This is a genomic window from Streptomyces tsukubensis, from assembly GCF_003932715.1.
GTDB lineage: Bacteria > Actinomycetota > Actinomycetes > Streptomycetales > Streptomycetaceae > Streptomyces > Streptomyces tsukubensis.
The window spans coordinates 6,726,388-6,841,730 of record NZ_CP020700.1; the positions used below are offsets into that span (position 1 = coordinate 6,726,388).

Sequence of the window (115,343 nt, forward strand, 5' to 3'; positions counted from 1 at the left end):
CGGGCAGTTGCCCCTGATCCTCCCGCTCACCGGCGCCGCGGACGCGCGAGTGCGCCGGGCCGCGGTCCGCACCGCCGGATGCACCGGGGACCCCGCCGCCCGGTCCGCGCTGAACGCCCGCCGCGCCGAGGAGAAGGACGCGGGGGTACGGGCCGAGCTGCTCGCCGCCCTCGCGGGCCTCGACCCCGCCGGGGGCGCCGCGGCGGCGGCCGGGGCCCTGGCGGACGGTGAGCCCGCGGAGGCCCGGCTGATCGCCCTGATGATCTGCGCCGAGACCGGTGTCCCCTGGACGGCGGAGCACCGGGAGACGCTGCTCTCCCTGCTGCCCGCCGGGCCCCTCGTCCGGGGCGGCGCCGACCCGGCCCGGGACGAACCGCTGCGCCATATCGTCGACACCCTGCTGGCCCGGGACACCGACACCGACCGCGAAGCGGCCTGCGCCCTGGTCGAGTCCGCACTCCTGCTGCCCGCGCCCGAGGCCCGCGCGGAGGCCCTGTGGGCCGCGGAGCACGCCTGTCTGGTGTCGCGCAGCGCCCCCGCCAGGCTGGCGCCCGCCGTGGTGCCGCTGCTCTCGGACGCCACCTTCGGCCGCAAGGAGGCGCTGCTCCCGGTGCTGGAGCTGCTCGGTGGCCACGCCGAGGCGGCCGCGCCCGCCCTCGCGGCGTTCGTCGCCGACGACGGCGAATCCGCGGACCGCGCGCTGGAGGTGCTCGCCCGGCTCGACCCCCGCCAGGCGGCCCGGCTCCTCGCCCGCCGTCTGCGGGCCCGTTCACCCCTGTCCGGCGGTGGGACCGCGGCGCTCGCCGGGCCCGGCGGCCCCGGATCCTGGCCCGACGGCTCCCTGCCGTACGACCCCGAACTGCTCAACGCCCTCCGGATCGAACTCGACGCCCTGGCGGAGGCGGCGGATCCGGGTGCGGGCGCGCCGGAGCGGTTCACCGCGCTGCTGGAGTCCTGGGGCCCCCGGGCGTCCGCCGCGCTGCCCGAACTGACGGTGCTCTGCGAGCGGTCCCCGGCGCTGTTCGCCGCGGCACTGTCCGCCGTCTGCCCGCCGGACCGCCGCGCACGGACGGCGGACCTGCTGCGCCCGGCGGCCGGTGCGGGCCCGATCCGGGACCGGTTCGCGGCGGCCGACGCGCTGTACACCCTGACCGGGGAGACCGGACCGCTGGTGGGGGCGCTGGCCGAGGGGCTGCGGTCCGGTCCGACGCCCGGAGGGGAGGACGGTGCGGCGGCGGAACCGGCAGGGCCTTTGGGGAATCGGCGGCGGTCCGGGCTGGTGGGGCGTCCGTCCGGCGGCCCGATCGGCATCCGGACGGCCGGTGCCGTCCCCGGCGGACCGGGGGAGCACGGGCCGGCCGGGGAGCCGGTTGCGGAGCTGCCCCGGGAGATCGTCCTGGCGAAGGCGGCCGCCCTCGGCCGGGCCGCGCTTCCGCTGGTGCCGCGGGTCCGGGGCGTCCTGGCTACCGAGGGCCGGCGGTCCCCGGAAGGCCTCGCCGAGCGGATCCGGGCGGCCGTCACGCTCTGGCGGCTCACCGGCGATCCCGCCGAGCCGCTGACGGTCCTGGCCGGGATCCTCGCCGAGGCCGCCGACGGCCCGGTCCACCGGCCGGAGCCGGTCCGGGACTGCGCCCGGGCCCTCGCCGAACTGGGCCCGGCGGCCCGTCCGGTGGCCCCGGCTCTCGTCGCGCTCCTCGACCGCCCCGAGCAGGTGCCCGCCGCGGTCTTCGCCCTCGCGGCCGCAGGCGCCGCCCCGGCCGGGGCGGCGGCCCTGGTCCTCGACTGTGCCGAGCGCGATACGGATCCCGTGAGCTGTCTGGACGCCCTGGAGACCCTCGGCCCCGACGCCCTGACCCCGGAGGAGGCGGACCGGCTGGAAACCCTGGCCGAACGGGACCGCCGGGTCCGGCTCCCCGGCCCGTCGCCCCGGCTCAGCGTCCGGTCGGACCAGCGGATACGCCTCCGGGCCCGGGCCCTGCTTGCGGGCCGCACGGACGGCACCTGACCCGCGCCGGGCACCGGTCGGCCACTCCGGGGCTGCTATGACGCCCGGTGGTCCGGGTGCGGCGTCCGCCGCCCGGGGCGTGGCCGGTGGTGGTGCGGTCGGCGGAGGGTGGCCTGCCGCAGATGAAGCGGCCGACGGATGCGCACGGACCGCCCGGCGGTCGACGACGCCCCGATGCGCGGCACGATCGAAGCCTGTTGACACCGGGCGTCCCGTGCCGGGATGCGGTTTCGGCGGTACGACCCGGTCGGACGGGTGGTCCCGGACAGTACCGAGTCATGCCGTCCCGGTCGGGCGGGTGCCGCAGCGGCGGGTGCGGCCCGCCTGCGTCATGGGTCACCGGGCCGCACAGGCCCTCAGGCCGCCGTGCCCGCGCTCCAGTCCGGGTCGCGTCCGCTGAGGCCGACGACCTGCTCCAGCAGGGGCGCGTCCCCCGCCACCGGGACCGCGGGGCCGAAGATCGTGCCGCGCATCGGGTCGTCGTCGCCCGTCGCGGCCAGGAAGGCGTACGACACCCGCAGGCCCGCCTCCGGCGGGTCGTACGGCTGTCCGGTGGCCCGGGCGAGATCCCAGCCGTGGACGATCAGCTCGTTCAGGGCGACCCGTCCCGCCACCGCGGCGGGCAGGGTGACGCCCCCGGCCTGGGTCGTGCCCTCCCAGGCCTCCGACCCGGCCCACACCTCGCCCAGTTCGGCGAGCCGGTCCGGCAGCGCCGTCCGCCAGTCCGGGTCCAGCACCGGCAGGGCGCTGTCCGGCGCGGTGTCCGTCGTCGCCCCCAGTCTCTTGAGCCCGGTGTCCCGGAAGGTCGTCGCCAGCCCGACGAGATGCCCGAGCAGCTCCCGGACCGCATAGTCGGGGCAGGGCGTCGGCTCCCCGAGCCGCCCGTCCGCCACCCCGTCGAGCAGACGGACCACGGCGTCGGCGGCAGGCCTGAGATCGGGCCGGGGGGCCGCAGCGTCCGGCGACTGGTTCTGTACGGTTGATTCCATGCACGGATGACTCCCCGGCCGGGCGGAACTCATCGCCGCACCTCCGGCAGATGCCCCCGGATGCCACCCGCCGCCCCGGCGCGCCGGCCGCCACGGGCCGGGCCCGACCGGAACCGGCGCCCGCCGCCGGACACGGCCCAGGGCCGTCCGCGCGGTCCGCCGGAAGCCGTGCCACCCGGCGCCCCACCGGGCCGGAGCCCTCGCGCGCATAGCACCGGCCCACCGGCACAGCGCAGCCGACCCCCACCCCACAGCCAAGAAAACATAGGCTAGCCTTACCTAAGTAAATCTGCCCGGGTGTGGTCACGGGCGTGACGACAACGGTTCGGGCGGAGGGGCGTGGTGGGGGATACAAGGCTGTCGCGGCGCTCCGTACTGGCGCGCGCCGTCACCGGTCAGAAGCGCGATCTCGGCATCGCCGGGGCCGTCGGCGCAGCACACCAGGCCGGGGAGGCACTCGTCCCCGTCCTCATCGGCCTCGTGATCGACCGAGGCGTAGCCGAGGGCGACCGCACCGGACTCCTCATCGGCCTCGCCGTCCTCGCCGCCGTCTACACCGCACTCTCCTTCGGCTTCCGCTACGGCGCCCGGGCCGGGGAGCGCGCCGCCGAGAATGCCGCGCACACCCTCCGTACCGACCTCACCGCCCGGGTCCTCGCACCCGAAGGCGGTGCCGACACCGGAAAGCTCCCCGGCGAGCTGACGAACATCGCCACCGAGGACGCCAAACGCGTGGGCGGCGCACTCATGGCCCTGGTCATCGGCTTCTGGGCGCTCACCGGACTGGTCGTCAGCGCGGTCGTCCTGCTGAAGATCTCCCTGCTCCTCGGTCTCGTCGTCCTCGTCGGCACCCCGCTGCTGCTGGCGGCGGGCCATCTGCTGAGCAAACCGCTGGAGGCGCGCAGCGCCGCCGAACAGGAGCGGGCCGCCCACGCCTCCGGGGTGGCCGCCGATCTGGTCGCCGGGCTCCGGGTGCTCAAGGGCATCGGCGCCGAACCCGCCGCCGTCGACCGCTACCGGCACACCAGCCGCGCCTCCCTCACCGCGACCCTGTCCGCGGCCCGGGCCCAGGCCGCCCAGAACGGCATGGTCCTCGCCCTGACCGGGGTGTTCATCGCCCTGGTCGCCCTCGTCGGCGGCCGGCTCGCCGCCCGCGGCGACATCACCCTCGGCGAACTCGTCTCCGCCGCCGGCCTCGCGCTCTTCCTCATCGGACCGCTCTCCCTCTTCTCCTACGTCAACGCCGAACTCGCCCAGGCTCGCGCCTCCGCGGCCCGGATCGCGTCCGTGCTCGACGCCCCCGGCGCCGTCACCCCCGGCGGATCGGCACCCGCCGAACCCGTCCGCGGCGGGGTCCGGCTCCGCGGACTGTCCTACGGCAGCCTCGACGGCTTCGAACTGGACCTGCCGCCCGGTGCCTTCACCGGCATCGTGGCCACCGACCCGGCCGACGCCGAGGCGCTGCTCGGTGCCCTCGCCCGCAGGCGGGACCCCGAGCACGGTTCCGCCGAACTCGACGGGGTGCCGTTCCCCGGCCTGGACCCCGACGCCCTGCGCGCCGCCGTACTCGTCGCCCCGCACGAGGCCGACCTCTTCGCGGGCACCCTCGCCGCCAATGTCGCCGCCGCCGTTCCCCGCGCCGGTGCCGACACCGGTCCCGCACTGGCCGCGTCGGCCGCCGACGAAGTCGTCCGGACGCTGCCCCGCGGAGCGGAGACCGAGATCTCGGAGGGCGGCCGTTCCCTCTCCGGCGGCCAGCGCCAGCGCGTCGCCCTGGCCCGGGCGCTCGCCGCCGACCCGCCCGTACTCGTTCTGCACGACCCGGTGAACGCGGTCGACTCGGTCACCGAGACCCGGATCGCCACCGGTGTCCGGGCGCTGCGCCGGGGCCGTACGACCGTGATCGTGACCACCAGCCCGGCGCTGCTCGCGGCCGCCGACGCCGTGGTCCTGGTGGAACGGGGCCGGGTGACGGCCACGGCTCCCCATGCCGAACTGGTCCTGACCAGCCCCGCCTACCGGGAAGCGGTGCTCTCGTGAACCCCTCCGCCGACGACGGAAGCATGCCCGCGGAGCCCGGAACGGCCCCCGGCACCGGCACCGACAGCGTCACCGGCAGCGTCACCGGCTCCGGCACCGACGAGGACGCGGCCCGGGACCTGCTGCCCGTCGCGTCGCCCGCCCGTACCCGTACCGCCGTCCGCGAACTCCTCCGCCCCCACCGCGGGCTCGCCGCGGCCGGACTCGCCGTACTGACCGCCGCCACCGCCGTCGGACTGGCCACCCAGCCGCTCATCGGCCGCATCGTCGACATCGCCGCCGGGAACCGGGCCGCCGACGCGCTGACCACGGTCGTCCTGCTGCTCGTCGCCGTCGCCCTGGTCCAGGGCCTGGCCACCGCCGCCGGGCTCGGACTGGTGGCCCGGCTCGGCGAGACCGTCCTCGCCCAACTGCGGGAACGTTTCATCGAACGTGCGCTGGGGCTTCCGCTGGAGCGGGTCGAGCGGGCCGGTTCCGGTGATCTGACGGCCCGGGTCACCGGAGACGTCTCCGTCGTCGCGGAGGCCGTAAGCCGGGCACTGCCCGAGTTCGTCCGCTCCGTCCTCGCCATCGTCCTGACCCTGGGCGCCCTGGCGATCCTCGACCGGCGGTTCCTGCTCGCCGCGCTGATCGCCGTGCCCTTCCAGGCGCTGACCGCCCGCTGGTACCTGCGCCGCGCGGCCCCGCTCTACGCCCGGCAGCGCATCGCGGGCGGCACCCAGCAGCAGCAGCTCCTCGACACCGTGCGGGGCGCGGCCACCGTGCGGGCCTTCCGGCTGGAGCGCGAGCACACCGCCAAGGTCACCGAGCGCTCCCGGTCGCTGGTCGCCGTGACGATGCGGGGCGTCGATCTCGTCCTCGGCTTCTACGGCAGGCTGCACTTCGCGGAGTTCGCCGGGCTCGCGGCCGTGCTCGTCACCGGATACGTGCTGGTACGGGACGGCTCGGCGTCCGTCGGTACGGCGACCGCCGCCGCCCTCTACTTCCACAGCCTCTTCACGCCGATCAACGCGGCGCTGGTACTCCTCGACGACGCCCAGTCCGCGCTGTCGGGCCTCGCCCGGATCGTCGGCGTCGCCGACCAGCCGCCGCCGGACGAGCGCCCGCAGCGGACCGCGGCGCCGGTCCCCGCCCCGCGCGACGCGTCCGTCACGGTCGCCGGGCTCGGCCATGCGTACGAGAACGGGCATCCCGTCCTCCACGGCGTCGATCTCACGATCCTGCCCGGCGAGCGCGTGGCCCTCGTCGGGGCCAGCGGCGCCGGGAAGACCACCCTCGCCAAACTGATCGCCGGTATCCACCGGCCCGTCTCCGGAAGCGTCACCGTCGGCGGTACGCCCCTGGCCGCGCTGCCGCCCGCCGAACTCCGCCGGACCGTCGCCCTCGTCTCCCAGGAGACCCATGTCTTCGCCGGACCCCTCGCCGACGACCTGCGGCTGGCCCGCCCGGACGCCACCGACGGCGAACTGAGGGACGCTCTCGACCGGGTATCCGCCCTCACCTGGGCCGATTCGCTGCCCGACGGTCTCGCGACCGTCGTCGGTGACGGCGGCCACCGGATCGACGGCGCCCGGGTCCAGGCCCTGGCCCTCGCCCGGCTGATCCTGGCCGACCCGCCCGTGGTCGTCCTCGACGAGGCCACCGCCGAGGCCGGCAGCGCCGGTGCGCGCGGCCTGGAGAAGGCGGTGCTCCGCGCGGTCGAGGGACGTACGGCACTGATCGTGGCCCACCGGCTGACCCAGGCCGCGACCGCCGACCGGATCGTCGTCATGGACGCCGGACGGATCGTCGAATCCGGCACCCACGACGCACTCCGCGCCGCCCGGGGCCCGTACGCGGCCCTGTGGGACGCCTGGTCCCGTACCCGCGAACCGGACCGCTGACACCGGGCCCCCGCCCGTACCGCCGACCGCAGCGGAACCCCCGATCCCGCACCACGCGCACCACCCGCAGTACCCGCTGAACCAGAAGGAAACCCTCATGGCCCGCTCCCCGAGGACCGCCCGGATCACCGCCGCGGTCTCCTCCGCCCTGCTGCTCCTGACCGCCGCCACCGCCTGCGGCACCGACTCCGGCGGCTCCGGCAGCTCCGGCGGCACAACGGAGAAGAACACCGGCGCCGAGGGCGGCGGTTCCGGAACCTTCCCCGTCACCCTCGACCACAAGTACGGCAGCACCACCGTCCCGTCCGAGCCGAAGCGCATCGTCACCATCGGCTTCACCGACCAGGACGCCCTCCTCGCCGTCGGCAAGGTCCCCGTCGCATCGACGGACTGGCTGGGCGCCCACAAGGGCACCATCGGCCCCTGGGCCAAGGACGAACTGGGCAGCGGCAAGCTCCCCGTCACCCTCAAGAACACCGGCACCGGACCCCAGGTCGAGAAGATCGCCGCCCTGAAGCCCGATCTGATCCTCGCGGTCTACGGCGGGCTGACCAAGGACCAGTACACGGCGCTGTCGAAGTTCGCGCCGGTCGTGGCCCAGCCGAAGAAGTACAACGACTGGGGCGTGCCGTGGCAGGAGCAGACCAAGATCGTCGGCACCGCCGTCGGCCGCCCCGCCGAGGCGGCCCAGGCCGTCGCCGCGACCGAGAAGAAGATCGCCTCGCTGGTGAAGCCCGAATTCAAGGGGAAGACCGCGGTCATCGGCACCCCGTTCGAAGGCATCTTCGTCTGGGGCAGCCAGGACACCCGCTCCCGGCTGCTGACCGGCCTCGGCTTCCGGCTCCCGGCCGGCCTCGACAAGGTGATCGGTGACCAGTTCGGCGCCAACATCAGCAAGGAGCGCACGGACCTCCTCGACCACGACGCCATGGTGTGGATGGTGAAGGACGTCGCCAAGGACTCCGCCGAGCTCCGCAAGGACCCCTCGTACGGCGATCTGAAGGTCGTCGGGGAGGGCCGCGAGATCTATGTCCAGGAGTCGAGCGACTACGGCTACGCCATGTCCTTCGGCACCGTGCTCAGCCTGCCGTACGTGGTCGAGCGCCTCGCCCCCCAGCTGACCGCCGCCCTCGACGGCAAGCCGGAGACCCCGGTCCGCCAGCCCGCGTCCTGACGAACCGTCCCCGAGTGCAGAGCGACCGGCGACCCCGGAGAAGGAGACAACCGGTGCATCCGGCGACCCCGGAGAAGACCACGGACCCCGCGGCGGCGTCCGGCCCGGCCGGCCCCGCCCGGCGGACCCGGGGCCTGCTGCTGGTGGCGGGCGCGACGGCCCTGCTGCTCGCCCTGATCGCCGTATCCCTGCTGTACGGCGCTCTGGACATACCCCCGGCCGAGGTCTGGCGCACCCTGCTGGGCGATCCGCCCAATGCCCGGGTGGAGAACGCCGTCCGGTCCGTCCGGGTCCCGCGCACCGCACTCGGCGTCGCCGCCGGGGCGGCCCTCGGACTCGCCGGGGCACTGATGCAGGCCCTGACCCGCAACCCCCTCGCCGACCCCGGACTGCTCGGGGTCGGTGCGGGTGCCGCGTTCGCGATCGTCGTCGCGGTCGGGGTTTTCGGCCTGGGCTCGGCGTACGGGTACATCTGGTTCGCCTTCGCCGGGGCGCTCGCGGCCAGTCTGCTGGTGTACGTGATGGGCGGGCTCGGCCGGTCCGGCTCCACCCCGGTGAAGCTCGCCCTGTCCGGGGTCGCCGTCACCTCCTTCCTGGGCTCGCTGACCAGCGCGATCGCGCTGACCTCCCCGGACGCGCTCGACCGCTTCCGGTTCTGGTCCGCCGGAACCCTGGCCAACCAGTCCGGTGACGACCTGCTGCGGATCCTGCCGTTCCTCGCCGTCGGTGCGCTGATCGCGTTCGCCCTCGCCCCGTCCCTGAACGGTCTCGCTCTCGGCGACGACGTCGCGACCTCCCTCGGGCTGCGCACCGGCCGGATCCGTACCCTCGGCGTGGCCTCCGTGACCCTCCTGGTCGGGGCGGCCGTGGCCGTCGTCGGTCCCATCGTCTTCGTCGGGCTCGTCGTCCCCCATGCCGTACGGGTCCTGCTCCAGTACGCCGGGATCGGCCCCGACCAGCGCTGGCTGCTACCCCTCTCCGCACTGCTCGCCCCGGTCCTGCTGCTCGCCGCGGACGTGGCGGGACGGCTGCTGGCCCGGCCCGCCGAGATCCAGGCGGGCATCCTCGTCGCCTTCGTCGGCGGACCCCTGTTCATTGTGATGGTCCGCCGCCGACGACTCGCGGAGCTGTGAACCCATGACCGACCTCCTCACCCGCCGCGGTGAACCGCCGGCCGCCGCGCCCGGCCCTCGGCGCCGCGGCGACCGGCTGCCGTTCCGGCTCGCCGCGCCGCCCGTCTCCGGCATCCTGCGGCCCCGGCTCACGGCCGTCTCCGCGGGCCTCGCCGCCGCCGTCTTCGCCGTCTTCTGCTGGGGTATGACCGCCGGGGACGTCCCGATCGCCGTTGCCGACGTGGTCCGCGCCCTGTTCGGCCACGGAGAGCCCGGCAACCGGCTCATCGTCATCGAGCTACGGCTCCCCAGGGCACTGGCCGGGCTCCTCGTCGGCTGCGCCTTCGGCCTGGCCGGGGCCCTCTTCCAGACCCTCACCCGCAATCCGCTCGCCAGCCCCGACATGATCGGCATCACCCAGGGCGCGGGCACGGCGGTCGTCGCGGGACTCGTCCTCGGCGTCGGAAGCGGCCTCGGCACCCAGCTCCTCGGCCTGCTCGGCGGGCTCGTCACGGCCGCGCTGGTCTATCTGCTGGCCTGGCGGCGGGGCGCGACCGGCTACCGGATCATCCTCGTCGGCATCGGTATCGCGTGGATCTGCACCAGCATCACCGACTTCCTGATGGCCCGCGGCGCACGGCACGAGGCGCAGGCGGCGCTGGGCTGGCTGGTCGGCAACCTCAACGGCCGCGACTGGCCGCAGATCACTCCGCTGCTGTGGGCGCTGGCCGTGCTGGTGCCCGCGGCCCTGCTGCTCGGCCGTCAGCTGCGGGATCTCCAGCTCGGCGACGACGTGGCGCGCGGTCTCGGCATCCGGGTCCAGTGGGTCCGGGTCGCCGCGCTGCTCACCGGGGTGGGACTGGCCGCGTTCGGCGCTGCTGCCGCCGGTCCGGTCGCCTTCGTCGCCCTCGCCGCCCCGCAGATCGCGCAGCGCCTCGCCCGTACGGCCTGGCCGCCGCTGATCGCTTCGGGCCTCGCCGGGGCCCTCATGGTCCTCGTATCCGATCTCGTCGCCCGCAGGCTGATCGGCGGCACCGAACTTCCCGTGGGTGTCGTCACCGGGGTGCTCGGCGCACCGGTACTGCTGTGGCTGCTCGTCCGCGCCAACCGCGCGGGTTCAGGAGGCTGAACACATGTCAGAGAAATCCGCCACCGCACCGGACCGCGCCGCGGCTGCCGCACCTGACCCGGCTGCCGCACCGGTCCCGGACTCGGCACCGGCCCCGGCCGGGGGACTCCGCGCCGACGGTCTGCGGCTGGCGTACGACGACCGGGTCGTCGTCGACGGACTCGACGTCTCCTTCCCGGCCGGCCGGATCACCGCCATCGTCGGGGCCAACGCCTGCGGCAAATCGACCCTGCTGCGGGCGCTCGCCCGGCTGCTGACCCCCCGGACCGGCACGGTCACCCTCGACGGGCGCTCCGTGCACTCCATCCCCACCCGGGAACTCGCCCGCAGCCTCGGCATCCTCCCGCAGACGCCCGTCGCCCCCGAGGGCCTGACCGTCGTCGACCTCGTCGGCCGCGGCCGTTCGCCCCACCAGACCTGGTGGCGCCAGTGGTCACCGGCGGACGAACGCGCCGTACGCGATGCCCTGCACGCCACCGGGATGACCGAACTGGCCGACCGCCCCGTCGACGAACTCTCCGGCGGTCAGCGGCAGCGCGCGTGGATCGCGATGGCCGTCGCCCAGGAGACCCCGGTGCTGCTTCTCGACGAGCCGACGACCTATCTCGACCTGGCCCACCAGATCGACGTCCTCGACCTGGTCACCGATCTCAACCGGACCGAGAACCGGACGGTCGTGATGGTCCTGCACGACCTCAACCAGGCGTGCCGTTACGCCGACCATGTCGTCGCCCTGAAGTCCGGCCGTCTCGTCGCCGAGGGCCGCCCGGCGGACGTCATCACCGAACCGCTGGTGGAGGAAGTCTTCGGCCTGCGGTGCAGGATCGCGGAGGACCCGGTCAGCGGCACCCCGATGGTCGTCCCCCTCAGCCGCCACACCCCGGTGGCGCGGCCGATGATGCAGGACTGACCGAACGCCCCCACGAGGGCTCCGGGTCAGGCCGGGCCGAGGACGCAGAACTCGTTGCCCTCCGGATCGGCCAGCACCTGCCACGGAAATTCCTTCGGGCCCGGATCCGGGGCCGTCGCGCCGACGCTCTTCAGCCGCGCCACGCCCGCCGCCTGCCCGGCGGAGTCGAAGGGGTGGGCCGCGAGGTCGAGATGGAGGCGGTGCCGCGTCTCCCGCAGATGCGGTGTGCGCACGAACTCCAGAAACGGGCCCGCGCCGTGGGCGGAGCGCAGCAGGGCACGTTCGCCGGTCGCCTCGTGCGCGGTCCAGTCCACCGCTCCGCCCCAGAACCGGGCCATGGCCCGCGGATCCGCGCAGTCGACGACAACCGCGGCGATCGGCCCGGTGTCCCGGTAGGACTCCCGGGGCTCCGGGACGCAGAACACATTGCCCTCCGGATCGGCCAGGACCGTCCGGGAGGGTTCGCCGGGGCCCGCGTCGGCGGACGTCGCACCGAGTTCCTTCAGCCGTGCGACCAGCTCCGCGTGCCGGGCGGCGGAGGTCGTGGCGAGTTCGAGGTGTGCGCGGTACTCCACGACCGCGGGGTCCGGAACGGCGATGAAGTCGATACGGACCGCACCGGGGTCCGGCCAGGCGGGCCCCATCGGCTTGACGGTGGTCGCACCGGGCTCCGTACCGGAAACGCTCCAGCCGAGCGCTTCCGCCCAGAAGCGGGCCAGCGCCGCGTCGTCCCGGGCCTTGATGTTCATCTGGAAGAGGTGCAGCGCCATGCCGCCGACCCTACCTCCAGAAGACGAACCCCCGGCCGGAGCGCCCGGATCGGGGACCGCAGCGGGGGCCCGGCCCGGGAGGCCTGCCACCCGGTCAGACCCGACTCGGGGGCCCGACTCCGCTCCTCCAAGGCCCGGTTGCCCGCATCGCCGGGCAGGGCAAGGGGCTTGCTGTCGCGCCCGGGTGCGGGGATATTGGTCTGGCTGGTCTGGACCAATAGGGGTCTTCGGGCCCCGTCGTTCCCCCCCCAACCGTCCGTCCCCACCCGGCACCCCCCACCCCCACTTCGACGCTTTCGCCAGCGGAGGCCCGATCGTGCACCGTCCCCCCACTCACGGCATCCCCCGCAACACGACCCGCACCGCGCTGCTCGGCGCGGCCGCCGCCCTGCTCCTCCTCACCGGCTGCTCGGACCCCGGCGAGAAGAAGGACACCGAACCCCCCACCACCCCCACCGGTCTCACCGCCCAGGCGGGCAGCGCCACTTCCGTCCATGTCATGTGGCAGCCCGCCAAGGACGACAGGGCCGTCAACGGCTACGAGGTCTACGAGAAGGACCGCAAGGTCAAGACCGTGGCGGGCGACCGGACCATGGTCGACATCGACGGACTCAGCCCGTCGACGGCGTACACCTTCAGCGTCCGCGCCCGGGACGCCGCGGGCAATCTGTCGGAGGCCACCGCGGCGGTCCCCGTCACCACCCCCGCCCCCACCCCGGACGACAGGAAGGCCCCGACCACCCCCGCCGCGCTGCGCGGCACCGTCGACGGCGGCCGGGCGGTCACCCTCAACTGGCGGGCCGCCAGCGACAATCTGAAGGTGACGGCGTACGACGTCTACCAGGAGGACACCCGGATCCACAGCGTCTCCGGCACCGAGACCACCGCACGGGTCCCTGGCCTGCGCCCCGGCACGGTCTACACCTTCACCGTGCGGGCCCGGGACGCCGGGGAGAACTCCTCACCGGACAGCAACGCCGTGGATCTGACGACACCCGCCGCGGCCGGGAAGGGCCCCGCCACCGCACCCACCGGACTCACCGTCACCGCCCGCAAGGGCAGCGTGGATCTGACCTGGCTGCCCCCGAAGGCCGAAGGCGAGATTGCGAGCCACGAGCTGTATCTCAACGGCAAGCTGGCCACCACGATCGTCTGGGGCGGCGAGCCGCCCGCCGGAAAGGCGACGTACACCATGACCGTCACCGACCCGCCGGGCACCCGCTACAGCGTCAAGCTCCGGGCCAAGCTCCCCGACGGGAAGTGGGGCGACTTCTCCGCCCAGCGGACGGTGGTCATCCAGTAGGCCGGGCGTGCGCCCGGTCCCGGCCGGCTCCGCAGCCGACCGGGACCGGAACCGCCCGCCTCAGTCGCCGCGGGCCGCGCTCTGCCGGCGCGCCGTCACCAGCAGGGCCGTACCCGCCAGGACTGCCGTGCCCGCAAGACCTCCGACCCCGACCAGCGCCATCGTGCGCGAACCCGTGTCGGCCAGCGCCGCGCTCTTCGCCGCGCCCGTCGCGGTGCCGCTCGCCGCCTCGCGGATCTGCCGGGTCACCACATCGGGGTGCGACATCATCGACACGTGCGACGAGTCGATCTCGACGGTCTTCGATCCGGCCCGCTTCGCCTGCCACCGCTCCAGATCGGGTGCGATCGCCTTGTCGTGCTTGGAGACGACGAACCACGAGGGGACCGTCCGCCAGGCCGCCCCGGGTGCGGCCTCCTCGAAGCAGGCCTGCGCGATCGGCCGCTGTTCGACGGCCATGAGCTTCGTCTGCGATACGGGCAGGTCGGCGGCGAAGACGCTGTGGAACTTGTCCGTCTTGATGTACAGATCGGTGCCCTTGCGGACGCCGTCCGAGTACGGGACCGGGTTGAGCGCCGGCTGCAGTTCGCTGCCCTGGAACTTGGCCGCCAGGGTCCCCAGGTTCTCCCCCTTGTCGGGCATGAACGCCGACACGTACACCAGCGCCCTCACGTTCGGGTTGCCGGCCGCCGCGCTGCCGATCACCGCACCGCCGTAGGAGTGCCCCGCGAGGACGAGCGGCCCGTCGATGCTCTTCAGCACGCTGGCGATGTACGCGGAGTCGGAGACGAGTCCGCGCAGCGGGTTGGCCGGTGCCACGACCTTGTACCCGTGGTCCGTCAGCTCCTCGGCGACCGCGTTCCAGCCGGAGGCGTCCGCGAACGCGCCGTGCACCAGCACCACCGTCGGCTTGACGCCCTTCGGGTCGGTCTCTTCGGCGGCGGGCAGTGCGGCCGCCGCCGCGGGCGCGGCGGAGAGCGCCGCCGCGGACAGGGCGAGGGTGAGTGCCAGGGCCCGGGATATCCGGCGGCGGGAGGGGGACGCGGGGGAGGGGGACACAGCCATGGTCGGTTCTCGATTCGTTCGGAGGGGGGCTGTCGTCCTCAGCGTTTTCGCCCGCGGGGGCGAGCGCACGCTCCGGCGCGCCGGGAGAGTGACGGCCCCGACCGTCCGGGTGACGGCCCCGCCCGGAATCGTGTGGCGGTACGCCTCACCCCGGCGGGGTCACCGCGCCTCCGGCTCCTCGGGAGTGCGCTGTCCCCCGAAGGCACCCGCCGCGTCCGCGCCGCGCCACCACGCCGCCAGCGCGGCATCGTCGAGGGTCCGCCAGTCGGGGGCCCCGGTGACCAGGGCGGCGCCCAGGCTGCGCCCCAGGTCGACCATGGTGCGGCCCAGCGACTCGCGGGCGGAGTCGTAGGCGCGGAGCGCGTCCGGCAGGGCACCCCCGTCCCGGAGCGCCGACTCCAGCAGGGTCGCGTCCTGGAGCGCCTTCACCGCGCCCGCCCCGGTGTGCGGGCGGGCCACCGTCGCCGCGTCGCCGATGAGGGCGATCCGGCCCGTGGCGCCGGGCGACGCGATGGCGTCGTACATCGGCTGGACGAAGAGTTCACCGGGCTCGGTCAGGTCGATCACCTGCCGCCAGAACGGCGGGAAGTGTTCGGCCGTCAGGGCGGCGAGATGCTCCCGCAGTACGGTGCCGACCCGGCCCGGCGGCACGCTGCTCGGCGCGGAGCCCGGCAGGTCGAGCCCGGCGAACCCGGCCGCCGGGGCGGAGAACGGCAGATCCGCGTCGGCCGGCGGGGCGGTGTAGAGCACCCAGTTGACGCGGGGGCCGCCCCGCTCGCCGGGGATCCGGTAGAGCACGACGTGACCGCCCGGGAAGACCACGTACGCGGCCGCGGCCGGATCCCATCGCGCTGCGTCGGGCAGCCGCTCCTCCGGATAGGCGCCGCGCCAGGCGAGATAGCCCGCGTAGGCGGGGCGCCCGCCGGGGCCGACCGCCGCCCGGACCACCGAGCGGTAGCCGTCGGCGCCCACGATCAGGTCGTACGGTTCCACGGCACCACCGGCGGTGGTGAGGAGCGCGGCGTCGGGCGTCTCGGCGGCGGCGGTGACGGCGCTGCCGGTACGGAAGCGGACGGTGCCGGGCACCCGGGCGCGCAGCCCGCGCCAGAGCGGCCCCCAGTTGTACGTACGGAAATCGAAGGCTTCGGTACGGATCCGGCGCCCCAGGGGGTCGGCCGGACCGTCGCCGGGAGCGCGTACGTACCAGTGGCGGCCGTGGAGCCTGAGGTGTGCCATGGCCGGGTCGAGGTACCCGGCCGCCGCCAGCTCCCGGTAGCGGCCCTCGTGGACCGCGACACCGACGCCCCGGGCGGACAGTTCACCCGTGGTGCGTTCGTGGACGGTGATGTCGTGGTGGCCCGTGCGATGGAGGGCGAGCGCGGCCGCGCAGCCCGCGATGCTGCCGCCGACGACGGCGACGCGTGTTCCCGGCATGGGCTCATGATGGCAGCAGGCCGTCCCGGCGCGGACGGTCCCGGCGCGGGCACCCGCGCCGGGACCGCGGGGTCAGCCGGTGAGCTGCTCGTACGCCGGAACCGTGAGGAAGTCCTCGTACCGTTCGTCCAGCGCCACCTTCAGCAGCAGGTCGTGGGCCTGCTGCCAGTGGCCCGCCGTGAACGTCTCCGCGCCCAGCTCGGCCCGGATCGCGGCCAGCTCCTCCGCGGCCACCCGGCGGGCCAGCTCCGGCGTGGCCCGCTCGCCGTTCTCGAAGACCACGCCCGCGTTGATCCACTGCCAGATCTGGGAGCGCGAGATCTCCGCGGTGGCCGCGTCCTCCATGAGGTTGAAGATGGCGACGGCGCCCAGACCGCGCAGCCAGGCCTCGATGTAGCGGATGCCGACCTGGACCGCGTTGCGCAGCCCGTCGTACGTCGGGCGGGCGTCCAGCGAGTCGATCGCGATCAGATCCCCGGCGGCCACCGACACGTCCTCGCGCAGCCTGTCCCTCTGGTTCGGCCGGTCGCCGAGGACGGCGTCGAAGGAGGCCATGGCGATCGGCACCAGATCGGGGTGGGCGACCCAGGAGCCGTCGAAGCCGTCCGCCGCCTCCCGGTCCTTGTCCGCCTTCACCTTCTCGAACGCGACCCGGTTCACCTCGGGGTCGCGCCGCGACGGGATGAAGGCGGCCATGCCGCCGATCGCGTGCGCACCGCGACGGTGGCAGGTGCGGACGAGGAGTTCGGTGTAGGCGCGCATGAAGGGCGCGGTCATGGTGACCGCGTTCCGGTCGGGGAGGACGAACTTCGCACCGCCGTCCCGGAAGTTCTTCACGATGGAGAAGAGGTAGTCCCAGCGGCCCGCGTTGAGCCCGGACGCATGGTCGCGCAGCTCGTAGAGGATCTCGTCCATCTCGTAGGCGGCGGTGATCGTCTCGATGAGGACGGTGGCGCGGATCGTGCCGTGCGGGATGCCCGTGTACTCCTGGGCGAAGACGAAGACGTCGTTCCAGAGGCGCGCCTCCAGATGCGATTCGGTCTTCGGGAGGTAGAAGTACGGGCCCTTGCCCAGCTCCAGCAGGCGCCGGGCGTTGTGGAAGAAGTAGAGGCCGAAGTCGACGAGGGCGCCGGGGATCGCGGTGCCGTCGGCCGCCCGCAGATGGCGCTCCGTCAGATGCCAGCCGCGGGGCCGCATCACGACCGTCGCCAGCTCCTCGTCCGGCTTCAGGGCGTACGACTTCCCGGTCCGCTCGTCCGTGAAGTCGATCCGGCGCCGGTAGGCGTCCATCAGATTGAGCTGGCCGAGGACCACGTTCTCCCAGGTGGGTGCCGAGGCGTCCTCGAAGTCCGCCAGCCAGATCCGGGCCCCCGAATTCAGCGCGTTGACCGTCATCCGGCGGTCGGTGGGGCCGGTGATCTCCACCCGGCGGTCCTCCAGGGCCGGGGGAGCGGGGGCCACCCGCCAGGAATCGTCCGCCCGGATCGCCGCGGTCCCGGGAAGGAAGTCGAGGGTGGAGGTACGGGCGATCTCGGCCCGGCGCTCGGCGCGGCGGGCGAGCAGCTCGTCCCGGCGCGGGGTGAAGCGCCGGTGCAGCTCCGCCACGAAGGCGAGCGCGGCCTCCGTCAGCACCTCCTCCTGACGCGGCAGGGGGGCGGCTTCGACGACGGCCGGCGAGGACGGCGCTGGTGCGGACATGGTGGTCACTTCCTTCAGCGGGCGGTGCGTGGCAGGAGTCGTCCGGAAGACGAGCAGTGATCAAAATGGATAGTAGTTTCCTCATTGTGGAACTACAAGGTGTGTTGATATCGAGAAACCCCGGCCCCTGCTGCCACTCCACCCGCGGTCACTGCACTTGGGGTCGCTTTCCTCGCGGTCACTCCAGCCGGTCGAGGTCCGCCACGGTGTCGATGTCGTACGGCTCCGCCACATCACCGCACTCCACCAGCGTCAGCTCCGCCGTATGCGCCCGCAGATACGCCCGCGCGCCCCGGTCCCCGGCCGCGGTTCTCGCGATCTCCGGCCAGCGGTCCGCCCCGAACAGCACGGGGTGGCCCCGCTCGCCCCCGTACGCCGCCGACACCAGGGCGTCCCGCGCGCCGGCCCTTGCCGCCACGACCCGGCGGACCGCGGCCGCCCCGATACCCGGCTGGTCCACCAGTACGACCACCACCGCAACGGCCCCGCCCGCCGCGAGGGAGTCCAGACCGGCCCGCAACGACGACCCCATGCCCCCGGCCCAGTCCGGGTTCTCCACCGGCACACCGTCCGTCAGATCCGCCTCGGCGCGCACCTGTTCGGCCGCGGCGCCCAGCACCACGTGCACCGGCCCGCAGCCGCCCGAGCGCAGCGCCGACAGCGCGTGCTCCACCAGCGGGCGCCCCCGGTGGTGCAGCAGCGCCTTCGGCCGGCCGCCCAGCCGCCGTCCCCCGCCCGCCGCCAGCACCAGCCCCGCGACCACGGGCACCCCCGCCGCCCCACCCGCCCCGTCCGGCCTGTCCGTCCCGTCCGTCCCGTGCACCCGCATCCCCTTTACGCTCCGTCCGTCACCTGTGGGCCGAATCGGGCCACCTGGTGGAGTGAACCCCGCTACGTCCGGAAATCCGGCCCCGGCGTACTCCCCGGGCGCGACTTCCGACTGTCCGCCGGTCAACTCCAGCCATGTCGATGTGGTCACCTACCAGCGGAAATCACCCCATTCGGCCCCGGTGGGCCATGGATGATCTCCGTCATCACCTGGATGTACGCGAGGGAGCCCGTCCAGCCCGCATCCTGAAAACGGCCTGAATCATGCCTGCATCCGGGCTGATTTCCGTCCGCGGAGTGGCGCACACCACCTCGGATGCCGTTAACTGACCCGCAACTCTGGGTGGTTGAGTGTCGACTGAGAGTCGTCGATGCGCCCGGTGGGCGGCGAGGGGGGTGTGGTCTGTTGCGGAGCGTGGGGCAGACGCGTGTGACGGACAGCGGTGAGGACCCGAGGGTGACCGGGCTCCGTGCCGCGGTCTCCCGGCTCCGCCGGGAACTGGCGGCACACCCCGGCCGGTTCTCCGACCGGGAAGTCGCCGAGGATGAACTGGCCGTACTGGCGGAGATGGCGGCCCGGGGCGATCCGGACATCGCCCGGATGCGCCGCGCCCTGCTGCTGATCGCCGGGGCCATCGGCTCGGTCAGCGCACTGGCGCCCGGGGTGCTGGCGGTCCGCAACGCCGTGGACATGTTCGGGGAGGTCCCCCGGCAGCGCTGAGGCTCCGTTCCCGGCCCCGTTCCTGGTTCCCTGGATGCCGCACCGGCCCGCACCCGGCTGCGGTGGCGGGGTGCCCCGCCCGGTCCTAGCGTGGATCGGCAGGGGGTCCCACACACAAGCGATATGAAGGTGCGGACATGGCCGACAAGCCGACGATCGTTCTGGTGCACGGTTTCTGGGGCGGTGCCGCCCACTGGAACAAGGCGATCCTCGAACTCAAGAGCCGGGGCTACGACAAGCTCCATGCGGTGGAGAACCCGCTGACGTCCCTCGCCGAGGATGCCGAGCGCACCCGCAAGATGGTCAAGCAGGTCGACGGGCCCGTGGTCCTGGTGGGCCACTCGTACGGCGGCGCGGTCATCACCGAAGCGGGCGATCTGCCCAATGTCACCGGACTGGTCTACATCGCGGCCTTCGCGCCCGACGCGGGCGAGAGCCCCGGCCAGATCAGCCAGGAGCACCCGCCCGCCGCGTTCGAGAACCTCGTCCCGGACTCCGACGGCTATCTCTGGGTCAAGCAGGACAAGTACCACTGGAGCTTCGGCCAGGACCTGGCCGAGGACGAGGCGTACACCATGGCCGTCACCCAGAAGGCACCCCTGGCCTCCACCTTCGGCGACAACATCACCGCACCGGCCTGGCGGAACAAGCCCGTCTGGTACCAGGTGTCCACCGAGGACCGCATGATCGACCCGGACAACGAGCGCCGGATGGCCGCCCGGATGAACCCGCGCAAGGTCATCGAGCTCGACGCCAGCCATGCATCGCTGGCCTCGCAGCCGAAGGCGGTCGTGGATCTGATCGACGAGGCCGCGAGCGCCTGAGCCGGTCCGGCGTTACGGCGGTACGGCGGTACGGCTCCGAGGGGCGGACCCGTGGTGAACGGGTCCGCCCCTCGGAGCTGCCGTGCGCCCGGGGCCCTTGCGCCGCGGGTCCCCGCAGGGCTCCCGGGCCTCCCGAGCTGCTCCGGGTCGGCGGAGTCAGTGGCCCCCGGTGTTCGCCAGTGCGGCCGACAGATCGCGGGCCACCTCCTGGAGGACCGGCACGATCTTCTCCGTCGCCGCCTCCGTCACCCGCCCCGCGGGGCCCGAGATGGAGATGGCCGCCGCCGTGGGGGAGTCGGGCACCGGCACCGCGAGGCACCGGACGCCGATCTCCTGCTCGTTGTCGTCGACCGCGTATCCGGTACGGCGGACCTGCTCCAGCGCGGCGAGGAAACCCTCCGGAGTGGTGATCGTCTTCTCCGTCGCGGCCGGCATCCCGGTCCGTGCCAGCAGCGCCCGTACCTCCTCCGCCGGGCAGTCCGCGAGCAGAGCCTTGCCGACCCCCGTGGAATGCGGCAGCACCCGCCGCCCCACCTCGGTGAACATCCGCATCGAGTGCTTCGACGGAACCTGCGCCACGTACACGATCTCGTCCCCGTCGAGCAGCGCCATGTTCGCGGTCTCGCCCGTCTCCTCCACCAGCCTCGCCAGATAGGGGCGGGCCCAGGTGCCGAGCAGCCGCGCGGACGATTCGCCGAGCCGGATCAGACGGGGGCCGAGCGCATAGCGGCGGTTGGGCTGCTGACGGACGTATCCGCAGGCCACAAGCGTGCGCATCAACCGGTGAATCGTGGGCAGCGGCAGCCCGCTGCTGCCGGAAAGCTCACTCAGCCCGACCTCGCCCCCGGCGTCGGCCATGCGTTCGAGCAGATCGAAGGCGCGCTCCAGGGACTGCACGCCCCCGCCGTTCGACGGTTTGGCGGCGTCGGTGGAGCGGGCGCTGGCGCTGGACGTCGGCACGGGCGGCGGTCCTTTCGAGCGGACGGGCAAGAGTGCAGCCTACCGGTCGGCCGCCGTCGGCACACCGCCGCCGTACCGGAATCCCCGCCGGTCAGGGGGTGTTGACGCCGATGCGCCGAGCCCGCCGGACGGTCGGCGGGCAGAACACCGGCCCCACACTCTCTTCTGCATCACGAGATTCTGCTTCCATTTTGCGGAAACGTCCAACCCTTGACTGCTTCGGTCGCCGTGATGAAGATGCCCTCAGCAGGAATTCAACAAAACGTTGAACTCTCCGGATGGGGTGACCGATGGCGGATACGGCGACGGAACCTGAAGCCCGGCTGGCGATACGGTCGACCCGGGTGGTGACCCCGGACGGCACCCGGCCCGCCCTGATCACCGTCCGCGGCGGCCGGATCGACGCGGTCCTGCCGTACGACACCGCCCCACCGCCCGGCTGTCCGCTGGAAGACGCCGGCGACGACGCCGTACTGCCGGGCCTGGTCGACACCCATGTCCATGTGAACGACCCGGGGCGCACCGAATGGGAGGGCTTCCGGTCCGCGACCCGCGCCGCGGCCGCGGGCGGTATCACCACCCTGCTCGACATGCCGCTGAACTCCCTGCCCCCGACCACCACCGTCGGACACCTCCGCGTCAAACAGGCGGTCGCCGGGCCCGCGGCCCATGTCGACACCGGCTTCTGGGGCGGCGCGATACCCGGCAACACCGACGAACTGCGCCCCCTGCACGACGCCGGGGTGTTCGGCTTCAAATGCTTCCTCTCGCCCTCCGGCGTCGAGGAGTTCCCCCCTCTCGACCGGGAACACCTGGCCCGCGCCATGGAACGGATCGCGGGCTTCGGCGGACTGCTGATCGTGCACGCGGAGGACCCCCGGCATCTGACCGCGGAACCGTCCGGCGGCCGGTACGCCGACTTCCTCGCCTCCCGCCCCCGGGACGCCGAGAACGCGGCCGTCGAAACCCTCGTCTCCCTCGCCCGGGAGCTGGACGCCCGCGTCCACGTACTGCATCTGTCGTCCGCCGGTGCGCTGCCGCTGATCGCACGCGCCAAAGCCGACGGCATACGGATCACCGCCGAGACCTGCCCGCACTTCCTCACCCTCACCGCCGAAGAGGTCCCCGACGGGGCCACCGAATTCAAGTGCTGCCCGCCCATCAGGGAAGCGGCCAACCAGGACGCCCTCTGGGCCGGGCTCGCCGACGGCACCATCGACTGCATCGTCTCCGACCACTCGCCGTGCACCCAGAACCTCAAAACCCCCGACTTCGGCTCCGCCTGGGGCGGGATCTCCTCCCTCCAGCTCGGGCTGCCCGCCGTCTGGACCGAAGCCCGGCGCCGGGGCCACCGCCTCGACGACATCGCCCGCTGGATGTCCGCGGGCCCCGCCCGGCTCGCCGGGCTCGGCCGCAAGGGCGCCGTCGAACCGGGCCGCGACGCCGACTTCGCGATCGTCGCGGACGACGAGACCTTCACCGTCGACCCGGTCCGGCTCCACCACCGCAACCGGGTGACCGCCTACGCGGGCCGGACCCTCACCGGAACCGTCCGCTCGACCTGGCTGCGGGGAGTGCGCATCGCGACGGACGGAACCCCGGCCGGACCCACCGGCCGCCTCCTCGAAAGGAACAACTGAACATGCCCCCGACCGAATCCCCCTCCGCGGCCCCTGCTTCCACCACCCCGGCTGTTCCCGCTCCCACCACCCCGCTGGTGTTCACCGGTGACGCCCGCCCCTACGGCGGCGGCGACCCCTACGCCGACTACCGGACCGCCGACTTCCCCTTCAGCCACCTCGTCGACCTCGCCGACCGGCGACTCGGCGCGGCCGTGATCGCCGCCAACGACGAGTTCTTCGCCGAACGCGAGAACCTGCTGACCCCCGCGCCCGCCGTGTTCGACCCCGAACACTTCGGCCACAAGGGCAAGGTCATGGACGGCTGGGAGACCCGCCGGCGACGCGGCGCGTCCGCCCGCACCCCGCACCCCGCCGACGACGACCACGACTGGGCCCTGGTCCGCCTCGGCGCCCCCGGTATCGTCCGGGGCATCGTCGTCGACACCGCCCACTTCCGCGGCAACTACCCCCGCTCGGTGTCGGTCCAGGCCACTTCCGTACCCGGCAGCCCCTCGCCCGACGACCTCCTCGCGGACGACGTCGAATGGACCACCCTCGTCCCCCGTACCTCCGTCGGCGGGCACGCAGCCAACGGCTTCACCGTCGCCGCCGGACAGCGCTTCACCCATCTCCGGCTCAACCAGCACCCCGACGGCGGGATCGCCCGGCTGCGGGTCCACGGCGACGTCGTCCCCGACCCCGCCTGGCTGGCCGCCCTCGGCACCTTCGACCTGGCCGCCCTGGAGAACGGCGGCCGGGTCGAGGACGCCTCCGACCGCTTCTACTCACCCGCCACCAACACCATCATGCCCGGCCGCTCCCGGAAGATGGACGACGGCTGGGAGACCCGCCGCCGCCGCGACCACGGCAACGACTGGATCCGCTACCGCCTCGTCGAACAGGCCGAGATCCGCGCGATGGAGATCGACACCGCCTGTCTCAAGGGCAACAGCGCGGGCTGGGCCGCCGTCTCGGTCCGGGACACGGCGCCGCACACCGGACCGGCCCGGACCACCGGCGAGAACAGCGGCGAGAAGACCGGCAGCGGATCGGACGGAGACACCGCCGCGGGTACGCACGGCGGCGAGTGGACCGAGATCCTGCCCCGCACCCGCCTCCAGCCGGACACCAACCACCGCTTCCTCCTCGACGCCCCCGTCACGGCCCGCGAGGTCCGGATCGACATCTACCCCGACGGCGGCATCTCCCGCCTCCGCCTCTTCGGCTCACTCACCCCCGAGGCCGGCGCCCGCCTCGCCGCACGCCACCGCGAACCCCGCAGCTGATCACCCGGAACCGCCCCGGAAGTCCCGCCCCCGCCCCCTGCCACCCCGTCAACGGGAGCGGGACTCCCCGATCATCACCATGACGAAGCCGACCACACCGATGACCACATTCGTGAGGAGCGCGTGCTCCCGCAGCAGGCCCACGTTCTCCGTGAGCGACTCGGTCACACCCAGAAAGCGGAACCAGCCCGTCAGCTCCCGGATCACCCCGGCCAGCCCGAGGACCAGCACCACCCCGCCCACGGACTCCAGAATCTTCTTCATACGACCGATGCTGGCGGCCCGCGCCCCCTCGGCGCGTCCGCCGTCGGCACCTGTCCGTCTGCCGAAGGTCTCGTTCTCCCCGACTTTGGTAGCGGCCCTCCGCCAACCGGCGGCGGGACTCGTGCCGGCTGCGTAACGTGGTCCCATGACCCGTACGGAATACTCCTGGCTCCTGCCTTCGGCCATGGCGGCGGACCCGGATCTGTACGACCCCGAACCGGCGGGCGAACGGCCCGTCCGCACCAACGCCCGCGGCCGGATCCGGCGCACCGTGCGCGACTGGGTCGTCGATCTGCTCTTCTTCCTCTTCGCCGCCCTGATGGCGATGATCGTCATCGACCAGAGCCACCAGTTCAACGGGAACCAGGCCGTCGTCCGCTTCGACGAGATCGTCGGCCTGCTGAGCTGCTGCGCCGTCTGGCTGCGCCGCCGCTGGCCCGTCCAGCTCGCCCTCGGCCTCGCCCTGGTCGGCATCTTCTCCCCGGCCGTCGCCGGAGCCCTGGTCGTCGCCGTCTTCAGCCTCGCCGTCCACCGGCCCTTCAAAGCCGTCGCGATCGCCGGCCCGATCATGATCGCCTTCGGGGTGGTCCAGCCCTTCGTCCGCCCCGACCCGACCACATCCGTCCTCGCCTCCGTCATCGCCGGACTGGTCGTCCTGCTGCTGGCGCTCGGCTGGGGCATGCTGATCCGCTCCCAGCGGCAGCTGTACGTCGCCCTGCGCGAACGCGCCCACCGGGCCGAGACCGAGGCCGAGCTCCGGGCCGAACAGGCACAGCGGCTGGCCCGCGAGGCCATCGCCCGCGAGATGCACGACGTCCTCGCCCACCGGCTCACCCTGCTCAGCGTGCACGCCGGCGCCCTGGAATTCCGGCCCGGCGCACCCCCGGCCGAGATAGCCCGGGCCGCCGGGGTGATCCGCGACAGCGCCCACGACGCCCTCCAGGACCTGCGCCAGATCATCGGCGTGCTGCGCGCCCCCGGCGACGGCCCCGAGGACCGCCCGCAGCCGACGCTGGCCACCCTCGACGCCCTGGTCGAGGAGTCCCGCGAGGCCGGGATGGCGGTCGTCCTCGACAACCGCGTCCAGGACCCCGACCGGGTGCCCGCGGTCCTCGGCCGTACCGTCTACCGCATCGCCCAGGAGGGACTGACCAACGCCCGTAAACACGCCCCCGGCGCCGAGGTCACCGTCGCCGTCACCGGCGCCCCCGGCACGGGCGTCGTCGTCGCCGTCGACAATCCGGCGCCCTCCGGGCCCGTCGGAGCCGTCCCCGGTTCCGGGCAGGGGCTGATCGGCCTCACCGAACGCGCCACCCTCGCGGGCGGCAGTCTGGAACACGGAGCGACGGGCGACGGCGGATTCCATGTCAGGGCCTGGCTACCGTGGGCCGCATGACCATCCGACTCCTCGTCGTCGACGACGATCCCCTCGTCCGTGCCGGACTCTCCCTGATGCTCGGCGGCGCCGACGACCTGCTGATCGTCGGCGAGGCCGCGGACGGATCCGAGGTCCCCACCCTGGTCGAACGGCTCGCCCCCGACGTCGTCCTGATGGACATCCGGATGCCCGACGTCGACGGGCTGCGCGCCACCGAGGAGCTCCGCCGCAGGCCCGGCGCCCCCGAGGTCGTCGTCCTCACCACCTTCCACGCCGACGAGCAGGTGCTGCGGGCGCTGCGGGCCGGCGCCGCCGGATTCGTCCTCAAGGACACCCCGCCCGCCGAGATCGTCGAGGCGGTCCGCCGGGTCGCGGGCGGCGAGCCCGTACTGTCGCCCGCCGTCACCCGCCGGCTGATCGACCACGTCGCCGCCCAGGCGCCGGGGCCGGGCGGCGATCCGCGCCGGGACGCGGCGCTCGCCGGAATCGCCCTGCTCGCGGGGCGGGAGCGGGAGGTCGCCGTCGGTATCGGCCGCGGCCGGTCCAACGCCGAGATCGCGAGGACCCTCTATATGAGCGTCCCCACGGTCAAGACCCACGTCTCGCGGATCCTGGCCAAACTGGGCTTCAACAACCGTGTCCAGATCGCGCTCCTCGCCCATGACGCGGGACTGCTCGACGGGGACGGGCCGGGCCCGGCGACGTAGCCTGAGCCCATGGGGACCATCGACCTGAGCGACTGGCACGGTTTCACCGAGAACCCTTACCCGTACTACGCGGCGGCGCGCGAACAGGGACCCGTCCACCGGGTCCACGGCACGGAAGGGACGTTCTGGCTGATCGTCGGCCACGAGGAGGCCCGCGCCGCCCTCACCGACGAACGGCTCGTCAAATCACCCCTGACGGTGGGCTTCTCCTCCCTCGAAGGGCGGATCATCGGCCCCAACCTGCTGGAAGTCGACCCGCCCGACCACACCAGACTCCGGAAACTGGTGGCCCGGGAGTTCACCATGCGCCGGGTGGAGCAACTCGCCCCCCGTATCGAGGAGATCACCGGCGAACTGCTCGACGCCATGGTCCCCGCCGGCCGCGCCGATCTGATCGGCGCCTTCGCCTTCCCGCTGCCCATCATCGTCATCTGCGAACTGCTGGGGGTGCCGCCGGGCGACCGCGACTCCTTCCGGATCTGGTCCCACAGCATCGTGGCCCCCGAGGACCAGTCCGAGGTGGAGCCCGCGCTGATCGCCCTGGGCACCTATCTCGACGAGCTGATCGAGACCAAACGCCGGCAGGGCTCCACCGGAGACCTGCTCTCCGATCTGATCCGCGCCCGCGACGAATCCGACGACCGGCTCTCCGCGCCCGAACTGCGCGCCCTCGGCTTTCTGCTGCTGATCGCCGGCCATGAGACCACCGTCAATCTGATCGGCAACGGGGTACGGGCGCTGCTCGCCCATCCCGGCCAACTGGCCGCCCTGCGGGCCGACCCGGGCCTCCTCGACGGCGCCGTCGAGGAGATGCTCCGGTACGACGGCCCGGTGGAGACCTCGACCCTCCGCTACAGCGCCGAGGACGTCCCGGTCGGCGGCACCGTGATTCCGGCGGGCGATGTCGTCCTCGTCGGACTGGGCGCGGCCGACCGGGACCCGGCCCGCTTCCCCGACGCCGACACCTTCGACATCCGCCGCGACACCCGGGGCCATCTCGCCTTCGGCCACGGCGTCCACTTCTGCGTCGGCGCCCCGCTGGCCAGGCTGGAGGCCAGGATCGCGCTGACGGCCCTGCTCGACCGCTGCCCCGGACTGGCGGCCGACCCCGCGGGCGGCCCGCCGGAATGGCTGCCGGGACTGCTGATGCGCGGTACCCGCACGCTCCCCGTCCGCTGGTAGGTCCGTCCGCCGGTCACCGACGGACCGGCGCCCGACGGACCGTGCGCCGCCCGGCCCGGGCAACGGCTGAACAGCTGGGGCCGCCGCACCGGCCGTCCGGGCCGCCGGACGGGCTCAGGCCGCTGCACCTGCCGTCCGCGCTCGGCACTCGCCCCGGGCGGGCCCTGCCCGGGCAACTCGGGCTGCACCGGCCGTCCGGGCCAGGTCGCCGGGTGTACGGGCCCGGTCCGTGCACCGGCCGTCCGGGCACGGCACTCGCCCCCGGCGGGCCGTGCCCGGGCATCTCGGGCTGCACCGGCCGTCCGGGCCGGGTCGCCGGGTGTACGGGCCCGGTCCGTGCACCGGCCGTCCGGGCACGGCACCCGGCCCGGGCGGACCCGGGCGGGCGGTGCGCCAGGCCCGGCTCGGTCCCGCGTACCCGCCGGGAGGGCTCAGGCGCCGCCCGGGATCTCGGCGAGAGCCACCCGGCGCCGCTCGCGCCGTGACAGCTCGCACGCCTCCGCGATCCGCAGCGCCTCCAGCGCCTCGCGGCCGTCGCACGGGTTGGCGATCTCGCCCCGGACCAGCTTCAGGAAGGCGTCCAGCTCCCTTTCGTACGCGGGGGCGAACCGCTCCAGGAACCCCGGCCAGGTCCGCGCCGGACGCTCCGGCCCCCCGGGTTCCACCGAGACCAGCGGCGTCCGGTCGTCGAGACCCACCGTGATCTGGTCCAGATGGCCCGCCAGCTCCATCCGCACGTCGTACCCGGCGCCGTTGAACCGGGTGGCGGTCGCCGTCGCCACCGTCCCGTCGTCGAGAGTGAGCACCACCCCCGCCGTGTGCACGTCCCCCGCCTCCTCGAACACCCCCGCCTCGTGGGGCGTCCGCGGATCCCTGCTCTCCCCGACGGCGTACACCTCGTCGACCTCCCGTCCGGTCACCCACCGGATCGCGTCGAAGTCATGGACCAGACAGTCCCGGTACAGCCCGCCGGAGAGCGGCAGATAGCCCGCGGGCGGCGGCGCGGGGTCCGCGGTCACCGCCCGGACGGTGTGCAGGGTGCCCAGCACCCCCGAGCCCACCATGAGCCTGGCCGCCCCGAAGCCGGTGTCGAAACGCCGCATGAAGCCGATCTGGAGCTCGGTGCCCGCCGCCGCGACCTCGGCCAGGGCCCGTTCCGTGCCCGCCACGTCCAGGGCGATCGGCTTCTCGCAGAAGACCGGCAGCCCGCCCCTCGCCGCGCGTCCGATCAGCTCCGCGTGGGACGCCGTCGCCGAGGCGATCACCACGGCGTCCACACCCGCGGCAAAGACCTCTTCGGGCTCCGCGACCGACTCCGCTCCCAGCCGCTCGGCCCTCAGCCGCTCGGCCACCGCGGCCGCCCGGACCGGGACCGCATCCGCCAGGACCAGGGAGTCCACGTCCGGATGGCGGCCGAGGACCGCCGAATGGAAAGTGCCGATACGTCCCGTACCGATGAGTCCGATGCGCATGCGCCCAAAATGAAGCTCCCCGGCGGACGCTGTCAAGACTTTGTCCTGACAACCGGACTTCACGACTTCCCGTCAACATAAGACCCGATTACGCTCGGCCCGTGCCCAAGCAGCCCAGACCAGAGCCGGACCCGTCCCGGTCGCTCCCGCTGAGTGTGGACCGCACCAGCCCGGTCCCGCTGTACTTCCAGCTGGCCCAGCAGCTGGAGTCCGCCATCGAGCGGGGGGCGCTCACCCCCGGCAGCCTGCTCGGCAACGAAATCGAGCTGGCCGGGCGGCTCGGGCTGTCCCGCCCCACCGTCCGCCAGGCCATCCAGTCCCTCGTCGACAAGGGCCTGCTGGTCCGCCGCCGGGGCGTCGGCACCCAGGTCGTCCACAGCCAGGTCAAACGGCCCCTGGAGCTGAGCAGCCTCTACGACGACCTGGAAGCGGCCGGGCAGCGTCCGGCCACCGTCGTCCTGCGCAACACCACGACGGCGGCGACCGACCGGGTCGCGGCCGCCCTCGGGGTCGCCGAGGGCACCGAAGTCCACTCCGTCGAGCGGCTGCGCTACGCCCACGGGGAGCCGATGGCCCTGCTCACCAACTATCTGCCGGCCGGACTGCTCGCCCTGGACACCCCGCCGCTGGAGAGCACGGGCCTCTACCGGCTGATGCGGGCCGCCGGGATCACCCTGCACAGCGCCCGCCAGACGGTCGGCGCCCGGGCTGCCACCGGTATCGAGGCCCTGCGGCTGACGGAGCAGCCCGGCGCACCCGTGCTGACCATGGAGCGCACCACCTTCGACGACACCGGACGGGCGGTCGAGTACGGCGCCCATATCTACCGCGCCTCCCGCTACTCCTTCGAGTTCCAGCTCCTCGTCCGCCCCTGACCCTCGACCCCTGACCCTCTGACCGCTGCCCCTCTGCCCGCTGCCCCGGCCGCCCGAGACCCCCGCAGATCCAAAGGTCGGCCGCGTAAGAATGTTCGGACAAAGTCTTGACGGGGTCTCGTGGCAGCCGTAGAAACTCACCCAGCCGCAACCGGGCGGCCGGGAGGGAAGGCGGATCCACCATGCGCAGGCACCGCACGGCACCAGCCCCGCTCGCCACGGGCACCCCTGCGAGACCGGCGTCCCGGGGGCCCCTGGACGTCCCCGGCGTACCCGATGCCCACCCTCCGACCTGCCGTGACCCATACTTGGGCGGCTGGGGCACGACATTTCGCCCCGCTGCCGCGCCACCGGGCGCGGTGGTCCCGAGGGCGAGCGGTACGGCAAGAAGGGCACGGCGTCGTGGCTAGGGCAAGGACAGGGGTACGCGCGGTCGGCGCGCTGCTGGCGGCGGTGCTCGGCGCTTCCCTGGTGGGATGCAGCAGCACCGGCGGCAAGCGCGCCGCGGACGCCCGCAAGGCCCAGGCCGAGGCGGTGGGGAAGGCCGCGGTCTCCACGCCCCGCTGGACCTTCGCCATGGTCACCCACTCGGGCGAGGGCGACACGTTCTGGGACATCGTCCAGAAGGGCGCCAAGGAGGCGTCCGCCAAGGACAACATCAACTTCCTCTACTCCAAGAGCGACGAGGGCCAGCAGCAGGCCCAGCTGGTCCAGGCCGCCATCGACAAGAAGGTCGACGGCCTGATCGTCACCCTCGCCAAGCCCGACGCCATGAAGGACGTGGTGAAGAAGGCCGTCGCCGCCGGTATCCCGGTGATCACGATCAACTCGGGATCCGCCCAGTCCAAGGAGTACGGCGCCCTGACCCATATCGGGCAGGACGAGACCGTCGCGGGCGAGGCCGTCGGCACCGAGCTGAACCAGCGCGGGAAGAAGAAGGCCGTCTGCGTCCTCCACGAGCAGGGCAACGTCGGCCACGAGCAGCGCTGCTCCGGGGCGGCGAAGACCTTCGAAGGCGAGATGCAGAACCTGTACGTCGACGGCACCAACATGCCCGACGTCCAGGCGTCCATCGAGGCCAAGCTCCAGACCGACAAGGCGATCGACGCGGTCGTCACCCTGGGCGCCCCGTTCGCGGACACCGCGGTCCGCGCCAAGGAGACGGCCCGCAGCAAGGCCGAGATCGACACCTTCGACCTCAATCCGAAGGTCGCCGCCGGGCTGAAGTCCGGCGCCCTCGGCTTCGCCGTCGACCAGCAGCCCTACCTCCAGGGGTACGAAGCGGTCGACCTGCTCTGGCTCTACCGGTACAACGCCGACATGCTCGGCGGCGGCCTGCCCGTGCTCACCGGGCCGCAGATCGTCACCCAGGACCAGGCGGCGCAGCTGGAGGACTACACGAAGCGGGGAACCCGATGAGCTCGACCGCACCGCCACCGGTGGACCTCGGCAAGGGGTCCGCCGGGGACGAACGGCTGCTGGCGGTCTCCCCGCTGCGCAAGCTGCTGGGCCGGCCCGAGCTGGGGTCGGTCGTCGGCGCGGTCGCCGTCTTCGTCTTCTTCTCGGTCGTCGCCGACGACTTCCTCCAGACGTCGAGCCTCTCGACCGTGCTCTACGCGGCTTCCACCATCGGGATCATGGCCGTCCCGGTCGCGCTGCTGATGATCGGCGGCGAGTTCGACCTCTCCGCGGGCGTCCTCGTCACCACCTCCGCGCTGGTGTCGTCGATGTTCAGCTACCAGATGACCGCGAACGTCTGGGTCGGCGTCTTCGTCTCCCTGCTGGTCACCCTGGCGGTCGGCGCCTTCAACGGGATGCTGCTGACCCTGACGAAGCTGCCGAGCTTCATCATCACGCTCGGTACGTTCCTGATGCTGACCGGGCTGAACCTCGGCTTCACCAAGCTGATCACCGGCCGGGTCTCGACCGACTCCATCAGCGATATGCAGGGCTTCGACTCGGCGAAGAAGCTCTTCGCCTCCGAGCTGGTCATCGGGGACGTCACTCTGAAGGTGACCGTCCTGTGGTGGTTCGGGCTGGTCGCCGTCGCCACCTGGATCCTGCTGCGGACCCGCTTCGGCAACTGGATCTACGCGGTGGGCGGCAACCCGGACGCGGCCCGCGCGGTGGGCGTCCCCGTCGTCCGGACCAGGATCGGCCTCTATCTGGGCGTCGCCTTCGCCGCCTGGATCTCCGGCCAGCACCTGCTCTTCTCGTACGACGTGGTGCAGTCGGGCGAGGGCGTCGGCAATGAGCTGATCTACATCATCGCGGCCGTCATCGGCGGCTGTCTGATCACCGGCGGCTACGGCTCCGCGATCGGCTCCGCGGTCGGTGCCCTCATCTTCGGCATGACCAGCAAGGGCATCGTCTACGCGGAATGGAACCCCGACTGGTTCAAGTTCTTCCTCGGGGCGATGCTGCTTCTCGCCGCCCTGCTGAACGCATGGGTACGCAAACGGGCGGAGGCCACACGATGACGGAGCCCCGACAGGAGCCGGAGCACGAGCCGGACCACGAGCCGGAGCCGGAGCCGGGAACCACGACGCACTCGGACCGGCCTCCGCTGGTCGCTCTGGACCGGGTCAGCAAGTACTACGGCAACATCCGGGCGCTGGAGGGCGTCTCCCTGGAGGTCCACGCCGGGGAGATCACCTGTGTCCTCGGCGACAACGGCGCCGGGAAGTCCACCCTCATCAAGATCATCGCGGGTCTGCACCAGCACGACTCCGGCACGTTCTCCCTCGACGGCGAGGAGACCCGGCTCGCCAATCCGCGGGACGCCCTGGACCGGGGCATCGCCACCGTCTACCAGGATCTGGCCGTGGTGCCGCTGATGCCGGTCTGGCGGAACTTCTTCCTCGGCTCCGAGCCGGTGAAGGGCAGCGGTCCGCTGCGCCGGCTCGACGTGCAGAAGATGCGCGAGACCACCCGGGCCGAACTGCTGCGGATGGGCATCGACCTCCGCGACGTCGACCAGCCGATCGGCACCCTCTCCGGCGGTGAACGGCAGTGCGTGGCGATCGCCCGCGCGGTCCACTTCGGCGCCAAGGTCCTCGTCCTCGACGAGCCGACCGCGGCCCTCGGCGTCAAGCAGTCCGGGGTCGTCCTCAAGTATGTGGCGGCGGCGCGCGACGCGGGCCTCGGGGTGGTCCTGATCACCCACAACCCGCACCACGCCTACCTCGTCGGGGACCGGTTCGTCCTGCTGAAGCGGGGCACGATGACGGCGAGCCACACCCGCGAGTCGGTGACGCTCGACGAACTGACCCGGCAGATGGCCGGAGGCTCCGAGCTGGACGACCTCCGCCACGAGCTGGAACGCGCCACGCCCGGCGCCTGAGCCCCTCCCCGGGATCCGGACCGGGCCCGGACACGCGGGGGGTGTGCCCCGCGCGGGCGGCGCCGGGCCCCGCGCACCGGACCCTCCGGCCGGTCCGGCGCCCCCGGCCCCGTACCGGCCAGGGCCCCGGTGAGCGGGGTCCGTACGGGACGCCGTGAAAGAATCACCGCGCGGGGAGACCCGCTGCAGCACCCGACCCCTTGACTCCGAGCACCCGCAGGGACATGAGCACCTACCGCGACTTCGCGCACCGCGGCTCCGCCCGCGCCACCGTCCTGCGTACCGTCGGGACCCGCGAGCGCCGCTCGCACCTGACCGCGCCCCGGGTCCCCACGGTCGGGATCGACATCGGCGGTACGAAGGTGATGGCGGGCGTCGTCGATGCGGACGGCGTCATCCTGGAGAAGATCCGTACCGAGACCCCGGACAAGTCCAAGAGCCCGAAGGTCGTCGAGGACGTCATCTGCGAGCTGGTCCTCGATCTGTCCGACCGGCACGATGTGCACGCGGTCGGCATCGGCGCCGCGGGCTGGGTCGACGCCGATCGGTCCACGGTGCTCTTCGCCCCCCATCTGGCCTGGCGCAACGAGCCGCTGCGGGACGCGCTCTCCGCCCGCCTCGCCGTGCCCGTCCTGGTCGACAACGACGCCAACACCGCCGCCTGGGCCGAGTGGCGGTTCGGTGCGGGCCGCGGCGAGGATCACCTGGTGATGATCACGCTCGGGACCGGGATCGGCGGCGCGATCCTGGAGGACGGGCAGGTCAAGCGGGGCAAGTACGGGGTGGCCGGCGAGTTCGGGCATATGCAGGTCGTACCGGCCGGGCACCGCTGCCCCTGCGGCAACCGCGGCTGCTGGGAGCAGTACAGCTCCGGCAATGCCCTGGTGCGGGAGGCCCGGGAGCTGGCGGCGGCCGACTCGCCCGTGGCGCACGTACTGATCGAACGGGTCGGCGGCGCGGTCGGGGACATCACCGGACCGCTGATCACCGAGCTGGCCCGCGAGGGCGACGCGATGTGCGTGGAGCTGCTGGAGGACATCGGCCGCTGGCTGGGCGTCGGCATCGCCAATCTCGCCGCCGCCCTCGACCCCTCGTGCTTCGTCATCGGCGGCGGGGTGAGCGCGGCCGACGATCTGCTGATCGGACCCGCCAGGGACGCCTTCCGCCGCCAGCTGACCGGCCGCGGCTACCGGCCCGAGGCGCGGATCGTCAAGGCCCAGCTCGGTCCCGAGGCCGGGATGGTCGGCGCGGCCGACCTCGCCCGGCTGGTCGCCCGCCGCTTCCGCCGGGCCAACCGCCGCCGGGTCGAGCGCTACGAACGCTACGAGCGGTACGCACAGGCGCTGCGGAACCCCGGTGCGGGCCGTCCGTCCCGGGAGACCTGAACCTTCTCCGTACGGCCCCGATGATCGTGTTCCGGCCGCCGCCGGGGCGGTGTGTCGGAGGCGAACCGTAGACTTCAGGTCCGTACACCCACCAGGAACAGCAGTCATGAGCGTCGTACCCAGACCGGCCCCGCCGCCGGACGAGACCGCCTTCCGGCCCCCCGAGGGCCGGCGCCATATGATCATCAGGCGTGCCCTGACGCTGGCGGTCATTCTGCTGCTGATCGGGATCCCGGCCGGATATCTCGTGGTCTCCGCGGAGCAGAGCCGGGCCAGCGGCCGGGACAAGGCGGCGGAGTCCTCGTCGACGGGGCTGCGGGACGCCTGGCCGTCCCAGATGAAGCGGCGGATCTTCGAGGTGCCGATCCCGCGCGGTTCCGAGCGGGTCGCCTACTACGAGACCAGCAACTGGCGGACCAGCAGGCTGTTCGTGCAGTTCACCACGACCCCCGCGGGCCTCGACGAATTCCTCGGCGCCATCGGCGCCGACCGGGCGGCCCTCCAGCCCGGGGTCCCGGCGATCAGCGCCAAGGACGCCGCGACGGTCGGCTGGAACTTCACCCCGGGGGAGCGGGCCTGGTCCGGCCTGGTCCACCCGAGGGCCGCCCCCCGGCCCGGCCAGCACATCGTCGTCGACGAGACGCTGGTCTTCGCCCCCCGGGTGTACGTGGTGTCCGCCACCACGCCGTGATGGCACCCCCGCCGGGCCACCCTCCGGGGTGAGTTGAGGGGGCCCGCCCACCCCGCGGCCGCCCGGTCACTACGGTGGACCGGGTGAGTGAGACGCAGACGCCCGAACAGAGCCCTGAGCCCAGCGCCGAGGAGAGCCCCGGACAGAGCCCTGAGTCCGACGCCGGACCGGGCCCCGAACAGAGTCCCGGACCGGGCCCCGAACAGAGTCCCGGGCCGGTCCCCGAGCAGAGTTCCGCCCCGGGCCCCGACCCGAGCCCCGAGCAGGATGCCGGGCCGAGTTCCGACCCGAGTTCCGACCCGAGTCCCGAGCCGAGTGCCGGGCAGGCAGTGCCCGCCCTCCTCCAGTACCGGATCGACGGACCCGACGACGCGCCCGTCCTCGTCCTCGGCCCGTCCCTGGGGGCGACCTGGCATATGTGGGACCGGCAGGTCGCCGATCTGTCCGCCGAGTGGCGGGTGGTCCGCTACGACCTGCCGGGCCACGGCGGAGCCCCCGCCGAACCCGCGGAATCGGTCGCCGACCTCGCCGACCGGCTGCTGGCCACCCTCGACGCCATCGGCGTCCAGCGCTTCGGCTACGCGGGCTGCTCCATCGGCGGCGCGGTCGGCCTCGACCTGGCGCTGCGCCGCCCTGACCGGGTCGGTTCGCTGGCGCTGGTCGCCGCCTCGCCCCGGTTCGGCACGGCCGACGAATTCCGCGGGCGCGGGGTGATCGTCCGGACCAACGGCCTCGAACCGGTCGCCCTGGCCGCCCCGGCCGCCTGGTTCACCGACGCCTTCGCCGCGGCCCAGCCCGCGATCGTCGACTGGGCCGTCCAGATGGTCCGTACCACCGACCCCGCCTGCTACATCGCCGCCTGCGAGGCGCTCGCGACCTTCGACGTCCGCGCCGAACTGGGCCGGGTCGCCGTCCCGGCGCTCGTCCTGGTGGGCGCCGAGGACCAGGTGACCGGACCCGCCGAGGCCCGGACCCTGGTCGCCGGGATACCGGACGCCCGGCTCGCGCTGGTGCCGGGGGCCGGCCATCTCGCCCCGGTGGAACAGCCGGCGGCCGTCACCGATCTGCTGGTCCAGCACTTCTCGGCCGCCCCGCAGGACACCCTCACGGCCATCCCCCTCCAGGCCCAGCCCATCGCTTCGGCGGCTCCGGCCGCACCCTCGGCAGCCCCGGAGGCATCCACCGGGTCCACAGCGCCCGCCGCGGTCGCCGGGGCACCGGAGCCCGAGGGCCGCCCCGATCCGTACGAACCGGGAATAAAGACCCGCCGGGAGGTCCTCGGGGACGCCTATGTGGACGCGGCCACCGCCGGTGACGAGCACTTCACGGCGGAGTTCCAGGAACTGGTCACCCGCTACGCCTGGGGCGAGGTCTGGAACCGCGAGGGCCTCGACCGGCGCACCCGCAGCGCCGTGACGATGACGGCGCTGGTCGCCGGGGGACGGCTGGAGGAGCTGGCGGTCCATGTCAGGGCCGCGCTCCGCAACGGGCTCACCCCCGACGAAATCAAGGAGATCCTCATCCACACGGCCGTGTACTGCGGAGTTCCGGCCGCGAACGCCGCCTTCGGTGTCGCCCGTACCGTTGTACGGGAGGAGACCACGCCCCGCTCGTAGCAGGATGGGCCCATGAGGCTCACGAAGAAGCTGCACTCCTGCGTACGGCTCGAAAAGGACGGTGCCACCCTCGTCGTGGACCCGGGAGCGTTCTCCGAGGAGGACGCCGCGGCGGGGGCGGACGCGGTGCTGATCACCCATGAGCACCCCGACCACTACGACGAGGGCAAGGTCCGTGCCGCTCTGGAGGCGGGGGCCGAGGTGTGGACCCTGCGGAGCGTCGCGGACACGCTCTCCGCCGCCTTCCCCGGCCGGGTCCGCACCGTCGGCCACGGCGACACCTTCACCGCGGCGGGATTCGAGCTGGAGGTCCACGGCGAACTGCACGCGGTGATTCACCCGGACCTTCCCCGGATCACCAATATCGGCTTCCTGGTGGACGGGTCGGTCTTCCACCCCGGGGACGCCCTCACCGTGCCCGAGCGCCCCGTGGACACGCTGATGCTCCCGGTGATGGCGCCCTGGAACAAGATCTCCGAGGTCGTCGACTACGTACGGGAAGTGGGACCGCGGCTGACCATCGACATCCACGACGCCCTGCTCACCGATCTCGCCCGCCCGATCTACGACCGCCATATCGCCAACCTGGGCGGCGCCCCCCACGAACGCCTGTCCCCGGGCGCCACCCACACCCTCTGAGGCCCCTCGGGCGCCGGAGGGCGAGGACACACCCCGCCCGGGCTCCCGCGGAAAGCTCCTTCTCCGCCCCGCCCGGCTCCGCCCGCCCCCGCGGAGCGCATACGCTTCTGCCATGCGCATCGCCACCTGGAACGTCAACTCGATCACTGCCCGGCTGCCCCGGCTCCTGGCCTGGCTGGAGAGCAGCGGCACCGACGTGCTGTGCGTCCAGGAGACCAAGTGCACGGCCGAGCAGTTCCCCGCCGCCGAGCTGCGGGAACTGGGCTACGAATCCGCCGTCCACGCCGACGGCCGGTGGAACGGGGTCGCGCTGGTCTCCCGCGTCGGTCTGGACGCGGTCGTCAAGGGACTGCCCGGCGGTCCTGAGTACGACGGCGTCCAGGAGCCGCGGGCGGTCTCCGCGACCTGCGGCCCGGTCCGGCTCTGGTCGGTGTACGTCCCCAACGGCCGCGAGGTCGACCACCCCCACTACGCCTACAAGCTCCAGTGGCTGGACGCGCTGCGCACCGCCGTCGCCGAGGACGCCGCGGGCAGCCTGCCCTTCGCGGTGCTCGGCGACTACAACATCGCGCCCGCCGACGACGACGTGTGGGACCGCTCCGTCTTCGAGGGCAGCACCCATGTCACCGAGCCGGAGCGGGCCGCGCTGGCCGGGCTGCGGCAGACCGGCCTCGTCGACGTGGTGCCCCGCCCCCTGAAGTACGACCACCCGTACACGTACTGGGACTACCGTCAGCTCGCCTTCCCCAAGAACCGGGGCATGCGCATCGACCTGGTCTACGGGAACCAGCCCTTCGCGGCGGCCGTCAAGGACGGCTATGTGGACCGCGAGGAGCGCAAGGGCAAGGGCGCGTCCGACCACGCACCGGTGGTGGTCGACCTTGAAGTCTGAGCGGACAGAGCCCGTCCGGGGCCGGGCGCGCGCCGTCCGGGCGCCCGGACCGGGGAATTACCCGCCGATCCGGGTGATCACCGGTGCGCGTCCTGTGGTGTGCGCACCGGGGAAGATGCGAGGCTTAGTGGTATGAACATCCCTTTCCTGGACAACTGGCTCAAGAAGCAGGGTCCCGGGGCGCGGGGCGCCGTCGCGGGGGCCGTGGACGATCCCGAGCGCGCCGCGGCGATGGCCGAACTGTTCGCCGAGTGCGAGCTGCTCCGGGTCCGGGTCGGCCGTATGGGACTGGAACTGGACGACAGCGCGGCCTCCTTGTCCGCCCTCGACCAGTTGCCGCCGCGCTGGCGCGACGATCCGGAGGAGCTGCCGTGGATCGGCAACGACGCCGGGCTGTACCTCGGGACGGTGATCGTACGGACCGTGCCGGGCGCCACCTGGCACGTCTGGCCCGGTGGCCACCCCGTGGTGCGGCTGGCCTCCGGCCGGGAGATCGGCGTCGTGGAGGCGGGGCTCGACTGGGCGGTCAACGGGGCGCCCGAACTCTCCCAGGTCTATGCGGAGGCCGCCGAGGCCTGACCGCCGTCACCCCTTGTGCATCCCTCGTACATGAGCTGATATATAGCCAATAAATACGGCTTATGCCCCTTTTATGCGTGTCGCGCGCGAAGTCCCTTTCCGGGGTGGATAGTTTGCGCTGACCTCGACACAGCAACCAGTGGGGGCAGCGTATGGCCGTCGTCGATCCGTTGATCGAGCTGCGGGACGTCAACAAGTACTACGGGCAGTTGCACGTCCTGCGGGACATCAACCTCTCCGTGGGGCGCGGCGAGGTCGTGGTCGTCATCGGCCCGTCCGGCTCGGGCAAATCGACGCTCTGCCGCACGGTGAACCGGCTGGAGACCATCGAGTCCGGCACGATCACCATCGACGGAGAGCCGCTCCCCGAAGAGGGCAAGGGCCTCGCCCGGCTCCGCTCCGAGGTCGGCATGGTCTTCCAGTCGTTCAACCTCTTCGCCCACCGCACCGTCCTCGACAACGTCTCCCTCGGACCCCTCAAGGTCCGCGGGCGCCGCCGGGACGAGGCCGAACGCCGCTCCCGTGAACTCCTCGACCGGGTCGGGCTCGCCTCCCAGGCGGCGAAGTACCCCGCACAGCTCTCCGGCGGCCAGCAGCAGCGCGTGGCCATCGCCCGCGCCCTCGCCATGGACCCCAAGGTGATGCTCTTCGACGAGCCGACCTCGGCCCTCGACCCCGAGATGATCAACGAGGTGCTGGAGGTCATGCAGCAGCTGGCCCGGGACGGAATGACCATGGTCGTGGTCACCCACGAGATGGGCTTCGCCCGCTCGGCCGCCAACCGGGTCGTCTTCATGGCCGACGGCCGGATCGTCGAGGACCGCACGCCGGAGGACTTCTTCACCAACCCGTCGAGCGACCGCGCCAAGGACTTCCTCTCCAAAATCCTCAAGCACTGACGGGGGGAACCGCCATGCCGCGACGCCACCGCACCGCCCCGACCGCACCCGCCCCCCTCCACGGGCCCGCCCTCCGGCGGCTCCGCCGCACCCTGCCGGCCCTCCTCCTCGCGCTGACCGCCGTGATCGCCGCCGCCTGCGGCAAGGAGGGCAGCCCGCCGGTCAAGGGCCCCCAGCCGGAGAGCCTCCCCGTCTACCCGGTCAACACCGGTTTCCAGCTCCCCGAATCCCCGACCTGGCGCCGGGCCGAGGGCCGCGGATACCTCACCGTCGGAGCCAAGGAGGACCAGCCCTACCTCGGCGAGAAGGACCCCGCCACCGGCGTCTACTCCGGCTTCGACATCGAGATCGCCAAGATGGTCGCCGCCTACCTCGGCTTCGACCCGGCCGGCATCCACTTCCGGACCATCGCATCCGCCAACCGGGAAACCGCCCTCCAGAACGGCCAGATCGACTACTACGTCGGCACCTACACCATCAACGACATGCGCAAGAAGCTCGTCGGATTCGCCGGGCCCTACTTCATGGCCGGACAATCCCTGCTGGTGCGCACCGACGAGCACGACATCAACGGCCCCCAGGACCTGGACGGCAAACGGGTCTGCTCCGCCACCGGCTCCACCCCCTACCAGCGGATCAAGGCCGACTACCCCAAGGCGGTCCTCGTCGGCTACGACACCTACTCCATCTGCGTGGACAACCTCCTCACCTACCAGGTCGACGCCGTCACCACCGACGACGCCATCCTCATCGGCTACGCCGCCAAGGCCCCCGACGAGCTGAAGGTCGTCGGCAAACCCTTCTCCCAGGAGCCGTACGGCATCGGCGTACCGCGCTCCGACAACGCCCTGCGCTTCGCCATCGACGACGCCCTCGCGGCCGGCGAGAAGAACGGGCAGTGGAAACAGGCCTACGACGCCACCCTCGGCCTCTCCGGGGTGCCCGCGCCCCAGCCGCCGCCCATCGACCGCTACCCGGCGAGCTGAGGAGGAGACCCGGCGCATGGACGTACTGACCGACAACATCTCCCTCTACTGGCAGGGCTTCCTCGGCACCGTCGAGCTGACCTTCTACTCCTCGGTGCTCGCCCTGGTGCTGGGCTTCCTGATCGCGGCCTTCCGGGTCTCGCCCGTCGGCTCGCTGCGCGTCTTCGGAACGGTCTGGGTGACCGTACTCCGCAATACCCCGCTCACCCTCCTGTTCTTCGCCGTCGTCCTCGGGCTGCCGCGGTTCGGGATCGTGCTGCCGTTCCAGCTGTTCGCGATCCTCGCCCTCGGCTGCTACACCTCCGCGTTCATCTGCGAGGCGCTGCGCTCCGGCATCAACACGGTCCCCAAGGGGCAGGGCGAGGCCGCCCGCAGCCTCGGCATGTCCTTCGGGCAGACCCTGCACACGGTGGTGCTGCCGCAGGCGTTCCGCAGTGTCATCCCGCCCATCGGCTCGACCCTGATCGCCCTGGCGAAGAACTCCGCGATCGCGGGCGCGTTCAGCGTCACCGAACTGCTCGGCACCTACAAGACGCTGAGCGAACTGGGCTACAACATCATCTGGACCTTCGTCTGGATCGCCGTCGGCTATCTCATCATCACCCTGTCCATCAGTGCGCTCTTCAACGTGCTGGAGAAGCGCTACGGAGTCGCCCGATGACCGATTCCACCGCCCTCTACGACATCCCGGGCCCGCGCACCCGGAAGCGGCACCGTATCTACGGGATCGTCGCCACCGCCGCCATCGCCGCGCTGCTCGGCTGGATCGTGTATCTGCTCTTCGACACCGGGCAGTTCACCGCGGCGAAGTGGACCCCCTTCGAGTACAAGGGCATCCAGGAACTGCTGCTTCAGGGGCTCGGCAACACCCTGAAGGCGTTCGCGTACGCGGCCGTGCTCTCCCTCGTCCTCGGCGGGATCCTCGCCACCGGACGGCTCTCCGAACACCGGCCCGTCCGCTGGATCGCGACCCTGCTGGTGGAGTTCTTCCGCGCGATGCCCGTACTGGTGATGATCTTCTTCATCTTCGTGGCGCTCAAGGTCCAGCCGCTGCCCGCGCTCGTCGCCGGGCTGACCCTCTACAACGGTTCGGTGCTCGCCGAGGTCTTCAGGACCGGGATCAACGCCGTCGACCGGGGCCAGCGGGAGGCCGCGTACGCGCTCGGCATGCGCAAGACCCAGGTGATGACCTACGTCCTGGTGCCGCAGGCGGTCCGGGCGATGCTGCCGGCGATCATCAGCCAGCTGGTGGTCGCACTGAAGGACACCTCCCTCGGCTATCTGATCACCTACGAGGAGTTCCTCCACGCGGGCAAGCTGATCGCCTCCAACCTCGACTACGACCTGCCGTTCATCCCCGTCGTGATGGTGATCGCGCCCATCTACATCGGACTGTGCATGCTGCTCTCCTGGTTCGCCAACTGGGTGGCGAAAAGACAGCGCCGCAGCCCCAAGACCGAGGCCGTGGACGTCGCTCCGGCCGAACCGGGGACGCTGCTGCCCGGGGGGCCGCCAAGGCCCTAGGACCGCCGGGGCCCGGTCCCGAGGACCGGAGGCTTTGGGGCAATGCTCCCTTCCCCCGGTACGACCCCGGCGGCAGCCGGTGATCACTCCTCGTCTGGCGGCCGCGGCGGAGACGCCGTGCGTGCCGTCCGCGTGGACGAGGAGAAGGTCAGCCGCCGCCGGGGCCGGCCGGAACGGGACCTCCCGCCCGGAGAAGGCCCCGTCCAGGAGGAGCGGTGCCCGTGCCGCACGGGCGGCCGGCACGGGCACCGCTCCCGTACGACACCCCGCGCGCGGGGCGCTGAGCGCCTCCACCGCCGACCCCGGGACGGCCTTGGGCCCGTCTCGCCGCACGGGGCGTGGCGAGACGCCCTGCAACGGTCCGTCGGCGCCCGGCGCGAGCCCCCGGCACGGAACCGTCCGCCCCGACGGGCCCCGTGAACCGGAACGCCCGGGGGCGCACTGTCTCCCGCCCGAGCCCCTGCACGGGAGGGCGGTCCTGACGGGAGGTGGGCACGGCCGCTAGGTTGTCCGGCGGACTTGTGTCGACTGGAGGTTCGTTCGGATGCGTCGCTCCACCGCACGGAACATCGCGCTCCTGGCCGCTGCCGCGGCCGTCGTCTCACTCGGGGCGGCCGCCCCGCCCGCCGACTCCCCGCCCGACCGCCCCCCGACCGCGCCCCCGGTCAAAACACCGCTCGCCGTCGGCTACGGCGGCGCGGTCGCCAGCGTCGACGCCGACGCCTCCGCCGCCGGGATCGAAGTCCTGCGCGGCGGCGGCAACGCCGTCGACGCGGCCGTCGCCACCGCCGCGGCCCTCGGTGTCACCGAGCCCTACTCGGCGGGCATCGGCGGAGGCGGCTACTTCGTCTACTACGACGCGCGCACCCGTACCGTCCACACCGTCGACGGCCGTGAGACCGCGCCCCGTTCGGCCGACGCCTCCCTCTTCCTGGAGAACGGCCGGCCCATCCCCTTCGACCAGGGCCAGACCAGCGGACTCGGCGTCGGCACCCCCGGCACGCCCGCCACCTGGGAGACCGTCCTGCGCTCCTGGGGCAGCCGCCCGCTGGCCCGGCTGCTCAAGCCCGCCGAGAAGCTGGCCCGGCACGGATTCACCGTCGACCCGACCTTCCGGGCCCAGACCGAAGCCAACCAGACGCGGTTCGCCGACTTCCCGGCGACCGCCGAACTCTTCCTGCCCGGCGGGGCGCTGCCCGTCACCGGCTCCACCTTCAAGAACCCCGACCTCGCCGACACCTACCGGCACATCGCCCGGGAGGGCGTACGGGCGATGTACCGCGGCGAGATCGCCGAGGACATCGTCGACACCGTCCGCACACCGCCCGTGGCGCCCGGCTCCTCCCGGACCGTCCGCCCCGGCGATCTGACGACCGGTGACCTCCGGGCGTACGAGACGATCCGCCGCGCCCCGACGAAGGTCTCCTACCGGGGCCTCGACATCTACGGAATGGCGCCCTCCTCCTCCGGCGGCACCACCGTCGGCCAGGCGCTGAACATGCTGGAGCGGACCGACCTTTCGCGGGCGTCCGGGACCGAGTACCTGCACCGCTTCATCGAGGCGAGCCGGATCGCGTTCGCGGACCGCGGACGGTGGGTCGGTGACCCGGCGTTCGAGGACGTGCCGGTCAAGGGGCTGCTGTCGCAGCGGTACGCGGACAGCCGGAGCTGCCTGATCAAGGACGACGCGGTCCTCACCAGCCCGCTGGCGCCCGGTGACCCCCGCCGTCCGGTGCCGTGCGGCGCCGCAGGGACGGCCGCGCCGACCACGTACGAGGGCGAGAACACCACGCATCTCACGGTCGCCGACCGCTGGGGCAACGTCGTCGCGTACACCCTGACCATCGAGTCCACCGGCGGCAGCGGAATCACCGTACCGGGGCGCGGTTTCCTGCTGAACAACGAGCTGACGGACTTCTCCTTCGCCCCGGCGAACCCGGCGGTCCACGACCCCAATCTGCCCGGCCCCCGCAAGCGCCCCCGCTCCTCCATCTCCCCGACGATCGTCCTTGACGACAGCCGTCCGGTGCTGGCCCTCGGCTCCCCGGGCGGAGCGACCATCATCACCACCGTCGTACAGACCCTGACGGGCCGTCTGGACCGGGGCCTGCCGCTGGTTGAGGCGATCGCGGCGCCGCGCGCCAGTCAGCGCAACCAGACCACGACCGAGGTGGAGCCCGGCCTCTGGAACAGCCCGCTCCGGGCCGAACTGGAGCGCATCGGCCACGGCTTCCGGCAGAACCCCGAGATCGGCGCGGCGACCGGCATCGAACGGCTCCCCGACGGCCGCTGGCTGGCCGCCGCCGAGAAGACCCGCCGCGGCGGGGGTTCGGCGATGGTGGTCCACCCGAGCGGCCGCCCGTAGACCGGCCGGCGGCTCACGTACCGCGCGGTGAAGGGTTCACCGCGCGGTACGGCCGTACGGGCGTACTCCATCCGGCTCCCCGTACGGAACGGCCACCACGGTCCAACAGAAGCCCGGACCGCCGCACTTGGGGCAGGGCGGTCGCGAACGGGCCCCGGGGAGGGGGGATCGGCCGTCACCGGAAGCGGGTAGGGACGGTTTTCCGCGCGGTATCCGTTCGATCCGCCAGAAAGGCGACCCCAGCCCATGCACGTTCGTACCCTCGCCCTCGCCACCGCCTGTGGAGCGGCCCTCCTGGCGGCAGCGGCGGCCCCCGCGCCGCCCGCGACGGCGGCCGGCGGGCAGGCGCCGCACCGCCCGGTACGGGCGAAGGCCGTCACCGCCGCGGACCTGCTCGCCAAGACCCGGGGCTGCAACCGGATCTCCCGGGGGAAGTACCGCAAGGACGCGGGTGCGAAGGCGACCGTGCCGGTGTGCGCGGCCGACGGCGCGGTCTACTGGAAAGCGGATATGGACATCGCCTGTGACGGCCGGAAGACCACCCGGTGCAACCGGAAGACGGACCCCTGGTTCCTGCCGGACACCGCGTTCCACCAGTCCGACGGGAAGGCCCTCGACGCCGCGCGCCTGCCGTATGTGGTGGTGCCCGCGCCCAGCAAGATCTGGAAGTACCCGGATTCGCGCATCCGCGGCGGCGGGGTCGTCGCGGTCGTCCACGGGAGCCGGGTGCGGTACGGCGTCGTCGGCGACACCGGCCCCGCGAAGATCGTCGGAGAGGCGTCCTACGCCATGGCCGAATCGCTGGGCATCGACCCCGACCCGGTCTCCGGCGGGGTGTCCGGCGGGGTGACGTACATCTTCTTCTCCGGCTCCCGCGCCACGCCCATCGAGAGCCGCGAGGCCGCGACCCGGCTGGGCCGGAACCTGGCCCGCGCCTTCGTCGCCGCGAACTGACGGCCGCCGGACCCGGGCGGCAGGGTCAGAGGACGGTCAGGACGCGGGGCCCCGAGGCCGTGACCGCGACCGTGTGCTCCGCGTGGGAGGCGCGGCTCCCGTCCAGCGTGCGGATCGTCCAGCCGTCCCGGGCCGTGTACGTATCGTCCGTGCCCGACGCCGTCAGCATGGGTTCGATGGCGAACACCATGCCCGGGCGGAGCACCATGCCGCGCCCCGCCCGGCCCTCGTTGGGGATACCGGGGTCCTCGTGCATCTCGCGTCCGATGCCGTGCCCGCCGAACCCGTCGGGGATGCCGTAGCCCGCGGCGCGGCAGACCCGGCCGATCGCATGGGCGATATCGCCCACCCGGTTGCCCGGTACGGCGGCCGCGATGCCCGCGGCCAGCGCCTCTTCGGCGGCGGCGACGAGCCGGGTGTCCTCGGGCCGGGCGCGGCCCACCGTGAAGCTGACCGCCGCGTCACCGGCCCAGCCGTCGAGCAGGGCGCCGCAGTCGAGGCTGACGAGGTCGCCGTCGCGCAGCCGGTAGCCGTCGGGGATGCCGTGCACCACGGCGTCGTTGACGGACGCGCACAGCACCGCGGGGAAGGGGACGGGCGCCCAGTCCGGGTGGTAGTCGAGGAAGGGCGAGCCCGCGCCCGCCCCGTCGAGCACACCCCGCGCGACCCGGTCCAGCTCCCGCAGTTCGACGCCGACCCCGGCGGCGTCCCGGGCCGCGGCGAGCGCCTGCGCGACAACCCGGCCCGCCGCCCTCATCGCTTCGATCGACTGTTCGGTCTTGATCTCTACCATGCCAATTACTATACCGGTCGCGGGAGGGTTTCCGGTATTACAATGACGGTATGGTCCGAACCCCCCTCACCCCCGAAGAGCGCGAGCGCGGCGAACGGCTCGGCCGGTTGCTGCGCGAGGCGCGCGGCCCCCGCAGCATGGTGGAGGTGGCGGCCGAGGCCGGGATCTCCGCCGAGACCCTCCGCAAGATCGAAACCGGCCGGGCGCCCACCCCCGCCTTCTTCACCGTCGCCGCGCTGGCTGCCGTGCTGCGCCTGTCGACGGACCAGCTCGCCGCCGCCTGCTCCCCGGCCGCCGTCCCGTAGTCCCCCGTCCCCAACGCGGGTGTGCGCCGCATCCGGAGGTGTACGGTCTCCTCCCCGGCCGGCCCCGCGCGGCGTACGCTCGGAGCGTGACCTCCGTCGAAGACATCGCGCCCGCCCGCTATCTCAGCCTGACCACGTTCCGCCGCGACGGAACCGGGGTCGCCACCCCGGTCTGGTTCGCCGAGGACGGCGGCAGGCTGTACGTCTGGACCAACGCCGATTCCTGGAAGGTCAAGCGGCTCCGGCGCGACCAGCGGGTCACCGTCGCGGTCTGCGACGCCCGCGGCCGGATCGCCGACGGCGCCCTGCGCGCCGAGGGCACCGCCGAACTGCTGGACCGGGAGGGCACGGTCCGGGCCCGCGATCTGGTCGCCCGCAAGTACGGCTGGCAGTTCCGGGCCGTCGACTGGCCGGCCCGGATCGTCCGGCGCGGGAAGAGGCCGCACGCGGGCATCGCCGTCACCCTCGGGGAACCCCCGGCCACGGCCTGACGGCCGCGGGGCGGTCCGGGCCGGGCGGACCGGAAGGGCCCGGGGTCCCCGCCCGAGGAACCCGGGCGGCCCTCCGTAGAAGACGGCCCGCCGCGGATGGACGCGCCCTGCCGGAACCGGCGCCACTGCACATCCCGCCCACCGCCCGCCGTCGCAGCCCGGGCTCGTCCGACCCGTCTGCGGCGGCACCGGCCCGCCGCACCGCGGGCACCCCCGTGACGGCGCGTCGCCCGCACCGGTCGCCCGGGCGCACCCGGCCCCGCCCCGCCGCGCGAGCGCCTCGCCGCCGACCGGGTGAAACGTGATCGACTCCGCGGGTTGGCCGCAATGGTCTTGCCCCGCTGTGTGACGGGGCTTACGTTCTCCATCTACGTTCCGCGTCTACGTGCGTAGAGGCGATGCGCCGATGCCGGGAGCCGCCCGGCCGAAGGAGCAGCCCATGGCCCCAGTCGTACGCGCCGCCCTGGTCCAGGCCTCCTGGACGGGCGACACCGAGTCGATGATCGCCAAACACGAGGCCCACGCCCGCGAGGCCGCCGCGCAGGGTGCCCGGGTGATCGGTTTCCAGGAGGTCTTCAACGCGCCGTACTTCTGCCAGGTGCAGGAGCCCGAGCACTACCGCTGGGCCGAACCCGTCCCCGACGGCCCGACCGTCCGCCGGATGCAGGAGCTGGCCCGGGAGACCGGCATGGTGATCGTGGTCCCGGTCTTCGAGATCGAAGGCTCGGGCTTCTACTACAACACCGCCGCCGTGATCGACGCCGACGGCAGCTATCTCGGCAAGTACCGCAAGCACCACATCCCGCAGGTCAAGGGCTTCTGGGAGAAGTACTACTTCCGGCCCGGCAACGCGGGCTGGCCCGTGTTCGACACCGCGGCCGGCCGGATCGGCGTCTACATCTGCTACGACCGGCACTTCCCCGAGGGCTGGCGCCAGTTGGGTCTCGCCGGGGCCCAGCTCGTGTACAACCCCTCCGCCACCTCCCGCGGCCTCTCCGCCCATCTGTGGAAACTGGAGCAGCCCGCCGCCGCCGTCGCCAACGAGTACTTCGTCGCCGCCATCAACCGCGTCGGCCGCGAGGAGTACGGCGACAACGACTTCTACGGCACCAGCTACTTCGTCGACCCGCGCGGACAGTTCGTCGGCGACGTCGCCGGTGACACCGACGAGGAACTCGTCGTCCGCGATCTCGACCTCGGCCTGATCGACGAGGTGCGGCAGCAGTGGGCGTTCTACCGCGACCGGAGGCCCGACGCCTACGAAGGGCTGGTGCGCCCGTGAACCCCGCCCCGGACCTCGCCCGGAACCCCGCCGCGAACCCCGTGGTGAACCGGGACCCGGCACACCCCGCCCCGAACCCGCTCCACGACCGCCACCGGGCCGTGCTCCCCGACTGGCTGGCCCTCTACTACGCCGACCCCCTGGAACTGAGCCACGGCGAGGGCCGGTACGTCTGGGACACCGCGGGCAACAAGTACCTCGACTTCTTCGGCGGCATCCTCACCACCATGACCGCCCATGCCCTGCCCGAGGTCACCAAGGCCGTCGCCGAGCAGGCCGGACGGATCGTCCACTCCTCCACCCTCTACCTCAACCGGCCCATGGTCGAGCTGGCCGAACGCATCGCGGCCCTGTCCGGGATCCCCGACGCCCGGGTCTTCTTCACCTCGTCCGGCACCGAGGCCAACGACACCGCCCTGCTGCTGGCCACCGCGCACCGCGGCTCGAACCAGATCCTGGCGATGCGCAACAGCTACCACGGCCGTTCCTTCTCGACCGTCGGCATCACCGGCAACAGGGCCTGGTCCCCGACCGGCCTCTCCCCGCTCCAGACGCTGTACGTGCACGGCGGGGTGCGCACCCGAGGCCCGTACGCGCACCTCACGGACGCGGAGTTCACCGCCGCCTGCGTCGCGGACCTGGAGGACCTCATCGGGCAGGGCCGTACCCCTGCCGCCCTGATCGCGGAACCCGTCCAGGGCGTCGGCGGATTCACCTCCCCGCCCGACGGTCTGTACGCCGCGTTCCGCGAGGTCCTCGACCGGCACGGGGTGCTGTGGATCTCCGACGAGGTGCAGACCGGCTGGGGCCGGACCGGCGACCACTTCTGGGGCTGGCAGGCCCACGACCGCAACGGTCCGCCCGATATCGTCACCTTCGCCAAGGGCATCGCCAACGGCATGTCCGTCGGCGGGGTCGTCGCCCGCGCCGAGATCATGAACTCCATCGACGCCAACTCCATCTCCACCTTCGGCGGTTCGCCCGTCACCATGGCCGCAGGTCTGGCCAACCTCTCCTACCTGCTGGAACACGATCTCCAAGGCAATGCGCGCCGGGTCGGCGGACTGCTCATCGAACGGCTGCGCGCCATCGCCGCCGGAGTGCCCGCGGTCCGCGAGGTCCGCGGCCGGGGACTGATGATCGGCATCGAGATCGTCCGGCCCGGCAGCGACGAGGCGGACCCCGCGGCGGCCACGGCCGTCCTGGAGGCGGCCCGGGCGGGCGGACTGCTCATCGGCAAGGGCGGCGGCCACTCCACCAGCGCCCTGCGGATCGCTCCGCCGCTGACCCTGACCGTAGCCGAGGCCGAGGAGGGCGCCGCGATCCTCGAACGGGCCCTGCGCACCCTCTGACCCCTGCCCGCCCCCGTACCCACCCCATCCCGTCCCGCCCCATCTTGCCCTGTCCCGTCCCGTCCTGTACGAGAGGGAGCGCTCCCGCCATGAGCAGTACCCGCACCCTGATCCGCGGCGGACTGGTGATCACCGCGGCCGAGGAGACCCATGCCGACGTCCTGATCGAGGACGGGCGGATCGCCGCACTCGCCGCCCACGGCTCCGACGCCGCCGGAGCCTGGACCGCGGACCGGATCATCGACGCCGGGGGAAAGTACGTCGTCCCCGGCGGAGTCGACGGCCACACCCACATGGAGATGCCCTTCGGCGGCACCTTCGCCTCCGACACCTTCGAAACCGGCACCCGCGCCGCCGCCTGGGGCGGTACGACCACCATCGTCGACTTCGCCGTCCAGTCCGTCGGACACTCGCTGCGCGAGGGACTCGACGCCTGGTACGCCAAGGCCGACGGCAACTGCGCCATCGACTACGGCTTCCATATGATCCTCTCCGATGTCACCGAACGCTCGCTGAAGGAGATGGACCGGCTGGTGGAGGAGGGCATCACCTCCTTCAAGCTCTTCATGGCCTACCCGGGCGTCTTCTACAGCGACGACGGACGCATCCTCCGGGCCATGCAGCGCGCCGCCGGAAACGGCGGGCTGATCATGATGCACGCGGAGAACGGGATCGCCATCGACGTCCTCGTCGAGCAGGCACTGGCCGCGGGGCACTCCGATCCGCGCTACCACGGCGAGGTCCGCAGGGCCCTGCTGGAGGCCGAGGCGACCCACCGGGCGATCCAGCTGGCCCGGGTCGCGGGTTCCCCGCTCTATGTCGTGCACGTCTCCGCGCAGGAGGCCGTCGCCGAACTGACCGCCGCCCGGGACCTCGGTCTCCCCGTCTTCGGCGAGACCTGCCCGCAGTATCTGTTCCTCTCCACCGACGATCTGGCGCGGCCCGGCTTCGAGGGTGCCAAGTACGTGTGCTCCACCCCGCTGCGGCCTGCAAACCATCAGGAGGCGCTCTGGCGCGGGCTGCGCGGCAACGACCTCCAGGTCGTCTCCACCGACCACTGCCCGTTCTGCTTCACCGGCCAGAAGGAGCTGGGCCGCGGCGACTTCTCGAAGATCCCCAACGGGCTGCCGGGGGTGGAGCACCGGATGGACCTGCTCCACCAGGCCGTCGTCGACGGGCATATCGGCCGGCGACGCTGGATCGAGATCGCCTGCGCCGCCCCGGCCCGGATGTTCGGCCTCTACCCCCGCAAGGGCACGATCGCACCGGGTGCCGACGCGGACATCGTTCTCTACGATCCGCACGCCGAGCAGGTGATCTCCGCCGAGACGCACCATATGAACGTGGACTACTCGGTGTACGAGGGCAGGCGGATCACCGGGCAGGTGGAGACCGTGCTCTCGCGCGGCGAGGTCGTCATCGACCGGCGCACCTACACCGGCCGGGCCGGACACGGCCAGTACATCGCCCGCGCCACCTGCCAGTACCTGTAAGCAACGCGTGCAGCAAGGAGCCGTCCCATGGACTTCGGCCTGGTATTGCAGACCGACCCGCCCGCGTCCCGGGTCGTCAGCCTGATGGAACGGGGCGAGCGCAACGGCTTCCGTTACGGCTGGACCTTCGACTCGGCGGTGCTGTGGCAGGAGCCGTTCGTCATCCACAGCCGGATCCTGGCCGCCACGGAGAGGCTGGTCGTGGGCCCGATGGTGACCAATCCGGGCACCCGTACCTGGGAGGTCACCGCTTCGACGTTCGCCACCCTCAACGATATGTACGGCAACCGCACGGTCTGCGGAATCGGGCGCGGTGACTCGGCGATGCGCGTCGCCGGGCGCAAGCCCAACACCCTGGCCCGGCTCGGTGAGGCCATCGACGTCATCCGTGATCTGGCCGAGGGCCGTGAGGCGGTCGTCGACGGCAATCCCATCCGCATCCCGTGGATCAGGGACGGCAGGCTCCCGGTCTGGATGGCGGCGTACGGGCCGAAGGCACTGGCCCTGACCGGGCAGAAGGCGGACGGGTTCATCCTCCAGCTGGCCGACCCGTATCTCACCGAGTGGATGATCCGGTCGGTCCGGGAGGCGGCCGAGGCGGCCGGCCGGAACCCGGACGCCATCACCATCTGCGTGGCGGCCCCGGCGTACGTCAGCGACGATCTGGCACACGCCAGGGACCAGTGCCGGTGGTTCGGCGGCATGGTCGGCAACCATGTGGCCGATCTGGTGGCCCGCTACGGCGAACACTCCGATCTGGTGCCCGAGGCCCTCACCTCGTACATCAAAGCCCGGCACGGCTACGACTACAGCCACCACGGCCGCGCCGGAAATCCCTCCACCGATTTCGTCCCGGACGAGATCGTCGACCGCTTCTGCCTCCTGGGCCCCGCCGAAGCTCATATCGACAAGCTCCAGGCCCTGCGCGACCTCGGTGTCGACCAGTTCGCCGTGTACAACATGCACGACGCCCGGGAGGACCTCATCGACACCTACGGCGAACACATCATCCCGGCCGTCAACGGCTGATACCGTCTCGGCCTTCCAGCGTGCGCGGTCCAACGGCGACCGCACGACCCCGACATTCCCGGACGGCGATCCGGCAGCGAGAGGCAGACCATGTCCCAGCAGGAGCACCGTCCCGCGGACGCCTCCGGAAGCTTCCGGATCGGCGGCGACCTCCCCGTCAACCGGCTCGGATACGGAGCGATGCAGCTCACCGGACCGGGTGTCTGGGGTCCGCCGAAGGATCCCGGCGAAGCCGTGCGCGTACTGCGCCGAGCCGTCGAGCTGGGCGTGACCTTCATCGACACGGCCGACTCCTACGGCCCCTTCGTCAGCGAACAGCTCATCCATGAGGCACTGCACCCCTACCCGGCGGACCTGGTCATCGCCACGAAGGGCGGATTCACACGATCGGGCCCGGACGGCTGGCAGCCCGTGGGCCGGCCCGAATACCTGCGACAGCAGACCGAACTGAGCCTGCGCCACCTGGGGGTCGAGCGCATCGACCTCTACCAGCTGCACCGCATCGACCCCAAGGTGCCGCTGGCCGATCAGATCGGTGAGCTGCGCCTGCTCCAGCAGGAGGGCAAGATCCGCCATATCGGGCTCTCCGAAGTGACGGTCCCGCAGATCGTCGAAGCCCGCACGATCGCGGACATCGTCTCCGTACAGAACCTGTACAACCTCGCTGACCGCAGTGCCGAGGACGTACTGGACTACGCCGAACGAGAGAACCTCGGCTTCATTCCCTGGTTCCCGATGGCCACCGGACGTCTGGCCCGGGAGGGCGGCCCGCTCGACGCACTGGTGAAGACCTACGGCGCGAGCCCCTCCCAGCTCGCCCTGGCCTGGCTGCTGCGCCGCTCTCCCGTCGTGCTGCCCATCCCCGGCACTTCCCGGGTGGCCCACCTGGAGGAGAACGTCCGCGCCGCTCTGGTCACCCTCGACGACACCGCCTATCAGGAACTGGGCGACACCGCGCTGGAGCCCTGACCAAGGCGCTGCCGCCGGTCCGTTGGTGACCTGTCAGTGGGGTCTGGCACAGTCCCGGCCATGGATACCGACGAGTTCTGGACCGTCATCGAGACGGCGCGCGCGGCGACGGACAAGCCCTTCGACAAGGCGTTGACCGACGTTCTGGCCGAACTGCCGCTGGAACGCATCCTCGACTACGACGAGCGCTTCCACACGGTCCGCGAATCCGTCTACCGCTGGGACGTATGGGCAGCCTCCTACCTGATCGGCGGCTGGTTCTCCGACGACGGCTTCATCGACTTCCGCACGGGCCTCATCAGCCTCGGCCGGGAGTGGTTCGAGCAGGTGGCGGCAGCACCGGACTCCCTCGCCGGCCATCCGCTGGTCGTCGGCTCCGGATCCGTCGACGACCTGGAGGAGGCGCTCCTCCAGGAGGACGCCAACTACGCGGCGCTGGGCGCCTATGACCGGGTCACCGGAGTCGAGCACAGCTACTACGACGCGCAGGAGGCCCGGGAGGCCTCGCGGCCGAAGCGCGAGGACGTCGAGCCCGACATGGGTGAGAAGTGGGATTTCGCGGACGACGGCGAGATGCGTCGGCGGCTGCCCCGGCTCGCGGCGCTCTGCCTCGGAAAGGATCCGGAGAAACCACAGTGACACGCGTGCGCCGCGCAAGGAGACTGCCCACAGACAGACAGACAGACAGACAGACAGACAGACAGACAGACAGACAGACAGACAGACAGACAGCCGAAGACCGAAAGGCAGCACCGTGGCACTGGCCAAGAAGGGTTCCCGCCGCATCGTCGTCGACGGCGTCGAGTACCGCTGGCGTGTGAGCAGGAAACACTGGTGCTGCGACTACGAAGGCAGCACCGTGGGCTATGTGGCGGAGGACGCGACCCGTCCCGGAACGACGCTCGTCGTGGAAACGGGCCGGCCGGCCGTCCTCAACCCGGACATGGTGCCGACCGAGGTCGTTCTGCCGAGGGAGGTCGCCGCGGGCATTCGGGCCGCGCGGTCGAAGGGCTGGACGCCCGGCTCCAACGGTTCGCCGTTCAAGCTGCACCTGTCTGCTGCTTGAGCGGGTCGGTGCCGTCCGCAAGGAATGACAGGGAGTTCCGTGACAAGGTTCAAGTCCGTAGTGGCGCTGATAGGGAGCCTGGTATTCATGTCGGCGGTGTGCCCTGTCGGGGCGCCCGCAGCCGTGGCGACCGCGGCGACCGTTGCGACAGCCGGTGATGTCGTGGATCCGGGTACCGCTCCGCCGATCAGGGTCTCCACCTACAACCTGTGCGGCAACGCCTGCCCGGACGGAACGTTGCCGGAGACGGGCCTGCGCGAGGCCACCGTGGCCGCGGAGGGGCAGTCCGGGTGGAACGCGGACGTCGTCTTCCTCCAGGAGATCTGCAAGTACCAGTACGACGACATCGCGGGGAGGCTTCCCGGATTCACCGGTCACTACGTCGAGACCGTGCCGAAGGGGGTGACCGTCGGCGGGCACGTCGTCTGCCGCGGCCGGTCCTCGTACGGGATGGCCGTGTTCGCGAAGGGGGCACTGCACACCGACCCCGGCCGGGCGGTCGTGGACGAGCGCGACGGTGTCGTGGACCTCGACCTGAACGGCTACACCACGGGCCCCGACCCCACGAGGCTGGAGCCGGAGGACATCACCAGTCCCTGTATGAGGGTCTTCGTGCAGAACCGGTCCACCTGGGTCTGTTCCGTCCACCTCTACTGGGGCAGCGAGAGCGTGCCGGCTGAGAAGGCCCTGCGCGATGCCGAGGCCGTGAGGCTCTACGAGCGGGTGAAGCGCTGGCAGGACGAGGGCGTTCCCGTGATCCTGGGCGGTGACTTCAACACCCAGCCGTGGAACACCGGCACCCGGCCCTTCTACTCGGACCGCGCCCACAGCAACACCCTCGGTACCGGACGGATGACCGAGGTCGACGAGACCGACAACAGCCCGGGGTTCTTCCAGTCCGTGTGTGCCGGCAAGCCCCGCTGCCGCTCGGGCGAGCCGACCAGGGACGACACCGTCGCACCCGATCCGAGCGGCAACGACACCGCCGACCGGAAGATCGACTACATCTTCTTCTCCACTCAGTTCTTCGACGGTGTCCTGGGCGACGCGCTGCCGGTGGACCGGGACATCTCCGACCATGCGATCCTGCGCGGCGCGGCCAGATGGACGGACTGCGTCCCCGCCGCCCCGGGGGCAGGAGCGGTCTTCCGGGTGGACGCGAACGGCGCCCTGGACCGGTATGCCGGCCGGAGCAACGGCACCATCGCCCCCGCCTGCAGAGTCGGATCGGGCTGGAGCAGCATGAAGCGCACCGTCCGCCAGGGCTCCGCTCTGCTGGCGGTGGACGGGACCGGCGCCCTGTGGCGATACCCGGCCGACCCGGCCACCGGTACCTACTCCAGCAGTACCCGCACAGCGGCAGGCAGTGGATTCGCCGCAGCGGCCGATCCCGCGGGCGCGCTGCTCGCACCGGGTGACACCGACCAGGACGGATACCCCGACCTCCTCGTCCGCGACACGCTCGGCGACCTGTGGCGTTACCCGGGCTCCGTCGGCGGCACGTACCCCCAGCAGACCGCGGTGAAGCTCGACGGCCCCGCACCCGGCCGCACCTGGGGCGACTACACCATGCTCGTCGCCCCGGGCGACTTCGCGGCCGACACGGCAAACGCCCCCGACCTCGTCGGCATGGACGCGGCCGGATACCTCTGGCTTCACAAGGGCACCGCTGTCGGCACCTACGGGCCACCCGTCCAAATCGGCCACGGCTGGCAGATCTACAACGCCCTCGCCGCCCCGGGCGACATCGACGGAGACGGCAAGCCGGACCTGGTGGCCCGCGACCGGGTCCCCGGCAAGACCTACGGCTACCTCTGGTTCTACAGGGGCAACGGAACCGGTGGATACGAACCCCGGGTGAAAATCGGCAACGGCTACCCCGACTCCGAACCGCTCTTCTGAAGCGTGTTGCAGAACCCGCTGCCGTGGCCGGCAACCGCCGTAACGGGCGGCCCTACCGCCGTTTCGTCGACAAGCTCCGTGCCCATCGGCTGCCGTGCTGGATCTGCTGATTCTCATGCCGGTGAGCTGGGACTTCTCAGCGGACCACCGGCGCGTTTCTCACCACATGTTGCCGAAGACCCGGTTCAGCCCCCCGTCCAGGCAGACACGGACATGAAACGGCACCAGGTCGGCCGAGCGTGCCGGGGGCCGTCGTCGGGTCAGTCGCCGGCGGCGACCCCTTCGACGACCGAGGGCACCGTCTCCGTGAGGATCACGCGCGTGAGGTGCAGCCCTGCCGCGCGGAAGAGTTCCTCGAACTCCGCCTCCGTCCGTTCCTGTCCGACGAGGGAGGCCATCATCATCAGGTCGAGGCCCTTCCCCTGGTGAGGGGTGTTCCCGGTCGGCAGCACCGAGTCCACGACGAGGACCCGGCCGCCCGGCGCCATCGCCTCCCGGCAGTTGCGCAGGATCGTGACGCACTGCTCGTCCTCCCAGTCGTGCAGGATGCGCTTGAGCACGTACGTCTCGGCGCCGGGAGGAACGGACTCGAAGAAGTCGCCGGCCGCCAGCTCCCACCTTCCGCTCGTCGCCGGGACGTCGAGCCGGTGGCCGGGCAGGACGTGCGGCCGGTCGAAGAGCACCCCGCGCACGTTCGGGTGGGCCGTGAGCACCTCGCGCAGCAGACCGCCCTGACCACCGCCCACGTCCACCACGGTGCTGCCGGGCGCGAACGAGCACACGGCGACGGAGGGGCCGTCCTCGGCACGGGAGATCTCCGCCATCCCGTCGTCGAAGAGAGCGGTGGTCTCGGGGTTCTGCGCGAAGTGTTCGAAGAACGGCTTTCCGAAGACGGACTCGAAGACCGACCCGCCCTCGGTGACGCACCGTGTCAGCTCCCCGGCCGGCAGCCACATCTCCGGCCCGGTGATCATCAGAATCGCGGCCCGAACTGAGGCCGGGGCGTCGCTGCGCAGCGCGTCCCCGGCCACGGTCAGACGGAAGGTGCCGTGCTCGACCTCGTCGAAGAGACCGCGCGTCGCGAGCAGCCGCAACACCCGGTAGAGGCTGCCCGCGTCGACATGGGTCGCCCTCGCCAGCGCGGCGACGTCCCGGGGGCCGTCGGCGAGGTGGTCGGCTGCCCCGATCGCTGCCGCGGCCCGCAGGGCGGCCGGGAAGAGGTAGCTCTCGGCGAGGTCGATCAGAAGCGCCGCGGACCGCATGCCGTCCGGGTCGGCATCGAAGGGTGCGGCAGCGGTTTCGGCGGTCATGGCGGGACTCCGTTCCGTAGCTGTGGTCATGTCGTCGGTCCGGTGGGCCGTCGTCCGTTTCCGCTTCCCCCGGGTCTCCGCCCCTGATCACCCGACGGCGGTCACCCCTTGGTTGTTGCCCGGCTCCCACAGCGTTCGCACCACCCGCCGCGAACTCCCCGGGGCACCCGATACGGCCCGGCGGGGCGGGGCCCGAGTCGGGCAGGGGTCCGGGTGATGAGCTATGAGTACGAGATGGCATACGCCCACCCCGACTCCGTCGAGGGCCTGCTGCAACGAGGGCGTGGCCTGGGCGCGGTACGCGCGCTCCAGGACCCACAGGATTCCGCTGTGTTCGTCTACGACGGGATCCGCCACGACTGGCGCTGGGACGGGACCGACGATCGGTCTCTGTACCTGGCGCGGGTGGTCCGGGACCTGGAGCTGTCCCCGGCCCCGGTCATGTACCAGCCGGCGGGGGACGAGGACTCCTCCTTGCGGGCGTGTGAGGTACTGAAGCTGCTGGCTCCTGCCGGATCGGACGAGGCCCGGGAGGGGCTTCGCGCCTATGTCCGCTGCACCACGGGCCCGGCAGCACCACGCGGCCGACCGGACGGGTGACTTCACCGGCGGATGACAGGGCGCGCCCGAACGCCTGCCTTCGGGCAGCCCCCTCATGCGTCAGCGTGGCCAGATGTGTCGGCGCCGCCTGAGGCGGTTCGGTGTGGGCCGGATGAAGGGGTATCGGTGGACAGGAGTGAGGAGGAGAAGGACCCCTCGGAGCCGGGATCCGGATCCCCGGGGCAGGACGCGGCACCCGGCGAGGAGCCGGCTGTGCGACAAGGAGTGCCGTCGGACGGTACGGATCGCTCCGAGCCGGCAGATGTCCCGCCCCGGAAGCCGGGCCGTGGACGGCGGCTGATGGCGTCGGTCGTCCCCGCAGGCCCGCCGCCGGGCCCGGCGCGTCCGGAGTTCTGGCGCAGTCCGCTGCGGGGGCCGTGGCTGACGGCCGTGTTCGGGCTGATTCTGCTCTTCGGTGTGACGGTCCTGTTCGTGACCGGGCTGCTGTCCTACGCCGCGTACAACCCGGACCTGGCCCGGACCAACGACGAGACGCCCGACAAGGGGCTGCTCGGCTTCTATCTGTTCCCCTGGCCGACCTCGCCGTACTGGATCTACCGGCTGACCCAGGGCATCCACGTCACCCTGGGGATCGTGCTCGTGCCGGTGCTGCTGGCGAAGCTGTGGTCCGTCATTCCCCTGCTGTTCTCCTGGCCGCCGGTGCGCTCGCTCAGCCATGCGGTGGAGCGGCTGTCACTGCTCCTTCTGGTCGGCGGCGCCCTGTTCGAGTTCGCCACCGGAATCCTCAACGTGCAGCTCCACTACATCTTCCCGGGCTCGTTCTACACCCTCCATTTCTACGGCGCATGGGTGTTCATCGGCGCTTTCGTGGTCCATGTGGCCTTCAGGCTGCCCAGAGCGCTGCGTGCGGTACGGCACGGCCGGGCCGGGTCCGCCGCTGCCGGTGACCGCTCCGCCGCACTCGTGTCGCCCCGTCCGGCGGCGCCGACCCTGTCCCGCCGTGGTGCCGTGGCGCTGGTGGGCGCCGGGTCCGGGGTGCTGCTGGTGGTCACGGCGGGGCAGAGCGTGGGCGGCTGGTTCCGCAGGACGGCGGTGCTCGCCCCGCACGGCCGGAACCCCGGGACCGGGCCGAACGGGTTCCAGATCAACAAGACGGCCGCCTCCCTCGGTATCCGTACCAGCGATATCGGAACCGGATGGCGGCTGACCGTGAGCGGCGGCGGCCGTCGGACCGTGCTCACCCTCGACGAACTGCGCGCCCTGCCCCAGGACGAATCCGCACTCCCGATCGCCTGTGTGGAGGGCTGGTCGACAACGGATCAACTGTGGCGAGGAGTACGGCTGGCCGAACTGGCCGCGCTGGTCGGACTGGGGACGGACCCGCCGCACGTCCTGGTGGAATCCGTGCAGCGGGGAGGCGCGTTCGCTTCGGCCGTCCTCCGGGACAACCAGGTCCGCGACCGGCGTTCACTGCTCGCCCTGCGGGTCAACGGGGCGGTGCTCTCGCCCGACCACGGCTATCCGGCCAGGATCATCGTCCCCGGTGCGCCCGGGGTCCACAACACCAAATGGGTCACCCGCCTCACCTTCGGAGAGCCGGTATGAGCGCCTTCCGTGACCGCTACGGCGCTTCCCCGCTGCATCTGCTGCTGGTTCTCGCTTCCTTCGCACTGACCCTGTACGCGGGGGTGAGGCTGCTCCGAGGCGACACGGTGGGCGTACTGATCTGGTTCGTCGGAGCCGCCCTCATCCATGATCTGCTCCTGCTGCCCGCCTACTCCGTCACCGATCGTGCCGCCCGGCGCCTGTGCCGACGTGTGCCGAAGGACGGTGGCTCCGACGCCCCGGTACGCCGTGGCCCGAGCGTCAACTATCTGCGGGTGCCCGCCTTCCTTTCGGGGCTGCTGCTGCTCGTCTGGTGGCCGCTGATCCTGCGGCGGGTGCCCCACTACACGGCCGTGACAGGGCTGCCCGCCGACGTGTTCCTGGGGCGATGGCTGCTGATCACGGCCGGGCTGTTCGCCGTGTCCGCGCTCTGCCTGCTGCTGAGGATGCGCCGGTCGGTGCGGCCGGTGCGGCCGGAGTGACCCGCGCTCGGTCCGGGATCCGTACTCAGGGAAGGGCCGTCAGGGCGGAGAAGTGACGTCCGCGGGGTGTGGTCCAGTGCTCCGTGGCCGTCCATCCCGCGGTGCGCGCGTACCGGAGCAGCGCCCGGCGTCCGACGCTGGCCCAGGGGAATGCCGCGCCGCGCTTCCCGCGCCCGTCGTCGATGCGGACGCGGTGCCGGGCGTCGACATCGGCGGCGACGGTTTCGACGAGCAGACGGCCACCGGGGCGGACCAGTTGGCGCGTCCGTTCCAGGAGTACGGAAGGGATGCCGCCGATCCCGATGTTCCCGTCGATCAGCAGGACGGTGCCCCACTGCCCCTCGCCGGGGAGTGAGTCGAAGACCGACCCCAGGCGGGCCCGGCCCCCGCGCCGCACCGTGGATACGACGGCCGAGACGCAGACGTCGATGCCCAGGGCGCGGTGGCCGCGTACGGTGAGCGCCTCCACGAGCCGGCCGGCGCCGCAGCCGATGTCCAGCACCGGCCCTTCGCAGCGCCGCAGGACGGCCAGGTCGCACGCGTCCGCCCGGGCGCACCACCGGTCGAGCTCCAACGGCAGCAGCCAGCCGTTCGCACCGCGCAGGAACAGCCGGCCCCGGCCGGCCAGCAGGGCGGAGTCGTAGGCGGATCCGGTCCAGGGATCCGTCACGGCAGCCCCCGCGCCGGTGGGCAGCGGGTCTGCCCGAGCGGTGCGACATACCGTGTGGAAGAGGCTGAAGGGCTCATCGTGGCCAGTGTGCGCACGGGGAGGCGGGCCGGCGAAGTCGGCTGCGCTGTTCGAGTGGGATCTCGCCGTCCGCTCTCAGGACCCCTCAGGAATCTGGGGCTTTCACCCGTTCGGCCGGGTGGGCTCGGTCGGCCGGTCGGCGCCGGATTCACGGACCTCGCCGTGGTGCGGTGCCTGTTCCCGGGACCTGCCCGGAGCGGAGCGCCGGACCGCCCAGCCCGCGAGGACCGCGCCCGCCGCGATCGCATAGGCGGTGGTGCCCACCGCGTACCCGTCGTCGAACGCCGGGGCCAGCACATATTTGGCCGCACCCGCCAGTGCGACCGTCAGCCACTCCCAGCGGCCGTCGAGAGCCACCAGGGCGACGAGCAGGAGGGCGTACCAGGAGTAGCCCGGCGTCAGCAGCAGAAAAACGGTGCCGGTGACCAGCAGAGCCCCGCTCCACGGCCGGGCCGGATCACCACGCCGCACCACCCACGCCACCACGGACACCAGAATCACCGCCAGGACAGGCAGCGCCCAGTCGTCCGGGAGAACCAGACGCAACAGGGCGAAACGGTTCTTGGCGGACGATGTGTCGTCGTACCCCTCCTCGGCGGCATAGCCGCTGAGATAGCCGAGCACCGAACCCCGGGACACCAGCGCATAGGGCAGATAGACCAGCGCGGTCACCACTGCGGCGGGCACCAGGACGGCCGCCGCGTCCCGGGCCCGCCGCACCCCGCTCAACGCGCCCGGTACCACCACCACGGGAAGCAGTTTCGTCGCGACGGCGGCGCCCAGGAGCGCCCCGCCCCGGGCCCGGTGCCGGACCACGACACCCAGCGCCACGACGGCGAGCAGCGCCCCCAGCACATCGACGTGAGCGTTGTTGACCGCCTCGACCGGGACCGCGGGACACCACGCCCAGTACGCGGCCCACCGCACATCACCGCGCCGCCGCAGTACCAGGAGCAGGGCGACCGTGGTCCCGACCGACACCAGCGCACCGCCCATCTGGAGCGGCTTGTGCCGGGAACCGTCCGGCGACACGGAATGGACCAGCAGGAAGTACCCCTCGGCCACGGGCGGATAGATGGTGGGCACTCCGGGCCGGTTGATCCGAGTGCAGCGGACCTGCCCGGCCGGGCCGGGGACGCGTGTCGTGTCCGGGCCGGTGCACGCGGTGCCGGAGGGGAAGAGCCACCCGTCGCGCAGCGGGACCAGTGCCGCATCGCGAGGGGCATGGTCGTACGGGGAGATACCGGCGGCCTGCACCCGGCCGTCCCAGGCGTAACGGAACATGTCGGTGCTCGTACGCGGTGCGGCCGTCAAGCCGGTGGCCGCCACCGCGATACCGCCGAGGAGCACCAAGGCTGCCGTATGCCGGGCGGACACCCGGCGGAGTGACCACACGGCGGCGGCGAAGAGAAGCCAGCACACCGCGTACCAGCAGAACAGGCCCGCCGGATCGCTGTAGTAGCCGTCGGAGCGGACGGTCAGGACCAGGAGAGTGACCAGCGCGGTGAGAAACAGACCCGTACGGACGACCGGTGTCACGGTCACGGGCCCTGCCCGTGCGGGAAGGAAGCCCCGTCGGCCGGGTGCTGCTCCCGGGCTGCCGTCGGTGGTGGCCACGGCGGTACGCCTCCGGCGGCCCGGGTCCCCCTCACGGGGCGTCACCTCCGCCGAGCGGCAGGCGGGCCAGGGCCCTGGCGAACCGGGTGTGCGGCGCCTCGCCGGCCACCGCGAGCGCGTCCTCCGCCGTGTCGACATCCCGCAGCACCCGCAGATCACGCACGGTGAGCCCGGCGTCGACGAGCCGCTTTCGCTGCAGCGCGCCCGTGTCCGGCCGGGACATCGGCACTCCGCGTACCAACTCGGGCTTCGGTACGGCGAACCCCAGCGCCCAGAATCCGCCGTCCACCGCCGGCCCGAACCATGCGTCGCAGCCGTGCCAGGCGTTCCCGGCGAGAACCGGGGCGAGCAGAGCGGGGGTGACCTGAGGGGTGTCCATGCCGATCAGTACGGCCGGTCCGGCACAGAGCGCGAAAGCGGCGGCCAGCCGGACGTCCAGCGACCCGGCGCACTGCGCCACCACCTCGAAACCGTGCGGAAGCCAGCCGCCGGGCGTCCCGTCGAGGACGAGGACCCGGCGCCGTACCGGGGCATCCGCCACCGCGGCCAGCGAGTCGGCGAGAGCCGCTTCGGCGAGCAGCGCCGCCTGACCGGGGGAGTAGGGCGGGGTGAGCCGGGTCTTCACCCGGCCCGGAACAGGTGCCTTGGCGATCACCAGAAGTGTGGTCACGGGACGTTCCGGCGGTCGGGGACCGGCGGTTGCAGGGCGAGCACCGCCCGCATGTCCCGTACTGCCTGCCAGGTACCCCGCCAGGTCCCGGTGACCTTCGACCTGCCCGCCCGGGGGAGATAGGGCACATCCGTCTCCCGCACCCGCCAGCCCGCGTCCGCGGCGCGGACCACCATCTCCAGCGGATAGCCACTGCGCCGGTCGGTCAGCCCCAGACCGAGCAGGGCTTCCCGGCGCGCGGCGCGCATCGGCCCGAGATCGCGCAGCCGGAGCCCCGTACGGCTCCGCACCATCCGGGAGAGCGCAAGATTCCCCACCCGGGCGTGAACGGGCCAGACGCCCGGGCCGGTCGGGCGCCGCCGCCCGAGCGCCAGCTCGGCTCGCCCGAGTGCCACCTCACGTACCAGCGCGGGCAGCAGCCCCGGATCGAGGGAGGCGTCGCAGTCGCAGAAGCAGACGATGTCGGCGGTGGCCGCGCGGAGCCCCGTGTGGCAGGCGGCGCCGAAACCCCGGCGGGGCTCGTGCACCACGGTCGCGCCATGGGCTCCGGCGATGTCCGCGGAACCGTCCGAGGAACCGTTGTCGACGACGATGGCCCGCCAGTGCGGCGGGATCCGCGCCAGCACCCAGGGCAGCGCGGCTGCTTCGTTCAGACAGGGGAGGACGACATCCACCGCCGCGGGGCTGGGCTCGGGCACTCGCCCACCCTAGAGAGCCGTCGTGAGGATTCCCGGCATTGTTGCTACGAGTCCCGCGGTGTCCCGCCGCCCGGCGTCCGGAGGCCGCTGTGCGCGAACTCCGTCATCCCGTCGGTGAACCCGATCCGCGCCCGCCACCCCAGCTCGTCGGTCAGCCTGCGCGAGGAGGCCGTGATGTGCCGGACGTCGCCCAGCCGGAACTCTCCGGTGACCACCGGCTCGGGGCCACCGTGGGCACGGGCCAGGGCGTGTGCCATCTCCCCGACGGTGTGCGGCTCCCCGCTGCCGGTGTTGAAGACGGCGAGGGCCCCCGGCTCCCGGCCGGACAGGGCCTCCAGCGCGACCGCACCCGCGGCGGCCACATCCCGGACATGGACGAAGTCCCGCCGCTGCCCGCCGTCCTCGAAGACCCGCGGCGCCTCACCGCGGGCCAGCGCCGAACGGAAGAACGACGCCACCCCCGCGTACGGGGTGTCCCGGGGCATCCCCGGCCCGTACACATTGTGATACCGGAGGGAGACGGACCGCCCACCGGTCGCCCGCGCCCACGCGGCGGCCAGATGCTCCTGGGCCAGCTTCGTCGTGGCGTACACATTGCGCGGATCGGCCGGCGCGTCCTCGCCCACCAGCCCGGGGGCCAGGTCCGCACCGCACTCCGGGCAGCGGGGTTCGAAGCGGCCCGCCTCCAGGTCCGCCGCCGTGCGCGGACCGGGCCGGACCCAGCCGTGCCGGGGGCAGTCGTACCGCCCCTCCCCGTACACCACCATCGACCCGGCCAGCACCAGATCGCGGACGCCCGCATCGGCCATCGCCGCCAACAGCACAGCCGTGCCCAGGTCGTTGCAGCCGACATAGTCCGGCGCGTCGGAGAACCCCGTGCCCAGCCCCACCATGGCCGCCTGATGACTCACCGCATCGACCCCGCGCAGCGCCTCGGCCAGCGCGCCCCGATCCCGTACATCCGCATGGACCAGCTCCGCACCCGCCGACGCACCCGCCGACGCACCCGCCGACGCGCCCGCCGACGGGGATGCCCCGTGCGCCGACGGCAACAGGGCATCCAGCACCACCGTCTCGTGACCACGGGCGGCCAGCTCCGCCACGATGTGCGAGCCGATGAAACCCGCGCCTCCGGTGACCAGTACACGCATACGGAGGACCCTAAGCCGCGGGAATGCCGGTGCGGCGCAGGCGGCACGGTGTCTCCTGACCCGCGTGATCCCCGGGTGCACCGGTCGGCGGACAGGGGGAGTACCTGCGGGTGAACCGGGCGGCACCCGCGTGGCCGCCCGGTCCTGTGGTGGTAACAGCTACGGGGATGCCCCGCCCAGCCGAACCACCACCGCCCGTTCCGGCCCCCCGCCCGGCCGTCCCCGAAGGACTGCGGGTCGCCGCCGCCTATGCCTGGCGCGTCGCGGTGGTGGCCCTCGTCGTCTACGGGGTGTTCTCCCTCCTCGGCCGCGTCCACCAACTCGCCCTCGCCGTCTTCCTGGCCCTGGTGGCCACGGCGGTGCTCCGGCCGACCGCCGGGCTGCTGGCCCGGAGGCTGCCCCGCGCTCTCGCGGTCGGGCTGACGGTGACCGGCGCCATCGTCCTCGTCCTCGGTGTGCTCGCGCTGATCGGTGAGACCGTCGCCGGGCAGACCGGCACCCTGTCGCGGGAGTTCCGCAGCGGCTTCGACCGGATCACGAACCTGCTGGAGGGGCCGCCCTTCCGGCTCCCGCACCACACCCTGAACGACTTCCGGTCCCAGCTAGGCGACGTGCTCTCCGCCCACCGCTCCGAGATCCTGAGCACCGCACTCAGCGGCGCCGGGCGCGTGGTCGAGCTGTTCACCGTCTTCGCCCTCGCCGTCTTCTGCTCCGTCTTCTTCATCCACTCCGGCGAGCGCTACTGGGCCTGGTTCTGTACGGAGTTGCCGCAGCGGTTCCGCGGCCGTACCGCAGCGGCGGGACGAGCGGCCTGGCGGACCTTCACCGGATACACCCACGGCGTGCTGCTCGTCGCGCTGACCAACGCGGTCCTCGTGGGTATCGCGCTGACCCTGCTCGGCGTGCCCTTGGCGCTACCGCTGGCACTGCTGGAGTTCTTCGCCGCGTTCGTCCCGCTGATCGGGTCGCCCATCGCCCTGTCCGTCGCCGTCCTGGTCGCGCTGGCGTCCAAGGGACCGCTGGTGGCAGGTCTCGTACTGGTGCTCATCGTCGTCATCGGCCAGATCGAAGGCCACCTCCTGCACCCCCTGCTGATGAGCTGGGCGGTCCGCCTCCACCCCGTCGTGGTGGCGCTCGCCGTGATCGGCGGCGCCGTCACGGCGGGTGTGATCGGTGCGGTGGTGGCGGTGCCCCTGATCGCCGTGCTCTGGTCGGTACGGCTGACGCTGAAGGGCACCCCCGAGGACCCCGGCAGCAGCGAAACCCCCTGAAGGTTCCGTACCGGGGCCGGTGCGGGGTGTCAGCCGCGGAAGACGTCCTTGGCCTTCTCCTTGGCCTGCCGGGCGTTGCCCTCGGCCTCCTTGGCCCGGCCTTTCGCCGCCTGCTCGTCATTGCCGACCGCCCGGCCGGCCTGCTTCTGGACCTTGCCCTTGAGCTCCTGGGCCTTTCCCTTGGCCTTGTCGTGGTGGGCCATCGAAGTCACACCTTCCTGAGCCGGGCGCCGTCCGGGTACGGCGCCGATGTCTGCCGGGTGCCCGGCGGTTCCCGCGGTAAACGGGCCACGGAGCGCTGCCCCCCGTAGCCGACGGTGAACAGCCGCTGCCCGCGGGACGGGCCGGACGCGCCCTCCGTCAGGGGTGCAGAGCGCTACGGAGTTCGTGCAGGAGGGTGTCGATGTCCGACGGGGTGGTCCGGTGGTTCGTGATGCAGGCGCGGAGGGCCGGTTCGCCCAGGACCCGGGTGGTGGAGATCCAGGCACGTCCGCCCGCGGTGAGCCGGGCGGCTATCTCGGAGACCGGTGAACCGGCCGCCTCCGCCGGAGGGCGGAAGCAGACGACCGGCAGCTCGGTGGCATTGACGATTTGCCAGCCGTCGCGGGTGAGCCCGCGGCGGAGCCGGGCTCCCAGCCGGACATCGTGTTCGAACTGGCGTGCGTAGCCGTCGCGGCCCAGGACGGCGAGGGTGAGGAAGAGCTTCAGACCGGTGAACCGGCGTGACCACTGGAGTGAGTACGTGTAGGGGTCTTCCGCAAGATCGGTGGCGGCGGGCATATAGGCGGTGTCGACCCGGAACGTCCCGTGCAGTTCCGCCCGGTGTCTGCACAGGAACATGCCCGCTCCCATCGGGACCGAGAACCACTTGTGGGCGTCGACGGTGACGGAGTCGGCGCGCTCGATGCCCGCGAGCAGCGGGGCCAGCCGGGGCGACAGGGCGACGGCGCCCGCCCAGGCGGCGTCGACGTGCAGGTGCAGCCCCCGGTCGGCGCAGACGGCGGCGATATCGGGCAGCGGATCGACGGCGCCGGTACCGGTGGTGCCCGCGGTGGCCACCACCAGGAACGGAACCCGGCCCGCGGCGCGGTCCCCGTCGATCGCGGCGCGCAGGGCGGCGGTGTCCATCGTGAGCGCGGGGGTGACGGGGACGAGACGGACGGCCTCCCGCCCGAGACCGCAACTGTGGGCGATCTTCAGCCAGGCCAGATGGCTGTCCTCGGAGGCGTACATGACGGGCTGCCCCGGCAGGGCGCGGATGCCGTGGTCCGGGTACGCGGGGAAGGCCCGGGTCATGGCGAGGAGCACCGCCGTATGGTTCGCCTCGGCGCCGCCGCTGGTGAAGGAGCCCGCGATCTCGCCGGGCGGCAGGCCCAGCGCTTCGCCCATGAACCGCAGCAGATGGCGTTCGATCTCGACGGCGGCGGGCGCATGGCTCCAGACCGCGAGCTGGGGGTTGACCGCCGCGGCCAGCGCCTCGCCGACGACCCCGGCGAACGCCGGAGCCGGGTTGAAGAGGCCGAAGTAGGTGGGGGACGAGGTGGGCAGGGTCCAGTCCCGCAGCATGGCCGTGACATCGTCCAGGACCTGCCCCAGCTCACCGGGGGTGCCGAATCCGTACCGTTTCAGCCGCTCGCGGATCTCCGCCGGTGTCGCCTCACCGGGGCCGGCCTCCCGGTTGGAGGCCGACGCCAGTTGTTCCTCGACGATCCGTTCCAGCGTGCGCCATGCCTGCGCCCGGCCGTCGGCATCGAGGTCGAGACCGGTCTCGTACGGGGCGGCGGCACCGTCATGGGAACCGAGTTCTTCGCTCATGGCCGGACGCTAATCGGACGGGCACCGGTCCGGCTGGCGGTTTTCGGACGGAGCGCTGCGCCGGTGCCCGGCGGCCCGCGGCACCGGCTCGCGGATCAGGGGACGCGGGCCGTCCACTCCTCCGAGGCGAACTTCGTCCGCACCAGCTCCCGCGCCCGGGCCAGCTCCTCGTCCGTGACCTTGCCCGTCGTCAGCCCGTACCGTCCGCGGAAGGAGTCGATCATCCGCTCGATGACCGTGTCACGCGGCAGTCCGGTCTGCCGCCGCAGCGGGTCGACGCGCTTCTTCGCGCTCTTGGTGCCCTTGTCGGAGAGCTTCTCCCGGCCGATGCGCAGCACCTCGGTCATCTTGTCGGCGTCGATGTCGTACGCCATCGTCACATGGTGCAGGACCGCGCCCGGGCCGCCGTCGGGGCCGACCATCCGCTTCTGCGCGGCCCCGGCCACCTTCCCGATCTCGGTCGCGATGTCGTTCAGCGGCTGGTACCAGGCCCGGATGCCCATGTCCCCGAGCGCCCCGAGGACCCAGTCGTCCAGATACGCGTACGAATCGGCGAAGGACAGCCCGGAGACCAGTGCCTCCGGCACCGAGAGGGAGTACGTGATGGTGCTGTGCGGCTCCGCGAACATCGCGCCGCCGCCGGAGATCCGCCGGACCACGGTCACTCCGTGCCGGGCCGCGCCCTCCGGGTCGACCTCGTTGCGCAGCGACTGGAAGCTGCCGATGATCACGGCGGGGGAGTCCCACTGCCAGACCCGGAGGGTCGGCGGCCGGTGCCCGGCCGCCACCTCGGCCGTGATCACTTCGTCCAGGGCCATGTGCAGGGCGGGCGGCTGCGGGGGCTCGTGGATCAGCTGCCAGTCGTAGTCGCGCCAGTCCGTGGCCTGGGCGAGCGCCCTGCGCACGGCGACGGCCACGGACTCCGGGGTGAAGCCGAACAGCACGGCGGACGCGGGCAGCGCCGCGTCGATCCGGGCCCGCAGCCCCGCGGTGTCGGTATCCGCCGGGGCTCCCTCCAGGGCCGCGTCGATCCCGGCGATGGCATCGTCCGGCTCCAGGAAGAAGTCACCGCTGACCCGGACGTCCTTCAGTCTGCCGTCCGCCACGTCCAGATCGACGACCACCAGCTTGCCGCCCGGGACCTTGTACTCTCCGTGCACCGCACACCCTCCGCCTGCTCACGCAACGCCTGCTCACGACGCGTCCGCTTGCGGAACACCGGGCTCGCGGAGCGTCTGCTCGGCACAACCGCCGCACGGAAGGGGTTGTTCCCCGGAGGGCCGCTACCCGCGCCCCTCGGCCGCCGCCAGCACCAGATCGGCGGCCCTTGCGTAGGCGCCCTCCTGCGCGCCGCTCAGCGGCTCGGTATGCGCGGCGATCCGGAACACCAGCGCCCGCAGCAGCATCTGCCGCCACTCCGGCAGCCCCGACCAGCGCTCCAGCAGTGGCGCGCCCGCCTCCCACCAGCAGACCGCGTCCACCGCGACGACCGCGGCCGCCCAGGCCTCCGGCCGCCAGTACAGGGCCCAGTCGATCACCGCGGGGGGCGCGTCCGGCGCGAACAGGACATTGCCCAGCAGATCCCCGTGCACCAACTGCGAGGGTGCCGACACCGGCCGGCGCTCCGCCAGCAGCGGCTTCAGCAGGACCGACCCCGGCCCCTCGGCGCTCCCGGCCGCGCCGGTGTCACCTTCGCCCTCGCTCTCGCCGAAGGCCAGCCGGTCCGCCCGGGCCCACGGGTCGTCCCGTACGTCCAGGAACCGCGGCCGGGGCAGCCCCGCCACCGCGGCGTGGAACGCCGCACCGGCCCGGATCACCTCGTCCGGCCGGTACGGATCGGCGGCACCCGGCAGCCACCGCGAGGCCTCCCAGCCGCCCGACGACCAGGATCCGTCGGCCGCCGGAACCGGGCGGGCCACCCGGAAGCCGTCGCCCTCCGGCAGATGACAGAGCACGCCCGCGCGCCAGGGCGTCTCGGACGCCAGCGCCACGGGCTTGAGCACCAGGGCGCCGCAGCGCCAGGCCGTGCCCTGACCGCCGGACAGGGGTTCCGCCGGCTCGGTCGCCCCGAAGGCGGCGAGAACGGCGGCCGGAGGAGCGGAGTTGTGGTCCATGTCACCGCAGCGTAGGGGCGATTCGCCCCGTACGGGGAACATTTCACCGGGACGCGATGAACTCCCGGTGCCCAGGCCCGGGCCGCGCTCCGGAAGCCCGCGCATCCGTGCTTAGCTGGACATATGATCGAAGACTTTCTCCAAGGGGACCTGTCCGATGTCGAGGAGGCGGTCCGCAAGGCCGCGGCCGCGGAGATCATGCCGAGGTTCCGGCAGCTGGCCGCGGACGAGGTCGTCGAGAAGAGCGGACCGCACGACCTGGTCACCGCCGCGGACCGGCTCGCCGAAGAGCATCTGACCGCGGCCCTGACCGCGCTGCTGCCCGGCTCGGTCGTCGTCGGCGAGGAGGCCGTGCACGCCGACCCGGCCGTGTACGACGCCGTCAACGGCGACGCGCCGGTGTGGATCGTCGACCCGGTCGACGGCACCCGCCAGTTCGTCCGCGGCGACGACCGCTTCTGCACGCTGGTCGCCCTCGCCCACCACGGCGAGCTGCTCGCCTCCTGGACGTACGCCCCGGCCCGCGACGAACTCGCCGTCGCCGTCCGCGGCGGCGGCGCCCGCCTCGACGGGGTCCCGCTGCACGCCGGATCGCCCGCGCCGGACGCGGTGCTCCGAGTCGCCACCTCCCACCCCGACTACACGACGGACGCCCAGAAGCGCGCGCTGCTGGGCCTTCGGATCCCCGGTATCAACCCGAACCCCTGCGGCGCGGCCGGGATGGAGTACCTCGACCTGGCGCGCGGCACGCTGGACGCGGTCGCCTTCTCCTGGGAGGCCGCCTGGGACCATGCGGCCGGGCTCCTGCTGGTGACCGAGGCGGGCGGCGCGCACCTGACGTCGGCCGGTGTGCCGTTCCGGATCGGCGGCGGGAACGCGCTCCCGTTCACGGTGGCCCGTGACATGGCCACGGCCCGCCGCGTCCTGCAGGCGCTGAAGTCCTGACCGCCTGACACCGGCCGCGGGGGCGCGGGGGCGTCCGTGGGATGTGGCGCCGCGGCCTGCGGCGCTCCCGGCCCCGGGGGGAAGCCAGGGGCCCTCGTACGTATGAGGTACGCCCCCTGGGCCACCGCCCGGGGCGCCGCCACCGCCCCCGGAGGGCCGCGGCGGAGTACCCGGGAACGCCCGACGGCCCGGAAGGCACTCCCCGCGCACGACGGCACAGTGGGGGGAGCGTGCATGCCGGGCGGGACTCTGCGCACCCGGCCCGGGGGCTCAGGGGCCCGCCCGCGGCACCCCCGGCCCGCCGGGCGCCCCGGCCGGAATATCCTGGGGGCTGCCGGCCGTCGCCCGACGAAGGAGTCCGAAGGTGCCGTCGATGCTCGATACCGTCGTTGTGGGCGCCGGGCCCAACGGGCTGACGGCCGCCGCCGAACTGGCCCGCCGCGGTTTCTCGGTCGCCGTCTTCGAGGCCTTCGACACCGTCGGCGGCGGGGCCCGCACCGAGGAGCTGACCCTCCCCGGCTTCCGGCACGACCCCTGCTCCGCGGTCCACCCCCTCGGCATCGGCTCGCCCGCCTTCTCCGCGATGCCGTTGGAGCGGTACGGACTGGAGTGGCTCCACCCCGAACTGCCGCTCGCCCACCCGTTCCCCGACGGCACCGCCGCCGTCCTGGCCCGGTCCGTCGGAGAGAGCGCCATGTCGCTCGGCGTCCGGGACGCGGGCACCTACCGGCGCCTCGTCGCCCCCTATCTGGGCCACTGGGACGACCTCGCGGCCGACTTCCTGCGCGTCCCCTGGGACGGGCCGCCCCGCGACCCGTACCGCTTCGCCCGCTTCGGGCTGACCGCGCTCCGGCCCGCCACCTGGACGATGCGGCGCTTCGCCGACGAGAAGGCCCGCGGACTCTTCGCCGGGCTCGCCGCCCACGCCATCGCCTCCAACACGGGCATCGCCACCACCGGTATCGCCCTGATGTTCGCCCTCGCCGCGCACGAGCGGGGCTGGCCGCTGCCCCGCGGCGGCTCCCAGGCGATCTCCGACGCCCTCGCCGCGTACCTCCGCGAACTCGGCGGCACGATCCACACCGGGGTGGAGGTCAAACGGCTCGACGAACTCCCGCCCGCCCGCGCCTATGTCTTCGACACCTCCCCGTCCGCGCTGGCGCGGATCGCCGGACTCGGCGGAGCGTACGACCGCTACCGCTACGGCGCCTCCGTCTTCAAGGTCGACTACGCGCTGTCGGGGCCGGTGCCGTGGACGGCGCCGGAGGCACGTACCGCCGGAACCGTCCATATCGGCCCCACCGCGGCGGAGATCGAAGCCGCCCTCCAGGCCGCCGTCACCGGGCGCGAACCGCACACCCCCTTCCTGATCACCGCCCAGCCCAGCCTCGTCGACCTGTCGCGCGCACCCGAGGGCAAGCACGTGTTCTGGGCGTACGGACATGTGCCCGCGCACTGGGAGGGCGACGCCACCGAGGTGGTCGAGCGCCAGATCGAACGCTTCGCGCCCGGTTTCCGCGATCTCGTCGTCGCCCGGGCCGTCGCAGGACCGCCGCAGCTCGCCGCGCGCAACGCCAACTACGTCGGCGGCGACATCGCCTGCGGCGCCTTCGCCGGACTCCAGACCGTGCTGCGGCCCAAGCTCGCCCGGGTGCCCTACGCCACCGCCCACCCCGCGGTCTTCCTCTGCTCCTCCGCCACCCCGCCCGGACCCGGTGTCCACGGAATGTCGGGTCACTGGGCGGCGAAGGCGGTCTGGCGGAAGCTGCGGGCCACCGGCTGACCCGTACCGGACACTGCCCGGGCCCGGCACGAACACCGTCCGGGCGGTGGGATGATGACGCCATGACCCAGCGACCCGCCGTCGTCCTCGTCCGCGGTGACATCACCGAGCAGCGGGTGGACGCCATCGTCAACGCCGCGAACACCTCACTCCTCGGCGGCGGCGGAGTGGACGGCGCGATCCACCGCGCGGGCGGCCCCGAGATCCTCGCGGCCTGCCGCGCCCTGCGCGCCTCCCACTACGGCAAGGGCCTCCCGACCGGGCAGGCCGTGGCGACGACGGCCGGGAAACTCGCCGCGGGCCATGTGATCCACACCCCCGGCCCGGTCTGGTCCCGGGAGCACGACCGCAGCGAGCTGCTCGCGTCCTGCTACCGCGAGTCGCTGCGGGTGGCGGCGGAACTGGGCGCCGGGACGGTCGCCTTCCCGGCGATCTCGACGGGGATCTACGGCTGGCCCATGGACGACGCGGCCCGGATCGCGGTCCGCGCGGTCCGCGAATCGGCGGCGCCGCCGCTGACGGAGGTGCGGTTCGTCCTGTTCGACGAGTACGCGTACGAGGAATTCGCCGCGGCCCTGCGCGCGACGGCGCCCTGACCCCAACGGAAGGCTCTCCCGGTCCACGGCCCGGAGCACTGCGGCCGCCCGCCGGGTTCCACGACGGCTCGCCGCGGCAGCACCCCCGCATACCCCGCCCCGGGGCGCGGCAGGCCGGAGGCGGCACACCCGCCCCGGTCGCCGTGGGCTTCGGCCGGACCGGGCACCGGCCCGCCCGGCGGGACAGCGCCTGCCGCGCCCCGGACCGGAGCGGGACCGGCGTGGGCGGACCTGCTGACCTGGAGGTCCGTCTGCGTGCCCGCCCCGTGGGGCAGAAGGCCCTGCCCCTCCGGGCCCGGTGCCGGAGGCGCAAGGGCCATGTCGGAAACCCGCCAGCCCCGGGGTTCCGGATGCAGGATGCTGGAGCCATGCACCACGACATCGAACGCTGTGTACGCGCCGTTCAGTCGAAGGACGCCCGCTTCGACGGCTGGTTCTTCACCGCCGTGCGCACCACCGGGATCTACTGCCGGCCGAGCTGCCCGGCCGTCCCGCCCAAGCCCGCGAACATGACGTTCTACCCCAGCGCCGCCGCCTGTCAGCAGGCCGGATTCCGGGCCTGCAAACGGTGCCGGCCCGACACCTCGCCGGGATCCCCCGAGTGGAACGCCCGCGCCGACACCGTCGCCCGGGCGATGCGGCTGATCGGCGACGGTGTCGTCGACCGCGAGGGCGTCCCCGGTCTGGCCGCCCGGCTCGGCTACTCCACCCGCCAGATCGAACGGCAGCTCCGCGCCGAGCTGGGCGCCGGGCCCCTCGCCCTGGCCCGGGCACAGCGGGCGCAGACGGCGCGGGTGCTCATCGAGACCACCGGCCTGCCGATGGCGGAGATCGCCTTCGCCGCCGGATTCGCCTCCGTAAGGACCTTCAACGACACCGTGCGGGAGGTCTTCGCGCTGGCCCCGGGCGAACTGCGGGCCCGCGCCGCCCGGCGGGCCGGGAATCCGTCCGCCGCCACCGGGTCCCGTACCCCCGGGGCGATCACCCTGAGGCTCCCGTACCGCGCCCCGCTGAACCCGGACAATCTCTTCGGACACCTCGCGGCGACCGCCGTACCCGGTGTCGAGGAGTGGCGCGACGGCGCGTACCGGCGCACCCTCGGCCTGCCGTACGGGCACGGCATCGTCGCGCTCGCCCCCCGCCCCGACCACATCGCCTGCAAGCTGCACCTGACCGACGCCCGCGATCTGACCATCGCGATCAGCCGGGCCCGGTGGCTGCTCGACCTGGACGCCGATCCGGTCGCCGTCGACGAGCAGCTCCGTACGGACCCCCTGCTGCGGCCCCTGGTGGACAAGGCGCCCGGGCGCCGGGTGCCGAGGACGGTGGACGCGGCCGAATTCGCCGTCCGCGCGGTCCTCGGGCAGCAGGTGTCGACGGCCGCCGCCCGTACCCACGCCGCCCGGCTGGTCACCGCCCACGGCGAGCCCGTCGAGGACCCGGAGGGCGGACTCACCCGGCTCTTCCCCGGACCTGCCGCACTGGCCGGGCTCGACCCCGAGGCCCTGGCCCTGCCCCGCAGCCGACGCACCACCCTCACGACACTGGTCGCCGCGCTCGCGGACGGCACCGTCCGCCTCGGAGTGGACAGCGACTGGGACGAGGCCCGGGCCCGGCTGTCCGCACTGCCCGGCTTCGGACCCTGGACCGTCGAGGTCGTCGCGATGCGGGCGCTCGGTGATCCGGACGCCTTCCTCCCCACCGACCTGGGCATGCGCCGGGCCGCGAAGGCGCTGGGGCTCCCCTCCGGTCCGGCCGCCCTCACCGCGCACGCCGCCGCCTGGCGGCCCTGGCGGGCGTACGCCGTCCAGTACCTCTGGGCCACCGACGACCATCCGATCAACTTCCTCCCGCACGACGAGAAGGTTCCCGCATGACCCCCGCAACCCGCACGCCCCTGACGACGCACACGGTCATCGACAGCCCCTACGGTCCCCTCACCCTCGTCGCCACCGACGGCGTCCTCAGCGGTCTCTACATGAGCGAACAGCGCCACCGCCCCGGCGACGAGACCTTCGGTGAACGGTCGGCGGAGCCGTTCGGGGAGGCGATCCGCCAGCTCGACGCCTACTTCGCCCGCGAACTGACCGAGTTCGACCTGCCGCTGAACCTCGCGGGCACCGAGTTCCAGCGCCGCGTCTGGGAGCAACTGCTGCTCATCCCCTACGGCGAGACCCGCACGTACGGCGAACTCGCAGAGGAACTCGGCAACCCCAACGCCTCCCGCGCCGTCGGACTGGCCAACGGCAAGAACCCGGTGAGCATCATCGTCCCCTGCCATCGCGTGATCGGCTCCACCGGCAACCTCATCGGCTACGGCGGCGGTCTGCCCCGCAAACAGCGGCTCCTCGCCTTCGAATCGGGCCGGGACACCGAACCGGACGCGTTGTTCTAGCAGTTCGCCGGGCGCCCGCCGCCCGGACGCCTCCGACGGTGGGGGAGATAGCGTGTGCCGCATGGCTGAGATCGCTGGGGTGGAGATCATCGCTTTCCCGGACGCCGCTGCGTTCGAGAGCTGGCTGGCCGAGCACCACGGGCGCCACGAGGGCGTGTGGATCAAAGTGGCCAAGAAGAAGTCCGGCATTCCGACGGTCACCGAAGACGAACTGGTCGACATCGGGCTCTGCTACGGCTGGGTCTCCGGCCAGCGGCGGTCCCTCGACGAGCAGTACTACCTGCAGAAGCACGTGCCACGCCGGCCCAGGAGCCTGTGGTCGCAGGTGAACGTCGACAAGGTGGCGGCGCTGACGGCCGCGGGCCGGATGCGCGAACCGGGCCTGGCCGAGGTGCGCAGGGCGCAGGAGGACGGCCGCTGGGCGGCGGCCTACGCATCGCAGCGGACCGCGGCCGTACCGCCCGCCCTCGCGGCGGCGCTCGCAGCGGACCCCGAGGCCGGGAAGGCCTTCGAGGCCCTCGACAGGACCGGGCGCTACCAGCTGATCCTGCCGCTGCTCCAGTCGCTCACACCGGAGGCCCGGCAGCTCCGGCTCGACAAGGCCCTGCGCGCGCTGAGGAGCGCTGACGGTCCGCAGTGACCCGGCCGCCGTGCCCCTGCGCCCGCCCGGCGCGCCGGTGCCGCGTCACCGCGGACCGGTCGCAGGGGAGGAGACCGCGACCCCCACCGGGACCCGCTCGTCCACCGCACCGATGACCGCCGCCACCGCGTCCCCGTCCCAGCCGCCGTACAGCTCGATCAGGTCGGGCCCGCCCTCGAACCCGCCCTCGAACCCATCCGTGAACCCGGACACGACCGCCGCTCCCGCGCCCGGCTCGGGCACCGCGACGTACGTCGACGTGTTCGGGCCCACCGTACGGACGAAACGGTCCACGGCCGGGTCCGCGCCCGGCTGGACGTACAGGAACAGGGCCCGCTGGACCTCGCCCGCGATCGCCCGCTCCTTGTAGCGGGCGACGTCGAGGAGGGACTCGAAGCCGAAGAGGACCGTGCCGACGCGGGCCCGTCCCCGGACCGCGGCCTCGACCGCGGCGAGCCACGGAAAGCCCGTGGCGCCGCAGAGTTCGATACCGGTCACACCCCGGTCGGCGTACTCCGCGGCGAGGGCCGCCGCGGCCGCCGGGTCGGGGGCCGTCAGGATGTGCACGGCCGAACCGTCCGGACCCTTGAGGACCACGGGCGGCAGGGGCTCCCCGCCGTCCGCCGCGTCCTCGCCCCGGAAGATGATCGCCCGGTCGGCTGCCATGGTGTACTCCCCGTATCGGGGCCGGGCGGACGTGCTGCCGTCCGCCGGGCCGTCGGTCCGAGGCGCCGTATGCGCCCCGTACCGTCTCAACACCGGCCCCCGGCAAGGGAATTCCGCCCGGACCGGTTCAGTGGGCCGGGAGCCCGTCCACCAGCTCCACCGCGCCCGAGCCCGACTCCAGCGCGTCCAGCGCCGCCGTGATCCGGTGGCCCAGGGACCCGAGGAGATGGTCGGGGATGTCGTCCCGCCCGATCAGCCGCCACGACAGCAGTTCGTCCTCCTGGAGACTGATCGCGTCGAGCCGGTCCGGGCCGAGGACCCCGCCGTCGTACACATAGGCCACGATCGGCGGCCGCAGCGGGCCGCGTACCCAGTCGACCGCCAGCAGCCTGCCCGGCTCCACGTCCAGCCCGATCTCCTCCAGCGTCTCCCGCCGGGCGGCCTCCCGCGGGGTCTCGCCGCCGTCCGACTCGACCGTGCCGCCGGGCAGCGCCCAGCCGTCCCGGTAGTTGGGTTCGACGACGAGCAGTCGGCCCAATTCGTCCCTGAGCAGCACGGCAGCGCCCGAGAGGACACGGGGCAGGGTGGCGATATAGGCGCTGTACGCGCTGTCGCTGTCATGATCCGTGGTCACCCCCGCAGCCTAGGTGCAATTCCACGATTTCCGCGGCCCGGGTCCGGGTTTCCGGGCCGCGGGATGTCCCTACCGGGGCTGCGGATTCCGTTTCCGGCCTGCTTGTCCGGGGCGCCGGAGCTGTCCGGAAGACGGGGATCCGGGTGCCTCCCGGATCCCTTTCACCGTGCTGTGCTCCCCGCTTCCGCGGCCCCGGTCCTGGCCTCCGCCAGCCGGACCGTCCGCCGGGCCAGCTCCGTCACGCTCGACCCGTCGAACCCGAACACGGCGCTCCGCACCCGGTCCTCCAGCGGCTCCGTCCACTGCGCGGGCAGCGCCGCCGCCCCGCACAGGACGCCCGCGACCGAGCCCGCCGTCGCCCCGTTGGAGTCGGTGTCGAGGCCGCCGCGGACCGTGAGGGCGATCGTCCGGGTGAAATCGCCCGCCCCGTACAGCAGTCCCGCCGTCAGCACCGCGGCGTTCGGGACGACGTGGATCCAGCCCAGTCCGGCGGTCCGGCGCTCCATCTCGTCGAGCGTCCCGGCCCAGTCCGTGCCCGCGTCGTGGAGCGCGATCGTATGCCGGACGGTCCGCGCCAGCCGGGAATCCGCCGGTACCCGGTCCAGACCCGCTGTCAGGGCGGCCCGCGGCCCGTCCGCGGTGAACGCGGCGGCGATCGTCGCGGCCGCCCACACCGCGCCGTGGACCCCGTTGCCCCGGTGCGACAGCGCCGCGTCCCGGCGGGCCAGGGCCGCGGCGGCGTCCGGATCGCCCGGGCAGGTCCAGCCGAAGACGTCCGCCCGGATCAGGGCGCCGATCCACTCCTGGTACGGATTGTCGTGCGATGCGGTCTCCGGCGGGCCGATCCCGTCGACGAGATTCCGGTACGCCGCCCGCTCCGCGGTGAACGTCTGCAGATACGGCAGCCGCTCCAGCCACACCCGGCCCACCTGCTCCGTGGTGAACCCGAACCCGTACGTCTCCAGCAGGTGCAGTCCGAGGATCGCGTAGTCCACGTCGTCGTCCCGGCAGCTGCCGCTCACCCGCCCCCGGACGCACTCCCGCCACTCGGGTCGCAGGTCGAACTCCCCGGGCGCGGCGTCCGCCGGGGGCGGCGGCAGATAGCCGGTGAGGGGCAGCGCGTCCGTACGCCGCAGATAGGCGTCGATCCGGGCGCGGGTCCAGTAGTCGCCGCGTTCGACGGGTTTGCCGAGCATGTTGCCCGCGATCCGGCCCAGCCAGCCGCCGAGGATCCGGTCGGCCGGTACGCGCCCCCGCTGGCCCCCGTTCACCGTGCCTGTCATATCCGTTTCGTACCCCGTGAGGGCTGGCATGTCCCGGGAACCCCCCGATAGGCTCGCCGTGGCGCGACTGCCTGTTCGACAGCAAAGGACGCAAGGTGACGGACGGCGCAGTTATCCAGTCCGCGCGCGAGCCCCGGGTGCTCGTGGCGGCTGACAAGTTCAAGGGTTCGCTGACGGCGGTCGAGGTCGCCGAGCGGGTGACGGTCGGGCTGCGGCGGGTCCTGCCCGGCCTGGCGGTGGAGTCCCTGCCCGTCGCCGACGGCGGTGACGGCACGGTCGCGGCCGCGGTGGCCGCCGGTTTCGACCGCCGTACGGTACGGGTCACCGGACCGCTCGGGGAGCCGGTCACCGCCGCCTACGCCCTGCGGGACGGCACCGCGGTCGTCGAGCTGGCGGAGGCCTCCGGACTCCACCTCCTCCCCGGCGGGGTGTTCGCCCCCCTGACCGCGACCACGCACGGCTGCGGCGAGGTGCTGCGCGCCGCACTCGACGCCGGGGCGCACACCGTGGTGCTGGGTGTCGGCGGCAGTGCGACGACGGACGGCGGGGCGGGCATGCTCACCGCGCTCGGCGCCCGGTTCCTCGACGCGGACGGTACGGCCCTGCCGCCCGGCGGCGGTGCGCTGGCCGGACTCGCCACGGCCGATCTGTCGGGGCTCGACCCCCGGATCGGGGACGTCCGGCTGGTGCTCGCGAGCGATGTGGACAATCCGCTGACCGGCCCCAAGGGCGCCGCCGCGGTCTACGGCCCGCAGAAGGGCGCGGGACCGGCCGAGGTCGCCGCTCTGGACTCGGCCCTCGCGCACTACGCCACGGTCCTCGGCCCGGAGCTCGCGGACGCGCCGGGCGCGGGGGCCGCCGGGGGCGTCGGCTATGCCGCGCTCGTCGCCCTCGGAGCGGGCTTCCGGCCCGGGATCGACGTGATGCTCGACGTCCTCGGCTTCGCCGCCGCATTGGACCGGGCCACGCTCGTGATCACCGGGGAGGGGTCGCTGGACGCCCAGACCCTGCACGGCAAGGCCCCGGCCGGGGTCGCGGCGGCGGCCCGGGCCCGCGGGGTCGATACGGTCGCGGTCTGCGGCCGGCTCGCACTGCCCCCGCAGGAGCTGGGTCGGGCCGGGATCCGCCGCGCCTACCCCCTCCTCGCCGTCGAACCGGACCCGGAGCAGTGCATGGCCCGCGCGGGCGAACTGCTGGAACGGGTGGCCGGTGACATCGCCCGGGACTTCCTGACCTGAGGGCACGGAACGCCGTGTGACCGCCGGTACGGTGCCGGACCGCGCGCGGCGCCGCGCGACGGGTGCGACGGGCCGGAGACGGCGCCGGGCCGCCCCCGGGGCGGACCCGACCGTACGCCGGGCCGCCCGGCCGCTGGTCACAGCGGTACGGTCCGCGGCGGCCGTACCCCCGCCGGGGCTACCGAGACCGCTGGGGACTGCCGGGACTACCGGTGACTCCGGGCCCGGGGGAACGCGCGCGCCGGACATGCCGGAGGCCCGGATGCGTGATGCATCCGGGCCTCCGGGCCGTACGAAAGCCGTCCGCGGCTACGGCAGCTGCGCCGCCCGCGCCTCCCGGCGGTTGTACCGGAAGGTGTTCACCCGGCGCGCCGTGGCGAAGAGCGGGATCACCGCACCCAGCACCACCTGGAGCGCACAGCCGGTCTGGAGCAGCAGCTGACCGCCGGGGGCGTCGAACGCCCAGGCCGCCAGGAGCCCCATCGCCGAGACGATCCAACCGAGCATCGCCACCGCGAGCACCCCGCGGGGCTTCGGGTACTCGACCCGGCTCACCATCAGCCATGCCGTACCGATGATCGCCAGCAGGGTCGGGATGAACGGCAGCTCCAGCAGCACGATGGAGACCACCGTCAGCGCGCCGAAGGGGCTCGGCATGCCCTGGAACATGCCGTCCTTCATCGTCACGCAGGAGAATCTGGCCAGTCTCAGCACCACCGCCAGCAGCACCACGATCGCGGCCACCGCCGAGACCCGCTGATGGGCGTCGTCCGCGACCATCCCGTAGACCAGGACGAAGTACGCGGGCGCCAGACCGAAGCTGATCAGGTCGGAGAGGTTGTCCAGCTCCGCGCCCATCGGTGAGCTGCGCAGCTTGCGCGCGACCAGTCCGTCGCAGAGGTCGAAGATCGCGGCGAGCAGCATCAGGATCACGGCGGTCGCGGCGCTGTGCCGCGCCATGCCGGACTCCCCGCTGCCCTGGAGATGCGGGATGAGGATGCCGGTGGTGGTGAAGTACACCGCCATGAAACCGCAGGTGGCGTTGCCCAGGGTGAGGGTGTCCGCTATCGACAGCCGCAGGGAGAGGGGCATCTCCTCGCCGTCGGTCCCCCCGGACTCCGCCGCCGTGTCCCCGGCCCAGCCCGAGGTCTGCGCGGAGGCCTGGGTGTCGGGATCAAGCACGGTCAATGCGAGTCACCCCCGCGGTGGTGGTCTGCCCGACTTCGACCGCGACCTCGATGCCCTCGGGGAGGTAGATGTCGACGCGGGAGCCGAAGCGGATCAGCCCGATGCGGTCGCCCTGCTCGACCTTGGTGCCCTCGGGGAGGTAGGGGATGATGCGCCGGGCGACGGTACCCGCGATCTGGACCAGCTCGATATCGCCCAGCTCCGTGTCGAAGTGCCAGACAACGCGCTCGTTGTTCTCGCTCTCCTTGTTGAACGCCGGAACGAAGCCGCCGGGGACGTGCTCGACGGAGGTCACCGTGCCGGCCAGCGGAGCGCGGTTGACGTGGACGTTCAACGGGCTCATGAAGATCGCGACGCGGGTGCGCCCGTCCTTCCACGGCATGATGCTCTGCACCACGCCGTCGGCGGGCGAGATGACCCGGCCCTCGGCGATCTCGCGCTCGGGGTCGCGGAAGAACCACAGCATGCCCGCCGCGAGCGCGGTGGCGGGCCCGGCGATGATCGCGGCGCTGCGGGAGCGGCGGGCACGGGCCAGGCTGACGGCTGCGGTGGCAACGGTCGGCAGGAGCCACGGCGAGCTGCCACGGGCCAGGCGTACCTTCGGGAAACCGTCGCGTGGTGCAGAGTTCTGGCTGTGGGGCATGGATGACCTTCGTAGCGGACGATGCCGCGGGTGTCAGGGGACGGCGGCTTTCCGGCGATGCTAGCGGTTGTCGGCAGCAACTGGGAAAGCCAGCAGCCGAGTCGGCGACGGGAAGAGAGGGGTGACCGGGGCCGGATGTGATCGACTTCGCGTCGCCGCCAGGTTTAAACCCGGGTGAACGCGACAATCAACCCTGGATTCGGTACTCCTCCAGCAGTCGGCGCCCGATGATCATTTTCTGGATTTCGGCGGTGCCTTCACCGATCAGCAACATCGGGGCCTCCCGGTAGAGACGTTCGATCTCGTACTCCTTGGAGAAGCCGTAACCGCCGTGGATACGGAACGCGTCCTCGACGACCTCCTTGCAGTACTCCGACGCCAGATACTTGGCCATCCCGGCCTCCAGGTCGTTTCGCTCCCCGGAGTCCTTTTTGCGTGCAGCATTCACCATCATGGCATGGGCCGCCTCGACCTTGGTAGCCATTTCGGCCAGTTTGAACTGAACCGCCTGGTGGTGGGCGATCTGCTTGCCGAAGGTCCGGCGCTGCTGGGCGTACGAGATCCCCAGCTCGAAGGCGCGCTGCGCGACCCCGCAGCCACGGGCGGCGACATTGACCCGGCCCACCTCGACGCCGTCCATCATCTGGTAGAAGCCCCGGCCCGTGGCCCCGCCGAGCACCCGGTCCGCGGGCACCCGCAGCCCGTCCATGATCATCTCGGTGGTGTCGACACCCTTGTAGCCCATCTTTTCGATCTTGCCGGGGATGGTGAGCCCCGGTTTGACCTCGCCGAAGCCGGGCTCCTTCTCCACCAGGAAGGTCGTCATCGACTTATGCGGCGCCGTGCCCTCCGGGTGGCCTTCGTCACTGCGCACCAGCACGGCGACCAGGGACGAGGTGCCTCCGTTGGTCAGCCACATCTTCTGGCCGGTCAGTACGTACTCGTCGCCGTCCCGCACCGCCTTGGAGGTGATCGCGGACACATCGGAGCCCAGCCCCGGCTCCGACATCGAGAACGCGCCCCGCACCTCGCCCGCAGCCATCCTCGGCAGGAAGGCGTCCCGCTGCTCCGCCGTGCCGTGCTGCTTGAGCATGTACGCGACGATGAAATGGGTGTTCACGATGCCCGACACCGACATCCAGCCCCGGGACAGCTCCTCCACACAGAGGGCGTAGGTCAGCAGGGACTCGCCAAGACCCCCGTACTCCTCCGGGATCATCAGCCCGAACAGGCCCAGCTCCTTCAGGCCCTCCACGATCTGCGCCGGATACTCGTCCCGGTGCTCCAGCTCGGTCGCGACCGGCAGGATCTCCTTGTCGACGAAGTCCCGGACCGTCCCCAGGATCTCCCGCTGGACGTCCGTCAGCCCGTACGTCTGCCCCAGCCGTGCCATCACCGCTCCCCCCGCTCCACCGGCTCCGGGCGGCCCGGCTGGTCGCCGCCCCGCTCCTTTACATACGTCTCCGTGGGAACCATCACCTTGCGCCGGAAGACACAGACGAGAGTGCCGTCCTGCTTGTAGCCCCTGGTCTCCACGTGCACGATCCCGCGGTCGTCCTTCGACCTCGACGGGGTCTTGCCGAGAACGGTCGTCTCGCCGTAGACCGTGTCGCCGTGGAAGGTCGGCGCCACATGCCGGAGCGACTCGACCTCCAGATTGGCGATCGCCTTGCCCGACACATCGGGTACCGACATGCCCAGCAGCAGCGAGTAGACATAGTTGCCCACGACCACGTTCCGCCCGAAGTCCGTCGAACCCTCCGCGTAGTGCGCGTCGAGATGGAGCGGATGGTGGTTCATGGTCAGCAGACAGAACAGATGGTCGTCGTACTCGGTGACCGTCTTGCCGGGCCAGTGCTTGTACACGGCGCCGACCTCGAACTCCTCAAAGGTGCGGCCGAACTGCATCGCGCTCATCCCTCCGGGGGTGTGAAGGAGCTGGTACGGGACATTCCGGCGGCCCGGCCCTTACCGGAGACGACGAGCGCCATCTTCCGGCTGGCCTCGTCGATCATCTCGTCGCCGAGCATCGCCGAACCCTTGCGGCCGCCCGCGTCCGAGGTGTGCCAGGCATAGGCGTCGAGGATCAGCTCGGCGTGGTCGAAGTCCTCCTGGGACGGCGAGAAGACCTCGTTCGCCGCCTCGACCTGCCCCGGGTGCAGCACCCACTTGCCGTCGTAGCCCAGGGCCGCCGCCCGCCCGGCCACCTCGCGGAAGCCGTCCACATTGCGGATCTGGAGGTAGGGGCCGTCGATCGCCTGGAGGCCGTGCATCCGGGCGGCCATCAGGATCCGCATCAGGATGTAGTGGTAGGCGTCCGCCGGATAGCCCGGCGGCTGCTCGCCCACGACCAGCGTCCGCATATTGATGGACGCCATGAAGTCCGCCGGGCCGAAGACGATCGTCTCCAGCCGGGGCGAGGCGGCGGCGATGGCGTCCACGTTCACCAGCCCCGCGGCGTTTTCGATTTGCGCCTCGATACCGATCCGGCCGGCCTCGAAGCCCATCGTCTTTTCGATCTGGGTCAGCAGCAGGTCCAGGGCCACGATCTGCTGGGCGTCCTGCACCTTCGGCAGCATGATGCAGTCCAGGTTCGCGCCCGCGCCCTCGACGACCGTCACCACGTCGCGGTACGTCCACTCGGTGGTCCAGTCGTTGACCCGGACCACCCGGGTCTTCGTCCCCCAGTCCCCCTCGTTCAGGAACTTCACGATCGTGTGCCGGGCCTCCGGCTTCGCCAGCGGGGCACAGGCGTCCTCCAGGTCCAGGAAGACCTGGTCGGCCGCGAGCTGCTGGGCCTTCTCCAGGAACCGCGGATTGGAACCGGGCACCGCGAGACAGGAACGGCGGGGCCGCAGCGGCCGTTCGGCGGAGAAGCGGTTCATACGGGGACCTCCAGGGGGTCGAGCTGGTTCGCTTGCCGGATCTCGTCGACGATACGGCCGATGATCTCCGTGATACCGAAGTCCTTCGGGGTGAAGACGGCGGCCACCCCGGCCGCCCGGAGCGCGGCTGCGTCCGCGGCCGGAATGATCCCGCCGACCACCACCGGCAGCTCGGCCGCACCGGCCGCGCGGAGCTGCGCCAGTACCTCGGGCACCAGCTCGGCATGCGATCCGGAGAGGATCGACAGGCCCACACAGTGCACGTCCTCCGCGAGCGCCGCCGACACGATCTGCCCCGGGGTCAGCCGGATGCCCTGGTAGACCACCTCGAACCCGGCGTCCCTGGCCCGTACGGCGATCTGCTCGGCACCGTTGGAATGCCCGTCGAGCCCCGGCTTGCCCACCAGCAGCCGCAGCTTCCCGGCCCCCAGCTCCCGCGCGGTACGGGTCACCTTCTCCCGGACCGCCGCCAGCGGGCTCCCCGGTTCGGCGGTCACCGCGAGCGGCGCGCCCGACACCCCCGTCGGCGCCCGGAACTCGCCGAAGACGTCCCGCAGCGCCCAGCTCCACTCGCCGGTGGTGACGCCCGCGCGGGCGCACTCCAGCGTGGTGGTCATCAGATTGTCCGTACCCGCCGCCGCCTTCTTCAGCGCGGTCAGCGCCTCGGTGGCGCGGGGTTCGTTCCGATCCTCGCGCCAGGAGTGCAGGGCGGCGACCACCCGGGCCTCGTTCGCCGGATCGACCGTCATGATCGCGCCGTCCAGATCGGCGGTCAGCGGATTCTCCTCGGTGCTTTGGAAGACGTTGACCCCGACGATCTTCTCCTCGCCGGCCTCGATCCGGGCCCGCCGCTCGGCGTGCGAGGAGACCAGCTGCGCCTTCAGATAGCCCGACTCCACGGCAGCCATCGCCCCGCCCATCTCCTCGATCCGGGCGATCTCGGCCAGGCACTCCGCCTCCAGCGCGGCGACCTCGGCCTCGATCACCCGGGAGCCCGCGAAGATATCGTCGTACTCCAGCAGATCCGACTCGTGCGCCAGGACCTGCTGGATACGGAGCGACCACTGCTGGTCCCACGGCCGGGGCAGCCCGAGCGCCTCGTTCCACGCCGGAAGCTGTACGGCCCGGGCCCGGGCGTCCTTGGAGAGCGTCACCGCCAGCATCTCCAGCACGATCCGCTGGACGTTGTTCTCCGGCTGTGCCTCGGTCAGCCCCAGCGAGTTGACCTGGACGCCGTAGCGGAACCGGCGCTGCCGGGGGTCCTCGATTCCGTACCGCTCCCGGGTGATCCGGTCCCAGATCCGGCCGAAGGCCCGCATCTTGCACATCTCCTCGATGAACCGGACGCCCGCGTTCACGAAGAAGGAGATCCGGCCCACCACCTCGCCCCTGCGGTCGTCGGGCACCTGTCCGGAGGCGAAGACCGCGTCCAGTACGGCGACCGCCGTCGACATCGCGTAGCTGATCTCCTGGACCGGGGTGGCACCGGCCTCCTGGAGGTGGTAGCTGCAGATGTTGATCGGATTCCACTTGGGCATCCGGCCGACCGTGTACGCGATCATGTCGGTCGTCAGCCGCAGCGAAGGGCCGGGCGGGAAGACGTGCGTCCCGCGCGACAGGTACTCCTTCACGATGTCGTTCTGGGTGGTGCCCTGGAGGGCGGCGAGATCCGTGCCCTGTTCCTCGGCGACGACCTGGTAGAGCGCCAGCAGCCACATCGCGGTGGCGTTGATCGTCATCGACGTGTTCATCTGCCCCAGCGGGATCTCCCGGAACAGCCTCCGCATATCGCCGAGATGGGCGACGGGCACCCCGACCCGGCCGACCTCGCCGCGGGCCAGCAGATGATCGGGGTCGTACCCCGTCTGCGTCGGCAGGTCGAAGGCGACCGACAGGCCCGTCTGCCCCTTGGCGAGATTGCGCCGGTACAGCTCGTTCGAGGCCTCGGCCGTGGAGTGCCCGGCATAGGTGCGCATCAGCCAGGGCCGGTCCTTGCGCCGCGGCTGCCGACCGGCCGCCGCCGGCCCGCCCGCCTCAGACATTGCGGAACCGGTTGATGGCGCCGAGGTGCCGGGCGCGCGTCTCCTCGTCCCGCACACCCATGCCCTCACGGGGTGCCAGACAGAGGACGCCGACCTTGCCCTGGTGGGCGTTGCGGTGGACGTCGTGCGCCGCCTGGCCGGTCTCCGCCAGGGGGTACACCTTCGACAGCGTGGGGTGGATCTTCCCCTTGGCGATCAGCCGGTTGGCCTCCCACGCCTCCCGGTAGTTGGCGAAGTGGGAGCCGATGATCCGCTTCAGCGACATCCAGAGGTAGCGGTTGTCGTACTCGTGCTGATAGCCCGAGGTCGAGGCGCAGGTGACGATCGTGCCGCCCTTGCGGGTGACGTACACGGAGGCCCCGAAGGTCTCCCGGCCGGGGTGCTCGAAGACGATGTCGACGTCCTCGCCGCCGGTCAGCTCACGGATCCGGGCGCCGAACCGCTTCCACTCACGCGGGTCCTGCGACCGCTCGTCCTTCCAGAACCGGTAGTCCTCGGCGCTCCGGTCGATGATCGCCTCCGCGCCCATCGACCGGCAGATGTCCGCCTTGCGGTCGCTGGAGACCACACAGATCGGGTTGGCGCCCCCGGCGAGCGCGAACTGGGTGGCGTACGAGCCGAGCCCGCCGCTCGCACCCCAGATCAGGACGTTGTCGCCCTGCTTCATCCGGGCGCCGTTGCGGGAGACCAGCTGGCGGTACGCGGTGGAGTTCACCAGCCCCGGCGCCGCGGCCTCCTCCCAGGACAGATGGGCTGGCTTGGGCATCAGCTGGTTCGACTTGACCAGCGCGAGTTCGGCGAGGCCGCCGAAGTTGGTCTCGAAGCCCCAGATCCGCTGCTCGGGGTCGAGCATGGTGTCGTTGTGCCCGTCCGAGGACTCCAGCTCCACCGACAGACAGTGGGCGACGACCTCGTCCCCCGGTTTCCAGGCGTTCACCCCGGGCCCGGTGCGCAGGACGACGCCCGCCAGGTCCGAGCCGATGACGTGGTACGGCAGATCGTGCCGCCGGGTGAGTTCGCTGACGCGCCCGTAGCGCTCCAGGAAGCCGAAGGTGGACAGCGGCTCGAAGATCGACGTCCACACGGAGTTGTAGTTGACGGAGCTGGCCATCACGGCGACGAGCGCCTCACCGGGCCCGAGTTCGGGCACCGCGACGTCTTCGACATGCAGCGACTTACGGGGGTCCTTGTCCCGGCTCGGCAGGCCGGCGAACATCTCGGCTTCGTCCTTGTGCACGGTCACCGCGCGGTAGGACTCGGGGACTGCGAGGGCGGCGAAGTCCGCCGGCGTCGCATCCGCCGACGAGATCGCGTCCAGGATTTCCTTCACGGTGTTGCCTCCGGCAAAGCGCGTCGGGGTGTCCTCGCGGACCCCGATGAGGGTGAGGGGCGGTGCAGCTGCGGTGGAGGTGTGCCGTCGGTTCGGCGGGGTCGTGCGGCCGTGCGGGAACACGGCGGTGGGCCTGTGACGCAGGCGTCCGATGACCCGGCCGGCGCGCGGGGGTGACCCGCGGGCCGGCCGTCCGGACACCACTCACGTTATGGCACGCCGTGCCAGCCGACAAGACACTCCGTGCCATTTCTTTTTGTGGGGGGTGCGGGGGCGCGCCGCTGGTGGTTTCGGTTGCGTGTCCGGCCGCGGGCCGTGGCTGGCTTGTCGCGCAGTTCCTCGCGCCCCTTTTTGGGCTGCCCGTCCCTGCTTGGTGCGGCCCCTTCGGTGGTCGAGTCCCGTCACTCCGTGGGGTAGGGCACCGGTCTTGTCGGGTGCGGCCGGGTCGGTGGCCTCCGGGCTCACCTCCTCGCAGACTGCGATGCACCGCCCCGAAGCGCGTCCGGTCTTGTCGCAGCCTGCTGCGGGGGCGACCCTGCACCCCCCTCCGGAGATCACTCCGACTTGACCAGGGGGACGAGGAGTTTCCTCGGTCACCCGCCACGGGGTGGATGCGTACCCGGGGACTGCCCTCCCCGGGGGTTCCGGGATCGCGGCGAGCGCCGTTGACGGCGGGTGTTGCGTGTCCGGCCGCGGGCCGTGGGTGGCTGGTCGCGCAGTTCCGCCCCCTACGCCTGGCGGCGTGGGAGGTACCCCCAGCGCCCCTGGGTTGTCTGCCCTGCCGCCCCTGTTAGGGACGACGACCAAGTGGTTTGGAGCCCCCCTCCCGTGACGCGCGACTTCACCAGGGGGTTCGCGGGCTGATCAGGTCGGGATCACGTGGGAGGGGGGTGCAGGGTCGCCCCCGCAGTGGACCTGCGACAAGCACGGTTTGCCGGAGGGCAGTGCATCGCAGGCCGCGAGGAGGTGAGCCCGGAGGCCACCGACCCACCCGTACCGGCAGGACCGGTGACCTACACCACGGAGCAACGGTCACCCAATCTTTCAGCCCCGCCGGCGCTTGAGGCGCAGGAGCGCCCGCACCTTGCGGGCAACCCCGCCCCGGGGCCCGCGGCCCAACGCAGGAGCCGCCCGCACCCCGCGGGCAACGCCACCCCCGGGGCCCAGGGGCCCAACACGCCCGCACCCCGCGGGCAACCCCGCCCCGGGGGCCCGGGCGTCAGGACGCCCCGCCCCCCGCAGGGGAGCGGCCCCCGGGGGACCCCGGCGCGAGGGACCTCAGCGGGAGGCGCCCCCGCGGGAGGCGCTCCGGCTTCGCAGGGCGCGTTCGATCGTGCGCATCACGTCCGGGAGCGGCGCGTCCGTGCGGGCCACCGCCACCAGGACCTCCTCGTGCGGCTCCGTCACCGTCGCGATCAGCGCCGCGGGGGCCTCGGTGCCGGGGGCCCGCCCGGCCGCCATGATCCCCGTACCGAAGGTGTCCCGGACGATCGCGAACGCGTGGTCGAGCTGTCCTTCGACATCGCCCTGGCCGCCCGCCCGCAGCCACCGCCGCAGGACGTGGTTGTGCGCGGTGACCACGGCGGACGCGGCGACTTCCGCGAGCAGCGGGTCGTCGTTGCCGTCGTGGTGGTCGCGCTCGTCGAAGTGGCCCAGCAGATAGCGGGTGAACAGCCGCTCGTACCTGGCCACGGAGGCGATCTCCCGCTCCCGCAGCGTCGGCACCTCGCGGGTCAGCCGGTAGCGTTCGACGGAGACCGCCGGGGATGCCGCGTACATCCGCATGACTTCCTTGATGCCGCGGCAGACGGTGTCGAGCGGGTGCTCGTGCGGCGGGGCCGCGTTCAGGACGGCCTCCGCGCGCACCAGGGTGTCGTCGTGGTCCGGGAAGATGGCCTCTTCCTTGGAGCGGAAGTGCCGGAAGAACGTGCGCCGGGCGACCCCGGCCGCCGCCGCGATCTCGTCGACGGTCGTCGCCTCGTACCCCTTGGTGGCGAAGAGTTCCATCGCCGCCGCCGCCAGTTCGCGGCGCATCTTCAGTTTCTGCGCGGCCGCACGGGTGCCCGCGGCGCTCTCGGGCGCGTCCGCGGTGCTCTTGGGACGGGTCGTACGACGAGGGGGATCAGCGGGCTGGGCCATGACCTGAACGTACTGCATCCGTGCAGGAGAGCGCGCCTTCGGTCCGGCCCCCGGGACGGCTCCCGCGGGCGCCGGGGAAGGCCCGGCGGGGCGGCCCGGCCGCCCCGCCGGGATGCCGGACGGTCACCGGCGGGCGTACTCGCGGAACCCGCGCCCCGTCTTCCGTCCCAGACAGCCCGCCGCGACCAGATGCTCCAGCAGCGGCGCCGGTGCCAGTCCGGGCTCGCGGAACTCCTCGTACAGCACCTTCTCGATGGCCAGTGACACATCGAGGCCGACGACGTCGAGCAGTTCGAAGGGGCCCATGGGGTAGCCGCCGCCCAGCCGGATCGCCGCGTCGATGTCGTCGACCGACGCATAGTGCTGCTCCAGCATCTTGACCGCGTTGTTCAGATACGGGAAGAGCAGCGCGTTCACGATGAATCCGGCCCGGTCCCCGCAGTCCACCGGGTGCTTCTTGATGGTGGCGGTCAGCGCGCGGACCGTGGCGTGGACGTCGTCCCCGGTCAGGACGGTCCGCACCACCTCGACCAGCTTCATCGCCGGAGCCGGGTTGAAGAAGTGCATCCCGATGACGTCCTGCGGCCGGGAGGTGGCCCTGGCGCAGGCCACCACGGGCAGCGACGAGGTCGTCGTCGCCAGCACCGCGCCCGGTTTGCAGATCCGGTCCAGCGCCGCGAACAGCTTCTGCTTGACGCCGAGGTCCTCGGCGACGGCCTCCAGCACCAGATCGGCTCCGGCGAGGGCGTCCAGGGTCCCGGCGGGCGCGATCCGCCCCAGCGCCGCGTCCCGGGCGGCCTCCGTCGTGCGGCCCTTGGCGACGGAGCGGGTCAGCGAGGCCGCGACCCGTTCCCGGGCCGCCTCGGCCTTGGGGGTCGACCGGGCCGCCAGCACCACGTCGTAGCCCGCCTTGGCGAACACCTCCGCGATCCCGCTGGCCATCGTCCCGGACCCGGCCACCCCGACCGTCCGCACCTCCCGGGGCACCGCGCCCGCCGTCACCGGTGCCGGGGTGAGCGCGTCGGGCACCACTTCCGCGGAGCCCGGCGCGGCATAGGTGTAGAACCCCCGGCCCGCCTTACGGCCCGTCAGCCCCGCCGCGGCGAGCTGCCGCAGCACCGGTGCGGGCGCGTGCAGCCGGTCCTGGGAGTCGGCGTACATGGCCTCCAGCACGGTACGGGCCGTGTCGACGCCGATCAGGTCGAGCAGCGCCAGCGGCCCCATCGGCAGCCCGCACCCCAGGCGCATGGCGGCGTCGATGTCCTCCCGGGACGCGTAGTTCGACTCGTACATCGCGGCGGCCCGGTTCAGATAGCCGAACAGCAGCCCGTCCGCGACGAAACCGGGCCGGTCGCCGACTGCGACGGGCTCCTTGCCCAGATCGCGGGCGAGCCCGGTCACGGCGGCGACCGCCGAGGGCGAGGTCAGGACCGAGGAGACGATCTCGACGAGTTTCATCGCCGGGGCCGGGTTGAAGAAGTGCATGCCCACGACGCGTTCCGGATGGCGGGAGTCGGCGGCGAGCCGGGTCACGGAGAGCGCGTTGGTGCCGGTGGCCAGGATCGCGTCCGGCCGGACGATGCCGTCCAGCTCGCGGAAGACCTGCTGCTTCGTCTCGTACGACTCGGAGACCACCTCGATGACGAGGTCCGCGTCCACGGCCGCGCGCAGGGTGGTCGCGGTCCGCAGCCGGGCCAGGGCCGCCCGGCGGTCGTCCCCGCTGAGCCGCCCGCGTTCCACGGCGCGCGCGGTGGAGGCCTCGACCGTGGTCACGGCGCGGCGGGCGGCGGTCTCGCTGATGTCGATGCCGACCACCTCGCGGCCCGCGCAGGCGAGCACCTCGGCGATACCGGTGCCCATCGTGCCGAGGCCGACGACGGCCACGGTGCGGGCGGAGACGGGAGGGTTCATCGGGTTCACAGGGTCCATCGGGGGACTCCAGGGAGGTGAGTGACGACTGAGGAGACGCCGCGCGCCGGGGCGAGGGGTTGGCGGCGCGCGGCGGGCCGTACGGGGCCGACCGCGGGCACGGGACGTGACAGGCCGCGCCCGGGCACGGGCCCGGAATCCGGTGCTGAAGTGGTACGGGGTGGCGGACCCTGTCCCGGAGTCCTGCCGAGGCGGCGCATCACCGACACACGCGCCGAACTGTCGTGCTCGCCGAACCGATTGCACCCGCGGCGGCTGCGTCACCAGGCCGTCGCGGTCGTGCCGTACGGGGGATACCCCGCTCACCTGAGGTTAACCGGCGGGTAACGAGCGCACCAGACCCCCGGCGGCCCCCGCACGTGTGATCTGGGTCAAGCCCGTCCACGCGGCACCCCGGATGGTCGTTACGCTCAACGGATGGACGACTACGACGAGTTACGGTCGCTGGCCAGGCGGTTGCGGACCGAGTCGGGTGGCACACCGGCGTACGAACGGCTGCTGGTGACGGAGGACCGGGAGGAGCTGGCGGACGTCCTCACCGCGCACGAACGCCCGCTGTGGGCGCGGGAGCTGGCCGCGTTCCGGCTCGGCCGCGCGGGGGACCGGAGGGCGTTCGAGGCGCTGGTCCTGTTGCTGAACCACCGGGACGCCGAACGCTGCGTCTCCGCGGCGCACGCCCTCTACGAGCTGGCCGACCCCCGGACGCCCCGGGCCGCGGCGGCGCTGGCCACCAACGAACTGCGGATCGCCTACGCGCTGACGCCGGTACGGCTCCTGATCCGGCTCCGCGCACCGGAGTCCGCCCCGGCCCTGATCACCGTGCTCCGCCGCCGGCTCGCCCCGGGCGATCCGTACCGGCGGATCGCCCTGGCCTGTGTGGAGGGACTGGGCGCCCTGGGCGATCCGCGGGCCCGTCCGGTCCTGGACGCGGCGCGCGCCCATCCGGCGCTCGCGGCCCCGGCGTCGGCGGCGCTGGCCCGGCTGCCGCCCGGCTGACCCCCGGCCGCCCTTGCCGCGGCGCACGGGCACGGCGGCGGGGCTGCCGCCCGCACCGGGGCCCCGCGGCCCGGAAAGTCGTTGGTGTCCCGCCGGTCCTGTGGTGAGACTGCCGGAATGACCCTCCACGACCACGAGATCCCCGTCGACGCCCCGTTCGTCCGGTCCCTGCTGGCGGCGCAGTGCCCGCAGTGGGCCGGTCTGCCGCTGTCGCCCGCGGGCGCCGGAACGGACAACACCATGTACCGGCTGGGCGGGGAGCTTGTCGTCCGGCTGCCGCGGACCGTGGAGCACGGGGATTCCGTACGGAAGGAGCAGACGTGGCTGCCGCGTCTGGCGCCCCTGCTGCGGAGCGTCCGGATCCCCGAACTCGTCCACGCCGGAGTGCCGGAGGGCGCCTGTCCCGCGGTCTGGTCGGTGCACCGGTGGATCGACGGTGACACCGTCGGCCCGGATACCGTCCGGGACTGGCCGGCCCTCGGCGCCGATCTGGCGGCCTTCGTCCGCGAGCTGCACGGCACCGGGCTCATGGGCGCGGAGCGCACCGGTGACCTCGCCGGATACCGGGGCGGGGACCTGGAGCCCTTCGCCCCCCGGGTCGACCAGGCGTTCGCCGCCCTGCGGGCCGTCGACGGCGGCGGGCTGGACATCGACACCCTGGAGCGGCTCTGGCGGGCCGGGCTCGCCCTGCCCCGGGCCGGCGGACCCCGGGGGTGGCTCCACGGCGATCTGAAGCCGGGCAATCTGCTGGTCCGGGACGGGCGGCTGCACGCCGTGATCGACTTCGGCGGGCTCTCGGTCGGCCTGCCCGACGCCGAACACGCCGCCGTCTGGGATCTGCCTCCGCAGGCCCGGCAGGCCTACTGGGATGCGGCGGACCTCTCCGACGCGACCTGGAGCCGCGCCCGTGCCTGGGCGATCGCGGTGGCGGTGAACGGGATCCCGTACTACCTCCGCACCTATCCCGCGTTCGTCGCCGAATGCCGGGCGCGGCTGGCGGCGGTGCTCGCGGACGCCGCCGGGCGCTGACCCGGCGGCCGTTCCGGGGCGGCCCGCGGGTCAGTGCAGCTTGGTGACGGCGGTGACCGTGGTCGTCCGGAACGCGGTCACCGCCGCTGCGGACACGTCCCCGAGCTGCCCCCATGCCACCACGGTGACCGTCCGCCCGTCGCGCCCCACCGCGTACAGCGCCGCGTCGTTCGTACCGCCCACCGGGTCCTCGGTGTCGATGCCGTAGACATAGGCGCCCTCCTCGACCGACAGGGCGCCGTGGTAGACGCTCGTGCCGACCAGAGCGGGGTTCTGGGCGCGCATCCGGTCGAAGCAGTTCGCGATCTGCTTGCGGAGGTTGGTGACGAGCTGCTTGGCCTTCGCCTCGCTGGCGGCGACCGTGTTCGTCTGACGGGCGCCGGTGTCGAGTTCGGTGTGGAACAGCTTGTGCTTGCTTGCCGCGCGCGGTGCGGTGGCGCCGGTGCAGAAGTCGTCCGGCAGCCCCGGGGTGACCGGTCCCGCGGTCCACGGGGTGGGCGCGGGCGGCAGCTGGGAGGCGGACAGGAACGCCGGGGCGGGAGCGGCGCTGGCCCACGACAGGGCGGTGAACGTGAAGCCCAGGGCCGCGGTGGTCACCGCGGCGGAGCGGAGCATCTTCGGCTGAGTCATGTGAACAGTCCCCGTTTGCTCGGTCGGTGCAGATCGGCTGAGCAGCCGTGACCAGCTTCGGGAGTGCGGCGGTACGGCCACAAGGCCTCCGGGCGCCCCTGGGACGGTGGAACCATTCCACCCCCGTTGACGTGGGAGAACACAGGGGGGTGGAATGCCGCCCCGGACGGCGCGGCGGGGTGGAAGCGGAGGCGGTCGTGAGCACGGAGCGGGATGCGGAGGGCTCGGCCGCCGGGGCGTTCGCCCGGCGGCTGTGCGAGCTCCGCGAGGGGTCTGGCCGGAGTTACGGCTCCCTGGCACGCCGCATCGGAGTGAGCGCTTCCACTCTGCACCGCTACTGTTCGGGCGCCACGGTCCCCGCGGAGTTCGCCCCGGTGGAACGGCTCGCCCGGTTCTGCGGCTGTACGGGGGACGAGGTCGTCGCCCTCCACCGGGCCTGGGTGCTCGCGGACGCGGAACGCACCCTCCGGCAGGAGTCGGCGGCCCGCGCGACGGGCCCGGCAGCCCCGGAGGACCGTGCCGCCCCGGCTCCCGGCCCCGGCAGCGGGGGTGCGGACGGCAAGGGCTCCGGTGGTGCGGCCGAGGCCGCCGGGACGGTCATCCTCGCCCGCGTCCGGCGCCGTCCGGGGCGGGCCGTCACGTCGCCCGCCGGGCGGTCCGCGCTCGCCGCGGGTGTCGTGGCGCTCGCCGCCGCTCTGGTCCTCGGACTCGTCGCCTACGGGAAGCCCCCGGAGCGCCCCGCGGCCACGGCATCCCCGGAGGGCGGCGAACCCGTCGGGCGGGGCGAGCAGGTGGGCGGACGGGACGGTGGGGCGCCGCCCGGCCGTCCCTCGGCGCGTCCTTCGGCTTCCACGGGCGCCGGACCGTCGCGTCCGGCCGGCACCCCGCCCACCGCTTCCGTCCGTTCGCCGCGCGGTGTCACGGGCGCGGCGCCCCCCGCGGCGACCCCGGTGGCCGGAGCCCCCTTCACCGTCGACGCCGACGGCCATCAGTGGGCGTACGGCTGCGGCCACGAGTATCTGGTGGCCCGGGAGCCGTCCGCCGTGCCTCCGCCGCCCGTCGAGGCCGACGCCCCGGCCTGGGCGGGCGCCCTCGGCGCGGTCCACGGCAGGGAGACCCGGGTGCGGATCACCGTGCAGGGCACCCGGGAGGAGGCGGTCGTCCTCCACGGTCTCCAGGTGCGGACCGCGGCCCGGCGCGAACCTCCCGCCACGGGCGGCGTCTACCGGATGGACCAGGGCTGCGGCGGAGTGCTCACCCCCCGCGCCTTCGAGGTGGACCTCGACCGGCGGCGCCCGGTGGCCCGCTCCGTCGCCGGGTACGGCGAGAACGGTCCGATCCCGGCGGTTTCGTTCCCCTACCGGGTGTCGCTGCGCGACCCCGAGGTGCTGCTGGTCACCGCGAACGCCGCGCGGTGCGACTGCGACTGGTACCTGGAGCTGGAGTGGAGCAGCGGCGGCCGCCGGGGCGTGGTCCGGATCGACGACGGCGGCCGCCCCTTCCGTACGAGCGCGATCGCGGGGCGGCCGGTGTACGAGTACGACACCGGGGCCCGCCGCTGGACCGCCGCGGGCTCCGGAGCGGACGCCGTGTCCGAGGGCCCCGGCGCCGAGGGCCACGGGGGCTCTGCGGGGCCGGGCCCGCGGGCGTACCCCACGTCCGGCACTTCCGCGCCGCCCACCGCGGACGGTGCCTCGCCGCCGTCCTGGAGGAAGCCCGCCCGCTCGTAGCGCTCCTCCTTGAGGATCCCGGCCACCTCCTGCGGTGATCTCACAGGAAGGTCAGCTGGGTCGGTCCGGCGGCCGCTGCCACGGCGGGCGCGGGCTCGGGGAGGGCGATGCGCCGGGGCGCCCCCCGGTCCGCGGGGCCGATGCCGAACTCCGCCGCCAGTTCGTGCACCTGGCGGGTGATCCGCCGCTGGTACCAGGTGGGGGCGTAGGCCCCGGCCGCGTACATCCGCTCATAGCGCGGGACCAGCCGTGGATGGTGTTCGGCCAGCCACTGCATGAACCATTCGCGGGCGCCGGGCCGCAGATGCAGGACGAGCGGGGTCACCGAGGTCGCCCCGGCGGCGGCGATCGCCCGCACGGTGGCGCGCAGCTGCTCGGGGCGGTCGCCGAGGAAGGGAATCACCGGCGCCATCAGCACTCCGCAGCCGATGCCGTGGTCGCCGAGGGTCCGTACGACGTCGAGCCGGCGTTCGGGCGAGGGGGTGCCGGGTTCGACCGTGCGCCACAGCTCGTCGTCGAGGAAGCCGACGGAGACGGAGATACCGACCTCCGTGACCTCGGCGGCCTGCCGCAGCAGCTCCAGATCACGGAGGATCAGGGTGCCCTTGGTGAGGATGGAGAAGGGGTTGGCGTGGTCGCGCAGGGCCGCGATGATGCCGGGCATGAGCCGGTAGCGTCCCTCCGCTCGTTGGTAACAATCCACATTGGTGCCCATCGCGATATGCGCGCCGTGCCACTGCCGGGAGCCGAGCTGTCTGCGGAGCAGCTCCGGGGCGTTGATCTTGACCACGATCTGGGAGTCGAAGCCGAGCCCGGTGTCCAGGTCCAGATAACTATGTGTTTTCCGGGCAAAGCAGTACACGCAGGCGTGGGTGCACCCCCGATAGGGATTGACCGTCCATTCGAACGGCATCCGGGAGGCTCCGGGCACCTGGTTGACGATCGAACGCGCCCGTACCTCGTGGAAGGTGATGCCTCTGAACTCCGGCGTGTCGAAGGTCCGGGTGGTCACCGCTTCCGTACCGAACAGGGCGGGGTTCGCGGTGCCCCGGGCGGGGTTGGTGTCGTCGGCCAGATGGTCCCAGCGCATGGTCGGCCTCCTCGGCGGTGCTCGAAACACACAATAGAACAAGTGTTCCCATGATCGCCGTGGGGCCGCTCCGGAGCGGCCGCCGCGCCCGGGGCAGTGTGCCGTCTGCCGCCCCCCGGATTTGGGCCCGTGCGGACGAGGTGGTTGGCTAGCGCCACCCCCGAACAACCGAATGCTGGAGGAACGGCAATGGCGCAGGTCGAGGCCACGACGGAACGCATCATCGCGGCGAAGGCAGAGGACGTTTTCGACACCCTGGCCGACTACGAGAACAGCCGGGGGAAGCTGCTGACCGAGCACTTCAGCGAATACGAGGTCCGGGAGGGCGGCGACGGCGAGGGAACCCTGGTCCACTGGCGGCTCCAGGCCACCAGCAAGCGCGTCCGCGACTGTCTGCTGGAGGTCACCGAGCCCACGGACGGTCAGCTCGTCGAGAAGGACCGCAACTCGTCCATGGTGACCACCTGGACCGTCACCCCCGCGGGCGAGGGGAAGTCCAAGGCCGTGGTGGTCACGGTCTGGAACGGCGCGGGCGGTATCGGCGGCTTCTTCGAGCGCACCTTCGCCCCCAAGGGCCTCGCCCGCATCTACGACGGCGTGCTGGCCCGGCTCGCGGCGGAGGTCGAGAAGGCCTGACCCCGGCGGCGGCGCGCCCGCGCCGTGCTTCCGGGCGGGGCCTCGGGGCGTACCCGCCCGGTCAACGGGGGCCGCGGGCCCCGTCGGCAGCGTGCCGCCGGGCGCCACTCTCCGCAGGGCCCCGTCCCGATGACGGACGGCACGCCAGGGTGACGAAACGGCACGGACCGGATTCCGCAGCCCGTCGCCGGCGACCGGTGCGGGCCGCCGTGTGCCCGCACACACGCCCGGGCGGTGAACCGCACGACGGACACCGAGGCCCGGGCCCGGCAGCCGCGGCGGTGGTCCCCGGAGGCCCTCCGCCGTTCGGCCGTCGCGGCTCCGCGCCACGGCCGTCACCCGCCCGGCCCCGCGCCGCGGCCGTCACCGGATCGGGTGGTTTCCGGGGCGGGCGGCCGGTGCGCCCCGCGCACCCCGGCCCCGGGAGAAAGCCGCTGATGAGCGCCCGACGTGCGCCCCGGCCCGACCGCGGACCCCACGGCCCCGACCCGTCCCGGCACGATCCGCCCGCCCCATTCCCCCTGCCGCGACCCCGCAGACTGACGGCCGCGCAAGGCGTTGATCGAGGGGAGCGGACACGTGGGCGGCAGCACTCTGGTGAAGGGCGAGCAGGCCGCGCCACCGGTCCCCGGCGAGCCCGAACCGCCCGGACCCCCCGCGCCCCCGCCCGGTCCCGGGCCCGGCACCGCGCTCGGCCCCCGCCGGGTCCGCCTGGTCTTCTTCGGGCTGCTCCTGGCGCTGCTCCTCGCCGCCCTGGAGCAGATGATCGTCGCCACCGCGCTGCCGAAGATCGTCGGCGAACTCCACGGCCTGGACCGGATGTCCTGGGCCATCACCGCCTATCTGCTGACCTCGACGATCACCCTGCCCGTCTACGGAAAGCTCGGTGACCTCTACGGCCGCAAGGGCGTCTTCCAGTTCGCCATCGTCGTCTTCGTCATCGGCTCCGCCCTCGCGGGCTGGTCCCGCTCCATGGACCAGCTCATCGCCTTCCGCGCCCTCCAGGGCATCGGCGCGGGCGGACTGATCATCGGGGTCCAGGCGATCATCGCGGATATCGTCCCGGCCCGGGACCGCGGCCGCTTCATGGGCCTCATCGGCGCCGCCTTCGGACTCGCCTCCGTCGCCGGACCACTCCTCGGCGGCTTCTTCACCGACCATGTCTCCTGGCGCTGGTGCTTCTACTTCAACGTCCCCTTCGGCATCGCCACCCTGCTGGTCGTCAGCGCCGTACTGAAACTGCCGCGGCCCGACCGGCGCGGCAGGCTGGACATCCTCGGCACCCTGCTGCTCGCCGCCGCCTCCACCTGCCTCGTCCTCCTGACGAGCTGGGGCGGCACGGAACACGCCTGGGACTCGGTCACCATCATCGGACTGGCCGCCGGAGCCGCCGTAACGACTCTGCTCTTCCTCGTCGTCGAGGCGTACGCCCCCGAACCGATCATCCCGCTCCGCCTGTTCCGCGACTCCGTCTTCAACATCACCGGGCTCGTCGGCGCCGCCGCGGGCATCGCGCTCTTCGGCGCCGGCAGCTATCTGCCGACCTTCCTCCAGATGGTCGACGGGGCGTCCGCCACCGAGTCCGGGCTGCTGATGCTGCCCATGATGGGCGGCATCGTCATCGCGTCCATCGTCTCCGGACAGCTCATCAGCCGCACCGGCCGCTACCGCTCCCACCCCGTCATCGGCTCGCTGGTCGCCGCCGTCGGCATGTGGCTCCTCTCCCGGCTCGACACCGACACCCCCCGCTGGGAGTACGGCATCTGGCAGGCCGTCCTCGGCACCGGCGTCGGACTGGTGCTGCCGGTGCTGATCCTGGCCGTCCAGAACTCGGTACGCCCCGCCGACCTCGGCACCGCGACCAGCGCCAACACCTACTTCCGGCAGATCGGCGGCAGCGTAGGCGCCGCCGTCTTCGGAACCCTGTTCGCGCAGCGGCTCACCGAAGCCCTCGCCGACAAGCTGCCCGGCGCCACCGGGCTCCCGGCCGGAATCGACCCCGAATCGGTCACTCCCGAACTGGTCCACGGACTGCCGCCCGAGGTCCGGGACGCGTACATCGCCGCCTATGCCGAGGCGATGCCGCGGATCTTCCTCTATCTGGTGCCCGTCCTGCTGCTCGGCCTCCTGATCGCCTGCTTCCTCAAGGAGAAACCCCTGGTGTCCCAGAACGTGCCCCTCGCCGAGACCACCGAGAGCCTTCCGTACGAGCGGTACGAGCGGTCCGACCCGTACGACGCCGCTGTCGCATCCGTGCCACCGGCCCGCAGCGCCGTGGCGCAGCCGGCTCCCTTCGGAGTCCCGGTCTGCGGGACCGTGCAGCACTACGACGGTACGAGCGTGCCCCGCGCCGCCCTCACCCTCATCGACGTCCGGGGGCAGCAGATCGGGCGCGGCGCCAGCGGTGACGACGGGCGCTACGCCCTGAGCGTCCCCGGGCCCGGCTCGTACGTCATGATCGCGGCGGCCGGGGGCCACCAGCCGCAGGCCGTGACCGTCACCGTCGGGGAGCGGCCCGTCGAACTCGACGTCGTGCTCGGCGGTGCCGGACGGCTCGCGGGCTCGGTGTGCACCGCCGACGGCATTCCGGTACGGGACGCCACCGTCACCCTCACCGATGTCCGCGGGGACGTCGTCGCCACGGCTCGCAGCGGACGCGAGGGGGGCTATGTGATGGGCGAACTGGTCGCCGGGGAGTACACCCTGGCCGCCAGCGCCCCGGCCTTCCGGCCCACGGCGCTCGCGGTGAGCGTGCAGGCCTCCCGCGAGACCCGGCAGGACATCGAACTGGCCGGGGGCGCGGTGCTGCGCGGCACCGTGCGCGCCGGGGGCGGCCGGCCCGTCGAGGAGGCCCGGGTGACGCTGCTGGACGCCGCCGGGAACGTGGTCGACACCCTCACCACCGGAGCCGACGGCACCTTCCGGTTCGTCGACCTGTCGTCGGGCGAGTACACGGTGATCGCCGCCGGGTATCCGCCGGTCGCGACGGTGCTCCAGGTCGCGGGCGGCGGCCGGACCGAACGCGATCTCCAGCTGGGCCACGCGGACTGATGCCACTCTGCCGCCGTGCCGTGCCGGCTCGGCGGCACGGGTGTGTCCGGGCCGCGACTCCCGGCACCGGTTCGCGCAAGAGGGCCCCGTACGCCGGATTCGCGCGGGCGCACGACCGATTCGGCCGTTGCGCCCCGCACGGAGTGCCGTGCGCCGTACGGTGGTCACAGGCCGCGTAGCCCCGCGGCGCGGAAGGAGCCTCCCACCCATGGACCGTGGTGTTCCGCCGAGAGTGCCGCGGCAGCACGCCGTGGACGGCCGGATTCCGCTGGCCGTGGTCGTCGTGGACGGTGACGGCCTGGTGTCCCATTGGTCGACCGGTGCGCGACGGCTGTTCGGCCCCGGGCGGGAGGAGGCGGTCGGCCGGGCCGCGACCGATTTACTCCCCGTCTCCGGTGCGCTGACGGAGCATCCGTACGGAGCGGAGGACGACGGGCTCGACGGTCCGGGTGAGCCGGGCGGCGCCGAGGACTTCGCGGGACCCGGGCTCCATGCCTCCCTCACCGGCCGCAGCTCCTACCCGTCCGCGGGCCGGGCCCGGCTCTCCGAACCCGGCCGGGACCGGATCGACGTGCTGTGGTGGGCCTACCCCATGGTCGGCCCGGGCCCGGAGAAGCTGATCGTCCTGGCGGCCGGTGCCGCCCAGTTCACCGGGGGCGCTCGGGGCGGGGACCCGGCCGCCCGGACCGCCGCGGACGGCGTCGAACGCATCACCCCCGCCTTCGCCCTCCACACCGACTTCCCCGGCGCCGACGAACTCGCCCGGAGACTGCCCGAGATCCTCCCGAGCATGAGTGTCACCGAGGCCACCCGGATCGTCTCCCAGATCCTCGAACTCGGCTATCCGGTACTGGAGTTCAGCCACCACGACCGGGTGCCCGTCACCGCCGACTGGGGAGTGCCCCGCCGCACCGAACGCCGGGCGCGGCGCCGGGCCGCGGAGGACGCTGCCGCCGCCGGGCACACCCTGGACGACGAGGCCAGGGCCGATCTCGCCGAGGACCTGGAGTACGCCGCCGTACGCGAACGCCTCGAATTCCTCAACGAGGTCAGCGGGCGCATCGGCTCCTCCCTCGACCTGACCCGGACGATCCACGAGGTCAGCGCCGCCGTCGTCCCCCGCTTCACCGATGTCGCGGGCACCTATCTGCGCGAGCAGGTCGTCGCGGGCGAGGGCTTCCCCGACGGGCCGCCCGACGCCATGACGATGTGGCACCGCGTCGCCGTCGAACACGTCGACGAACCCGGCCGCTGGGACGACGTCATTCCGGTCGGGGAGTCCATGCCGTTCCCCGAACACACCCCGTTCTTCCGGTGCATGACCACCGGCGACCCCGTCCTGGTGCCGCGGATCAGCGAGCAGCTGGGCACCGCCATCGCCTCCCAGTTCGAGAAACGGGACATCCGGCCGCTGATCAACGGCCGGTCCATGCTGGTGGTACCGCTCAAGGCACGGAACGTGGTGCTCGGCTTCATGATCCTGCTCCGCCATCCCGAGCGGGACGAGTTCAACGACATGGACCGGGTGACCGGCGCCGAACTCGCCGCCCGGGCCGGTCTCGTCCTCGACAACGCCCGGATGTACACGTACCAGGAGAACGTCGCCGAGACCCTCCAGGACTCCATGCTGCCGCAGGTCCCCGCGCGGATGGCGGGCTGCGACACCGCCACCCGCTATCTGCCGGGCACCCTGCTCGGCCGGGTCGGCGGGGACTGGTTCGACTCGGTCAAACTCCCCGGCTCCCGGGTCGCCCTGGTCGTCGGCGACGTGATGGGCCACGGGCTGAACTCGGCCGCCATGATGGGCCAGCTGCGCACCGCCGTACAGACCATGGCGGCCCTCGACGTGCCGCCCGCGCAACTGCTGCGCAATCTCGACGACCTCGCCCAGCGACTCGGCGAGAACTACCTCGCCACCTGCCTCTACGCGGTCTACGACCCCATCGGCCACGAACTGGTCATCGCCAACGCCGGACATGTGCCGCCGGTGCTGGTCCGGGCCGCCGACGGCCGCAGCGAACTGCTCGACCTGCCGACCGGCGCCCCCATCGGCGTCGGCGGCGTGCCCTTCGAGAGCCGCCGGATCCGGGTGGCCCCCGGCGACCGGCTCGTCATGTGCACCGACGGGCTGGTCGAGATGCGCGGCGAGGACATCGGGGTCGGGCTCGCCACCCTCTGCGAGTCCGCCGCCCACCCCGCCGCGTCGATGGACGACGCCTGCGACACCATCATCCGCGCCCTGAACACCCGGGGCGGACGCAAGGACGACGTGGCCCTGCTGATGGCCCGGCTCAACGGCATCCCCGACGAGTCGGTCGCCGTCTGGGAGCTGTCGCTGGAACCCCGTGAGGCGGCCAGGGCCCGCCGGCTGGTCCGGGGCCAGTTGCGCCACTGGGGCCTCGACACCATCAGCGGCACGGTGGAACTGCTGGTCGGCGAGATCGTCGCGAACGCGGTGCAGCACGCCTCCGGACGCCGTGCCGAACTGAGGCTGGTGCGGGCGCAGACCCTGCTGTGCGAACTCTCCGACGAGGACCACGCCCTGCCGGTCCTGCGGGACACCGGCCCCGATGACGAGTCGGGGCGGGGGCTCCGGGTGGTCAGTTCGCTGGCCCGGGAGTGGGGCACCGGACGGACCCGCGACGGGAAGACGGTCTGGTTCGAGACCGGTCTCCGCCAGTGACCCGAGCCGGAAGTCCGGCATGGGGCCGGGCGCGGGCCGTCCCGGGTCACTGCGGGATCACGGATACGAACCTCACACCCGGAGACGGATCCTCGGGGCGCGAAATCGCATCCTAGGAAACGGATGTGAGCCGGTGTCACTCGTTTCACCCGCGCGCCCGGCGGTGGTTTCCGGGCATGCCACGGTGGCGAGGCCGGTCCGGGACGCGTAGCCGTGCGGACGGGCCGGGCCGCCGCTCCGCCGTCACGTGTCACCGCAGTCGTACCCCCAACGGAGTTGATGTGCCGCCCGAGCCCGACAACCGATCGTCCGAACCGTCCGGACCGTCCGATGCGTCCGAGCCCTTCGAGCCGTTCAAGCCGGCGAAGCCGTTCAAGCCCTCGCAGCGCTTCCAGCCTTCGGAACGCCTCGATCCTGCGGAACCGTTCGAGACACCGCAGGGGTTCGGAGCGCCGCCGGTTCCTCCGGCGGGGGACGCGGGTCCGGACGAACTCGCCCCGCTCGTCGGCGCGGATCCGTCGGAGTCCCGGCGCAGCCTGAAGCCGGGAAAGCGGGGGTGGATCGCCATCGCCGCCGCAGCCGCGGTGACGGGACTCGTGCTGGTGACGATCCCGCTGATGAACAAGCCGGGATCCGGCTCCGAGGCGACGGAGAGCACCGCCGCCGCCGGGGAAAGCGGTGCGTCGGGAGACGGCGGTCCGGCCGACGGCGTCACCGCGGAGGACAGGGAGAAGGGCGACGCATCGGCAGGGGGCGGTGAGGGCTCCGGCACGACCGGCGGCGAAGGCACACCGGGCCGGACATCCGGTACGTCGTCGGGCGCGGGGTCCGGCTCCGGGACGGGCGGCTCCGGATCGAACCCCGGATCGAACTCCGGTTCGGCGAGCGGCTCCGGCGCTGCGGACGGACAGCCGCCCGCGAGCGGCGGGGGCAAGGCGAAGAAGCCGGGGACCGAGAAGGCCCCGCAGGGCCCGGCGAAGGGAGGCGGCGCGGAGATCCCCCGCCCCCCGAAGCTCGACGACGGCAAGGTCAAGGGCCCGGTCATGGGCTTCGCCGTGAACCGCTGCATGGACATCGTCGGCGCCGAGGTCACCGACGGCACGCCCCTGCGGCTCGACGCCTGCTCCGGCAAGGCGCGCCAGCGGTTCGAGTTCCGCCCGGACGGCAAGGTGTGGACGCTCTACCAGAAGAAGACGTGCATGGAGGTGTCCGGAGGCGCGAAGACCGACGGGACGCCCGTCCGGATCGCCGACTGCTCGTCCGATCCGTCCCAGACCTTCGAGCTCCGGACCGACGGTTCGCTGGTGAACGCGGATTCCGGCAAGTGTGTCGAGCCGGTGAACCTCGGCGGTTCGACCGGTTTCCGGCTCCAGCTGCAGAGCTGTGACGGCAGCAAGAACCAGAAGTGGCAGATCGGCTGAGACGCCGACGGCCGGAGTGCGGCGGGTGCACCGGGGCCGGGCCACGGTGCACCCGCCGATCGGGGTCAGTCAAAAACGTACGAAAAGTGTTGTCTTTCTGCTTGCCGGTTCAACCGGAGCGCGATACACCGATCTTGGCGCGGTGCCATCAGTGCCGCCAGTGCCGCCGGCGCGGGCCGGCTGACCGACCACCGGTCGACCCGGGGGATGGGGGAGCGTTCATGAGCGTGACGAGCCGGTACCGGGATGCCTGGGAGGGCTTCTGGAGCGAGGTGCCCGGCGAGGAGCCGGGCGAGGTGCTGTGGGACGCCGAACCAGCCCTCACCTCCGGTCTGCACCTGGCCCTGTACGAACCGCTGGTCGACGTCCCCGGTCTGCCCCTGGTCGACCTCGGCTGCGGCAACGGCACCCAGAGCTTCTGTCTCGCCGGCCGCTTCCCGACGGTCGTCGGTGTCGATCTGTCGCCCTCCGCGATAGCGCTGGCGAACCGGGCCCTGGCCGCCCGGGAGACCCCGCCCGACGGCGGCACGGCCGGAAGCATACGGTTCGGGGTGCTCGACGCCACCGACCCGGTGGCCGTCGCGGCACTCCGCGACGAGACCGGCGACTGCAACGTGTACATGCGCGGGGTGCTCCACCAGACCGACCCGAAGGACCGCCAGGCCCTCGCCGACGGTATCGCCGCCCTCGTCGGTGACCGCGGACGGGCCTTCGTCGTCGAACTCGCCGAGACGGCGGGCCGCCGCCTCGCCCGGCTCGCCCAGCTCCCCGACGGTCCGCCGCCCAAGCTGAAGCCCGTCTTCCGGCACGGCATCGTGCCCGGTGCCGTCGCGGACTCCGATGTTGCCCATGTCTTCGAGGCCGCCGGGCTGACCGCGTTCGCGGGGGGCGAGCTGCCGCTGACGACCACGGAGTACGAACCGGACGGCTCCCGTATCGAACTGCCGTCGAAGTGGCTGGTCGTCGGCCGCGAGCGGTGAACACCGGGCCGGGCGGCGGGCCCGCGGCGGCGGAGGGGCGCGCCCGGAGGGGACGACCCGTGGGGGGTTGACCCCGTGGGGTTAGATTGAGCCATGAAGATCCTCATCAGCGCCGATATGGAAGGCGCCACCGGAGTGACCTGGCCGGCGGACGTACTGCCCGGCACTCCCCAGTGGGAGCGGTGCCGGTCGATGTTCACCTCGGACGTGAACGCCGCGGCGCTCGGATTCTTCGACGGCGGCGCCGACGAGGTCCTCGTCAACGAAGCCCACTGGACCCAGCGGAACCTGCTCCTGGAACAGCTCGACGAGCGGGTCCAGATGCTCACCGGCCGCCACAAGGCGCTCGCCATGGTGGAGGGCGTCCAGCACGGCGACGTCGACGGCATCGCCTTCATCGGCTACCACACGGGAGCGGGCGCCGAGGGAGTCCTCGCCCATACGTATCTGGCCAACTCCATCACCGAGGTCCGGCTCAACGGGGACCTGGCCAGCGAGGGCTGGCTGAACGCCCATGTGGTCGCCGAGTACGGCGTCCCCGTCGTCCTCGTCACCGGCGACGATCTGACCTGCGTGGACGCCGACGGGTACGCGCCCGAGGCCCGCAAGGTGGCCGTGAAGGACTATGTGTCGCGGTATGCGGCGATCTGCCGTACCCCGGCCAGGACCGCCGCCGATATCCGAGCGGCCGCCAAGGAGGCCACGGCGCTCGCCGTCCGCCGTGATCCGGCCGCCGCCGGACCCTTCACCGTGGAGCTGGAGTTCGACGCCGAACATCTGGCGGGCTCGGCCACCGTCGTACCCGGGGTCGAGCCGACCGGGCCGCGCGGGGCGCGCCGCGTCGCCTACACCAGCCCGACGATGTACGAAGCCATTCGGACGTTCAAGGCGGTCACGACCGTCGTATCGGCCGCGACGGAGGAGCAGTATGGCTGAGCAGCACTTCACCGAGGGGGCGGCCGCCGGGGGCGGGGAGTCCCCGGTGGACAAGGTGGCCTACGACGAGGTCGTGGACTTCACCTCCGACCTCATCCGCATCGACACCACCAACCGCGGCGGCGGTGACTGCCGTGAGCGGCCCGCCGCCGAGTACGCGGCCGAGCGGCTCGCCGCCGCCGGGCTGGAACCGGTCCTGCTGGAGCGCGTCCCCGGCCGTACCAACGTCGTCGCCCGGATCGCGGGCAGCGATCCGTCCGCCGACGCGCTGCTGGTCCACGGCCATCTCGACGTCGTCCCCGCCGAGGCCGCCGACTGGAGCGTGCACCCCTTCTCCGGGGAGGTCCGCGACGGTGTCGTCTGGGGCCGGGGCGCGGTCGACATGAAGAACATGGACGCGATGATCCTCGCCGTGGTCCGGGCCTGGGCACGGGCCGGAGTCACGCCCCGCCGTGACATCGTTATCGCCTTCACCGCCGACGAGGAGGCCAGCGCCGTCGACGGTGCCGGTTTCCTCGCCGACCGGCACGCGGGGCTCTTCGAGGGCTGTACGGAGGGCATCAGCGAGTCCGGGGCCTTCAGCTTCCACGCCGACCACGGCATGACCCTGTATCCGGTCGGCGCCGGGGAGCGCGGTACCGCCTGGCTGAAGCTCACCGCACACGGCCGGGCCGGTCACGGCTCCAAGGTCAACCGCTCCAATGCGGTCAGCAGGCTCGCGGCGGCCGTCGCCCGGATCGGTGAGCACGAATGGCCGGTCCGGCTCACCCCGACCGTCCGTGCCGCCCTGGCCGAACTGGCCCGGCTGCACGGTATCGACGCCGATCCGTACGCCGAGGGCTTCGACCCCGACGCGCTGGTCGCCGCGCTGGGCCGGGCCGCGGCGCTCGTCGAGCCGACCATTCGCAACAGCGCCAATCCGACGATGCTGGACGCCGGATACAAGATCAACGTCATTCCGGGGCATGCCACCGCCCATATCGACGGCCGGATGCTGCCGGGCGGCGAGGAGGAGTTCCGCACCACGCTGGACCGGCTCACCGGCCCGGACGTGGAGTGGGAGTTCCAGCACCGGGAGGTGCCGCTGCAGGCGCCCGTCGACTCGCCGACCTTCGCCAAGCTCAAGGCCGCGGTCGAACGCTTCGATCCCGACGGGCACGTCGTTCCGTACTGCATGGCGGGCGGTACCGACGCCAAGCAGTTCTCCCGCCTCGGCATCACCGGCTACGGATTCTCGCCGCTGAAGCTGCCCGAGGGCTTCGACTACGCGGCCCTCTTCCACGGCGTCGACGAACGCGTCCCCGTCGAGGCCCTCCACTTCGGCGTCGACGTCCTCGACCACTATCTGCGGTCCGCCTGAGGCGTGCCCGCAACGTCCCGCCCGGCCCGCGCCGGCGCGCCTGCCGGGCACGCATGGGGAAACTCCCCGCCAGCCACGTCCGCGGTGATCAGGGTGGAGAGGATCTTCACGGCGGTCGTCTCGCCGCGCCGTCGGGGCCGAGCGACGCCCGGCCCGCACACTCTCCCGCCGCGCCCTTCCGGCACGGGAGAGGGGTCTGCCCCCGCGGCCCTCGGGCGCGGGGGCCCGCCGAGGCGCGGGCCGAGCCCTGCGGGCCGGGCGGTGGTGCATCGACGGCCCGCCCCGGGGCCGGCCGTCGACAGGCCGCAGCCCGGCCCGCGACGCCTGCCGCCGCTTCGCGGACCCGGCCCACCGGCCGGTCCGCGGGCCGAGAACCGAAAGCCGGAACCGGGACACCGGGAACGGAAACGGGAAAGGAATTCAGCCATGTCGTCCATGACGACCGTCACCACGGCCCCCTACGGCACCTGGCCCTCACCGGTCGGCGCGGCGCTCGCCGCCTCGCACGACGGGCGCCCCGAGTATCTGGGCGCCGTCGGCGAGGACATCTGGTGGACCGCGCCCCGGCCCGCCGAGGGCGGCCGCCGGACCCTGGTCCGCCGCAGCCCGGACGGCGCCGAGGAGTCCGTCCTCCCGCCGCCGTGGAACGTGCGCAGCGGGTTCACCGAGTACGGCGGCTGCCCCTGGGCCGGGGTGCAGGGCGCGGACGGCCGTCCGCTCGTCGTCTTCGTCCACTTCCCCGACCAGCGGCTGTACGGCTGGGAGCCCGATGAGCCCGGTGCCGTGCCGCGGCCCCTGACCCCGGTCTCCGGCACCGGCGGCGGGCTGCGCTGGGCCGACCCGGTGATCCTGGCCGACCGGGGCGAGGTGTGGTGCGTCCTGGAAGAGTTCACCGGGCCCGCGCCCACCGATGTCCGCCGTACGATCGCCGCCGTCCCCCTCGACGGCTCGGCCGCGGACGACCGTACGGCGGTCCGCGAGCTCACCGGCGACGGGCACCGCTTCAGCACCGGGCCCCGGCTCTCGCCGGACGGCAGCCGGGTCGCGTGGATCGTCTGGGACCACCCCCGGATGCCGTGGGACGGCACCGAACTCCTCACCGGCTCCGTCACGGACGACGGCCGTATCGAGGACGTCCGGGTGGTCGCCGGAGGGCCCGAGGAGTCCGTCTGCCAGGCCGAATGGGCCCCGGACGGTGCCCTGCTGTACCTCTCGGACGCGGCCGGCTGGTGGGAGCCGTACACCCTGCGACCCGGCGAGGAGAGCCCGCGGGCGCTCTGCCCCGGGCGCGGCGAGGAGTTCGGCAGCGCCCTGTGGAAGCCCGGGATGCGCTGGCTGGCGCCCCTCGACGACGGGCTGATCGCCGTCGTCCACGGCAAGGGCACCGCGGTGCTCGGCATCCTCGACCCGGCGAGCGGTGACGTCGTCGACGCGGCGGGGCCCTGGACCGAGTGGGCGCCCGATCTCGTCGTCCGGGGCGAGCGGGTGACCGGTGTGGCCTCCGGGCCGGACCGGGGCTACGAGATCGTCGAACTGGACACCCGTACCGGCCACACCCGGGTCACCGGAGCCGCCCACCGCGATCCGGTCGACCCCGCCTACTACCCGCGGCCCGAGGTCCGTACCTTCACCGGGGCCGACGGGCGGGAGATCCACGCCATCGTCCATCCGCCGCACCACCCCGGATACACCGGGCCCGACGGCGAACGGCCGCCGTACGTGGTGCGCGCCCACGGCGGCCCCACCGGCCGCTACTACCTCGCCTTCGATCTGGAGGTCGCCTACTTCACCTCCCGGGGCATCGGCGTCGCCGAGGTCAACTACGGCGGCTCCACGGGCTACGGGCGTGCCTACCGCAACCGGCTCCGCGGCAACTGGGGCGCCGCGGACGTCGCGGACTGCGCGGCCGTCGCCCGGGCCCTGGCCGACGAGGGAGCGGCCGACCCGGCCAGGATCGCCGTCAGCGGCGGCAGCGCCGGAGGCTGGACCGCGGCCGCATCGCTGACCAGGCCCGAGGAGTTCCCGTACGCCTGCGGCACGATCGTCTACCCCGTACTGGACCCGCTGGCCTGGGCCGACGGCGGCACCCACGATCTGGAATCCCGCTATACGGATTCCCTCATCGGGCCCGTCGACGAGGTCCCCGAACGCTACCGGGAGCGTTCGCCGCTGCACCGCGCCGACCGGATCACCGCGCCCTTCCTCCTCCTCCAAGGCCTGGACGACGCGATCTGCCCGCCGGAGCAGTCCGAGGCGCTCCTGGAGCGGATCGCCGGGCGCGGCGTCCCGCACGCCTATCTCACCTTCGAGGGCGAGGGCCACGGCTTCCGCCGCGCCGAGACCATGGTCACCGCCCTGGAGGCGGAACTGTCCCTGTACGCCCGGACCTTCGGCTTCGAACGGCCCGACGTCCCCGCGCTGGAGCTGACCCCATGACCTGGCACAACCCCCTCACCCCGGCGGGAGCGCCGGGCGTCCGGCCGCTCACCCGGGCCCGGAGGCTGCACCCCGGCGACCGGGTCGCGATCGTCGCCCCCGCCGGGCCGGTCCCCGACGACACCCTCGACGAGGGCCTGGCGCTGGTACGGGCCTGGGGCCTGGAGCCCGTGGTGATGCCGCACGCCCGCGGCAGCCACCGGGAGTTCGGCTATCTCTCCGGCAGCGACGAGGAACGGGCCGCCGACCTCACCCGGGCCTGGTGCGACCCCGCGTACGCGGCCGTCTTCTGCGCCCGCGGCGGCTACGGCGCCCAGCGGATGGCCGATCTCGTCGACTGGGCCGCGATCCGGGCCGCCGGGCCCAAGGTCTTCGTCGGCTACAGCGATGTCACCGCGCTCCACGAGGCCTTCGCCGTACGCGCCGGATTCGCCACCCTGCACGGGCCGATGCCGGGCGCGGTGACGTTCCTGAAGGACGAGGCGACCCGGGAGTCGCTGCGGGCCACCCTCTTCGAGCCCGAATCCCGGCTCACCCTGGCCCTTCCGACGGCCCGGGCCCTGGTGCCCGGCCGGGCGCGGGGCGTCACCCTCGGGGGCTGCGCCAGTCTGCTCGCCGCCGACCTCGGCACCCGCCACGCCCGCCCGGGCACGGCCGGCGGACTGCTGCTCCTGGAGGACGTGGACGAACAGGACTACCGCCTCGACCGGATCCTGACCCAGCTGATCCGCAGCGGCTGGCTGGACGGTGTCGCGGGCATCGCCCTCGGTTCCTGGGCGGAGTGCGGTTCCTGGGAGCGGCTGCGCGAGCTGTTCCGGGACCGGCTGGGCCATCTCGGCGTACCGGTCGTCGAGGAGCTGGGCTTCGGCCACGGCCCGACGAACCTCACGATCCCGCTCGGCGTCCCCGCGGTCCTCGACGCGGACGCGGAGGCGGCGACGCTGACCCTGGAGGAACCCGCGCTGCTGTGACGGGGCCTCCCGCCGGGTCCGGACTCGCGCCGGACCCGGGCGGGAGCGGGGCACCGGAGCTGTCGCCTTTCGGGCTGCCGTACCGGTGGACCCGCCCGGGCCCGCGCTGAACCGGGGGAGGCTGCGCGGGCCCGGGCGGGAAGGTGCGGACCCGGCCCGGGCTCACCGGTGGGCCCGGGCCGGGCCCACGGACCGGCCGTCCGCCGGGCTTCGGCACTCGCGCCCGAGGCGCGGCGCTCGGCGCCCCCGGCGGAGCCGTCAGGCGTCGCGCAGGGTCGCGTAGCCCGGGCGGATGACCTCGTCGATCAGCCTGCGGCGCTCCGGCAGCGGCAGGAACGCCGCCTCGGCCGCGGCGACCGTGAGCTCCTCGAAGACGTCCGGGCCGTAGCCGAACGCGGTCACCATATGGGCGAACTCCTCACTCATCGACGTCCCCGAGACCAGCCGGTTGTCGGTGTTGAGGGTGACCCGGAAGCCGGCCCGGCGGAGCAGGTCGATCGGGTGGGTGGCGTAGTCCTTCGCGGCACCGGTCTGGAGGTTGGAGGTCGGGCAGACCTCCAGCGCGATCCGGTTGTCCCGGACGTACGCGGCCAGCGGGCCGAGAACGGCCGTACCGTCGTCGTGGACGGTGATGTCGTCGGTGATCCGCACCCCGTGCCCGATCCGCTCCGCTCCGCAGACCTGGACCGCCTCGTGGACCGACTCCGCGCCGACGGCCTCGCCCGCGTGGATCGTGTAGTGGCAGTTGTGCTGCCGCAGATGCCGGAAGGCCGCGAGGTGGCGGGCCGGCGGGTTGCCTATCTCGCCGCCCGCGATGTCGAAGCCCGCCACACCGCTGTCGCGGTGCGCCACGGTCAGCTCGGCGATCTCCAGCGATCTGTCGGTGTGGCGCATGCCGGTGAGCAGGGCGCGGACCGTGATCCGGCCGCCGGTCCTGCGCTCGCCCTCGCGGAAGCCGGCGTTCACCGCCTCGACGACCTCGTCCAGGCTCAGCCCGGCCTCCTGGTGCTGCTCCGGGGCGTAGCGGATCTCCGCGTACACGACACCGTCGGCCGCCAGGTCCTCGGCGCACTCGACGGCGACGCGCTCCAGGGCCGACCGGGTCTGCATCACCGCGCAGGTGTGGGCGAAGGTCTCCAGATAGCGCTCCAGCGAGCCGGAGTCCGCGGCGTCGCGGAACCAGACCGCCAGCTCCGCCGGGTCCTCGGTCGGCAGCTCGCGGTAGCCGCACTCCCGGGCCAGTTCGATGATCGTGGCGGGGCGCAGACCGCCGTCGAGATGGTCGTGGAGAACCACCTTGGGTGCGCGGAGGATGTCAGACAAGTGCATGCGGTGGGAGTGTACGGCACACCGGCCCGGCCGTGCGCCCGGGCCGCTCGCACGGCCTCGGGCCCGGGCGCCGCGGCTCAGTTCGACTGGAGCACCGGCAGTGCGGGCGAGCCCGTCGGCAGCATGTGCTTGGCCGCCATGACGGGCACGTCCCCGGCCCTGACGACCTGGGTCACCAGGACCGCCGGGGTGTCCGCGGCCCGGCCCAGCTCGTCGCCCCGGCGCTGCCCGAGCAGGGTCGCGGTCACCCCGCTGTGCGCGGTCAGCGCCATCTCGCGGGACGCGGCGGCGAGCACCGCGAGCATCGAACCTTCCGGTGCCGCCGGCTCCCGCAGGGCCCGGGCGAAGGCCGGGTGCGCCGCCTCCAGCACCCCGTCGGGCGCCGCCCACTCCTGGCTGAGCGCGGCCGCGACCCCCTCCGCCACCAGCACGGACTCCCAGAAACGCAGTTCGGTGCCCGCGGGCGCGTGCAGATGCTGGGTGCTGAAGTCGGTCGGCTCCTCCTCGGCCCGGGCGACCGGCCTGACCCGCAGCGGGGTGCCGGAGCCCAGCAGCTGCTCCAGGGGCTGGAGCTGCTCGTAGCCGCGCCGGGGCGGGGCGTCGTTGACGGTACGGCCCACCCCGCGCCGTACCGACAGCAGCCCGTCCTCCTGGAGCAGCAGCAGCGCCTCCCGCAGCGCGGGACGGCTCACCCCCAGCTCGGCCGCCAGCCTGGGCTCGGACGGCAGGGTGGATCCGGGCGGCCATACGCCCCGGTGGATCGCGTCGGCGATCCGCTCGTACAGGACGACGACGGGTCGGCGCTGCCGGCGGCTGGTCGTCACGCTGGTCCTCCTCGGTAGAGCACGGGCACTGCGGGCCCAGCTTGTCAGACAGCCGGGGTTCGGGGAGGGATCCGGGGATACGGCGTGTCACCCGTACGGCCCTGCCCGCCGGGTCCCCGGGGCGGGCGGGTCCCATCCTGGGGCCATGAGTCCGAAGGACGCACCGAGGGTGCGCAGACGAGGCAGGGGCGGCAGCCGGTTCACCGACTGGTTCACCCCGGCGCGGACCACGGTCGTCGTCCTGGTCGCCCTGGCGATCGTCTTCATGGCGGAGAACACCGAGCAGGTCCGGATCCGGCTGATCATCCCGCTGGTCACCATGCCGCTGTATCTTGCGCTGCTGCTGATGTTCCTGGTCGGAGCGTTGTGCGGCGGGCTGTTCTTCCGCCGCAAGCCGCCGCGCTGAGGCCGCCGCGCCGAGCCGCGGGCCGCGGCTTCGAGCCGGGCTGCAGCGGCCCGGGGCGCGGACCGTGCCGCGGTTGCGCCCCAGCGCGCGGGCACCGCAGGCTGGGGCGATGCCCTATCTCGCCACCGGCCGGCGCGTCGCGATCCGGCCCTTCACCCCTGCCGACGGGGAGGAGTTCACGGCCGCTGCCCGCGCCTCCACCGGGCTGCACCGGCCGTGGCTCTTCCCGCCCCGGACCGCGGAGGAGTACGCGCGGTACGCGGGCCGGTTC

General features: G+C 72.8%; 102 protein-coding genes (2 of these 102 only partly in view). 66 read left to right on the plus strand and 36 right to left on the minus strand.

Features of this window, described 5'->3' with window-relative positions; genetic code table 11:
• Positions 1-2,005 carry the 3' portion of a serine/threonine-protein kinase gene (locus tag B7R87_RS27950; RefSeq protein WP_130584709.1) on the plus strand. 329 nt of this gene lie to the left of the window's left edge, so 2,005 of the gene's 2,334 nt are visible here — the last part of the coding sequence; the start codon falls outside the window, past its left edge; its stop codon occupies positions 2,003-2,005.
• Positions 2,006-2,361: 356 nt separating this feature from the next.
• On the opposite strand, the gene B7R87_RS27955 is transcribed toward B7R87_RS27950, so the two are convergent.
• A complete protein-coding gene (locus B7R87_RS27955; protein WP_006345663.1) occupies positions 2,362-2,994 on the minus strand; it encodes a TIGR03086 family metal-binding protein in 633 nt (210 codons plus the stop codon).
• A 342-nt stretch (positions 2,995-3,336) separates the two neighbouring features.
• On the opposite strand from B7R87_RS27955, the gene B7R87_RS27960 reads away from it, so the two are divergent.
• The 6 genes from B7R87_RS27960 to B7R87_RS27985 all read left to right on the plus strand — a co-directional run bounded on the left by B7R87_RS27960 (position 3,337) and on the right by B7R87_RS27985 (position 11,242).
• Positions 3,337-5,034: an ABC transporter transmembrane domain-containing protein gene (locus tag B7R87_RS27960; RefSeq protein ID WP_006345662.1), complete on the plus strand. Its 1,698-nt coding sequence runs from the start codon at positions 3,337-3,339 to the stop codon at positions 5,032-5,034.
• Between the two features lie 23 nt (positions 5,035-5,057).
• Entirely contained in the window at positions 5,058-6,917 is a 1,860-nt protein-coding gene (locus tag B7R87_RS27965; protein ID WP_078902060.1) for an ABC transporter ATP-binding protein, read from the plus strand.
• Between the two features lie 97 nt (positions 6,918-7,014).
• Positions 7,015-8,091 (plus strand): ABC transporter substrate-binding protein, encoded by a 1,077-nt coding sequence (locus B7R87_RS27970; protein WP_006345660.1) that lies wholly within the window; start codon positions 7,015-7,017, stop codon positions 8,089-8,091.
• Positions 8,092-8,225: 134 nt separating this feature from the next.
• Positions 8,226-9,224 carry a FecCD family ABC transporter permease gene (locus B7R87_RS27975; RefSeq protein WP_040913529.1) on the plus strand — a complete coding sequence of 333 codons (999 nt, stop codon included), beginning with the start codon at positions 8,226-8,228 and terminating at the stop codon, positions 9,222-9,224.
• 4 nt (positions 9,225-9,228) lie between these two features.
• Positions 9,229-10,332, plus strand: coding sequence for a FecCD family ABC transporter permease (locus B7R87_RS27980; RefSeq protein WP_130584710.1), 1,104 nt, complete (start codon positions 9,229-9,231; stop codon positions 10,330-10,332).
• Positions 10,333-10,336: 4 nt separating this feature from the next.
• Complete coding sequence (locus B7R87_RS27985; RefSeq protein ID WP_006345657.1) at positions 10,337-11,242, plus strand: ABC transporter ATP-binding protein; 906 nt, start codon at positions 10,337-10,339, stop codon at positions 11,240-11,242.
• 26 nt (positions 11,243-11,268) lie between these two features.
• On the opposite strand, the gene B7R87_RS27990 is transcribed toward B7R87_RS27985, so the two are convergent.
• Positions 11,269-12,012 carry a VOC family protein gene (locus tag B7R87_RS27990; RefSeq protein ID WP_006345656.1) on the minus strand — a complete coding sequence of 248 codons (744 nt, stop codon included), beginning with the start codon at positions 12,010-12,012 and terminating at the stop codon, positions 11,269-11,271.
• 316 nt (positions 12,013-12,328) lie between these two features.
• On the opposite strand from B7R87_RS27990, the gene B7R87_RS27995 reads away from it, so the two are divergent.
• Entirely contained in the window at positions 12,329-13,315 is a 987-nt protein-coding gene (locus B7R87_RS27995) for a fibronectin type III domain-containing protein (protein WP_006345655.1), read from the plus strand.
• A gap of 60 nt (positions 13,316-13,375) precedes the next feature.
• Here B7R87_RS27995 and B7R87_RS28000 read toward each other — a convergent pair whose 3' ends face one another.
• The 4 genes from B7R87_RS28000 to B7R87_RS28015 form a co-directional block, all read right to left on the minus strand.
• Positions 13,376-14,380, minus strand: coding sequence for an alpha/beta fold hydrolase (locus B7R87_RS28000; protein WP_040913516.1), 1,005 nt, complete (start codon positions 14,378-14,380; stop codon positions 13,376-13,378).
• A gap of 159 nt (positions 14,381-14,539) precedes the next feature.
• Complete coding sequence (locus B7R87_RS28005; protein ID WP_006345653.1) at positions 14,540-15,814, minus strand: FAD-dependent monooxygenase; 1,275 nt, start codon at positions 15,812-15,814, stop codon at positions 14,540-14,542.
• Positions 15,815-15,886: 72 nt separating this feature from the next.
• The gene (gene aceB, locus B7R87_RS28010) at positions 15,887-17,512 is read right to left on the minus strand and encodes a malate synthase A (RefSeq protein WP_040913513.1); all 1,626 of its coding nucleotides are present in this window, start codon (positions 17,510-17,512) and stop codon (positions 15,887-15,889) included.
• A gap of 178 nt (positions 17,513-17,690) precedes the next feature.
• A complete protein-coding gene (locus B7R87_RS28015) occupies positions 17,691-18,341 on the minus strand; it encodes a nucleotidyltransferase family protein (protein ID WP_130584711.1) in 651 nt (216 codons plus the stop codon).
• 402 nt (positions 18,342-18,743) lie between these two features.
• Here B7R87_RS28015 and B7R87_RS28020 point away from each other — a divergent pair, with 402 nt between their 5' ends.
• Both B7R87_RS28020 and B7R87_RS28025 read left to right on the plus strand, forming a co-directional pair.
• Positions 18,744-19,061, plus strand: a complete 318-nt coding sequence (locus tag B7R87_RS28020) for a DUF5955 family protein (RefSeq protein WP_045852781.1) — start codon at positions 18,744-18,746, stop codon at positions 19,059-19,061.
• A 137-nt stretch (positions 19,062-19,198) separates the two neighbouring features.
• The gene (locus tag B7R87_RS28025; RefSeq protein ID WP_006345649.1) at positions 19,199-19,885 is read left to right on the plus strand and encodes an alpha/beta hydrolase; all 687 of its coding nucleotides are present in this window, start codon (positions 19,199-19,201) and stop codon (positions 19,883-19,885) included.
• Between the two features lie 156 nt (positions 19,886-20,041).
• Here B7R87_RS28025 and B7R87_RS28030 read toward each other — a convergent pair whose 3' ends face one another.
• The gene (locus B7R87_RS28030) at positions 20,042-20,845 is read right to left on the minus strand and encodes an IclR family transcriptional regulator (protein WP_006345648.1); all 804 of its coding nucleotides are present in this window, start codon (positions 20,843-20,845) and stop codon (positions 20,042-20,044) included.
• Positions 20,846-21,135: 290 nt separating this feature from the next.
• On the opposite strand from B7R87_RS28030, the gene allB reads away from it, so the two are divergent.
• Together allB and alc are read left to right on the plus strand one after the other, a co-directional pair.
• Positions 21,136-22,485, plus strand: coding sequence for an allantoinase AllB (allB, locus tag B7R87_RS28035; RefSeq protein WP_006345647.1), 1,350 nt, complete (start codon positions 21,136-21,138; stop codon positions 22,483-22,485).
• Positions 22,486-22,487: 2 nt separating this feature from the next.
• Complete coding sequence (alc, locus tag B7R87_RS28040; RefSeq protein ID WP_006345646.1) at positions 22,488-23,753, plus strand: allantoicase; 1,266 nt, start codon at positions 22,488-22,490, stop codon at positions 23,751-23,753.
• Between the two features lie 48 nt (positions 23,754-23,801).
• Here the strand turns inward: alc and B7R87_RS28045 are convergent, their stop codons facing one another.
• Positions 23,802-24,017, minus strand: coding sequence for a hypothetical protein (locus tag B7R87_RS28045; RefSeq protein WP_006345645.1), 216 nt, complete (start codon positions 24,015-24,017; stop codon positions 23,802-23,804).
• A 145-nt stretch (positions 24,018-24,162) separates the two neighbouring features.
• On the opposite strand from B7R87_RS28045, the gene B7R87_RS28050 reads away from it, so the two are divergent.
• The 3 genes from B7R87_RS28050 to B7R87_RS28060 are packed head-to-tail and all read left to right on the plus strand — an operon-like array spanning position 24,163 to position 27,284.
• Positions 24,163-25,413: a sensor histidine kinase gene (locus B7R87_RS28050; RefSeq protein ID WP_006345644.1), complete on the plus strand. Its 1,251-nt coding sequence runs from the start codon at positions 24,163-24,165 to the stop codon at positions 25,411-25,413.
• Positions 25,401-26,102: a response regulator transcription factor gene (locus tag B7R87_RS28055; RefSeq protein WP_006345643.1), complete on the plus strand. Its 702-nt coding sequence runs from the start codon at positions 25,401-25,403 to the stop codon at positions 26,100-26,102. Before B7R87_RS28050 ends, B7R87_RS28055 begins: the two co-directional genes overlap by 13 nt.
• 9 nt (positions 26,103-26,111) lie before the next feature.
• Entirely contained in the window at positions 26,112-27,284 is a 1,173-nt protein-coding gene (locus B7R87_RS28060) for a cytochrome P450 family protein (RefSeq protein WP_006345642.1), read from the plus strand.
• A 431-nt stretch (positions 27,285-27,715) separates the two neighbouring features.
• On the opposite strand, the gene B7R87_RS28065 is transcribed toward B7R87_RS28060, so the two are convergent.
• Positions 27,716-28,756 (minus strand): Gfo/Idh/MocA family oxidoreductase, encoded by a 1,041-nt coding sequence (locus B7R87_RS28065; protein ID WP_006345641.1) that lies wholly within the window; start codon positions 28,754-28,756, stop codon positions 27,716-27,718.
• A gap of 101 nt (positions 28,757-28,857) precedes the next feature.
• On the opposite strand from B7R87_RS28065, the gene B7R87_RS28070 reads away from it, so the two are divergent.
• The 16 genes from B7R87_RS28070 to B7R87_RS28145 all read left to right on the plus strand — a co-directional run bounded on the left by B7R87_RS28070 (position 28,858) and on the right by B7R87_RS28145 (position 45,504).
• A complete protein-coding gene (locus B7R87_RS28070; RefSeq protein ID WP_078902058.1) occupies positions 28,858-29,631 on the plus strand; it encodes a GntR family transcriptional regulator in 774 nt (257 codons plus the stop codon).
• A gap of 402 nt (positions 29,632-30,033) precedes the next feature.
• Positions 30,034-31,050, plus strand: coding sequence for a sugar ABC transporter substrate-binding protein (locus B7R87_RS28075; RefSeq protein ID WP_040913495.1), 1,017 nt, complete (start codon positions 30,034-30,036; stop codon positions 31,048-31,050).
• Positions 31,047-32,111, plus strand: coding sequence for an ABC transporter permease (locus tag B7R87_RS28080; protein ID WP_006345638.1), 1,065 nt, complete (start codon positions 31,047-31,049; stop codon positions 32,109-32,111). The genes B7R87_RS28075 and B7R87_RS28080 overlap by 4 nt, the downstream gene beginning before the upstream one ends.
• Complete coding sequence (locus B7R87_RS28085; RefSeq protein WP_006345637.1) at positions 32,108-32,974, plus strand: ATP-binding cassette domain-containing protein; 867 nt, start codon at positions 32,108-32,110, stop codon at positions 32,972-32,974. Before B7R87_RS28080 ends, B7R87_RS28085 begins: the two co-directional genes overlap by 4 nt.
• 224 nt (positions 32,975-33,198) lie before the next feature.
• Positions 33,199-34,359, plus strand: coding sequence for an ROK family glucokinase (locus B7R87_RS28090; protein WP_006345636.1), 1,161 nt, complete (start codon positions 33,199-33,201; stop codon positions 34,357-34,359).
• 106 nt (positions 34,360-34,465) lie between these two features.
• On the plus strand, positions 34,466-35,050 hold the full coding sequence (locus tag B7R87_RS28095) for a hypothetical protein (RefSeq protein ID WP_006345635.1): 585 nt from the start codon (positions 34,466-34,468) through the stop codon (positions 35,048-35,050).
• A gap of 329 nt (positions 35,051-35,379) precedes the next feature.
• A complete protein-coding gene (gene pcaDC, locus B7R87_RS28100) occupies positions 35,380-36,666 on the plus strand; it encodes a bifunctional 3-oxoadipate enol-lactonase/4-carboxymuconolactone decarboxylase PcaDC (RefSeq protein WP_006345634.1) in 1,287 nt (428 codons plus the stop codon).
• A 12-nt stretch (positions 36,667-36,678) separates the two neighbouring features.
• Positions 36,679-37,305, plus strand: coding sequence for an MBL fold metallo-hydrolase (locus B7R87_RS28105; protein WP_006345633.1), 627 nt, complete (start codon positions 36,679-36,681; stop codon positions 37,303-37,305).
• A gap of 112 nt (positions 37,306-37,417) precedes the next feature.
• On the plus strand, positions 37,418-38,197 hold the full coding sequence (locus B7R87_RS28110) for an exodeoxyribonuclease III (RefSeq protein WP_006345632.1): 780 nt from the start codon (positions 37,418-37,420) through the stop codon (positions 38,195-38,197).
• A gap of 132 nt (positions 38,198-38,329) precedes the next feature.
• Complete coding sequence (locus B7R87_RS28115) at positions 38,330-38,776, plus strand: DUF6278 family protein (protein ID WP_006345631.1); 447 nt, start codon at positions 38,330-38,332, stop codon at positions 38,774-38,776.
• Between the two features lie 152 nt (positions 38,777-38,928).
• Complete coding sequence (locus B7R87_RS28120; RefSeq protein ID WP_040913483.1) at positions 38,929-39,675, plus strand: amino acid ABC transporter ATP-binding protein; 747 nt, start codon at positions 38,929-38,931, stop codon at positions 39,673-39,675.
• A gap of 14 nt (positions 39,676-39,689) precedes the next feature.
• Positions 39,690-40,661 (plus strand): glutamate ABC transporter substrate-binding protein, encoded by a 972-nt coding sequence (locus B7R87_RS28125; protein ID WP_006345629.1) that lies wholly within the window; start codon positions 39,690-39,692, stop codon positions 40,659-40,661.
• A gap of 16 nt (positions 40,662-40,677) precedes the next feature.
• A complete protein-coding gene (locus B7R87_RS28130) occupies positions 40,678-41,322 on the plus strand; it encodes an amino acid ABC transporter permease (RefSeq protein ID WP_006345628.1) in 645 nt (214 codons plus the stop codon).
• Positions 41,319-42,185, plus strand: a complete 867-nt coding sequence (locus B7R87_RS28135; protein WP_006345627.1) for an amino acid ABC transporter permease — start codon at positions 41,319-41,321, stop codon at positions 42,183-42,185. Before B7R87_RS28130 ends, B7R87_RS28135 begins: the two co-directional genes overlap by 4 nt.
• Before the next feature lie 544 nt (positions 42,186-42,729).
• Positions 42,730-44,550: a gamma-glutamyltransferase gene (ggt, locus tag B7R87_RS28140; protein ID WP_130584712.1), complete on the plus strand. Its 1,821-nt coding sequence runs from the start codon at positions 42,730-42,732 to the stop codon at positions 44,548-44,550.
• Positions 44,551-44,796: 246 nt separating this feature from the next.
• Complete coding sequence (locus tag B7R87_RS28145) at positions 44,797-45,504, plus strand: glycoside hydrolase family 75 protein (protein ID WP_130584713.1); 708 nt, start codon at positions 44,797-44,799, stop codon at positions 45,502-45,504.
• 25 nt (positions 45,505-45,529) lie between these two features.
• Here B7R87_RS28145 and map read toward each other — a convergent pair whose 3' ends face one another.
• A complete protein-coding gene (gene map / locus B7R87_RS28150; RefSeq protein WP_130584714.1) occupies positions 45,530-46,297 on the minus strand; it encodes a type I methionyl aminopeptidase in 768 nt (255 codons plus the stop codon).
• 50 nt (positions 46,298-46,347) lie between these two features.
• Here map and B7R87_RS28155 point away from each other — a divergent pair, with 50 nt between their 5' ends.
• From B7R87_RS28155 to B7R87_RS28200, 10 genes are all read left to right on the plus strand, one after another.
• The gene (locus tag B7R87_RS28155) at positions 46,348-46,602 is read left to right on the plus strand and encodes a helix-turn-helix domain-containing protein (protein ID WP_130584715.1); all 255 of its coding nucleotides are present in this window, start codon (positions 46,348-46,350) and stop codon (positions 46,600-46,602) included.
• Between the two features lie 86 nt (positions 46,603-46,688).
• The gene (locus B7R87_RS28160) at positions 46,689-47,093 is read left to right on the plus strand and encodes a PPOX class F420-dependent oxidoreductase (protein WP_130584716.1); all 405 of its coding nucleotides are present in this window, start codon (positions 46,689-46,691) and stop codon (positions 47,091-47,093) included.
• A 439-nt stretch (positions 47,094-47,532) separates the two neighbouring features.
• On the plus strand, positions 47,533-48,375 hold the full coding sequence (locus B7R87_RS28165; protein WP_006345622.1) for a nitrilase-related carbon-nitrogen hydrolase: 843 nt from the start codon (positions 47,533-47,535) through the stop codon (positions 48,373-48,375).
• Positions 48,376-48,419: 44 nt separating this feature from the next.
• Positions 48,420-49,727: an aspartate aminotransferase family protein gene (locus B7R87_RS28170; protein ID WP_045852780.1), complete on the plus strand. Its 1,308-nt coding sequence runs from the start codon at positions 48,420-48,422 to the stop codon at positions 49,725-49,727.
• Positions 49,728-49,816: 89 nt separating this feature from the next.
• Positions 49,817-51,220, plus strand: a complete 1,404-nt coding sequence (hydA, locus tag B7R87_RS28175) for a dihydropyrimidinase (protein WP_006345620.1) — start codon at positions 49,817-49,819, stop codon at positions 51,218-51,220.
• A 27-nt stretch (positions 51,221-51,247) separates the two neighbouring features.
• Complete coding sequence (locus tag B7R87_RS28180; protein WP_006345619.1) at positions 51,248-52,249, plus strand: TIGR03842 family LLM class F420-dependent oxidoreductase; 1,002 nt, start codon at positions 51,248-51,250, stop codon at positions 52,247-52,249.
• Positions 52,250-52,339: 90 nt separating this feature from the next.
• Positions 52,340-53,218 (plus strand): aldo/keto reductase, encoded by an 879-nt coding sequence (locus B7R87_RS28185; protein WP_006345618.1) that lies wholly within the window; start codon positions 52,340-52,342, stop codon positions 53,216-53,218.
• A gap of 60 nt (positions 53,219-53,278) precedes the next feature.
• Positions 53,279-53,857 (plus strand): DUF4240 domain-containing protein, encoded by a 579-nt coding sequence (locus B7R87_RS28190; protein ID WP_006345617.1) that lies wholly within the window; start codon positions 53,279-53,281, stop codon positions 53,855-53,857.
• A 115-nt stretch (positions 53,858-53,972) separates the two neighbouring features.
• Positions 53,973-54,284, plus strand: a complete 312-nt coding sequence (locus tag B7R87_RS28195) for a hypothetical protein (RefSeq protein ID WP_006345616.1) — start codon at positions 53,973-53,975, stop codon at positions 54,282-54,284.
• A gap of 39 nt (positions 54,285-54,323) precedes the next feature.
• Entirely contained in the window at positions 54,324-56,186 is a 1,863-nt protein-coding gene (locus B7R87_RS28200; protein ID WP_157997810.1) for an endonuclease/exonuclease/phosphatase family protein, read from the plus strand.
• A gap of 260 nt (positions 56,187-56,446) precedes the next feature.
• On the opposite strand, the gene B7R87_RS28205 is transcribed toward B7R87_RS28200, so the two are convergent.
• Positions 56,447-57,496 (minus strand): methyltransferase, encoded by a 1,050-nt coding sequence (locus B7R87_RS28205; protein ID WP_006345614.1) that lies wholly within the window; start codon positions 57,494-57,496, stop codon positions 56,447-56,449.
• A gap of 216 nt (positions 57,497-57,712) precedes the next feature.
• Here B7R87_RS28205 and B7R87_RS28210 point away from each other — a divergent pair, with 216 nt between their 5' ends.
• From B7R87_RS28210 to B7R87_RS28220, 3 genes are all read left to right on the plus strand, one after another.
• Positions 57,713-58,096, plus strand: a complete 384-nt coding sequence (locus B7R87_RS28210) for a hypothetical protein (protein ID WP_006345613.1) — start codon at positions 57,713-57,715, stop codon at positions 58,094-58,096.
• Between the two features lie 300 nt (positions 58,097-58,396).
• The gene (locus tag B7R87_RS28215) at positions 58,397-59,662 is read left to right on the plus strand and encodes a molybdopterin-dependent oxidoreductase (protein ID WP_006345612.1); all 1,266 of its coding nucleotides are present in this window, start codon (positions 58,397-58,399) and stop codon (positions 59,660-59,662) included.
• The gene (locus B7R87_RS28220; protein WP_006345611.1) at positions 59,659-60,144 is read left to right on the plus strand and encodes a hypothetical protein; all 486 of its coding nucleotides are present in this window, start codon (positions 59,659-59,661) and stop codon (positions 60,142-60,144) included. The genes B7R87_RS28215 and B7R87_RS28220 overlap by 4 nt, the downstream gene beginning before the upstream one ends.
• 25 nt (positions 60,145-60,169) lie before the next feature.
• Here B7R87_RS28220 and B7R87_RS28225 read toward each other — a convergent pair whose 3' ends face one another.
• From B7R87_RS28225 to B7R87_RS28245, 5 genes are all read right to left on the minus strand, one after another.
• Entirely contained in the window at positions 60,170-60,814 is a 645-nt protein-coding gene (locus B7R87_RS28225; RefSeq protein ID WP_006345610.1) for a class I SAM-dependent methyltransferase, read from the minus strand.
• Between the two features lie 180 nt (positions 60,815-60,994).
• Positions 60,995-62,437, minus strand: a complete 1,443-nt coding sequence (locus B7R87_RS28230; protein WP_006345609.1) for a glycosyltransferase family 87 protein — start codon at positions 62,435-62,437, stop codon at positions 60,995-60,997.
• A gap of 103 nt (positions 62,438-62,540) precedes the next feature.
• Positions 62,541-63,179, minus strand: a complete 639-nt coding sequence (locus tag B7R87_RS28235; protein WP_006345608.1) for a TIGR04282 family arsenosugar biosynthesis glycosyltransferase — start codon at positions 63,177-63,179, stop codon at positions 62,541-62,543.
• Entirely contained in the window at positions 63,176-63,877 is a 702-nt protein-coding gene (locus B7R87_RS28240) for a glycosyltransferase family 2 protein (RefSeq protein WP_006345607.1), read from the minus strand. Before B7R87_RS28240 ends, B7R87_RS28235 begins: the two co-directional genes overlap by 4 nt.
• Before the next feature lie 44 nt (positions 63,878-63,921).
• Positions 63,922-65,028, minus strand: coding sequence for an NAD-dependent epimerase/dehydratase family protein (locus B7R87_RS28245; RefSeq protein WP_006345606.1), 1,107 nt, complete (start codon positions 65,026-65,028; stop codon positions 63,922-63,924).
• A gap of 167 nt (positions 65,029-65,195) precedes the next feature.
• On the opposite strand from B7R87_RS28245, the gene B7R87_RS28250 reads away from it, so the two are divergent.
• Complete coding sequence (locus B7R87_RS28250; RefSeq protein WP_006345605.1) at positions 65,196-66,299, plus strand: AI-2E family transporter; 1,104 nt, start codon at positions 65,196-65,198, stop codon at positions 66,297-66,299.
• Positions 66,300-66,328: 29 nt separating this feature from the next.
• On the opposite strand, the gene B7R87_RS28255 is transcribed toward B7R87_RS28250, so the two are convergent.
• The 4 genes from B7R87_RS28255 to B7R87_RS28270 form a co-directional block, all read right to left on the minus strand.
• Positions 66,329-66,502, minus strand: coding sequence for a CsbD family protein (locus tag B7R87_RS28255; RefSeq protein WP_006345604.1), 174 nt, complete (start codon positions 66,500-66,502; stop codon positions 66,329-66,331).
• A 157-nt stretch (positions 66,503-66,659) separates the two neighbouring features.
• Complete coding sequence (locus tag B7R87_RS28260; RefSeq protein WP_006345603.1) at positions 66,660-68,114, minus strand: pyridoxal phosphate-dependent decarboxylase family protein; 1,455 nt, start codon at positions 68,112-68,114, stop codon at positions 66,660-66,662.
• Positions 68,115-68,209: 95 nt separating this feature from the next.
• Complete coding sequence (locus B7R87_RS28265; RefSeq protein WP_006345602.1) at positions 68,210-69,274, minus strand: lipoyl protein ligase domain-containing protein; 1,065 nt, start codon at positions 69,272-69,274, stop codon at positions 68,210-68,212.
• 123 nt (positions 69,275-69,397) lie between these two features.
• On the minus strand, positions 69,398-70,228 hold the full coding sequence (locus B7R87_RS28270; RefSeq protein ID WP_006345601.1) for a TIGR02569 family protein: 831 nt from the start codon (positions 70,226-70,228) through the stop codon (positions 69,398-69,400).
• A 123-nt stretch (positions 70,229-70,351) separates the two neighbouring features.
• On the opposite strand from B7R87_RS28270, the gene B7R87_RS28275 reads away from it, so the two are divergent.
• From B7R87_RS28275 to B7R87_RS28300, 6 genes are all read left to right on the plus strand, one after another.
• Positions 70,352-71,173, plus strand: a complete 822-nt coding sequence (locus tag B7R87_RS28275; protein ID WP_006345600.1) for an inositol monophosphatase family protein — start codon at positions 70,352-70,354, stop codon at positions 71,171-71,173.
• A gap of 364 nt (positions 71,174-71,537) precedes the next feature.
• Entirely contained in the window at positions 71,538-72,956 is a 1,419-nt protein-coding gene (locus B7R87_RS28280) for a phytoene desaturase family protein (protein ID WP_040913445.1), read from the plus strand.
• 62 nt (positions 72,957-73,018) lie between these two features.
• The gene (locus tag B7R87_RS28285; RefSeq protein ID WP_006345598.1) at positions 73,019-73,552 is read left to right on the plus strand and encodes an O-acetyl-ADP-ribose deacetylase; all 534 of its coding nucleotides are present in this window, start codon (positions 73,019-73,021) and stop codon (positions 73,550-73,552) included.
• A 368-nt stretch (positions 73,553-73,920) separates the two neighbouring features.
• The gene (locus B7R87_RS28290; protein WP_006345597.1) at positions 73,921-75,429 is read left to right on the plus strand and encodes an AlkA N-terminal domain-containing protein; all 1,509 of its coding nucleotides are present in this window, start codon (positions 73,921-73,923) and stop codon (positions 75,427-75,429) included.
• A complete protein-coding gene (locus tag B7R87_RS28295) occupies positions 75,426-75,947 on the plus strand; it encodes a methylated-DNA--[protein]-cysteine S-methyltransferase (RefSeq protein ID WP_006345596.1) in 522 nt (173 codons plus the stop codon). The genes B7R87_RS28290 and B7R87_RS28295 overlap by 4 nt, the downstream gene beginning before the upstream one ends.
• Positions 75,948-76,008: 61 nt before the next feature.
• Positions 76,009-76,587, plus strand: coding sequence for a YdeI/OmpD-associated family protein (locus tag B7R87_RS28300; protein WP_006345595.1), 579 nt, complete (start codon positions 76,009-76,011; stop codon positions 76,585-76,587).
• Positions 76,588-76,632: 45 nt separating this feature from the next.
• On the opposite strand, the gene B7R87_RS28305 is transcribed toward B7R87_RS28300, so the two are convergent.
• From B7R87_RS28305 to B7R87_RS28315, 3 genes are all read right to left on the minus strand, one after another.
• Positions 76,633-77,253: a DUF6506 family protein gene (locus tag B7R87_RS28305; protein ID WP_006345594.1), complete on the minus strand. Its 621-nt coding sequence runs from the start codon at positions 77,251-77,253 to the stop codon at positions 76,633-76,635.
• 127 nt (positions 77,254-77,380) lie between these two features.
• Positions 77,381-77,887: an NUDIX domain-containing protein gene (locus tag B7R87_RS28310; protein WP_006345593.1), complete on the minus strand. Its 507-nt coding sequence runs from the start codon at positions 77,885-77,887 to the stop codon at positions 77,381-77,383.
• A 161-nt stretch (positions 77,888-78,048) separates the two neighbouring features.
• Positions 78,049-79,170: an ADP-ribosylglycohydrolase family protein gene (locus tag B7R87_RS28315; protein ID WP_006345592.1), complete on the minus strand. Its 1,122-nt coding sequence runs from the start codon at positions 79,168-79,170 to the stop codon at positions 78,049-78,051.
• A gap of 95 nt (positions 79,171-79,265) precedes the next feature.
• Here B7R87_RS28315 and B7R87_RS28320 point away from each other — a divergent pair, with 95 nt between their 5' ends.
• On the plus strand, positions 79,266-80,408 hold the full coding sequence (locus B7R87_RS28320) for a glycerate kinase (protein ID WP_187144524.1): 1,143 nt from the start codon (positions 79,266-79,268) through the stop codon (positions 80,406-80,408).
• 309 nt (positions 80,409-80,717) lie between these two features.
• Here the strand turns inward: B7R87_RS28320 and pssA are convergent, their stop codons facing one another.
• The 9 genes from pssA to B7R87_RS28365 all read right to left on the minus strand — a co-directional run bounded on the left by pssA (position 80,718) and on the right by B7R87_RS28365 (position 92,546).
• On the minus strand, positions 80,718-81,596 hold the full coding sequence (gene pssA / locus B7R87_RS28325) for a CDP-diacylglycerol--serine O-phosphatidyltransferase (RefSeq protein ID WP_006345590.1): 879 nt from the start codon (positions 81,594-81,596) through the stop codon (positions 80,718-80,720).
• Entirely contained in the window at positions 81,583-82,239 is a 657-nt protein-coding gene (locus tag B7R87_RS28330) for a phosphatidylserine decarboxylase (RefSeq protein WP_006345589.1), read from the minus strand. The genes pssA and B7R87_RS28330 overlap by 14 nt, the downstream gene beginning before the upstream one ends.
• Before the next feature lie 187 nt (positions 82,240-82,426).
• Positions 82,427-83,632 carry an acyl-CoA dehydrogenase family protein gene (locus B7R87_RS28335; RefSeq protein ID WP_006345588.1) on the minus strand — a complete coding sequence of 402 codons (1,206 nt, stop codon included), beginning with the start codon at positions 83,630-83,632 and terminating at the stop codon, positions 82,427-82,429.
• Entirely contained in the window at positions 83,632-84,147 is a 516-nt protein-coding gene (locus B7R87_RS28340) for a MaoC family dehydratase (RefSeq protein WP_006345587.1), read from the minus strand. The genes B7R87_RS28335 and B7R87_RS28340 overlap by 1 nt, the downstream gene beginning before the upstream one ends.
• Positions 84,148-84,152: 5 nt before the next feature.
• Positions 84,153-85,124, minus strand: coding sequence for an HpcH/HpaI aldolase/citrate lyase family protein (locus B7R87_RS28345; RefSeq protein WP_006345586.1), 972 nt, complete (start codon positions 85,122-85,124; stop codon positions 84,153-84,155).
• Positions 85,121-87,166, minus strand: coding sequence for a protein meaA (locus B7R87_RS28350; RefSeq protein ID WP_078902053.1), 2,046 nt, complete (start codon positions 87,164-87,166; stop codon positions 85,121-85,123). Before B7R87_RS28350 ends, B7R87_RS28345 begins: the two co-directional genes overlap by 4 nt.
• Positions 87,159-88,496, minus strand: coding sequence for a crotonyl-CoA carboxylase/reductase (ccrA, locus tag B7R87_RS28355; RefSeq protein ID WP_006345584.1), 1,338 nt, complete (start codon positions 88,494-88,496; stop codon positions 87,159-87,161). The genes B7R87_RS28350 and ccrA overlap by 8 nt, the downstream gene beginning before the upstream one ends.
• 1,278 nt (positions 88,497-89,774) lie before the next feature.
• A complete protein-coding gene (locus B7R87_RS28360; RefSeq protein ID WP_233168952.1) occupies positions 89,775-90,635 on the minus strand; it encodes a TetR family transcriptional regulator in 861 nt (286 codons plus the stop codon).
• 123 nt (positions 90,636-90,758) lie between these two features.
• Positions 90,759-92,546 carry a 3-hydroxyacyl-CoA dehydrogenase family protein gene (locus B7R87_RS28365; protein WP_130584807.1) on the minus strand — a complete coding sequence of 596 codons (1,788 nt, stop codon included), beginning with the start codon at positions 92,544-92,546 and terminating at the stop codon, positions 90,759-90,761.
• A 435-nt stretch (positions 92,547-92,981) separates the two neighbouring features.
• Here B7R87_RS28365 and B7R87_RS28370 point away from each other — a divergent pair, with 435 nt between their 5' ends.
• Both B7R87_RS28370 and B7R87_RS28375 read left to right on the plus strand, forming a co-directional pair.
• Positions 92,982-93,560 carry a HEAT repeat domain-containing protein gene (locus tag B7R87_RS28370; RefSeq protein ID WP_130584717.1) on the plus strand — a complete coding sequence of 193 codons (579 nt, stop codon included), beginning with the start codon at positions 92,982-92,984 and terminating at the stop codon, positions 93,558-93,560.
• Positions 93,561-93,677: 117 nt separating this feature from the next.
• The gene (locus tag B7R87_RS28375) at positions 93,678-94,589 is read left to right on the plus strand and encodes an aminoglycoside phosphotransferase family protein (RefSeq protein WP_006345581.1); all 912 of its coding nucleotides are present in this window, start codon (positions 93,678-93,680) and stop codon (positions 94,587-94,589) included.
• A 30-nt stretch (positions 94,590-94,619) separates the two neighbouring features.
• Here B7R87_RS28375 and B7R87_RS28380 read toward each other — a convergent pair whose 3' ends face one another.
• Entirely contained in the window at positions 94,620-95,219 is a 600-nt protein-coding gene (locus tag B7R87_RS28380; protein WP_006345580.1) for a hypothetical protein, read from the minus strand.
• A 197-nt stretch (positions 95,220-95,416) separates the two neighbouring features.
• Here B7R87_RS28380 and B7R87_RS28385 point away from each other — a divergent pair, with 197 nt between their 5' ends.
• The gene (locus B7R87_RS28385; protein WP_130584718.1) at positions 95,417-96,949 is read left to right on the plus strand and encodes a helix-turn-helix domain-containing protein; all 1,533 of its coding nucleotides are present in this window, start codon (positions 95,417-95,419) and stop codon (positions 96,947-96,949) included.
• A gap of 40 nt (positions 96,950-96,989) precedes the next feature.
• Here B7R87_RS28385 and B7R87_RS28390 read toward each other — a convergent pair whose 3' ends face one another.
• Positions 96,990-98,039 carry an Rv2578c family radical SAM protein gene (locus B7R87_RS28390; protein ID WP_006345577.1) on the minus strand — a complete coding sequence of 350 codons (1,050 nt, stop codon included), beginning with the start codon at positions 98,037-98,039 and terminating at the stop codon, positions 96,990-96,992.
• A 189-nt stretch (positions 98,040-98,228) separates the two neighbouring features.
• Between B7R87_RS28390 and B7R87_RS28395 the strand changes: the two genes are divergently transcribed.
• The 9 genes from B7R87_RS28395 (at position 98,229) to B7R87_RS28435 (ending at position 112,513) form a co-directional block, all read left to right on the plus strand.
• Positions 98,229-98,675, plus strand: a complete 447-nt coding sequence (locus tag B7R87_RS28395) for an SRPBCC family protein (RefSeq protein ID WP_006345576.1) — start codon at positions 98,229-98,231, stop codon at positions 98,673-98,675.
• Between the two features lie 579 nt (positions 98,676-99,254).
• Positions 99,255-101,726, plus strand: a complete 2,472-nt coding sequence (locus tag B7R87_RS28400) for an MFS transporter (protein ID WP_187144523.1) — start codon at positions 99,255-99,257, stop codon at positions 101,724-101,726.
• A 208-nt stretch (positions 101,727-101,934) separates the two neighbouring features.
• On the plus strand, positions 101,935-104,409 hold the full coding sequence (locus B7R87_RS28405) for an ATP-binding SpoIIE family protein phosphatase (protein WP_040913410.1): 2,475 nt from the start codon (positions 101,935-101,937) through the stop codon (positions 104,407-104,409).
• Between the two features lie 281 nt (positions 104,410-104,690).
• Entirely contained in the window at positions 104,691-105,830 is a 1,140-nt protein-coding gene (locus B7R87_RS28410) for an RICIN domain-containing protein (RefSeq protein ID WP_006345573.1), read from the plus strand.
• A 221-nt stretch (positions 105,831-106,051) separates the two neighbouring features.
• Positions 106,052-106,810, plus strand: coding sequence for a class I SAM-dependent methyltransferase (locus B7R87_RS28415; RefSeq protein WP_006345572.1), 759 nt, complete (start codon positions 106,052-106,054; stop codon positions 106,808-106,810).
• A gap of 93 nt (positions 106,811-106,903) precedes the next feature.
• Complete coding sequence (locus B7R87_RS28420; RefSeq protein WP_006345571.1) at positions 106,904-107,746, plus strand: M55 family metallopeptidase; 843 nt, start codon at positions 106,904-106,906, stop codon at positions 107,744-107,746.
• A complete protein-coding gene (locus B7R87_RS28425) occupies positions 107,739-109,106 on the plus strand; it encodes a M20/M25/M40 family metallo-hydrolase (RefSeq protein WP_006345570.1) in 1,368 nt (455 codons plus the stop codon). Before B7R87_RS28420 ends, B7R87_RS28425 begins: the two co-directional genes overlap by 8 nt.
• Before the next feature lie 426 nt (positions 109,107-109,532).
• Positions 109,533-111,542, plus strand: a complete 2,010-nt coding sequence (locus B7R87_RS28430) for a S9 family peptidase (protein WP_233168953.1) — start codon at positions 109,533-109,535, stop codon at positions 111,540-111,542.
• The gene (locus B7R87_RS28435; protein WP_006345568.1) at positions 111,539-112,513 is read left to right on the plus strand and encodes a S66 peptidase family protein; all 975 of its coding nucleotides are present in this window, start codon (positions 111,539-111,541) and stop codon (positions 112,511-112,513) included. Before B7R87_RS28430 ends, B7R87_RS28435 begins: the two co-directional genes overlap by 4 nt.
• A gap of 258 nt (positions 112,514-112,771) precedes the next feature.
• Here B7R87_RS28435 and B7R87_RS28440 read toward each other — a convergent pair whose 3' ends face one another.
• The gene (locus B7R87_RS28440; RefSeq protein WP_006345567.1) at positions 112,772-113,842 is read right to left on the minus strand and encodes an adenosine deaminase; all 1,071 of its coding nucleotides are present in this window, start codon (positions 113,840-113,842) and stop codon (positions 112,772-112,774) included.
• Positions 113,843-113,919: 77 nt separating this feature from the next.
• On the minus strand, positions 113,920-114,666 hold the full coding sequence (locus B7R87_RS28445) for a GntR family transcriptional regulator (protein WP_006345566.1): 747 nt from the start codon (positions 114,664-114,666) through the stop codon (positions 113,920-113,922).
• 145 nt (positions 114,667-114,811) lie between these two features.
• On the opposite strand from B7R87_RS28445, the gene B7R87_RS28450 reads away from it, so the two are divergent.
• Both B7R87_RS28450 and B7R87_RS28455 read left to right on the plus strand, forming a co-directional pair.
• A complete protein-coding gene (locus B7R87_RS28450) occupies positions 114,812-115,072 on the plus strand; it encodes a lipopolysaccharide assembly protein LapA domain-containing protein (protein ID WP_040913399.1) in 261 nt (86 codons plus the stop codon).
• Between the two features lie 109 nt (positions 115,073-115,181).
• Positions 115,182-115,343 carry the 5' end (the start) of a GNAT family N-acetyltransferase gene (locus tag B7R87_RS28455; RefSeq protein WP_006345564.1) on the plus strand. The gene runs 315 nt beyond the window's last position, so the window shows 162 of its 477 coding nt (coding positions 1-162); its start codon is at positions 115,182-115,184; the stop codon falls past the right edge of the window.

Bases quoted from the DNA above. Each gene is read 5' to 3' on its own strand.
- B7R87_RS28340 (WP_006345587.1), bottom strand. From the start codon at position 84,147: ATGCAGTTCGGCCGCACCTTTGAGGAGTTCGAGGTCGGCGCCGTGTAC.
- B7R87_RS28185 (WP_006345618.1), top strand. From the start codon at position 52,340: ATGTCCCAGCAGGAGCACCGTCCCGCGGACGCCTCCGGAAGCTTCCGG.
- B7R87_RS28360 (WP_233168952.1), bottom strand. From the start codon at position 90,635: ATGGCCCAGCCCGCTGATCCCCCTCGTCGTACGACCCGTCCCAAGAGC.
- B7R87_RS27980 (WP_130584710.1), top strand. From the start codon at position 9,229: ATGACCGACCTCCTCACCCGCCGCGGTGAACCGCCGGCCGCCGCGCCC.
- B7R87_RS28415 (WP_006345572.1), top strand. From the start codon at position 106,052: ATGAGCGTGACGAGCCGGTACCGGGATGCCTGGGAGGGCTTCTGGAGC.
- B7R87_RS28125 (WP_006345629.1), top strand. From the start codon at position 39,690: ATGCCGCGACGCCACCGCACCGCCCCGACCGCACCCGCCCCCCTCCAC.
- B7R87_RS27955 (WP_006345663.1), bottom strand. From the start codon at position 2,994: ATGGAATCAACCGTACAGAACCAGTCGCCGGACGCTGCGGCCCCCCGG.
- B7R87_RS27965 (WP_078902060.1), top strand. From the start codon at position 5,058: ATGCCCGCGGAGCCCGGAACGGCCCCCGGCACCGGCACCGACAGCGTC.
- B7R87_RS28050 (WP_006345644.1), top strand. From the start codon at position 24,163: ATGACCCGTACGGAATACTCCTGGCTCCTGCCTTCGGCCATGGCGGCG.
- B7R87_RS28375 (WP_006345581.1), top strand. From the start codon at position 93,678: ATGACCCTCCACGACCACGAGATCCCCGTCGACGCCCCGTTCGTCCGG.
- B7R87_RS28370 (WP_130584717.1), top strand. From the start codon at position 92,982: ATGGACGACTACGACGAGTTACGGTCGCTGGCCAGGCGGTTGCGGACC.
- B7R87_RS28315 (WP_006345592.1), bottom strand. From the start codon at position 79,170: ATGACAGGCACGGTGAACGGGGGCCAGCGGGGGCGCGTACCGGCCGAC.
- B7R87_RS28405 (WP_040913410.1), top strand. From the start codon at position 101,935: ATGGACCGTGGTGTTCCGCCGAGAGTGCCGCGGCAGCACGCCGTGGAC.
- map (WP_130584714.1), bottom strand. From the start codon at position 46,297: ATGGTAGAGATCAAGACCGAACAGTCGATCGAAGCGATGAGGGCGGCG.
- B7R87_RS28285 (WP_006345598.1), top strand. From the start codon at position 73,019: ATGACCCAGCGACCCGCCGTCGTCCTCGTCCGCGGTGACATCACCGAG.
- B7R87_RS28250 (WP_006345605.1), top strand. From the start codon at position 65,196: ATGCCCCGCCCAGCCGAACCACCACCGCCCGTTCCGGCCCCCCGCCCG.
- hydA (WP_006345620.1), top strand. From the start codon at position 49,817: ATGAGCAGTACCCGCACCCTGATCCGCGGCGGACTGGTGATCACCGCG.
- B7R87_RS28390 (WP_006345577.1), bottom strand. From the start codon at position 98,039: ATGCGCTGGGACCATCTGGCCGACGACACCAACCCCGCCCGGGGCACC.
- B7R87_RS28000 (WP_040913516.1), bottom strand. From the start codon at position 14,380: ATGGCTGTGTCCCCCTCCCCCGCGTCCCCCTCCCGCCGCCGGATATCC.
- B7R87_RS28190 (WP_006345617.1), top strand. From the start codon at position 53,279: ATGGATACCGACGAGTTCTGGACCGTCATCGAGACGGCGCGCGCGGCG.
- B7R87_RS28295 (WP_006345596.1), top strand. From the start codon at position 75,426: ATGACCCCCGCAACCCGCACGCCCCTGACGACGCACACGGTCATCGAC.
- B7R87_RS28345 (WP_006345586.1), bottom strand. From the start codon at position 85,124: ATGAACCGCTTCTCCGCCGAACGGCCGCTGCGGCCCCGCCGTTCCTGT.
- B7R87_RS28165 (WP_006345622.1), top strand. From the start codon at position 47,533: ATGGCCCCAGTCGTACGCGCCGCCCTGGTCCAGGCCTCCTGGACGGGC.
- ggt (WP_130584712.1), top strand. From the start codon at position 42,730: ATGCGTCGCTCCACCGCACGGAACATCGCGCTCCTGGCCGCTGCCGCG.
- B7R87_RS28085 (WP_006345637.1), top strand. From the start codon at position 32,108: ATGACGGAGCCCCGACAGGAGCCGGAGCACGAGCCGGACCACGAGCCG.
- B7R87_RS27970 (WP_006345660.1), top strand. From the start codon at position 7,015: ATGGCCCGCTCCCCGAGGACCGCCCGGATCACCGCCGCGGTCTCCTCC.
- B7R87_RS28120 (WP_040913483.1), top strand. From the start codon at position 38,929: ATGGCCGTCGTCGATCCGTTGATCGAGCTGCGGGACGTCAACAAGTAC.
- B7R87_RS28435 (WP_006345568.1), top strand. From the start codon at position 111,539: ATGACCTGGCACAACCCCCTCACCCCGGCGGGAGCGCCGGGCGTCCGG.
- B7R87_RS28335 (WP_006345588.1), bottom strand. From the start codon at position 83,632: ATGGCACGGCTGGGGCAGACGTACGGGCTGACGGACGTCCAGCGGGAG.
- B7R87_RS28145 (WP_130584713.1), top strand. From the start codon at position 44,797: ATGCACGTTCGTACCCTCGCCCTCGCCACCGCCTGTGGAGCGGCCCTC.
- B7R87_RS28210 (WP_006345613.1), top strand. From the start codon at position 57,713: ATGAGCTATGAGTACGAGATGGCATACGCCCACCCCGACTCCGTCGAG.
- B7R87_RS28420 (WP_006345571.1), top strand. From the start codon at position 106,904: ATGAAGATCCTCATCAGCGCCGATATGGAAGGCGCCACCGGAGTGACC.
- B7R87_RS28300 (WP_006345595.1), top strand. From the start codon at position 76,009: ATGGCTGAGATCGCTGGGGTGGAGATCATCGCTTTCCCGGACGCCGCT.
- B7R87_RS28430 (WP_233168953.1), top strand. From the start codon at position 109,533: ATGTCGTCCATGACGACCGTCACCACGGCCCCCTACGGCACCTGGCCC.
- B7R87_RS28095 (WP_006345635.1), top strand. From the start codon at position 34,466: ATGAGCGTCGTACCCAGACCGGCCCCGCCGCCGGACGAGACCGCCTTC.
- B7R87_RS28255 (WP_006345604.1), bottom strand. From the start codon at position 66,502: ATGGCCCACCACGACAAGGCCAAGGGAAAGGCCCAGGAGCTCAAGGGC.
- B7R87_RS28275 (WP_006345600.1), top strand. From the start codon at position 70,352: ATGATCGAAGACTTTCTCCAAGGGGACCTGTCCGATGTCGAGGAGGCG.
- B7R87_RS28090 (WP_006345636.1), top strand. From the start codon at position 33,199: ATGAGCACCTACCGCGACTTCGCGCACCGCGGCTCCGCCCGCGCCACC.
- B7R87_RS27990 (WP_006345656.1), bottom strand. From the start codon at position 12,012: ATGGCGCTGCACCTCTTCCAGATGAACATCAAGGCCCGGGACGACGCG.
- B7R87_RS28180 (WP_006345619.1), top strand. From the start codon at position 51,248: ATGGACTTCGGCCTGGTATTGCAGACCGACCCGCCCGCGTCCCGGGTC.
- B7R87_RS28005 (WP_006345653.1), bottom strand. From the start codon at position 15,814: ATGCCGGGAACACGCGTCGCCGTCGTCGGCGGCAGCATCGCGGGCTGC.
- B7R87_RS28450 (WP_040913399.1), top strand. From the start codon at position 114,812: ATGAGTCCGAAGGACGCACCGAGGGTGCGCAGACGAGGCAGGGGCGGC.
- B7R87_RS28045 (WP_006345645.1), bottom strand. From the start codon at position 24,017: ATGAAGAAGATTCTGGAGTCCGTGGGCGGGGTGGTGCTGGTCCTCGGG.
- B7R87_RS28105 (WP_006345633.1), top strand. From the start codon at position 36,679: ATGAGGCTCACGAAGAAGCTGCACTCCTGCGTACGGCTCGAAAAGGAC.
- B7R87_RS28380 (WP_006345580.1), bottom strand. From the start codon at position 95,219: ATGACTCAGCCGAAGATGCTCCGCTCCGCCGCGGTGACCACCGCGGCC.
- aceB (WP_040913513.1), bottom strand. From the start codon at position 17,512: ATGTCCGCACCAGCGCCGTCCTCGCCGGCCGTCGTCGAAGCCGCCCCC.
- B7R87_RS28025 (WP_006345649.1), top strand. From the start codon at position 19,199: ATGGCCGACAAGCCGACGATCGTTCTGGTGCACGGTTTCTGGGGCGGT.
- B7R87_RS28080 (WP_006345638.1), top strand. From the start codon at position 31,047: ATGAGCTCGACCGCACCGCCACCGGTGGACCTCGGCAAGGGGTCCGCC.
- B7R87_RS28395 (WP_006345576.1), top strand. From the start codon at position 98,229: ATGGCGCAGGTCGAGGCCACGACGGAACGCATCATCGCGGCGAAGGCA.
- B7R87_RS28015 (WP_130584711.1), bottom strand. From the start codon at position 18,341: ATGCGGGTGCACGGGACGGACGGGACGGACAGGCCGGACGGGGCGGGT.
- B7R87_RS28110 (WP_006345632.1), top strand. From the start codon at position 37,418: ATGCGCATCGCCACCTGGAACGTCAACTCGATCACTGCCCGGCTGCCC.
- B7R87_RS28220 (WP_006345611.1), top strand. From the start codon at position 59,659: ATGAGCGCCTTCCGTGACCGCTACGGCGCTTCCCCGCTGCATCTGCTG.
- B7R87_RS28205 (WP_006345614.1), bottom strand. From the start codon at position 57,496: ATGACCGCCGAAACCGCTGCCGCACCCTTCGATGCCGACCCGGACGGC.
- B7R87_RS28130 (WP_006345628.1), top strand. From the start codon at position 40,678: ATGGACGTACTGACCGACAACATCTCCCTCTACTGGCAGGGCTTCCTC.
- B7R87_RS28350 (WP_078902053.1), bottom strand. From the start codon at position 87,166: ATGTCTGAGGCGGGCGGGCCGGCGGCGGCCGGTCGGCAGCCGCGGCGC.
- B7R87_RS28135 (WP_006345627.1), top strand. From the start codon at position 41,319: ATGACCGATTCCACCGCCCTCTACGACATCCCGGGCCCGCGCACCCGG.
- B7R87_RS28440 (WP_006345567.1), bottom strand. From the start codon at position 113,842: ATGCACTTGTCTGACATCCTCCGCGCACCCAAGGTGGTTCTCCACGAC.
- alc (WP_006345646.1), top strand. From the start codon at position 22,488: ATGCCCCCGACCGAATCCCCCTCCGCGGCCCCTGCTTCCACCACCCCG.
- B7R87_RS28115 (WP_006345631.1), top strand. From the start codon at position 38,330: ATGAACATCCCTTTCCTGGACAACTGGCTCAAGAAGCAGGGTCCCGGG.
- B7R87_RS28245 (WP_006345606.1), bottom strand. From the start codon at position 65,028: ATGCGTGTACTGGTCACCGGAGGCGCGGGTTTCATCGGCTCGCACATC.
- B7R87_RS28305 (WP_006345594.1), bottom strand. From the start codon at position 77,253: ATGGCAGCCGACCGGGCGATCATCTTCCGGGGCGAGGACGCGGCGGAC.
- B7R87_RS28270 (WP_006345601.1), bottom strand. From the start codon at position 70,228: ATGGACCACAACTCCGCTCCTCCGGCCGCCGTTCTCGCCGCCTTCGGG.
- B7R87_RS28060 (WP_006345642.1), top strand. From the start codon at position 26,112: ATGGGGACCATCGACCTGAGCGACTGGCACGGTTTCACCGAGAACCCT.
- B7R87_RS28330 (WP_006345589.1), bottom strand. From the start codon at position 82,239: ATGCCCCACAGCCAGAACTCTGCACCACGCGACGGTTTCCCGAAGGTA.
- allB (WP_006345647.1), top strand. From the start codon at position 21,136: ATGGCGGATACGGCGACGGAACCTGAAGCCCGGCTGGCGATACGGTCG.
- B7R87_RS28260 (WP_006345603.1), bottom strand. From the start codon at position 68,114: ATGAGCGAAGAACTCGGTTCCCATGACGGTGCCGCCGCCCCGTACGAG.
- B7R87_RS28155 (WP_130584715.1), top strand. From the start codon at position 46,348: ATGGTCCGAACCCCCCTCACCCCCGAAGAGCGCGAGCGCGGCGAACGG.
- B7R87_RS28290 (WP_006345597.1), top strand. From the start codon at position 73,921: ATGCACCACGACATCGAACGCTGTGTACGCGCCGTTCAGTCGAAGGAC.
- B7R87_RS28425 (WP_006345570.1), top strand. From the start codon at position 107,739: ATGGCTGAGCAGCACTTCACCGAGGGGGCGGCCGCCGGGGGCGGGGAG.
- B7R87_RS28365 (WP_130584807.1), bottom strand. From the start codon at position 92,546: ATGAACCCTCCCGTCTCCGCCCGCACCGTGGCCGTCGTCGGCCTCGGC.
- B7R87_RS27985 (WP_006345657.1), top strand. From the start codon at position 10,337: ATGTCAGAGAAATCCGCCACCGCACCGGACCGCGCCGCGGCTGCCGCA.
- B7R87_RS28215 (WP_006345612.1), top strand. From the start codon at position 58,397: ATGGCGTCGGTCGTCCCCGCAGGCCCGCCGCCGGGCCCGGCGCGTCCG.
- B7R87_RS28065 (WP_006345641.1), bottom strand. From the start codon at position 28,756: ATGCGCATCGGACTCATCGGTACGGGACGTATCGGCACTTTCCATTCG.